The sequence below is a fragment of the Amycolatopsis sp. CA-161197 genome, from assembly GCF_050942255.1.
GTDB lineage: Bacteria > Actinomycetota > Actinomycetes > Mycobacteriales > Pseudonocardiaceae > Amycolatopsis.
Genome location: NZ_CP192059.1, coordinates 7426089 through 7540783, shown reverse-complemented (window position 1 = coordinate 7540783; position 114695 = coordinate 7426089). Strand labels below are relative to the sequence as shown.

96 protein-coding genes and 2 tRNA genes (2 of these 98 cut by a window edge) are annotated in these 114695 nt (G+C 70.9%); 57 read left to right on the top strand and 41 right to left on the bottom strand.

Annotated elements, in window-relative coordinates; all coding sequences use genetic code 11:
- On the bottom strand, positions 1-262 hold the 5' portion of the coding sequence (locus tag ACQPXB_RS35465; protein ID WP_432845919.1) for a cupin domain-containing protein. Its footprint begins 218 nt before the window's first position; only the first 262 of its 480 coding nucleotides appear in the window; its start codon is at positions 260-262; the stop codon falls past the left edge of the window.
- 181 nt (positions 263-443) lie between these two features.
- The gene (locus ACQPXB_RS35460) at positions 444-1817 is read right to left on the bottom strand and encodes an FAD-binding oxidoreductase (RefSeq protein ID WP_432845918.1); all 1374 of its coding nucleotides are present in this window, start codon (positions 1815-1817) and stop codon (positions 444-446) included.
- Positions 1818-2114: 297 nt separating this feature from the next.
- Between ACQPXB_RS35460 and ACQPXB_RS35455 the strand changes: the two genes are divergently transcribed.
- Positions 2115-3068, top strand: a complete 954-nt coding sequence (locus ACQPXB_RS35455; protein WP_386955916.1) for a helix-turn-helix transcriptional regulator — start codon at positions 2115-2117, stop codon at positions 3066-3068.
- A gap of 448 nt (positions 3069-3516) precedes the next feature.
- On the opposite strand, the gene ACQPXB_RS35450 is transcribed toward ACQPXB_RS35455, so the two are convergent.
- The 4 genes from ACQPXB_RS35450 to ACQPXB_RS35435 all read right to left on the bottom strand — a co-directional run bounded on the left by ACQPXB_RS35450 (position 3517) and on the right by ACQPXB_RS35435 (position 5798).
- On the bottom strand, positions 3517-3933 hold the full coding sequence (locus ACQPXB_RS35450) for a RidA family protein (RefSeq protein WP_366586549.1): 417 nt from the start codon (positions 3931-3933) through the stop codon (positions 3517-3519).
- A gap of 42 nt (positions 3934-3975) precedes the next feature.
- On the bottom strand, positions 3976-4215 hold the full coding sequence (locus ACQPXB_RS35445; RefSeq protein WP_432845917.1) for a hypothetical protein: 240 nt from the start codon (positions 4213-4215) through the stop codon (positions 3976-3978).
- A 6-nt stretch (positions 4216-4221) separates the two neighbouring features.
- Positions 4222-5178 carry an acyl-CoA dehydrogenase family protein gene (locus tag ACQPXB_RS35440; RefSeq protein ID WP_432845916.1) on the bottom strand — a complete coding sequence of 319 codons (957 nt, stop codon included), beginning with the start codon at positions 5176-5178 and terminating at the stop codon, positions 4222-4224.
- A 179-nt stretch (positions 5179-5357) separates the two neighbouring features.
- On the bottom strand, positions 5358-5798 hold the full coding sequence (locus tag ACQPXB_RS35435; RefSeq protein WP_366586545.1) for a nitroreductase family deazaflavin-dependent oxidoreductase: 441 nt from the start codon (positions 5796-5798) through the stop codon (positions 5358-5360).
- 601 nt (positions 5799-6399) lie between these two features.
- On the opposite strand from ACQPXB_RS35435, the gene ACQPXB_RS35430 reads away from it, so the two are divergent.
- The 4 genes from ACQPXB_RS35430 to ACQPXB_RS35415 are packed head-to-tail and all read left to right on the top strand — an operon-like array spanning position 6400 to position 12249.
- The gene (locus tag ACQPXB_RS35430) at positions 6400-7887 is read left to right on the top strand and encodes an FAD-linked oxidase C-terminal domain-containing protein (RefSeq protein WP_432845915.1); all 1488 of its coding nucleotides are present in this window, start codon (positions 6400-6402) and stop codon (positions 7885-7887) included.
- Positions 7887-9158: an FAD-binding oxidoreductase gene (locus tag ACQPXB_RS35425; protein ID WP_432845914.1), complete on the top strand. Its 1272-nt coding sequence runs from the start codon at positions 7887-7889 to the stop codon at positions 9156-9158. Before ACQPXB_RS35430 ends, ACQPXB_RS35425 begins: the two co-directional genes overlap by 1 nt.
- Positions 9159-10475, top strand: coding sequence for a (Fe-S)-binding protein (locus ACQPXB_RS35420; RefSeq protein ID WP_432845913.1), 1317 nt, complete (start codon positions 9159-9161; stop codon positions 10473-10475). It begins immediately after the preceding gene.
- A gap of 43 nt (positions 10476-10518) precedes the next feature.
- Entirely contained in the window at positions 10519-12249 is a 1731-nt protein-coding gene (locus ACQPXB_RS35415) for an L-lactate permease (protein ID WP_432845912.1), read from the top strand.
- Positions 12250-12284: 35 nt separating this feature from the next.
- Here ACQPXB_RS35415 and ACQPXB_RS35410 read toward each other — a convergent pair whose 3' ends face one another.
- Positions 12285-12506: a hypothetical protein gene (locus ACQPXB_RS35410; RefSeq protein ID WP_366586534.1), complete on the bottom strand. Its 222-nt coding sequence runs from the start codon at positions 12504-12506 to the stop codon at positions 12285-12287.
- 139 nt (positions 12507-12645) lie between these two features.
- Here ACQPXB_RS35410 and ACQPXB_RS35405 point away from each other — a divergent pair, with 139 nt between their 5' ends.
- Both ACQPXB_RS35405 and ACQPXB_RS35400 read left to right on the top strand, forming a co-directional pair.
- Positions 12646-17598: an AAA family ATPase gene (locus ACQPXB_RS35405; RefSeq protein WP_432845911.1), complete on the top strand. Its 4953-nt coding sequence runs from the start codon at positions 12646-12648 to the stop codon at positions 17596-17598.
- Positions 17599-17788: 190 nt separating this feature from the next.
- Complete coding sequence (locus ACQPXB_RS35400) at positions 17789-18787, top strand: DUF6454 family protein (protein WP_432845910.1); 999 nt, start codon at positions 17789-17791, stop codon at positions 18785-18787.
- Positions 18788-19154: 367 nt separating this feature from the next.
- On the opposite strand, the gene ACQPXB_RS35395 is transcribed toward ACQPXB_RS35400, so the two are convergent.
- A tRNA-Pro gene (locus ACQPXB_RS35395) sits at positions 19155-19228 on the bottom strand.
- A gap of 108 nt (positions 19229-19336) precedes the next feature.
- Between ACQPXB_RS35395 and ACQPXB_RS35390 the strand changes: the two genes are divergently transcribed.
- A tRNA-Gly gene (locus tag ACQPXB_RS35390) sits at positions 19337-19410 on the top strand.
- Here the strand turns inward: ACQPXB_RS35390 and ACQPXB_RS35385 are convergent.
- Positions 19362-24083, bottom strand: a complete 4722-nt coding sequence (locus tag ACQPXB_RS35385; RefSeq protein ID WP_366586684.1) for a HAMP domain-containing protein — start codon at positions 24081-24083, stop codon at positions 19362-19364. The genes ACQPXB_RS35390 and ACQPXB_RS35385 overlap by 49 nt on opposite strands.
- A gap of 154 nt (positions 24084-24237) precedes the next feature.
- Here ACQPXB_RS35385 and ACQPXB_RS35380 point away from each other — a divergent pair, with 154 nt between their 5' ends.
- The 4 genes from ACQPXB_RS35380 (at position 24238) to ACQPXB_RS35365 (ending at position 28736) form a co-directional block, all read left to right on the top strand.
- Positions 24238-25779 (top strand): PP2C family protein-serine/threonine phosphatase, encoded by a 1542-nt coding sequence (locus ACQPXB_RS35380; protein WP_366586525.1) that lies wholly within the window; start codon positions 24238-24240, stop codon positions 25777-25779.
- A gap of 60 nt (positions 25780-25839) precedes the next feature.
- Complete coding sequence (locus tag ACQPXB_RS35375) at positions 25840-26400, top strand: type 1 glutamine amidotransferase domain-containing protein (RefSeq protein ID WP_366586523.1); 561 nt, start codon at positions 25840-25842, stop codon at positions 26398-26400.
- Between the two features lie 320 nt (positions 26401-26720).
- Complete coding sequence (locus tag ACQPXB_RS35370) at positions 26721-27815, top strand: WD40/YVTN/BNR-like repeat-containing protein (protein WP_432845909.1); 1095 nt, start codon at positions 26721-26723, stop codon at positions 27813-27815.
- A 96-nt stretch (positions 27816-27911) separates the two neighbouring features.
- Positions 27912-28736, top strand: a complete 825-nt coding sequence (locus ACQPXB_RS35365) for an SAM-dependent methyltransferase (RefSeq protein ID WP_432845908.1) — start codon at positions 27912-27914, stop codon at positions 28734-28736.
- On the opposite strand, the gene ACQPXB_RS35360 is transcribed toward ACQPXB_RS35365, so the two are convergent.
- From ACQPXB_RS35360 to ACQPXB_RS35350, 3 genes are all read right to left on the bottom strand, one after another.
- Positions 28691-29218, bottom strand: coding sequence for a GNAT family N-acetyltransferase (locus ACQPXB_RS35360; RefSeq protein ID WP_432845907.1), 528 nt, complete (start codon positions 29216-29218; stop codon positions 28691-28693). The genes ACQPXB_RS35365 and ACQPXB_RS35360 overlap by 46 nt on opposite strands.
- 63 nt (positions 29219-29281) lie before the next feature.
- Positions 29282-30115, bottom strand: coding sequence for an aldo/keto reductase (locus tag ACQPXB_RS35355; RefSeq protein ID WP_432845906.1), 834 nt, complete (start codon positions 30113-30115; stop codon positions 29282-29284).
- A gap of 28 nt (positions 30116-30143) precedes the next feature.
- Entirely contained in the window at positions 30144-30914 is a 771-nt protein-coding gene (locus tag ACQPXB_RS35350; protein ID WP_432845905.1) for an SDR family NAD(P)-dependent oxidoreductase, read from the bottom strand.
- A 154-nt stretch (positions 30915-31068) separates the two neighbouring features.
- Between ACQPXB_RS35350 and ACQPXB_RS35345 the strand changes: the two genes are divergently transcribed.
- Both ACQPXB_RS35345 and ACQPXB_RS35340 read left to right on the top strand, forming a co-directional pair.
- The gene (locus ACQPXB_RS35345; RefSeq protein ID WP_386955933.1) at positions 31069-31521 is read left to right on the top strand and encodes a MarR family winged helix-turn-helix transcriptional regulator; all 453 of its coding nucleotides are present in this window, start codon (positions 31069-31071) and stop codon (positions 31519-31521) included.
- 108 nt (positions 31522-31629) lie between these two features.
- Positions 31630-33849 (top strand): MMPL family transporter, encoded by a 2220-nt coding sequence (locus tag ACQPXB_RS35340; protein ID WP_432845904.1) that lies wholly within the window; start codon positions 31630-31632, stop codon positions 33847-33849.
- Here ACQPXB_RS35340 and ACQPXB_RS35335 read toward each other — a convergent pair.
- Both ACQPXB_RS35335 and aspS read right to left on the bottom strand, forming a co-directional pair.
- Complete coding sequence (locus ACQPXB_RS35335; RefSeq protein WP_432845903.1) at positions 33846-34235, bottom strand: hypothetical protein; 390 nt, start codon at positions 34233-34235, stop codon at positions 33846-33848. The two genes, ACQPXB_RS35340 and ACQPXB_RS35335, sit on opposite strands and share 4 nt — an antisense overlap.
- A gap of 95 nt (positions 34236-34330) precedes the next feature.
- Positions 34331-35713 (bottom strand): aspartate--tRNA(Asn) ligase, encoded by a 1383-nt coding sequence (gene aspS / locus ACQPXB_RS35330; protein ID WP_432845902.1) that lies wholly within the window; start codon positions 35711-35713, stop codon positions 34331-34333.
- A gap of 663 nt (positions 35714-36376) precedes the next feature.
- Here aspS and ACQPXB_RS35325 point away from each other — a divergent pair.
- Genes ACQPXB_RS35325 through ACQPXB_RS35300 form a run of 6 tightly spaced genes read left to right on the top strand, consistent with a single transcriptional unit; the run spans position 36377 to position 43393 of the window.
- A complete protein-coding gene (locus tag ACQPXB_RS35325) occupies positions 36377-37660 on the top strand; it encodes an ROK family transcriptional regulator (RefSeq protein ID WP_366583953.1) in 1284 nt (427 codons plus the stop codon).
- On the top strand, positions 37657-39165 hold the full coding sequence (locus ACQPXB_RS35320) for a sugar ABC transporter ATP-binding protein (protein ID WP_366583952.1): 1509 nt from the start codon (positions 37657-37659) through the stop codon (positions 39163-39165). The genes ACQPXB_RS35325 and ACQPXB_RS35320 overlap by 4 nt, the downstream gene beginning before the upstream one ends.
- A complete protein-coding gene (locus ACQPXB_RS35315; protein WP_360585203.1) occupies positions 39162-40172 on the top strand; it encodes an ABC transporter permease in 1011 nt (336 codons plus the stop codon). The genes ACQPXB_RS35320 and ACQPXB_RS35315 overlap by 4 nt, the downstream gene beginning before the upstream one ends.
- Complete coding sequence (locus tag ACQPXB_RS35310; protein WP_366583951.1) at positions 40169-41197, top strand: substrate-binding domain-containing protein; 1029 nt, start codon at positions 40169-40171, stop codon at positions 41195-41197. The genes ACQPXB_RS35315 and ACQPXB_RS35310 overlap by 4 nt, the downstream gene beginning before the upstream one ends.
- Before the next feature lie 11 nt (positions 41198-41208).
- Positions 41209-42372 carry a Gfo/Idh/MocA family protein gene (locus ACQPXB_RS35305; RefSeq protein WP_432845901.1) on the top strand — a complete coding sequence of 388 codons (1164 nt, stop codon included), beginning with the start codon at positions 41209-41211 and terminating at the stop codon, positions 42370-42372.
- Between the two features lie 16 nt (positions 42373-42388).
- Positions 42389-43393, top strand: a complete 1005-nt coding sequence (locus ACQPXB_RS35300) for a sugar phosphate isomerase/epimerase family protein (RefSeq protein ID WP_366583949.1) — start codon at positions 42389-42391, stop codon at positions 43391-43393.
- On the opposite strand, the gene ACQPXB_RS35295 is transcribed toward ACQPXB_RS35300, so the two are convergent.
- Together ACQPXB_RS35295 and xylA are read right to left on the bottom strand one after the other, a co-directional pair.
- Positions 43390-44004: a hypothetical protein gene (locus ACQPXB_RS35295; RefSeq protein ID WP_432845900.1), complete on the bottom strand. Its 615-nt coding sequence runs from the start codon at positions 44002-44004 to the stop codon at positions 43390-43392. The genes ACQPXB_RS35300 and ACQPXB_RS35295 overlap by 4 nt on opposite strands.
- A 224-nt stretch (positions 44005-44228) precedes the next feature.
- Positions 44229-45377 (bottom strand): xylose isomerase, encoded by a 1149-nt coding sequence (gene xylA / locus ACQPXB_RS35290; protein ID WP_432845899.1) that lies wholly within the window; start codon positions 45375-45377, stop codon positions 44229-44231.
- A 144-nt stretch (positions 45378-45521) separates the two neighbouring features.
- Here xylA and ACQPXB_RS35285 point away from each other — a divergent pair, with 144 nt between their 5' ends.
- Both ACQPXB_RS35285 and ACQPXB_RS35280 read left to right on the top strand, forming a co-directional pair.
- Complete coding sequence (locus tag ACQPXB_RS35285) at positions 45522-46688, top strand: ROK family transcriptional regulator (RefSeq protein ID WP_366583946.1); 1167 nt, start codon at positions 45522-45524, stop codon at positions 46686-46688.
- 56 nt (positions 46689-46744) lie between these two features.
- Entirely contained in the window at positions 46745-47602 is an 858-nt protein-coding gene (locus tag ACQPXB_RS35280; protein WP_366583945.1) for an MIP/aquaporin family protein, read from the top strand.
- Here the strand turns inward: ACQPXB_RS35280 and ACQPXB_RS35275 are convergent.
- Entirely contained in the window at positions 47599-50826 is a 3228-nt protein-coding gene (locus tag ACQPXB_RS35275; protein ID WP_432845898.1) for a S8 family serine peptidase, read from the bottom strand. The genes ACQPXB_RS35280 and ACQPXB_RS35275 overlap by 4 nt on opposite strands.
- Before the next feature lie 730 nt (positions 50827-51556).
- Between ACQPXB_RS35275 and ACQPXB_RS35270 the strand changes: the two genes are divergently transcribed.
- Positions 51557-53017, top strand: coding sequence for an amidohydrolase (locus ACQPXB_RS35270; RefSeq protein WP_432845897.1), 1461 nt, complete (start codon positions 51557-51559; stop codon positions 53015-53017).
- Between the two features lie 22 nt (positions 53018-53039).
- Here ACQPXB_RS35270 and ACQPXB_RS35265 read toward each other — a convergent pair whose 3' ends face one another.
- Positions 53040-53945, bottom strand: a complete 906-nt coding sequence (locus ACQPXB_RS35265; protein ID WP_432845896.1) for an SDR family oxidoreductase — start codon at positions 53943-53945, stop codon at positions 53040-53042.
- Between the two features lie 103 nt (positions 53946-54048).
- Between ACQPXB_RS35265 and ACQPXB_RS35260 the strand changes: the two genes are divergently transcribed.
- A complete protein-coding gene (locus ACQPXB_RS35260; RefSeq protein WP_366583941.1) occupies positions 54049-55041 on the top strand; it encodes an RNA polymerase subunit sigma-70 in 993 nt (330 codons plus the stop codon).
- Here ACQPXB_RS35260 and ACQPXB_RS35255 read toward each other — a convergent pair.
- The gene (locus ACQPXB_RS35255) at positions 54990-55754 is read right to left on the bottom strand and encodes an SDR family oxidoreductase (RefSeq protein ID WP_366583940.1); all 765 of its coding nucleotides are present in this window, start codon (positions 55752-55754) and stop codon (positions 54990-54992) included. The two genes, ACQPXB_RS35260 and ACQPXB_RS35255, sit on opposite strands and share 52 nt — an antisense overlap.
- A 101-nt stretch (positions 55755-55855) precedes the next feature.
- Between ACQPXB_RS35255 and ACQPXB_RS35250 the strand changes: the two genes are divergently transcribed.
- The gene (locus ACQPXB_RS35250; RefSeq protein ID WP_366583939.1) at positions 55856-56704 is read left to right on the top strand and encodes a helix-turn-helix transcriptional regulator; all 849 of its coding nucleotides are present in this window, start codon (positions 55856-55858) and stop codon (positions 56702-56704) included.
- Positions 56705-56869: 165 nt separating this feature from the next.
- Here the strand turns inward: ACQPXB_RS35250 and ACQPXB_RS35245 are convergent, their stop codons facing one another.
- From ACQPXB_RS35245 to ACQPXB_RS35235, 3 genes are all read right to left on the bottom strand, one after another.
- Entirely contained in the window at positions 56870-57001 is a 132-nt protein-coding gene (locus ACQPXB_RS35245) for a hypothetical protein (protein ID WP_432845895.1), read from the bottom strand.
- A 323-nt stretch (positions 57002-57324) separates the two neighbouring features.
- Positions 57325-58632 (bottom strand): LLM class flavin-dependent oxidoreductase, encoded by a 1308-nt coding sequence (locus ACQPXB_RS35240; protein ID WP_432845894.1) that lies wholly within the window; start codon positions 58630-58632, stop codon positions 57325-57327.
- Positions 58632-59552: an ABC transporter substrate-binding protein gene (locus ACQPXB_RS35235; protein ID WP_366583936.1), complete on the bottom strand. Its 921-nt coding sequence runs from the start codon at positions 59550-59552 to the stop codon at positions 58632-58634. Before ACQPXB_RS35235 ends, ACQPXB_RS35240 begins: the two co-directional genes overlap by 1 nt.
- Positions 59553-59786: 234 nt before the next feature.
- On the opposite strand from ACQPXB_RS35235, the gene ACQPXB_RS35230 reads away from it, so the two are divergent.
- From ACQPXB_RS35230 to ACQPXB_RS35220, 3 genes are all read left to right on the top strand, one after another.
- Entirely contained in the window at positions 59787-59948 is a 162-nt protein-coding gene (locus tag ACQPXB_RS35230; RefSeq protein ID WP_432845893.1) for a hypothetical protein, read from the top strand.
- Positions 59949-60045: 97 nt separating this feature from the next.
- Positions 60046-61077, top strand: a complete 1032-nt coding sequence (locus ACQPXB_RS35225; protein ID WP_366583934.1) for a hypothetical protein — start codon at positions 60046-60048, stop codon at positions 61075-61077.
- 159 nt (positions 61078-61236) lie between these two features.
- Positions 61237-63618, top strand: coding sequence for a GH92 family glycosyl hydrolase (locus ACQPXB_RS35220; RefSeq protein ID WP_432845892.1), 2382 nt, complete (start codon positions 61237-61239; stop codon positions 63616-63618).
- Between the two features lie 50 nt (positions 63619-63668).
- Here the strand turns inward: ACQPXB_RS35220 and ACQPXB_RS35215 are convergent, their stop codons facing one another.
- A complete protein-coding gene (locus tag ACQPXB_RS35215; protein WP_432845891.1) occupies positions 63669-63845 on the bottom strand; it encodes a DUF397 domain-containing protein in 177 nt (58 codons plus the stop codon).
- Between the two features lie 13 nt (positions 63846-63858).
- The gene (locus tag ACQPXB_RS35210; RefSeq protein ID WP_366583931.1) at positions 63859-64692 is read right to left on the bottom strand and encodes a helix-turn-helix domain-containing protein; all 834 of its coding nucleotides are present in this window, start codon (positions 64690-64692) and stop codon (positions 63859-63861) included.
- A 104-nt stretch (positions 64693-64796) separates the two neighbouring features.
- On the opposite strand from ACQPXB_RS35210, the gene ACQPXB_RS35205 reads away from it, so the two are divergent.
- Genes ACQPXB_RS35205 through ACQPXB_RS35195 form a run of 3 tightly spaced genes read left to right on the top strand, consistent with a single transcriptional unit; the run spans position 64797 to position 66025 of the window.
- Complete coding sequence (locus tag ACQPXB_RS35205; protein WP_285973809.1) at positions 64797-64991, top strand: zinc finger protein; 195 nt, start codon at positions 64797-64799, stop codon at positions 64989-64991.
- Positions 64973-65401: a hypothetical protein gene (locus tag ACQPXB_RS35200; protein WP_386955954.1), complete on the top strand. Its 429-nt coding sequence runs from the start codon at positions 64973-64975 to the stop codon at positions 65399-65401. The genes ACQPXB_RS35205 and ACQPXB_RS35200 overlap by 19 nt, the downstream gene beginning before the upstream one ends.
- A gap of 27 nt (positions 65402-65428) precedes the next feature.
- Entirely contained in the window at positions 65429-66025 is a 597-nt protein-coding gene (locus ACQPXB_RS35195; protein ID WP_366583929.1) for a DUF2127 domain-containing protein, read from the top strand.
- On the opposite strand, the gene ACQPXB_RS35190 is transcribed toward ACQPXB_RS35195, so the two are convergent.
- From ACQPXB_RS35190 to ACQPXB_RS35180, 3 genes are all read right to left on the bottom strand, one after another.
- Positions 66014-66721, bottom strand: a complete 708-nt coding sequence (locus ACQPXB_RS35190; protein ID WP_432845890.1) for a PP2C family protein-serine/threonine phosphatase — start codon at positions 66719-66721, stop codon at positions 66014-66016. The two genes, ACQPXB_RS35195 and ACQPXB_RS35190, sit on opposite strands and share 12 nt — an antisense overlap.
- A 161-nt stretch (positions 66722-66882) precedes the next feature.
- The gene (locus ACQPXB_RS35185) at positions 66883-68721 is read right to left on the bottom strand and encodes a glycosyltransferase family 39 protein (RefSeq protein WP_432845889.1); all 1839 of its coding nucleotides are present in this window, start codon (positions 68719-68721) and stop codon (positions 66883-66885) included.
- Positions 68718-70013, bottom strand: coding sequence for a bifunctional glycosyltransferase family 2/GtrA family protein (locus ACQPXB_RS35180; RefSeq protein ID WP_366583926.1), 1296 nt, complete (start codon positions 70011-70013; stop codon positions 68718-68720). Before ACQPXB_RS35180 ends, ACQPXB_RS35185 begins: the two co-directional genes overlap by 4 nt.
- Before the next feature lie 118 nt (positions 70014-70131).
- On the opposite strand from ACQPXB_RS35180, the gene ACQPXB_RS35175 reads away from it, so the two are divergent.
- Entirely contained in the window at positions 70132-70725 is a 594-nt protein-coding gene (locus tag ACQPXB_RS35175; RefSeq protein WP_386955958.1) for a hypothetical protein, read from the top strand.
- Here ACQPXB_RS35175 and ACQPXB_RS35170 read toward each other — a convergent pair.
- Both ACQPXB_RS35170 and ACQPXB_RS35165 read right to left on the bottom strand, forming a co-directional pair.
- A complete protein-coding gene (locus ACQPXB_RS35170; protein ID WP_432845888.1) occupies positions 70700-72550 on the bottom strand; it encodes a glycosyltransferase family 39 protein in 1851 nt (616 codons plus the stop codon). The two genes, ACQPXB_RS35175 and ACQPXB_RS35170, sit on opposite strands and share 26 nt — an antisense overlap.
- Positions 72551-72904: 354 nt before the next feature.
- Positions 72905-74395: a sensor histidine kinase gene (locus ACQPXB_RS35165; RefSeq protein ID WP_432845887.1), complete on the bottom strand. Its 1491-nt coding sequence runs from the start codon at positions 74393-74395 to the stop codon at positions 72905-72907.
- 176 nt (positions 74396-74571) lie between these two features.
- Between ACQPXB_RS35165 and ACQPXB_RS35160 the strand changes: the two genes are divergently transcribed.
- A complete protein-coding gene (locus ACQPXB_RS35160; RefSeq protein ID WP_432845886.1) occupies positions 74572-75159 on the top strand; it encodes a hypothetical protein in 588 nt (195 codons plus the stop codon).
- A 519-nt stretch (positions 75160-75678) separates the two neighbouring features.
- Here the strand turns inward: ACQPXB_RS35160 and ACQPXB_RS35155 are convergent.
- Together ACQPXB_RS35155 and ACQPXB_RS35150 are read right to left on the bottom strand one after the other, a co-directional pair.
- On the bottom strand, positions 75679-76509 hold the full coding sequence (locus tag ACQPXB_RS35155) for a fructosamine kinase family protein (RefSeq protein ID WP_432845885.1): 831 nt from the start codon (positions 76507-76509) through the stop codon (positions 75679-75681).
- Positions 76506-78572, bottom strand: a complete 2067-nt coding sequence (locus ACQPXB_RS35150) for a fatty acid desaturase (protein WP_432845884.1) — start codon at positions 78570-78572, stop codon at positions 76506-76508. The genes ACQPXB_RS35155 and ACQPXB_RS35150 overlap by 4 nt, the downstream gene beginning before the upstream one ends.
- A gap of 144 nt (positions 78573-78716) precedes the next feature.
- Here ACQPXB_RS35150 and ACQPXB_RS35145 point away from each other — a divergent pair, with 144 nt between their 5' ends.
- From ACQPXB_RS35145 to ACQPXB_RS35110, 8 genes are all read left to right on the top strand, one after another.
- Positions 78717-79310 carry a TetR family transcriptional regulator gene (locus tag ACQPXB_RS35145; RefSeq protein ID WP_432845883.1) on the top strand — a complete coding sequence of 198 codons (594 nt, stop codon included), beginning with the start codon at positions 78717-78719 and terminating at the stop codon, positions 79308-79310.
- Positions 79311-79448: 138 nt separating this feature from the next.
- Positions 79449-80837, top strand: coding sequence for a trigger factor (gene tig, locus ACQPXB_RS35140; RefSeq protein WP_366583918.1), 1389 nt, complete (start codon positions 79449-79451; stop codon positions 80835-80837).
- Between the two features lie 142 nt (positions 80838-80979).
- Positions 80980-81579 (top strand): ClpP family protease, encoded by a 600-nt coding sequence (locus ACQPXB_RS35135; protein ID WP_366583917.1) that lies wholly within the window; start codon positions 80980-80982, stop codon positions 81577-81579.
- Positions 81580-81604: 25 nt separating this feature from the next.
- Positions 81605-82258, top strand: coding sequence for an ATP-dependent Clp protease proteolytic subunit (locus tag ACQPXB_RS35130; RefSeq protein ID WP_220242917.1), 654 nt, complete (start codon positions 81605-81607; stop codon positions 82256-82258).
- A gap of 234 nt (positions 82259-82492) precedes the next feature.
- Positions 82493-83788 carry an ATP-dependent Clp protease ATP-binding subunit ClpX gene (clpX, locus tag ACQPXB_RS35125; RefSeq protein WP_360600373.1) on the top strand — a complete coding sequence of 432 codons (1296 nt, stop codon included), beginning with the start codon at positions 82493-82495 and terminating at the stop codon, positions 83786-83788.
- A 77-nt stretch (positions 83789-83865) separates the two neighbouring features.
- Positions 83866-84279 carry a hypothetical protein gene (locus ACQPXB_RS35120; protein ID WP_366583916.1) on the top strand — a complete coding sequence of 138 codons (414 nt, stop codon included), beginning with the start codon at positions 83866-83868 and terminating at the stop codon, positions 84277-84279.
- A gap of 145 nt (positions 84280-84424) precedes the next feature.
- Positions 84425-84778: a hypothetical protein gene (locus tag ACQPXB_RS35115; protein WP_366583915.1), complete on the top strand. Its 354-nt coding sequence runs from the start codon at positions 84425-84427 to the stop codon at positions 84776-84778.
- A 136-nt stretch (positions 84779-84914) separates the two neighbouring features.
- Complete coding sequence (locus tag ACQPXB_RS35110; RefSeq protein WP_366583914.1) at positions 84915-85124, top strand: hypothetical protein; 210 nt, start codon at positions 84915-84917, stop codon at positions 85122-85124.
- 19 nt (positions 85125-85143) lie between these two features.
- Here the strand turns inward: ACQPXB_RS35110 and ACQPXB_RS35105 are convergent, their stop codons facing one another.
- Entirely contained in the window at positions 85144-86034 is an 891-nt protein-coding gene (locus ACQPXB_RS35105; RefSeq protein ID WP_432845882.1) for an alpha/beta hydrolase, read from the bottom strand.
- 624 nt (positions 86035-86658) lie between these two features.
- Between ACQPXB_RS35105 and ACQPXB_RS35100 the strand changes: the two genes are divergently transcribed.
- Positions 86659-88020: a carotenoid oxygenase family protein gene (locus tag ACQPXB_RS35100; protein WP_432845881.1), complete on the top strand. Its 1362-nt coding sequence runs from the start codon at positions 86659-86661 to the stop codon at positions 88018-88020.
- A 10-nt stretch (positions 88021-88030) separates the two neighbouring features.
- On the opposite strand, the gene fdhD is transcribed toward ACQPXB_RS35100, so the two are convergent.
- Positions 88031-88855 carry a formate dehydrogenase accessory sulfurtransferase FdhD gene (gene fdhD, locus ACQPXB_RS35095; protein WP_366583911.1) on the bottom strand — a complete coding sequence of 275 codons (825 nt, stop codon included), beginning with the start codon at positions 88853-88855 and terminating at the stop codon, positions 88031-88033.
- A 122-nt stretch (positions 88856-88977) separates the two neighbouring features.
- Here fdhD and ACQPXB_RS35090 point away from each other — a divergent pair, with 122 nt between their 5' ends.
- The 4 genes from ACQPXB_RS35090 (at position 88978) to ACQPXB_RS35075 (ending at position 92348) form a co-directional block, all read left to right on the top strand.
- The gene (locus ACQPXB_RS35090; protein ID WP_432845880.1) at positions 88978-90330 is read left to right on the top strand and encodes an L-lactate MFS transporter; all 1353 of its coding nucleotides are present in this window, start codon (positions 88978-88980) and stop codon (positions 90328-90330) included.
- Positions 90330-90467, top strand: coding sequence for an MFS transporter small subunit (locus ACQPXB_RS35085; RefSeq protein ID WP_366583909.1), 138 nt, complete (start codon positions 90330-90332; stop codon positions 90465-90467). The genes ACQPXB_RS35090 and ACQPXB_RS35085 overlap by 1 nt, the downstream gene beginning before the upstream one ends.
- A gap of 88 nt (positions 90468-90555) precedes the next feature.
- Positions 90556-91086 carry an ArsR/SmtB family transcription factor gene (locus ACQPXB_RS35080; RefSeq protein WP_386955968.1) on the top strand — a complete coding sequence of 177 codons (531 nt, stop codon included), beginning with the start codon at positions 90556-90558 and terminating at the stop codon, positions 91084-91086.
- A complete protein-coding gene (locus ACQPXB_RS35075; RefSeq protein WP_432845879.1) occupies positions 91083-92348 on the top strand; it encodes an MFS transporter in 1266 nt (421 codons plus the stop codon). The genes ACQPXB_RS35080 and ACQPXB_RS35075 overlap by 4 nt, the downstream gene beginning before the upstream one ends.
- On the opposite strand, the gene ACQPXB_RS35070 is transcribed toward ACQPXB_RS35075, so the two are convergent.
- On the bottom strand, positions 92345-93007 hold the full coding sequence (locus tag ACQPXB_RS35070) for a GntR family transcriptional regulator (RefSeq protein WP_386955971.1): 663 nt from the start codon (positions 93005-93007) through the stop codon (positions 92345-92347). The genes ACQPXB_RS35075 and ACQPXB_RS35070 overlap by 4 nt on opposite strands.
- A gap of 69 nt (positions 93008-93076) precedes the next feature.
- On the opposite strand from ACQPXB_RS35070, the gene ACQPXB_RS35065 reads away from it, so the two are divergent.
- The 4 genes from ACQPXB_RS35065 to ACQPXB_RS35050 all read left to right on the top strand — a co-directional run bounded on the left by ACQPXB_RS35065 (position 93077) and on the right by ACQPXB_RS35050 (position 96241).
- Positions 93077-93493, top strand: a complete 417-nt coding sequence (locus ACQPXB_RS35065) for a VOC family protein (protein WP_285973836.1) — start codon at positions 93077-93079, stop codon at positions 93491-93493.
- The gene (locus ACQPXB_RS35060) at positions 93490-94233 is read left to right on the top strand and encodes an SDR family NAD(P)-dependent oxidoreductase (RefSeq protein WP_432845878.1); all 744 of its coding nucleotides are present in this window, start codon (positions 93490-93492) and stop codon (positions 94231-94233) included. The genes ACQPXB_RS35065 and ACQPXB_RS35060 overlap by 4 nt, the downstream gene beginning before the upstream one ends.
- Before the next feature lie 55 nt (positions 94234-94288).
- Complete coding sequence (locus ACQPXB_RS35055) at positions 94289-95734, top strand: LCP family protein (RefSeq protein ID WP_386955974.1); 1446 nt, start codon at positions 94289-94291, stop codon at positions 95732-95734.
- A 108-nt stretch (positions 95735-95842) separates the two neighbouring features.
- Positions 95843-96241 (top strand): VanZ family protein, encoded by a 399-nt coding sequence (locus ACQPXB_RS35050; protein WP_432845877.1) that lies wholly within the window; start codon positions 95843-95845, stop codon positions 96239-96241.
- Positions 96242-96254: 13 nt separating this feature from the next.
- Here ACQPXB_RS35050 and ACQPXB_RS35045 read toward each other — a convergent pair whose 3' ends face one another.
- The 3 genes from ACQPXB_RS35045 to ACQPXB_RS35035 all read right to left on the bottom strand — a co-directional run bounded on the left by ACQPXB_RS35045 (position 96255) and on the right by ACQPXB_RS35035 (position 100576).
- On the bottom strand, positions 96255-98567 hold the full coding sequence (locus tag ACQPXB_RS35045) for an FdhF/YdeP family oxidoreductase (RefSeq protein ID WP_366583902.1): 2313 nt from the start codon (positions 98565-98567) through the stop codon (positions 96255-96257).
- A 64-nt stretch (positions 98568-98631) separates the two neighbouring features.
- Positions 98632-99966: an MFS transporter gene (locus ACQPXB_RS35040; protein WP_432856912.1), complete on the bottom strand. Its 1335-nt coding sequence runs from the start codon at positions 99964-99966 to the stop codon at positions 98632-98634.
- 172 nt (positions 99967-100138) lie between these two features.
- The gene (locus ACQPXB_RS35035) at positions 100139-100576 is read right to left on the bottom strand and encodes a MarR family winged helix-turn-helix transcriptional regulator (protein ID WP_386955976.1); all 438 of its coding nucleotides are present in this window, start codon (positions 100574-100576) and stop codon (positions 100139-100141) included.
- A 331-nt stretch (positions 100577-100907) separates the two neighbouring features.
- Here ACQPXB_RS35035 and ACQPXB_RS35030 point away from each other — a divergent pair, with 331 nt between their 5' ends.
- Positions 100908-101693, top strand: a complete 786-nt coding sequence (locus ACQPXB_RS35030; protein WP_386955977.1) for a hypothetical protein — start codon at positions 100908-100910, stop codon at positions 101691-101693.
- A gap of 5 nt (positions 101694-101698) precedes the next feature.
- Positions 101699-104935 (top strand): bifunctional cytochrome P450/NADPH--P450 reductase, encoded by a 3237-nt coding sequence (locus ACQPXB_RS35025; RefSeq protein WP_432845876.1) that lies wholly within the window; start codon positions 101699-101701, stop codon positions 104933-104935.
- A 16-nt stretch (positions 104936-104951) separates the two neighbouring features.
- On the opposite strand, the gene ACQPXB_RS35020 is transcribed toward ACQPXB_RS35025, so the two are convergent.
- Positions 104952-105260, bottom strand: a complete 309-nt coding sequence (locus tag ACQPXB_RS35020; protein ID WP_366583899.1) for a hypothetical protein — start codon at positions 105258-105260, stop codon at positions 104952-104954.
- A 60-nt stretch (positions 105261-105320) separates the two neighbouring features.
- Here ACQPXB_RS35020 and ACQPXB_RS35015 point away from each other — a divergent pair, with 60 nt between their 5' ends.
- Positions 105321-107954: a valine--tRNA ligase gene (locus ACQPXB_RS35015; protein ID WP_432845875.1), complete on the top strand. Its 2634-nt coding sequence runs from the start codon at positions 105321-105323 to the stop codon at positions 107952-107954.
- A gap of 254 nt (positions 107955-108208) precedes the next feature.
- Here ACQPXB_RS35015 and ACQPXB_RS35010 read toward each other — a convergent pair whose 3' ends face one another.
- Positions 108209-109093: a LysR family transcriptional regulator gene (locus ACQPXB_RS35010; RefSeq protein WP_432845874.1), complete on the bottom strand. Its 885-nt coding sequence runs from the start codon at positions 109091-109093 to the stop codon at positions 108209-108211.
- A 109-nt stretch (positions 109094-109202) separates the two neighbouring features.
- On the opposite strand from ACQPXB_RS35010, the gene ACQPXB_RS35005 reads away from it, so the two are divergent.
- A complete protein-coding gene (locus ACQPXB_RS35005) occupies positions 109203-109988 on the top strand; it encodes an alpha/beta fold hydrolase (RefSeq protein WP_432845873.1) in 786 nt (261 codons plus the stop codon).
- The gene (locus ACQPXB_RS35000) at positions 109985-110839 is read left to right on the top strand and encodes an alpha/beta fold hydrolase (protein WP_432845872.1); all 855 of its coding nucleotides are present in this window, start codon (positions 109985-109987) and stop codon (positions 110837-110839) included. Before ACQPXB_RS35005 ends, ACQPXB_RS35000 begins: the two co-directional genes overlap by 4 nt.
- Positions 110840-111058: 219 nt before the next feature.
- On the opposite strand, the gene ACQPXB_RS34995 is transcribed toward ACQPXB_RS35000, so the two are convergent.
- Positions 111059-111940 (bottom strand): SGNH/GDSL hydrolase family protein, encoded by an 882-nt coding sequence (locus ACQPXB_RS34995; RefSeq protein WP_432845871.1) that lies wholly within the window; start codon positions 111938-111940, stop codon positions 111059-111061.
- Between the two features lie 136 nt (positions 111941-112076).
- Entirely contained in the window at positions 112077-112694 is a 618-nt protein-coding gene (locus ACQPXB_RS34990; protein ID WP_432845870.1) for a class I SAM-dependent methyltransferase, read from the bottom strand.
- A gap of 137 nt (positions 112695-112831) precedes the next feature.
- Here ACQPXB_RS34990 and folC point away from each other — a divergent pair, with 137 nt between their 5' ends.
- Positions 112832-114526 (top strand): bifunctional tetrahydrofolate synthase/dihydrofolate synthase, encoded by a 1695-nt coding sequence (folC, locus tag ACQPXB_RS34985; protein ID WP_432845869.1) that lies wholly within the window; start codon positions 112832-112834, stop codon positions 114524-114526.
- A protein-coding gene (locus ACQPXB_RS34980) for a DUF4233 domain-containing protein (RefSeq protein ID WP_366583892.1) crosses the window boundary here: on the top strand, positions 114523-114695 show its 5' end (the start). 232 nt of this gene lie beyond the right edge of the window; 173 of the gene's 405 nt are visible here — the first part of the coding sequence; it begins with the start codon at positions 114523-114525; its stop codon lies off the right edge, out of view. The genes folC and ACQPXB_RS34980 overlap by 4 nt, the downstream gene beginning before the upstream one ends.

Sequence of the window (114695 nt, the reverse complement as noted above, 5' to 3'; positions counted from 1 at the left end):
CGCAGTTGTGCCGGTGCACCTGGGAGGCCTCCCCGGGCGCGAAGTCGACGATCTCGATCATGCCCTCCTTGCCCGGGATGTCGGGCAGGGCCTGGGTCATGAGCCGGGTGACGGCACCGGCCTTCGTCTGGTGCTCTGCCAGGCCGCCGCTGCTGGGGCTGCCGGCGGCCGGCGCCAGGTCGGCCGCTCGACCCGAGCCGCACGCTGCCACGCCGGCCAGTGCCAGCAGGGAAACCAATGTTGTCTTGACTGTCCTGTTCATGGTCCGCACTCCCGCCCGGTAGTTGATCTCCCTCTCGACCGTAAGGTCGGGACGGCACCGGAACGCGGGTCACTTCGGCTCAAGATCATTGGGCCACTTCGCGGGGATCGTTTCGCTCCTGGGACCCGCGCACTCCGGCGCAGACTTTGCGGCTGGCGGGTCTGCGCCGGAGTGCCACGCTTCAGGCTCGGGGGTCCCCGATCGAGCGAAGGCCGAGCGGGTCGTGGATGACGGCGCCGGGATCGTAGTGCCGGGCGATCCCGCCCAGGCGTGCGGCGACATCGGGCGCGAAGAACCGGTCGACGGCGCGGTCGTCGGCGCTCGCGAAGGTGCGGAACGTCCGTCCCGTCGCGGCCGGCTTGAGCGCATCGAGGACGCGCCCCTGCTCCTCGGCCAGGGCGGCCACGTCCTCGGGCCGGAAGATCAGCCCGACGCTCTCGAGGAAGTACTCGCCCTCGACCCGGTCGAGGGCGGCGGGTGCCTCGGCCGGCCGGTTCAGGGCTCCGCCGAGGCGGCGGAACTCGACGACGGACAGCGGGCTGCCCTGCGGACCGAGGTCGGTCACCGCGCTCAGCGCCGACTCCGGCAGGTCGTCCAGAATCTCGGTGCGGATCACGACCGGCGCGCCGTCGACGGGGACGCCGGCCAGGTCGAGGTCGTCGGGCGTGCGGGGCCGGGTGGAATCGAGCATCGGCTGGGCGACTTCGAGCATCGGAAGCAGCAACCGCCGCGCCTCGTCCGCCGTGCCCAGGTGGCAGACCGTCAGGGTGACCGCGCGCTGCCCGCGAATCGGCTCCGGCACCGAGGGCAGCGGCGGGAACTGGTGCACGCCGATCGCCGTCGTCATTTCCTCCGGCAGCGTCGAGGACCACGTCCGGTAGGCGGCGAACAGGTCGAGTGCCGCGTCGACCGGCCAGATCAGGTCGCCCGCGAAGAGCTCGGGAACCGGAGCGAGCTCGATCTCCAGCTCGGTCACGATGCCCGGCGGGGTGCCGCCCCCGCGCAGCGCCCACCACAGGTCGGCGTGGTGCTCGGCCTCCACGCGCAACCGCTGCCCTTCGCCGGTGACCAGCTCGGCGGAGACCACTCCGTGCGCGGCGAGGCCGTGCCGCCGGGCGAACAGCCCGAGCCCTCCGCCCAGGGTGTACCCGGTGACCCCGGCGCTGGGGACGTTCGTCGCCAGGCCGCTGAGGCCGTGCGGGGTGCACGCTTGCTGCAGATCTTGCCACCGCACCCCCGAACCGACGCGGGCCCGGCGCCGGGCCGGGTCGATGGCGATCGCGTTCAGCTCGCCGGTGCGCAGCAGGAGGGCGCCGTCGTAGGAGTCGATCGCGCCGTGGCCGGTGCCCTGCGGTGCGACCCGGATGCCGTGCTCGGCGGCGAACTTCACCGTGGCCACCACGTCCTCGACGCCGGTGGCCGCCACGACCGCGGCCGGACGCTGCTCGACCGTCAGGTTCCACGGCTTGCCGGCGCGCTCGAACCGTTCGTCATCGGTCCCGATGACCGCGCCCTGCAAATTTTGCGCCCATTGCGCCAGATCTCTGATAACCATGTGCGCGATGCTGGCATGCGAATCCGGCGGACCGGAATCCCGTGAACAGGGGATTCGAACGGGAATCCGTCCGGAACAGTCGGACACAGTGGACGGTGGTGCCGGAAATAAACCTCGATCAAAGTATAGGGGTGTTGGGAGTCACTTTGCCCGGCGGTCATTTTCCGCATTATTTTGGTGGCGGGTACCTGGGGCGGGGAAAGGACTCGGATGACGCCGGTGACCGCCGACGCGTACGCGGCGATCGAGCGGATGGCGGACGCGCGGTCGACGTGCGAGGCGTTCCAGTGGTCCGCGGTGCCCGAGCTGCGCCGGATCGTGGGCTTCGATTCGATGTGCTGGAGCCTGATCGATCCGATGACCTGGGCTCCCTCGTGGACCGTGGGTGACAACTCGGTCCTCGGGTTGCAGCAGCGCCGGTTGCAGACTTCCTGGGCGTCGTCGGGCGAGTACCGGGAATTGACCGGCCGGGGCTTCGCCTTCACGAGTGTCGACGCCGAAGGGCTGCCACGGCGCGAGTCGTACTGGTGGGAAATGGGTGAGCCGGGCGGACTTCGCGACGGGCTCTCCGTCGCCCTCGGCGCGGACGGTGCCTGCTGGGGGATATTGCACCTGTTCCGCGATCACGACGGTCGCCGGTTCTCCGCGGCCGATGTCGACGCCGTCCTGAAGATCGCGCCGACCCTGGGCCGCCGCCTGCGGCGGAGCACGATCGATCCGGCGGGGGAGCGCCCGAGCGGCGACGAGGCCGGAACGCTGATCCTCGATCGCGGGCTCGCCCCGGTGGCGTCGACGCCGGAGGCGGACCGCTGGCTCTCCCGCCTTCCGCAGCCCGCCCCCGGGGGCGATCCCCTCCCCGGGTTCGTCTACGCGATCGCGGCCCGCCTCGGTCCCGATGTCCTGCCACCCTCGACACCCCAGCTGCGCATCCGCGCCGACGACGGAACCTGGCTTCTCCTGCGCGCGGCGAGGCTGTCCGGCGGCTCGGCACTGGGCGACGGGGCCATCGCGGTGACCATCGAACCCGCCTGCCAGGCGGATTTGCGACCGCTGTTGATGCGGGCCCACAAACTGTCCGCGCGCGAACGGGAGGTCGCGGCCCTGGCCGCGAAAGGCCTCACGAATGTCGAGCTGGCGAGCGCCTTGTTCATCACCCGCCACACCGTCGCCGACCACCTGAAGGCGATCTACGACAAACTCGGGGTCAACAGCCGAGGCGAACTGACCTCGGTGCTCGGCGGACTCCGCTGACCTGCCGAAGGTGAGCCCGAGCGGATGAAGTGGGGAATTTCGGCACCGTTCTCGGATCCTCGATCGGCGGTGAACGGGGCGTGCAACCTGGACGCGATGCCCTTCACGAGGATCAGCGTGCCGGACCGGATCCGCTTCGACACACCGGATCCGATCGTGCTGGCACTCCGTTGTCCGTCGGGCCGGCACTTCTGTTCCGAATCCCCGAATCCCCGGATCGCACGGCCGCATTGTTCGACCTCGTGTGCGACAACTGGGCTTCGGCGCGACGGGACGGGGCGCCGTTGCTCATCGCCGAGATCCACGTCGCGCTCGGACGACGCCGAGTAGTCGATTCCGCCCGGGTCTGGCTGTAACACTATTTCCGGTTGGGCCCCGAACTCGCGCGAAACGCGTTGGCTTGAGGTGACGCGGCCGGATCGCTCCGGCCGCGTCACACCGGCGCGGGTCAGGCCGGGCGGACGGCCGCGATCGCGCTGACCTCGACCCGCAGGTTCGGCGGGACGAGGCGCGACACCTCGACGGTCGTCGAGGTCGGCATCCGCTTGAAGTACTCGCGCATGACCTCGACGACGATCTCGTTGTCCCGGTCGACGTCGACGAGGAACTTGCCGACGTTGATCACGTCCGCGATCGTCGCTCCCGACAGGGCGAGGACGTGCTCGAGATTGGCGAACAGCCGGTGCATCTCGGAGCGCAGGTCCGTCGGGTCGTCAGGGTTCTTCGGGCCGCCGAGGACGCCGGAGACGTAGATCAGATCCGCGCCGGCCGGAATCCGGATCGCCGGGACCAGGGGCAGGCCGGAGACGCCGGTCTTCTCTCCCGTTTCGTCGATCACGGTGAAGGGCTTGTCGTCGGTGGTCATTCGTGGACCTGTGTCCTTTCTCGTGGGGTGAATGGGAACCGCTCAGATGGGCATGACGAACTCGTCGTCGCCGAACAACGCCCGGCCGTAGATCTCCGTCGCGATCTCGGGCTGGATGAGGCCGTGGCGGCTGGCGGCCTCGGAATCGCGCCAGATGCGCTGCAACGGGTTGCCCGTCGCGAAGCTGCCGGCGCCGTTCATCGTCAGCGTGCGGTTGATCGCACCGCGGCTGTAGGTGATCGCGAGCCCGGTGTCCATCCGGATGCGAGCGCGGACGACCAAGCCGGGCTACGCGCCTTCGTGGGCGAGGCGCACGATGTCGTCACACGCGCGCCGGGCGACCATCGTGGCGATGTCGACCGACGACACCGCCTCGGCGATCCCGGTCCGGTTGGCCGGCGCGTCCACGGCGTGGTCGTACTTCGAGTACATCACCGTACGCCGCGGCAAGTTCGCGAGCGTCAGGTCGACGGCGGCCTGCGCGAGGCCCAGCTGGGCACCGCACAGCACAACGCCGAGGACCGGCAGGAACGACTCGCGGTGAACGGGTGCCTCGGACGAGGTCGCGTAGATGTCGGCGGCGAGGTCGTCGTACCGCTGGACGCGGTGATCGGGAACGAAAACGTCGCGGGCGACGAGCGTGTTGCTGGCGGTGCCGCGCATCCCCACGACGAACCAGGTGTCCACGATCTCGAGCTCGTCCATGGGGAACAGCGCCAGGTTCTGCACGCGATTTCCCTCGTCGTCAGGCGTCATCACGCCGAGGTGCGCCCACTGCGAGTGCGCCGAGCCGCTGGCGAAGGGCCACTTGCCGCTCACCACGTAGCCACCGTCGACGCGGCGGACGTCTTCCACCGGGTTCAGGACGGTGCACAGGCGCGCATCCGGGTTCGTGCCCCAGACGTCCTGCTGGGCCTGTTCGGAGTAGGTGGAGGCGATCCAGGCCGCCGAGTTGATCAGTGCGTGGACCCAGCCCGCGGAGCCGTCGCCGCGGGCGACCTCCGCCGTCGTCTCGACGAGGGTGCGGACATCCGCCTCGAGCCCGCCGAACCGCTTCGGAACGCAGAGGCGGTAAAGGTCCGCGGCCTGCAGCGCGTCGACAACCTCGGGGGACAGGGTCCGGTTGTCGTCGGCGAACTGCCCGCCTTGCCGCAGCACGTCCCGCAGACCGGCGGCGCGGGCGACGAGCTCGTCGGACAGCCGGCGCGAGTCGGGAATGACGTCAGAATCGATACTTGTCGCCATCAGTACCTCTCAGGAGGGTGCCGCTCCTGCTATCCGAGCGACTTGAAAGTTCAACTGCAAACGTTAGCAGACCTGTCCGCCGGATTTGCAAGTAAGATGGATGGAAACGATTGCAGTCGAACGCTTATCAGTCTTGCCCGATTGATCGCCGGCTTCGAACCGGCGGCCCTGCGAAGTGGTCAGGCGGAGACGCGGTGCAGGACCACGACCGGGATGACGCGAGTGGTCGTGCCGTGGTCGGGGAAGCCGGTGGTGCCGGCGGTGAGCCGGGCGAAGTTGTCCGCGAAGCGAGCGAACAGGGCGTCGCGTTCGGGGCCGGATTCGAGGGGTTCGGCGGTGGCCTCGAAGGTCTCGGCGCCGACTTCGACGGTGACGGCCGGGTTGGCCTTGACGTTGTGGAACCAGGCCGGGTTGGTGTCGGCGCCGCCGTTGGAGGCGATGACGACGATCCGGTCCCCGTCGGCCAGGTGGCTGAGCGGGGTGGTGCGCACCGTGCCGGTCTTGGCGCCCGTGGTCGTGATCAGCGCCATGTCCATGCCGGCGAACATGCCGCCGACCTTGCCGGCGTTGGCGCGGAACTCGTCGATGACGGTGGAGTTGAAGTCGGCGGCCGAAGTCATGACCGGTCCTTCCGGTTCGGGGGTTCTCGGGGCGCCGTGATCTTGGCACGCCGGCGTCCACATCGGACGATTCGCGTCCCGCGGTACCGGACACCGAGCGGCGTCACCGGGCACGGTGACGCCGCTCGGTCGGCGGCGGTCGACTTCCGAGCGGGTTCCTCTTGTGTCGGTTCCGCCCGGAGCGGCGCGGGTGAACTCCGGGGCGGGTCTCCGAAGTCTGTGCCTGGAGGCCACGGTGAGCACCTTGCCGCAATCCGGCGGGCGCACCGCTTCGGTGAGCGAGAGCTACACCGTGACCGTGTTCGCGAAGTCGGCTACGGCCTGTGCGCGGGTCACCCGGCACCACCGGGTCGGCGCTGATGTGGCGACGGTCCGCGACCGAGGTAAAACGGCGTGCGAGGCCCCGTCCGCCGCCAAAGGCACCTGTCAGGCGCTCTTCGGCCTGGAATTTCGCAGCGGCCTCCAACAGCCCCGGCGAGGTTCGTGGCGGCCTGAGTTGACTAGCCCTCCGCAGCGTTTTACGGTTTCGGTAGCCAGAGTTTGCTTTCTGTAGCTCGGAAAGCCGTCCGTATCCGCAGTCAAGCGGGCCGGGAGGGCGCGCATGACGACCTACGAACCCCGAGACGTGCGACCAGGGATCGCGGCGCTGGCCGAGCGCCTGCGGGCGGCGTTGGGTCGCGATTCGGTCATCGACGATCACCAGCGGCTGCGCACCTACGAGTGCGACGGCCTCGCGCACTACAAGGTCACGCCCGCGCTCGCCGTGCTCGCGCGGGACACGGCCGCCGTCGTGGAGACTGTGCGCGCCTGCGCGGAGGGCGGCGTGCCGTTCGTCGCGCGCGGGTCCGGCACGGGCCTCTCCGGTGGCGCGCTGCCGCGCGCCGACGGGGTCCTCATCGTCACCTCGCGGATGCGGCACATCGTCGAGATCGATCGCGAGAATCAGCGTGCGGTGGTCGAGCCGGGGGTGATCAACCTGGACGTCTCCCGGGCCGCGAAGCCCGAGGGCTACTACTACGCGCCGGATCCCTCGAGCCAGCAGGTGTGCTCGATCGGCGGCAACGTCGCGGAGAACTCGGGTGGCGCGCACTGCCTGAAGTACGGGTTCACCACCAACCACGTCACCGGGATCACCTTCGTGACCGCCGACGGCGAAGCCGTGCGACTCGGTGGCAAGGCGCCCGACCCCACGGGGTACGACCTGCTCGGGGCCATCGTGGGTTCGGAAGGCACGCTCGGCATCGCCACCGAGGTGACGGTGCGGCTCACCCGGCTGCCGGAAGCGGTCCGCACGCTGCTCGCGGCCTTCCCGAGCACCGACGACGCCGGCGCGGCGGTTTCGGAGATCATCGGCGCCGGAGTCGTGCCCGCGGCGATCGAGATGATGGACGCGCTCGCGATCGAGGCGGCCGAAGCGGCCGTGCACTGTGACTACCCCGGTGGTGCGGGTGCGGTGCTGATCGTGGAGCTGGACGGACCGGCGGACGAGGTCGAGCGGCAGTTCGAGGAGGTCGAGCGGCACTGCCGCACGCACCGGGCTTTCGAGATCCGCATCGCCGAGGACGACGTGGAACGCGCGTTGTTCTGGAAGGGGCGCAAGTCGGCGTTCGCCGCCGTCGGGAGGATCAGTCCCGACTACATCGTCCAGGACGGCGTCATCCCACGCACGGCGTTGCCCGAGGTGCTGCACCGGATGACGGAGCTCTCGCGCAGCAGCGGCGTCCGGGTCGCCAACGTCTTCCACGCCGGGGACGGCAACCTGCACCCGCTGGTGCTCTTCGACGACGCGGTGCCCGGCGAAGCCGAGCGCGCCGAGGAGGTTTCGGGAGCGATCCTCGACCTCTGCATCGAGTACGGCGGATCGATCACCGGCGAGCACGGCGTCGGTTCGGACAAGGCGAAGTTCATGCCGCGGATGTTCACCGAGGCGGACCTCGACACGATGCAGCTGGTGCGCTGCGCGTTCGATCCGGCCGGACTGGCCAATCCCGGCAAGGTGTTCCCGACGCCGCGGCTGTGCGGCGAGGTGCCGGGCCGGCACAAGGGCGCGCATCCCTTGCAGGAAGCCGGAATCGCCGAGGTCTTCTGATGAGCGGGCCCGATCCGGCGGTGCTGGACGCGCTGTGTGCGGCGACTGCGAAGCACGCCCGGCCCGCAGAGGCAGGCGACGAGGTCGACGGGATCGCACCGGCCTTCGTCGCGGCACCGGCCAGCACCGCGGAAGCGGCGGAGGTCATGCGGATCGCCGCCGGCAACCGCCTCGCCGTCGTCGCCCGAGGCTCGGGCACGAAACTCGGCTGGGGTCAACGGCCCGCGAAGGCCGACCTGGTCGTGGACACCGGCCGCATGGACCGCGTCGTCGAGCACCGCGCCGGCGACCTCGTCGTCCACGTGGACGCCGGCCTCCGCCTCTCGACGCTGCAGGAGCGCCTCGCCCCCGCGGGCCAGCGGCTCGGGCTCGATCCGGTGGTGCCGCCCGGTGCGGCCGGCTCCGGAACGGCAGGCGGGCTCATCGCGACCGCCGCGTCCGGCCCGCTGCGCTTCTCCCACGGCGCGGTGCGCGACCTGCTCATCGGCATCACGGTCGTCCGAGCCGACGGCGTGGTGGCGAAGGCCGGCGGAAAGGTCGTGAAGAACGTCGCGGGCTACGACCTCGGTAAGCTGTTCGCCGGCTCCTGGGGCACGCTCGGCCTGGTCACCGAGGCGGTGTTCCGGCTGCACCCGCGACCGGTGCTGGCCCGCTGGGTCGTGGTGCCGGTGGACTCGACAGGCGTCGCGTACGAGCGTCTGCGCCGGGTTCTGCACGCCCAGCTCGTGCCGAACGCGGTCGAACTCGACCGCCCGGCCGGCGCGACGGGGACGCTCGCGGTGCTCGTCGAGGGCTTCCCGCAGGGAGTCGCCGGCCGGGTCGGGAAGTTCCTCGAACTGCTCGGGGCCGGCGCCGAACCGCGCGACGCCGCGCCGGAGTGGTGGGGCCGAGCCCCCTGGCAGCGAGACGGCGTGGCCCTGCGCCTCACACACCAGATCACCGGCCTGCCGGCCCTGCTGAACACACTCGACGAGCAGGCGCGGCGCCACCGTCTGCCGATCTCGGCCCGTGGCTCGGCCGGCGTCGGTCTCCTGTACGCCGCGGTGCAGGGTGCCGCCGAGCCCGCCGTGATCGCCGAGCTGGTCCAGGTCTTGCGCGACCGGTCGGCCACCTGGGGTGGGGATGTCGTCGTGCTGGACGCTCCGCCTGCGGTGAAGGCGGCGCTCGACCCGTGGGGGCCGGTACGGGGGTTGAGCTTGATGCGTCGGGTGAAAGACCAGTTCGATCCGGAGCACCGGCTCGCTCCCGGGCGTTTCGCAGGAGGGATCTAGGTGTCCGAACCTGCCTTCGATGACCACCACCCGCCGTCCGCGGCGCTCATCGGTGACTGCGTGCACTGCGGGTTCTGCCTGCCGACCTGCCCCACGTACACGTTGTGGGGCGAGGAGATGGACTCGCCCCGCGGGCGGATCTACCTGATGGAAATGGGTCTCGGCGGCGAGCCGATGACACCCGAGATGGTGCAGCACTTCGACGCCTGCCTCGGCTGCATGGCCTGCGTGACCGCGTGCCCGTCCGGGGTGCAGTACGACAAGCTCATCGAAGCCACCCGCGCGCAGGTGGAGCGGCGTCACCACCGCCCCGCCCGCGACCGGCTGATCCGCCGCGCGATCTTCAGCGTCTTCCCCTACGCCAAGCGGCTGCACGCCCTGCGCGGCCCGTTGCGGGCCTACCAGGCCACCGCGCTCAGTCGCCGGTTGCGCCGCGGCGGCCTGCTGCGCAGGACATTCCCGGCGCTGGCGGCGCTGGAGTCGCTGGCACCGGAGCTCGAGCCGTTCGAGCAGGTTCCGGAGCGGTCTTCCGCCCAAGGTGCGAAGCGAGGCACCGTCGGCATGCTCCTGGGCTGCGTGCAGCGGGAGTTCTTCCCCGGCGTCAACGCGGCGACCGCCCGCGTGCTGACCGCGGAAGGCTTCGACGTGATCGCGCCCGCCGGGCAGGGGTGCTGCGGTGCGCTGAGTGTCCACAACGGACGGGAGGAAGAGGCGCAAGCCTTCGCCCGCAAGCTGATCGACACGTTCGAGGCCGCCGGGGTCGATCAGGTCGTGGTCAACGCCGCCGGCTGTGGTTCGGCGATGAAGCAGTACGCGGACCTCCTCGCCGACGATCCCGCCTACGCCGAGCGCGCGAGAGGATTCGCCGACGGAGTCCGTGACATCACGGAATTCCTCGTGGAGCGGGGAACGGTGGCGACCCGCCACCCGCTGCCGGTCATGATCGCGTACCACGACGCCTGCCACCTCGGGCACGCGCAGGCGATCCGCACGCAGCCCCGCGCGCTCTTGCGGGACATCCCGGAGCTTCTGCTGCGGGAGATCGCCGAAGCCGAACTGTGCTGTGGTTCCGCGGGGATCTACAACATCCTTCAGCCCGAGGCCGCGGGGGAACTGGGCGATCGCAAGGCACGCAACGTTCTCGCCACCGGCGCACCCCTGCTGGTGACGGCCAACCCGGGCTGCCTGATGCAGCTGGCCGCGTCCGCCGAACGGCTCGGCGCGCAGCTGAAGGTCGCCCACACCGTCGAGGTCCTCGACGCGTCGATCCGTGGCCTGGCAGCCGACGCTGTCGGGCGGTCCCGCTCCGGGGCGTAAGCCGGCAAATCCCCCGTTGTCGTCCTCAACGATGAGGTGACGCATGTACACGCAGATTCTCGATCCCGTTGCGGGTTCACTCGCTTGGTCGTCGCTCGTGGCGGCCATCCCGCTGATCGTGCTGTTCGTCCTGCTCGGCATCCTCCGCATGACGGCGTGGCTCGCGGCGCTGATCTCACTCGCGGTCGCGCTCGCGATCGCGATCTTCGTCTACCCGATGCCGGCCGGCCCGGCGTTCCTCGCGGCGGCAGAAGGTGCGGCGTTCGGGTTCTTCCCCATCCTGTGGATCGTCATCAACGCGATCTGGATCTACAACATGACTGTCCACACCGGACATTTCGACGTGCTGCGTCGCTCGTTCTCGCGGGTCAGCGACGACCAGCGGATCCAGGGTGTGATCGTCGCGTTTTCCTTCGGCGCGCTGCTCGAAGCGCTGGCCGGGTTCGGCACCCCGGTCGCCATCACCAGCGTCATGCTGATCGCGCTGGGCTTCCGGCCCTTGAAGGCCGCGGTGGTCGCACTCGTCGCCAATACCGCACCCGTCGCCTTCGGCGCTCTGGCCGTGCCGATCACCACGCTGGCCACCGTCACCGGGCTGCCGCTGCACGACCTGTCCGCAATGGTCGGACGCCAGACCCCGGTGCTGGGGTTCGTCGTCCCGCTCGCGCTCGTGTTCATCATCGACGGCACCCGCGGCGTCCGCCAGACCTGGCCGGTGGCGCTCGTCTGCGGCGTGGTCTTCGCGGTCGCGCAGTTCGCGATCTCGAACTACGTGAGCGCACCGCTCACCGACATCATCGCCTCGCTGCTGAGCGCCGGCGCGGTCGTCCTGTTCCTGCGGGTCTGGCAGCCGGTCGAGCGGTTCACCGAGACCGGCGCCCCCGAGGTCACCCGCACCGGCGCGGGCACGGACGGGTCCGCGGAGGCGAAGGCGACCTCGACGGCCACGATCGACCGGCAGGCTCCCCGGGCGGGCCGCGACGGTCCACCGCGCGGAGGCGGCGACGGTGACACCGAACCCGGCCGCCGCGACAGCGGCGCCGAGGTGTTCCGCGCCTACTCGCCCTACCTGATCATCATCGCGGTGTTCGGGCTCGCGCAGATCCCGGCGATCCAGCACGCGCTGACCAGCGTCACGCACACCTTCGCCTGGCCCGGGCTGCACATCACATCCGCGAGCGGGAAGATGTCGACGCTGCCGATGTTCAAGTTCGACTGGCTCGCCGCGGCCGGCACACTGCTCATCATCGCCGGGCTGCTCACGATTCCCGTGATCCGCATCCGGCCCGTGACCGCGCTGCGCACCTACTTCGCCACGTATCGCCAGCTCGCTCCCGCGATCGTGACCGTGATGGCCGTGCTCGCACTCGCCTACGTAATGAACGCGAGCGGGCAGACCACGACACTCGGCACGTGGATGGCCGGCGCCGGCGGGATCTTCGCGCTCATTTCGCCGATCCTGGGCTGGCTGGGCGTCGCCGTGACCGGCTCCGACACGTCGTCGAACTCGCTGTTCGGCGCGCTGCAGGTGGTCGCCGCGCAGAAGGCCGAGCTGAGCGCCACCCTCCTCGCCGCCGCGAACTCCTCCGGCGGGGTGCTCGGCAAGATGATCAGCCCGCAGAACCTCGCCATCGCCGCGGCGGCCGTGGGCATGTCCGGACGGGAGGGCGACCTCTTCCGCAAGGTGTTCCTCTGGAGCGTGGTCTTCCTCGCGGTGATGTGCGTGCTCGTCTACCTGCAGTCCAGCCCTGTGCTCTCGTGGATGGTGCCCTGAACGCGGATGGCGTCGGGTGTGGCCGACCGGTCTTGTCACTGTCGCGCCCGACATGACCGGTGTGGCATTCGTAGGTGGTAAGGCACTGGGCGTTGCGGGGCGGCCTGCGCGGCGCGCTCGTTCCCCTTTTTGTAGTGACGGATGTCCCGCATCAGTCCGTCGATCAGCTCGTCGAACTTCGCATCGTCCGGCCGAAGCCGTTCGAACTGCTTCAGCTCGTCCCCGTTCCAGAGGTACTTCCGCTCCGCCGGGTGCATGAACTGCTCCTCGGCGACCGAGTGGCGAATGAGCTCGCGGAGCGCCGGACGAGAAATCGGTTCACCTTCGCGTGAGGGGGGTCGAAATCGGGCCGGAACAGGTGTAGGCAGGAGTCGCGGTGGGTCGTGGAGGTGTCGGATGGACACTGGTGGGCTGCCGGGGCGGGGTTCGTCCGCGCAGGTGGCCGTGCTGAGCGAGACCGGGCGCACGCGGGTAAGCCGGGTGTTCCTCGGGAAGCGGACTGTGGTGTGCAAACAGCCGCTAGGCCCGGACGCACCCGAGCGGCTGCGGCACGAGCGGGCGATGCTGGAGCGGCTTCGCGGGGTTCCGAATGTCGCCCAGCTGCTGGACGCGCCGCGCTATGCGGGGTCGATCGTGCTGGCGGACGCCGGCGGCCGAAGCCTGGCCGGACGGGCGGAGCCACTTCCCGTCGACGTCCTGCTCGGGGTCGGGCTCGGGGTGGCCCGAGCCGTGGCGGCCATGCACCGGCGCGGGGTGCTGCACCGCGACATCACCCCCGCGAACATCGTGCTTTCCCCCGAGGGCACCCCGTGCCTGCTCGACTTCGCGCTCGCCGCCTCCCTCACCGACCCCGGCCCACCCTTCCCCGGCCACAGCGACATCGTCGGGACACTGGCCTACCTCGCGCCCGAGCAAACCGGGCGGACCGGCCGTCCGCTGGATCAACGCAGCGACCTCTACGCGCTGGGTGCCACGCTCTACGAACTGGCAACAGGCGCGCCGCCGTTCGGCTCCGACAACCCGCTGCGACTGGTCCACGACCACCTGGCCCGGGTACCTGCGCCCCCGGCCGAGGTGAACCCGGCCCTTCCCGCCCCGCTGTCCGAGATCATCGCGCACCTCCTGGAAAAGGAGCCCGACCACCGCTACCAGACCGCGGAGGGTGTGGCGCACGACCTGGAACGGTTGCGTGACGCCCGGACCGGGCGCGCGACGGAACCGATCCCGATCGGGCACCACGACTTCCCGCGCCGGCCCTTCGCCCCGGCACGGCTGGTGGGGCGCGACATCGAGGTGGCCGCGTTGCGGGCGGCGTTCGAGGACGCGCTGACGGGCCGGTGCAGGGGAGTGCTGATCGGCGGTGCGGCCGGGGTCGGCAAAACGGCCCTGGCCCACGAGCTGCGGCCGGCGGTCACCAGCCGGGGCGGCTGGTTCCTGGCCGGCAAGTTCGACCAGTACCGGCGCGACCTGGAATTCGACGGGGTGTTCCAGGCGTTCCGCTCGCTCGGCAGGTTGCTCCTGGCCCAGCCGGAGAGCGAGCTGGCCCAGCTCCGGCTACGGATCACCGACGCGGTCGGCCCGAACGCGGGCCTGCTCACCGCCGTCGTGCCGGAGTTCGCCGCCCTGCTGGCCGTGCCGCCCGATCCCGGCGATCTCCTCACCGCACGAGTGCGCGCGCAACACAACAGTGTTCGCATCCTGCGCGCGGTCGCCTCCCCGGACCGGCCGCTGGTGCTGTTCCTCGACGACCTGCAATGGGCCGGCCCCGGCCCGCTCGGCTTCGTCGACCTGTTGCTCGACACCGACCCGATCCCCGGCCTGCTGGTGGTGGGCGTGCACCGGGACAACGAGGGGGAAACGGCACAGCCACCGACGCTGTCGCGGTCACGCGACCGGGCCGGCGTGCGTTACGTGCAGCTGGAGAACCTGCCCACCCCCAGCCTGATCGCCCTGGTCGCCGACATGCTGCACGCCGAAGCAGCCGCCGCGACGGGCCTGGTCGGGGTGATCGCACCGCACACCCGCGGCAACCCCTACGAAACCGTGCAGCTGCTCACCGCGCTGGCTCACCACGGCGTCCTCACCGCGACCTCCGCAGGCTGGCAGTGGGACCCCGCGGTAGTGCGCGCCCGCCTGGGCCCGGCGGAGGGCGGCGACCTGCTGACGTCGCGGATCCGGGCCCTGCCGCCGCCGTCGCGGCAGCTGGTGGAGGCGATGGCCTGCGTGGGTGGGCAGGTCGAGACCGAGGTGCTGCAGACCGCCACCGGCGAAGCGGCCGACGTGGTGGCACAGCGCCTGACTCCGCCCGCCGACGAGGGCCTGCTCGTCCTGGAGCGCGACGCCGTGCGGTTCCGCCACGACCGCATCCGCGAGGCCATCCTGCGCGGGCTCAGTCCCCAGCGGCGAAGCGCCTTGCAACTGGCCATGGCACGACGGCTGGCCCGAGCACCTGACCTGTTCGCGGTCGCCGCAGAGCAGTACCTGGCGGTGCTCGACGCGGTCGAAGACCTCACCGAGCGGCGAGAGGTGACCGAGCTGCTGCAGCGCGCGGCCGGCCAGGCCGCGCTGATCGGCGATCACGCGCTGGTGAACGCGCTCCTGGTGGCCGCGTTGCAGGTGGTCGACCCCGCGCAGACCGCGGTGGCGCTCGAGCTGCGCAGGACCCGGCAGGCGGCGCTGTTCAGCTTGGGCCGCCTGGGAGAGGCCGACGACGAGTACCGGGAGATCGAACGGCTCTGCCCGAGCACACCGGACCGCACGAGCGCGATCGCGATCCACGTGCGCAGCCTCAGCTACCAGGGCCGGTTCGGGGAGGCGATCAGCCTCAGCCTGCAGTCGCTGCGGGAGTGCGGGCTCGACGTCCCGTCGGCGGAGCGGCTCCCCGCCGAAATCGACCGGGGGTTCGCGCTCCTCCACCACTGGCTGGAGCACAGCGACCCCGCCGACGACCTGGCCCGGCCGGATCTCACCGACTCCGTGCTCCTGGACGCGACCGACGTGCTCGACGCGGCGTTCCTGGCGGCCTACTTCGCCGCCGATTTCGCCTCGGTCGCGTGGATCGGGCTGGAAGGCTTGCGGATCTGGATCGACCACGGCCCCGGCCCCACCTTGCTCGGGCCCGCCGGCGCCGCCGCCTACTGCGCCGTGGCGCAGCGCGGCGACTACGTCGGGGGATACCGGGCGGCACAGCGGCTCCTGGCGTGGGCCGAGGCCCGCGGCGCCGAGCCCGGCATGTCGCGGGCGCGCCACCGGTCCGCCCTCTTCAGCTGCTGGCTGGAGCCGATCGAGAACGGAGTCCACGAAGCTCAGCGGGCCCGGGACGGGTTGATCGCCGAGGGCGACCTGACGAACGCCGGCTACACCTTCCTCTTGACAGTGCGGTCCCTGGCGGACTGCGCCCCGTCGCTGGAAAGCCTCCTCGCCGAAGTCGACAGTGGACTGAACTTCGTGCACCGGACCGGCAACGAGCAGACCGGACAGGTGCTCGAGACCTACCGCTGGCTGGCCGACGTGCTCCGCGGCGACAGCCCTGCCGACCCGATCACCCTCGACCGGTTCACCGACAACCCGCTCGCGCTTCTCCACGCGCATCTCGCTCGCGCGATCGCCGCCGCCGTCTCGGGGGATCTGGACAGTCTGATCCGGGAGAGCGCGGCGGGAATGCGGCTGCTCCCGGTTGCCGCCGGCTTCTACCCCACCGCCGTGGTCCGCTCGCTGCACGGGCTGGCCCTCGCCGAGCGCGCCCGCGCGGCCGACGGCGACGAACGCTGCGCGCTGCTGTCCGAACTGGACGAGGTGACGGGCTGGCTGGCCGCCCGGGCCGCGGACGCCCCGGACAATTTCCTGCACCTGCTGCGGTGGATGGAGGCCGAGCGGGCCTGGGCGGCGGGTAATGTGCAGGCCGCCGAGCTGGCGTTCGACGCGGCCCGCAGCGAGGTCTCCCGCCGCGCCAGGCCCTGGCACCGTGCGTTGATCACCGAGCGCGCCGCGCGCTTCCACCTGGCCCGCGGTCTGGACCACGCCGGTCGCGAACTGCTCGCCCAGGCCCATCGGCACTACGCCGCCTGGGGCGCGAGCGCCAAGGTCACCCAACTCGACTGGGCCTACCCCACGCTGCGCCGACACTTCGAGGCCAGCCTCGGGCCGGCCCTGAACCAGCCCGGCGAGCTGCTGAATCAACCCGGCGCAGTCACCACGGGCACCCTCGACCTGCTCGGCATTCTCTCCGCGTCCCAGGCACTGAGTTCCGAGACCAGCATCGAGCGCCTGCACGCGCGCGTCGTCGAGGTGCTCAGCGCGATGACCGGGGCCACCGACGTCCGCCTGCTGCTGTGGAGCGACGACCAGCAGAACTGGCTGCTGCCCGAAACCACGGGCACCCCCGGTCACGACCCCGCGGTGCCGATGTCGGTGCTGCGCTACCTCCGCCGGACCGAGACACCGCTGGTCGTCGATGACGTCACCCACGATGAACGCTTCGCCCACGACCCGTGCTTCACCGATCTCTCCGGCTGCTCGCTGCTCGCCGTCCCCATCCTCAGCCGCGCCGTCCTGCGAGCCGCGCTGCTTCTGGAAAACCGCCTGATCCGCGGCGCGTTCACCGCCGACCGGCTCGACGCCGTCAAACTCATCGCCGGCCAACTCGCCGTTTCCCTCGACAACGCCCAGCTCTACACCCAGCTCACCGCCTCCCGAGCCCGCATCGTCACCGCCGCCGACCAAGCACGCCAACGCATCGAACGCGACCTGCACGACGGCGCCCAGCAACGCCTGGTCACCCTCACCCTCCGCCTGCGCGCGATCCAAGCCGAGATGCCACCGGACACCGGCCACCTCGCCACCGAACTCGACAATCTCGCCGGCGAAACCATCGGCGTGCTGGACGAGCTACGCGAAATCGCCCACGGCCTCCACCCCGGCATCCGGGCCACCGGCGGAATCGCACCGGCCGTCCGCGCTCTCGCCCGCCGCTCGCCGATCCCGGTCGAGCTCGACCTCCACCCGCTGCCACCTCTGCCCGAACCCATCGAAGTCAGCGCCTACTTCATCATCGCCGAAGCCCTGACCAACGCGGCCAAACACGCACGCGCGTCCTCGGTCGCCGTCACCATCGATCCCGACCCCGCCACCGGCGTCCTGCGCATCACGGTCCGCGACGACGGCGTCGGTGGCGCCGACCTCACCCGGGGCACCGGGCTGCTCGGCCTCAAAGACCGCGCCGAAGCCATCGGCGGCCGGCTCCACCTCGAAAGCCCAACCGGAGCGGGCACCGCCCTGCACGTGACCCTTCCCCTTGCGGGACCGGAGCAGAGATCACCCCGCCCAACCAAGGCACCGTCGTCACCATGACCGGAGCTGACCTGCGGCGGGCGCGGGACCATCCGTGAACCAGCACGTCCGCGACAGCTGCGAAATGAGCCCTACCGGACAAACCGAAGTGGGCCTCTTGGTGAACACCTGATCATGGCTTCAGGCAAGGTTCGCGATCCGATCCGTCCTTCTTCACGAACCGGCCAGACGCCTTCGAGAGCGTCGGCCCATGAGAATCTTCCCCACCAGGTCCGCCGCCGCGCACCCGAGCTCGCGCCACGGCAATCGCACGCGTCTCGCTGTCATCGCGTGCGCGTCCCTCGCCGTGGCCGGCATCGCCTCCACCGCTGTCGCCGCGACCTTGGCCGACCCCGCTCCGATCGAGGTCCAGGCCGGCCCGGCCGCGGAGTCCCCGAAGGACAACGTCAAGACCCCGGGCGCCGACCACCGCGACGCTCCGCTGGTGGCAGCCTTCGAGCAGGTCGACCAGAACACCGTCTGGACCAAGTCCGGCTCCATCCCGCAGACCTGGCAGCCTGCCGGCGTCGACTACGAGCAAGAGGGCTTCAAGTACTACAACGGCCGTTACTACATCTCGGTCTACGACCACACCGCCAACGACGGCCACCTCGTCATCCTCGGCAAGAACGGCACCCTCATCAAGGACATCGCGTTCGTCGACGGCGCCCGCACCCACGCCGGCGGCTTCGAGGTCTACGGCGACTACGCGTATGTCCCGCTCGCGGTCGACTCGCCGCACAGCTCGGCCGACATCCTGCGGATCAACATCAAGACCTACCAGGTCACGACCCTCTTCACGGTCGACTACGACCACGTCGGCGGCGTCGTCTACGACCCGGTGAAGAAGACCCTGGTGGGCCAGAGCTGGGACTCGCGGACCTTCTACGAGTGGACCCTGAAGGGGAAGCTCGTCGGCACCTGGAAGAACCCCTCGGACTACGTCGGCTACCAGGACTGCCAGTACGTGCCGTACGAGAAGATGCTCTGCTCCGGTGCCGCTGAAGGCATCCAGTCCCACGGCGGGTTCGACCTGATCGACCTCGAGGACCCCGACCACGCGATTCTCAACGGCTACCCGACGAAGATCGGCGGCGGCAACGCCAACGAAATCCTCGCCACGCCCACCCCGGACGGTGTCGTGTTGACGCAGTACGCCGCGGGCGATTCGATCGACACCTACACCACCACGGTCCACGAGGCAGGCTAGACCGTGTGCTGCACGGAGGTGGTTGTCGCGTGGCGGATCACCGCCGAGCGGCAGACGATGGCCAACGTGCCGTAACGAGTGGCAGGCTTGGGATGGGTGAGCCCGCGGTCAAGTCCCCGATGGCGAACATCCCGTACCTCATGGGCAGGTCCGCGGTCTCTGTCCACATTGGCTCGTTCATGCGCCCGCCCATCGCTGTCCCCGCCCAGCGATTGCCGGACGCCGCGAAGGGGTAGGCGGCGAGCCCGGATGACGACGAATCATCCGGCCTGCGTATAACGGCTTGTACTGAGACGAAAACCGAGACGGCGGGGTCTCTCCACCCGGAGAAGCCCCGCCGTCTCGCTGGTCGAACCAATTGCCTGAGTCGGGATGACAGGATTTGAACCTGCGACCCTCCGCTCCCAAAGCGGATGCGCTACCAAGCTGCGCCACATCCCGATGCCCGCCACCCGCCGGAACGTGGTCCGGAGGGGGTGTGCGGCACCAGCCTAGCCCTCACGCTAAGCTGGGCCAGCCTCCGGGTCCACTGGGTCCCCGAGGGGCGCTGCGGGTGTAGCTCAATGGTAGAGCCCTAGTCTTCCAAACTAGCTACGCGGGTTCGATTCCCGTCACCCGCTCCATATCCGTTCACCTGCGAAGACGAGGCCGCGTCGGCCTCGAGGCGGGTGGCGATCACGTCCAGGAGCAGGTCGGTGTCCACCGGCTTGGTGATGTAGTCGTCGGCGCCCGAGGCGAGGGTGCGTTCGCGGTCCTCGGCGGTGGCCTTGGCTGTGACGGCAATCACGGGCAGGTCCTCGTGCGCCGCCTCGGCACGGATGGCCGCAATGGTGGCGTTGCCGTCGAGCTCGGGCATCATCACATCCATCAGCACCAACGCGGTGTCCTCGTGGCGTTCCAGGGCGCGGATGCCCGCGACGCCCGTGTCGGCGTAGATCACCTCGAGGCCGGCCTGTTCGAGCACCGCGGCGAGGGCGAAGACGTTGCGCAGGTCGTCGTCGACGATGAGGACCTTCTCGCCGTTGAAGCGCTTCGGGGCGCTGTCCGGTTCGGTCACGGTGATCGTGCTCGGCAGGACCGGCAGCTTCGGCTTGGGCCGCACCGGGACGGCGGGCGCGATGAGGTTCGCGGCGCCCACGGGCAGGTACAGCGTGAACGTGCTGCCCTTGCCCGGTTCGCTGCGCACCCGCAGTTCGCCGCCGATGAGTTCCGTGAGCTGCTGGCTGATCGAGAGCCCGAGGCCGGTGCCGCCGTACTTGCGGCTGGTGGTGCCGTCGGCCTGGCGGAACGCGTCGAAGATGATCGCCAGCTTCTCCTCGGGGATGCCGATGCCGGTGTCCTCCACGGCGAACGCGATGATCCCCGCCGCCGACTGCAGCGCCTCCTGCTCGACCTCCTCGGCCGACGCCATGCGGATGTGCAGCCGCACGCCGCCCTCGTCGGTGAACTTGGCGGCGTTGGACAGCAAGTTGCGCAGCACCTGCTGCAACCGGTGTTCGTCGGTGTGCACGCTGCCGGGCACGGGCGGATCGATGCGGACCGCGAACTCCAGCCCCTTGTCCGCGGTGAGCGGGCGGCACAGGGACTCGACGTAGTTCACGAGCTCCGGCAGCGTCACGTCCGACATCTGCAGGTCCATGCGCCCGGCCTCGACCTTCGCGAGGTCGAGGATGTCGTTGATCAGCTGCTGCAGGTCGCTGCCCGCCGCGTAGATCGTGCGGGCGAACTGGATCTGCTTCTCCGTGAGGTTGCCCTCCGGGTTCTCCGACAGCAGCTTCGCGAGGATCAGCGCGCTGTTGAGCGGAGTTCGCAGCTCGTGCGACATGTTCGCCATGAACTCGGTCTTGTACTGCGACGCCACGGTCAGCTGCCCGGCGCGCTCCTCCAGCTCCTGGCGCGCCTGCTCGATCTCGATGTTCTTGACCTCGATGTCGCGGTTCTGCTGCGCCAGCAGCGCGGCCTTCTCGGCCAGCTCCGTGTTGGAGCGCCGCAGCTCGCCCTGCTGCGCCTGCAGCTGTTCCGAACGCGCGCGCAGCTCCTGGGCCAGCCGCTGCGATTCGGTCAGCAGCGCCTCGGTGCGCGAGTTCGACAGGATCGTGTTCACGTTGACGCCGATGGTGTGGCGCAGCTGCTCCAGCAGATCCAGGTGCACGGCGGAGAACTCGTTGACCGACGCCAGTTCCAGCACACCGAGCACCTCGCCCTGGAACAGCACGGGCAGCACGATCACGTTCACCGGCGGTGCCGAGCCGAGGCCCGAGGACACCAGCGCGTACTCCGGCGGCGCCTCGCGCACGAGGATCGTCTGCCGGTCGACGGCGGCCTGCCCGATCAGCGACTCGCCGAGCGTGAACCGCAGCCCGGCGCGCGACTGCGCGAGCCCGTAGGCGGCGATGCAGTCGAGCACCTTGCGGCCGGGGTCGCTGCCGTCGTCGTGGGCCAGGAAGAACGCGCCCTGCTGCGCGCTCACCAGCGGCGCCAGCTCCGACAGGATGAGCGTGGCCACGGACGCGAGGTCGCGGTGGCCCTGCATCCGCCCGCCGAGGCGCGCGAGGTTGGTCTTCAGCCAGTCCTGCTCGCGGTTCGCCGACGTCGTCGACTTCAGGTTCGCGATCATCTGGTTGATGTTGTCCTTGAGGTCCGCCAGCTCACCGGACGCGTCCACGGTGATGTGGCGGGTCAGGTCGCCCGCGGTCACGGCCGTGGCGACCTGGCCGATGGCGCGCACCTGCGTGGTGAGGTTGCCGGCCAGCTGGTTCACGCTCTCCGTGAGCCGCTTCCACGTGCCGGATACGCCTTCGACCTCGGCCTGGCCACCGAGCTTGCCCTCGGTGCCGACTTCGCGCGCGACACGCGTGACCTCCGACGCGAACGCGGAGAGCTGGTCGACCATCGTGTTCATCGTGGTCTTGAGCTCCAGGATCTCGCCGCGCGCGTCGACGTCGATCTTGCGCGAGAGGTCCCCTCGCGCGACCGCCGTGGTCACCTGCGAGATGTTGCGCACCTGGCTGGTCAGGTTGTGCGCCATGAAGTTGACGTTCTCGGTGAGGTCCTTCCACGTGCCGGCCACGCCGGGCACGCGCGCCTGGCCGCCGAGGATGCCTTCCGTGCCGACCTCGCGCGCCACGCGCGTGACCTCGTCGGCGAACGCGCGCAGCGTCTCGACCATGCTGTTCAGCGTGGCCGCGAGCGCCGCGACCTCACCGGCGGCGTCGATGGAGATCTTCTTCGACAGGTCGCCGTTGGCCACCGCACTCGCCATGGTCGCGATGCTGCGGACCTGCTCGGTGAGGTTGTCGGCCATGCCGTTGACGTTGTCGGTGAGGTCCTTCCACGTGCCGGCCACGCCGGGCACGCGCGCCTGGCCGCCGAGCTTGCCCTCGGTGCCGACCTCGCGGGACACCCGCGTGACCTCGTCGGCGAACGCGGAAAGCTGGTCCACCATCGTGTTCAGCGTGTTCTTGAGCTCCAGGATCTCGCCGCGCGCGTCGACGCTGATCTTCTGCGTCAGGTCGCCCTTCGCCACCGCGGAGGTGACCTGCGAGATGTTCCGCACCTGGTCGGTGAGGTTGTTGGCCATGAAGTTGACGTTGTCGGTGAGGTCCTTCCACGTGCCGGCCACGCCGGGCACGGTCGCCTGGCCGCCGAGCTTCCCCTCGGTACCGACCTCGCGCGCGACTCGCGTGACCTCGTCGGCGAACGCGGAAAGCTGGTCCACCATCGTGTTCAGCGTGGTCTTCAGCTCGAGGATCTCGCCGCGGGCGTCCACCGCGATCTTCTTGGTCAGGTCGCCGCGCGCCACGGCCGTGGCCACCTGCGCGATGTTGCGGACCTGCGCGGTGAGGTTGTTGGCCATGAAGTTCACGGACCCGGTCAGGTCGCGCCAGATGCCGGCGACGCCGGGGACCTGTGCCTGGCCGCCCAGCATGCCTTCCGTGCCGACTTCGCGCGCCACGCGCGTGACCTCGTCGGCGAAGGCCGAGAGCTGGTCGACCATCGTGTTCATCGTCGTCTTGAGCTCGAGGATCTCGCCGCGCGCGTCGACGGTGATCTTCTGCGTCAGGTCGCCCTTCGCCACGGCGGTGGTCACGTGGGAGATGTTGCGGACCTGGTCGGTGAGGTTGTCGGCCATCTGGTTGACCGAGTCGGTGAGGTTGCGCCAGGTGCCGGCCGCGCCCGGCACCTCGGCCTGGCCGCCGAGCCGGCCGTCGCTGCCGACCTCGCGGGCGACGCGGGTGACCTCGTCGGCGAAGGCGGAGAGCTGGTCGACCATCGTGTTGAGCGTGGTCTTGAGCTGCAGGATCTCGCCGCGGGCGTCGACGTCGATCTTCTTGGTCAGGTCGCCCGCCGCGACCGCCGTGGCGACCTGCGAGATGTTGCGGACCTGGTCGGTGAGGTTGTCGGCCATCAGGTTCACCGAGTCGGTGAGGTCGCGCCAGGTGCCGGCGACGCCGGGCACCCGGGCCTGGCCGCCGAGGCGGCCCTCGCTGCCGACCTCGCGCGAGACGCGCGTGACCTCGTCGGCGAACGCGGAGAGCTGGTCGACCATGGTGTTGATGGTGGTCTTGAGCTCGAGGATCTCGCCGCGGGCGTCGACGTCGATCTTCTTGGTCAGGTCGCCGCGCGCCACGGCCGTGGTGACCTGGGCGATGTTGCGGACCTGCTCGGTGAGGTTGTCGGCGAGGAAGTTCACGGAGTCGGTGAGGTCGCGCCAGGTGCCGGCCACGCCGGGGACCTCGGCCTGACCGCCCAGGCGGCCCTCGCCGGCGATCTCGCGCGAGAGGCGGATCACTTCGGCGGCGAAGCGCGAAAGCTGGGCGAGCAGGCCGTTCACGGTCTTCGCGAGGTCGGCGTACTGGCCCTGCAGCGGCTTGCCGTCCAGCTGCAGCGCCATCGGCTGCGACAGGTCGCCCTCGGCCACGGCGCCGAGCACCCGGTCGAGCTCCACCACGGGCTTGCTGACGTCCTCGATGAGCCCGTTGACGGTCTCGACGGCGGTGGTCCAACCACCGGGGCCGATCTCCGCGCGCACGCGCTCGGTGAGCCGGCCCTCCTGCCCGACGGCGCCGCGCACGCGCATGAGTTCCGTCACGAGCCGCTGGTTGCGCTCGGCGATGTCGTTGAACGCGCCCGCGAGCTGAGCTGCGATCCCGTCGCCGCTCGCCACGAGCCGACGGCGGAAGTTGCCTTCGCCGAGGTCACGGACGGCGGCCAGGAGCCGCTCCAGCGCGGCCGCCTCACCGGCGGGGATGCCCGTGCCACCGGTGATCTCGTCCCGCTCGGAACCGGTTGTCATGTGTGCCGACCCTCTCCACCACGCGTGTGCCAGCCATGGTCGTCGACCCAGCGTGCCACGGTTCGCCCTACACTTCGAGCCAGTCCGCCCGCTCACGCTGTGCCAACCTTGTACTGACGACAAGTCGGTCGACCCGGAGGCAGGAGGTTCGTGCATGGTGTCACGGCCCGCTCCGGCGTCGGCCCTGCCACCCGGCGCCGAGCTGCCCGAGTACGGGGGGTTCTGGCGTTCGGTGCTCGAAGACGTGCGGGACCCCGTGTTCGTCCAGGACCCGGCCGGCGCTGTGCGCTGGGCCAACGCGGCCGCGCGCACGCTGGCCGCCGAAGGCCCGCCCGTGCTCGACACCGTGACGGAGACCACCGGCCGCATCGACCTCGGTGAGGTCCGCCGCGCCGCGCACGTGCGTGCGCTGCCCGAGGGCTGGCGCGTGTGGACCGTGGTCGACGACAGTCCTCGCCGCCCTGAGGAGTTCCTCGCGGAAGCCGGTCCGAAACTCGCGGCGGCCCGCGGCCGCCACGGCACGGCGCGCGTGATCGCCGAGCTGGCCGCGTCGGCGCTGGGCGACTGCGTGTTCGTGCTGCTGCCCACCACCCGCGGCCGCTGGGAGTGGTGGAGCTGCGAGGACCACGGCGCGCCCGGCCACGGCCGCATCCGGCGGGTGCCGGCGCAGCACGCGCCGGCCGTGGCCGAGACCTTCGCGGCCGTCGGCCCGCCCGAGGTGCGCGTGGTGCCGGCCGCGGAGGTGGCGACGATGCCCGCCGCGGTGGCCGAGCGATTCTCCGGCCACGCCGAGGTTTCGGTGGTGTCGCTGGGCGTCGACGAGGGCGGCGTCACGGGCGCGGTGCTGATCGGGCGGCGCTCGGAACCGGCGTTCGGCGCCGGGCAGCCGCGGGCGATCGAGGCGTTCGCCACGGCCGCGGGCACGGCGCTGGCCAACGCGCAGCGCTACGCGCGTCAGGAAGAAGCGACGCGCGGCCTGGAGACCACGCTGAAGCCGACCCCGCCGGCCGAGGTCGAGGGCGCCACCTTCGAGCTCTGGTACGAGCCGGCCGGCGGCGTTCTCGGGGTGGGCGGAGACTTCTACGACGTGCTCGCCCGCGACGACGGCAGCGCGTTCGTGGTGGTCGGCGACATCTGCGGCAAGGGCGCCGAGGCGGCCGCGCTCACCGGCCGCGTGCGGCATTCGCTGGCCGCGCTGCAGCTCGTGGAACGAGACGGGCGCACGATGCTGCGCCTGCTCAACGAACTGCTCATCGCCGGCGGCTCCAACCGCTTCGCGACGCTCGTGCTCGGCTCGGTGGTGCCGGCGGAATCGGGGCTCGACGTCACGCTCGCCTCGGGCGGGCATCCGGCGCCGCTCGTGCTGCGCCGCGACGGCGGGGTCGAGGAGGTGAGCGTGCCGGGCACGCTCGTCGGGATCTCGCCGCAGGCCCGCTTCGCCGAGGCGACGGTGCACCTCGACGAGGGCGACGTCTGCCTGCTCTACACCGACGGCGTCACGGAAGCGCGCAACCGCACGGAATCGGCCGAGCTGTTCGGCGACGAGCGGTTCCACAGCGTCCTCGCCGACTGCGTCGGGCTGCCTGCGCACCGGGTCGTCGCGCGGCTGCGCGAGGCCGTGCGCGCGTGGCTGGGCAACTCCGGCCACGACGACATCGCCGTGCTCGCGATCGAAGCCGCGACACGCGCGGATTGAGCGGTCCGCCACGTGGGTAGCCGGGGACCAGTCACTCGGACCCGGATGGAGGGAAACCCGATGGGGAACGCACTTCAGGGCCGCAAGGTGGCCATCCTGGCCGCCGACGGCGTCGAGCAGGTGGAGCTGGAACAGCCGCGCAAGGCGGTCACCGCCGAAGGCGCGACGGCGGACCTGGTCTCGCTCGCCGACGGCGAGATCCAGGCCATGAACGGCGACATCGACAAGGGCGCCACGTTCCCGGTCGACCGGCTCGTCGCCGACGTCTCCGCGGACGACTACGACGCCCTCCTGCTGCCCGGCGGCACGATGAACCCCGACAACCTGCGCCGCGACCCGGCGGCCGTGCGATTCGCGGGCGACTTCGTGCGCGCGGGCAAACCCGTCGGCGTGATCTGCCACGGACCGTGGACGCTCGTGGAGGCCGACGTTCTCCGCGGTCGCACGCTGACGTCGTTTCCCAGCGTGCGCACGGACATCCGCAACGCGGGCGGCACCGTCGTCGACGAAGAAGTGGTGGTGGACAACGGTCTCGTGTCCAGCCGGAACCCGGACGACCTGCCGGCCTTCTGCGCGAAGGTGATCGAGGAGTTCGCCGAGGGGCGCCACCCGGTCGGCTGAGGCTTGTCATCGACACGCGCAAAGCAGTGGCGCTCTTCCGGTCCGCGGGGGACCCTTGATGGGTCCGAGCCGTGCGATCCGGGAGGAGGTGACGCGATGACAGTGCATTCGAGGCGATACGGCCGGTGGTGCCGGGAGCACTTCGACACGCCCGCCCCTGCCGGGGACAAGGCCGTGAAGGAGGTTCAGGTTCCTCAGCCGGAACCTCCGGAACCTCCGGGGCCACCCGCGCCTCCGGCGCCGCGGAAGCCGAAGGGCTGAATTCCGCACCGTCCGGGGGCAGGCGGGCAACCTGGGTGAGAGCCGGACGTCTGCCGATCATGAAATCCACCCGGTGCGCCGCCGTCGTCGCGGCCGCACTCGCCGTGCTGGCCCTCGTCCCTGCCTCCGCCACCGCCGCTCCTGCCGTCCCCGCCGGCTTCGCGCCCGCGTCCACGAGCTGGACCGGGCCGGAGCACGGCTTCGTGCTCGGCTACACCGACTGCGGCGAGCCGGGCTGGTGCCCGGTCCTGCTCGCCACGACCGACGGCGGCGCGCACTGGCGGCGGCTCGGCGCGCCGCCGATGTCGTTGCCGGACAACCACAACCACGTCCGGCTCGTCGCCGCGAGCACCGAGCACCTGTACGTCACCGACGGTTCCCGCATCCTCGCCACCCGCGACGGCGGCCGTCACTGGTTCACCGTCCTGGTCGCCGGCGGCGGGCAGCGGTACGTGTCGGCGCTGGCCGAGACGGGCGGGCGGATTTTCGCCGTGGTCACGAGCAATTCGTACGGCAACACCACGTCCGTGTACTCGGGCCCGGCCGGCGGGCCCGTGCTGGCGCCGCTGCCGGGGTTCGAGGTCACGGGCGGGATCACCTACGGCGATGTGGCCACCGCGGGCGGGGTGCAGATCGCGCTGGGCGCCGACTACCGCACCGAGGAGTACTGGACTTCGCGGGACGGTGTCGTGTTCACGCCCGCTTCGCCGCCGTGCCCGTCGGGGACCACGGCGTCGCTGGGCGGGGTGCGGGCCGGGCAGGTGATCGCGTTGTGCAGCAGCAGCCCGGGTTCACCGCAGCCGGGTTCGTCGGAGCGGCGGATGTGGCGCGCGCCGAGGCTGGGCGGCCCGTTCAGCGGCACGGCCTACGCGCCGGCCGTCGGCATCACGCAGGGCTTCGGCGCGGCGACCGCCGACACCGCGACCGTCGCGGCAGAGGGCGGCGGCGACGGCTTCCTCCACCACACCACCGACGGCGGCCACACGTGGACCACCGCGGTGCTGTCTGATCGGGGCGTGGGGCTGTCGGATCTGGCCTTCGTGGGCGACGGCGTCGGCGTGGTCGTCGACGGCCTGCCGGACGCCGAGAGCGGCTCCGCTGTGTATCGGACGACCGACGCCGGGAGCACGTGGGTAGAACTCTCGTTCTCCTGAGCGTTACTGCAGGTGGAGCAGGCTGCGGGGAGTGGGTTCCCGGGGTGAACCCGGTGTCGTACCCTGTGCACTGTCCGTGGCGCGAAGGGGGCAGTGGTGGTTTCGGGGACCTCGACGCGCTTCGACCACGACCGGCCCAGCCTGGCCCGCCTGTCCGACGCTCTGCTCGGCGGCTGCGACCACTACGAAGCCGACCGCGTGATGCTCCAGCGCCTGCTCGCCGTCGCCCCGGGCGCCCAGGCCATGGCGCGCGAGCACCGCGAATGGCTCATGCGCGTGGTCCGCCACCTCGCCGCCGACCGGGGCATCGACCAGTTCCTCGACCTCGGCTCCGGCATGCCCACGGCGGAGAACACCCACGAGGTCGCCCAGCGCCACAACCCCGACGCACGCGTGGTGTACGTCGACAACGACCCGGTCGTCCAGGTCCACGGCCGCGCCGTCCTGGAGACCAACGACCGCACCCACGTCTCCGGCGCCGACCTCACCGACCCCGGCGCCACCCTCGGCGACCCCATCGTCTACCGCCACCTCGACTTCGACCGCCCGATCGCCCTGCTGCTGTGCTCGATCGTCCACCACATCGACAACCTCGACCGCGCGCAGTTCATCGTGCGCAGCTACGTCGACCAGCTGGCCCCCGGCTCGTACCTCCTGCTCACCCACCACTACACACCCCCCGCGGACCCCCCTCGCCAGGCCCTGGCGCACCTCATCGACTCGACCTTCCAGGGCACGGGCCTCGGCACGGTGCACCGCTCGCGCGAGGAGATCAAGTCGTTTTTCACCGGGCTGGAGCTGCTGGAGCCGGGCCTGGGCCCGCTGCACGAGTGGTGGCCGGACGGTCCGAGGATGACTCCGTTGGGGGATCTGAACTACCTGACGTTGGGTGGCGTGGCGAGGAAGCCGGAGTCTTCCTGACGGTTTTCCCTGGCGTAGTGGACCACCGGCCAGACCTGGCCACCGACCTCCTTCGTGGGCGGGCCTTCGACGCGGCCGAAGCCGGCGTGCTCGGCCACCCGCCGCGAAGCGACGTTGTCGGCGTGCGTCCAGAGGCGGATCTCGGTGCCGGGCCACGCGGCGCTCACCCGGCGGCACAGCTCGGCGAGCGCGCGCCGTGCGACTCCGCGGCCTCGCGCGGAGGCTGCCACCCAGTAACTGACCTCGGCGACGGCACCTCTGCGCTCCGCCGCGACGTTGGCCAGCCGTTCGCCGGACCCGGCGGCGATGGCGACGAAGCCGACGGCGTTCTCGTTGCGGCGCAACGCCTCCAGCGCGCGCCGGAACTCCGCGACCGTCAGCGTCGCCCGTTCCGTGGTGAAGCGCAGCGTGTCGGGGTCTTGCACCTGCGCGACGTACCACGCGGCGTCGTCGGGCAGCCAGTCCCGCAGCTCGATCTCCATATCGCACCGTAGAACGAAAAACGGGCGGCTCCCACGTGGGAAGCCGCCCGTTTCAACACGATCTCACGCCACGTCGAACGTGTCCGGGTCCGGACCCGTGCGCAGGCCGCGGTCGAGCGCGGACAGGCTCGCCAGCTCGGCGTCGGTGAGGGTGAAGCCGAAGACGTCGAAGTTCTCGGCCACGCGGGAGGGCGTGACGGACTTCGGGATGACCACGTTGCCCAGCTGCAGGTGCCAGCGCAGCACGACCTGGGCCGGGGTGCGCCCGTGCGCGGCGGCGACCTCGGCGACGGCCTGCTCGCCCAGGAGGTCGCCGCCCTTGGCCAGCGGGCTCCAGGCCTCCGTGGCGATGCCGTGGTCGGCGTGGAAGGTGCGCAGTTCCTGCTGCACGAGGTACGGCGACAGCTCGATCTGGTTCACAGCCGGAACCACGCTGCCCTCGTCGAGCACGCGGCGCAGGTGCGCCGGCTGGAAGTTGGACACGCCGATGGCGCGCACGCGGCCGTCGGCGTAGAGCTTCTCCAGCGCCTTCCACGTCGCGATGTACTTGTCGCGCGAGGGCAGCGGCCAGTGGATGAGGTAGAGGTCGAGCCGCTCGAGGCCCAGGGCGGCGATGCTGGAGTCGAACGCGCGCAGCGTCTCGTCGTAGCCCTGGTCGCTGTTCCACAGCTTGGTGGTGATGAACAGCTCGTCGGCGGGGATGCCCGACTCGGCGAGGGCCTCGCCGACCGCGGCTTCGTTGCCGTAGGCCGTGGCGGTGTCGATGCTGCGGTAGCCGGCGTCGAGGGCGGTCTTCACCGCGGCCTTCGTCTCGGCGGGCGGCACCTGGAAGACGCCGAAGCCGAGCTGTGGCATCTCGACGCCGTTGTTCAACTTGGTGACAGGAACGCTGGTCAACTCGAAAACCCTTCCATAGCAAAGAAACTCACGGAATGATCGCCGACGCGACCCCGCCGTCGACGCGCAGCGCGCCCCCGGTGGTCGCGGCGGCCTGGTCAGAGGCGACGTAGGTGATGAGGTTCGCCACCTCCTCCGGGCGGATCAGGCGGCCCAGCAGGGAAGTCGGACGGTCCTGGGCCATGAACCGCCGCTCGGCCTCGGCGAAGTCGAGGTCCGGGTACAGACTGCTCACGAACTCGCGCACGCCCTCGGTGAGCGTGGGTCCGGGCAGCACGCTGTTGACGGTGACGCCCGTGCCGGCCACCTCCTGAGCCATCCCGCGGGACAACGCCAGCTGGGCCGTCTTCGTCATACCGTAGTGGACCATCTCGGTCGGCGGCTGGACCGCCGATTCACTGCTGACGAAGATCACCCGGCCCCACCCGCGATTCACCATCCTGGGTGCGTAGTGCCGCGTCAGGCGCACGCCCGAGAGCACGTTGACCTGGTAGATCCGCAGCCACTCCTCGTCGCTGATCTCGAACACCGGGATCGCCGCGAAGACGCCCGCGTTGTTCACCAGCACGTCCACGTCCGGCAGTTGCTCGATGACCGAAGCGACCCCGTCGGCCGTGCCGACGTCGGCGGCGATCCCGCGCACGCCCAGGCGCTTCGCGACCTCGTCGACGCGGTCGGCGTTGCGGCCGTTCACCACCACGTCGGCCCCGGCGGCGGCCAGCGCGGCGGCCGCGGCCTCGCCGATGCCGGCGGTGGACCCGGTGACCAGCGCGGTGCGCCCGCTCAGGTCGATGTTCATCGGGTGGATACCCCTTCCTGCGTTCGCGAGTACAGTGACAGCAGACGATTACGAGCGTCGGCAATACTTGCACACGCGGTTATTTGCACACGCTCGATACTGCCTGAAGGGCGAACCACCCGCAACCGCGGGGGTCGGCGAGAAGGGGTGAACCGTGTCACTGGCTGACGACGCCGTGGAGGCCCGGGCGCAGGGCTGGCGCACTCTGGCCGCGTTGCACGCGCGCATCGAAGACCGGCTGCAGCGCGCGCTGGAGCGCGACCACGAGCTGTCGGTGAGCGAGTACACCGTGCTCGACGTGCTCGCCCGCCAGGACGGCTTCCACCTGCGGATGAACCAGCTGGCCAACGCCGTGGTGCTGAGCCAGTCGGCCACCACCCGCCTGGTCACGCGACTCGAGGACCGCGGCCTGCTGTCGCGTTACCTCTGCCCGACGGACCGGCGCGGCATCTACACCGAGGTGACCGTCGCGGGCCGCGAGCTGCTGGACGCGGCCCGCCCGACGCACGACGCCACGCTGTCGGCCGCGCTCGCCGAGGCCGAGGAGCTGCCGGAACTGGCGCCCCTCGTCGGCGCGCTGGGGTCGCTCGCCTTCGCGAAGCAGTAACGCAGCGTCACCATCCGGCTGGGGCCCTCCGAGGACCTTCGGCCCTAGGCGGGAGCGGTTCCAGGCGTGACGCTGAACCGGGAAAACTCCCGGAAGCCGGGTGGCGAAATGACGGAAAACGCTCGTACCACGGAAGAAGCTCCCGCCGGAATACTCGAGCGCCTCGGCCGCTGGTGTGCCGGGCACCCGTGGCCGGTGATCGTCGTCTGGATCCTGGTGCTGGCCGGCGCGACGGTGGCCAACAACCTCGTGGGGGGCACGTACAGTGACGACTTCAGCCTGCCCGACGCCGAGTCCGGCCGCGGCAGCGCCGTGCTCGCCGAGCACGGCATCGTCGGCGGTTCCAACAGCGCGCGCCTGGTCTTCACCACCGACTCCGGCACGCTGAGCAGCCAGAGCGCGGCCATCGAGCAGGCCGCGGCGCAGGTTCGCGCCGTGCCCCACGTCGTGTCGCTGTCCGACCCGCTCGCGCCGGGCACCACCGCGCCCGACGGCCGCGTCGCCTTCGCCAACATCCAGTTCGACGACAAGCCCGCCACGCTCGGCACCGGCCTCGTCGACGGCATCGACAAGGCCACCGACCCCGTCCGAGCGGCCGGCGTCCAGGTCGACTACAGCGGCGCGCTCGGCAAGGCGGCCGAACCCGGCGCGGGCGACCTGCGCTCGGAGTCCGTGGGCATCATCGTCGCGATCCTGGTGCTGCTGCTGGCTTTCGGCAGCGTCATCGCCGCCGGCCTGCCCATCGTCACGTCGGTGATCGGCGTCGCCACGGGTCTCGGCGTCCTCGGCTTGCTGGCGGCCGCGATCAGCTTCGCCACGGCGTCGCCGACGCTCGCGATCATGATCGGCCTCGGCGTCGGCATCGACTACGCCCTCTTCCTCACCACGCGCTTCCGCCAGCACCTGCTCGACGGCGCCGATCCGGTCACGGCCGCCGGCCGCACCGTCGCGACGAGCGGCCGTTCGGTGCTCATCGCCGCGACGACAGTGGTCATCGCGCTGATGGGCCTGTTCACCGTGGGCGTCGCGTTCATCGGCAAGCTCGGCCTGGCCGCCGCGATCACGGTGGTCGTGGCCGGCATCGCGGCGACCACGCTCGTGCCCGCGCTGCTCGGCCTGTCCGGACGGCGGATCGACCGCTGGCACGTGCGCAAGCCCGTGGCCGAGCAGTCGGCCGACGGCAAGGAAAGCGCCTGGCACCGCTACGCCGTGCGCATCGACCGCCATCCCTGGCGCTACCTCGGCGGCGGCGTGCTGGTGGCCGCCGTGCTCGCCATCCCCGCGTTCTCCATGCAGCTCGGCCACATCGACGAGGGCGCCGACCCCGCCGGGACCACCACGCGCCAGGCCTACGACGCCATCAGCAGCGGCTTCGGCCCGGGCGCCAACGGCCAGTTCACCGTCGTCGTGGAATCCTCCGACGCCGCCTTGGGTTCGACCGTGCAGCAGGCCCTGGCCAAAACCCCCGGCGTCGCCTCGGCCACTCCGATGACCCCCAGCCCGGACGGCGCGGTGATGCTGTCCACCGTCACGCCCACCACCGGCCCGCAGGACGCCGCGACCGACGAGCTCCTCGCCACCCTGCGCACCCAGACCCTGCCCCCGGCGCTGGCCGGCGCGACCAGCTACGTCACCGGCATGACGGCGGGCCAGCTCGACTTCCGCGACATCGTGGCCGCCCGCCTGCCCACGATCATCGGCGTTGTGGTGGCGGCCGCGTTCGTGTTGCTGTTGCTGTCTTTCCGCAGCCCGGTGCTGGCGTTGAAGGCCGCATTGCTGAACCTGCTGTCCATCGCCGCTTCGTATGGCGTGATCGTCGCGGTGTTCCAATGGGGCTGGGGCGGGGCGCTGCTGGGGGTGCACGAGAAGGTGCCCATCGAGTCCTACGTGCCGATGATCATGTTCGCCATCGTGTTCGGCCTGTCGATGGACTACGAGGTGTTCCTTCTCTCGCGGGTGCACGAGGCCTGGCTGCGGACGAAGGACAACCACGCGAGCGTGGCCGATGGTCTCGCCGTGACCGCCCGGGTGATCTCTTCGGCCGCGGTGATCATGGTGTGCGTGTTCTTCGCGTTCCTGGCTTCGCCGAACGTGGTGATCAAGATCCTGGCCCTGGGCCTCGGCGTCAGCGTCCTGATCGACGCGACGATCATCCGGCTCATCATCGTGCCGGCGGCGATGTTCCTGCTGGGGAAGCACAGTTGGTGGCTGCCGCCTTGGCTGGACCGGTTGTTGCCGCACCTGGAGCCGGAGCCGGAGGGGGTGCCGGAGGTGCCGTCGCCGGTGCCTTCGCCTTCGCCTTCGCCGGAGTCGACACCGTCCACTTAGGCCGGTTTGTCGAAGGTGCTGAACCAGTAGACGGCGTTCTGGCTGCGGATCTGCCCGTCCGTGGTCCGGACGGCGGAGAAGTCGGCGGTGTAGGAGGTGCCGTCGGCGCGGGTGCCGCGGATGTGCAGCACCTCGGCTCCTGGATGGTGCCGTTTTCCGGTTGGCTGCGCGCGCCCTCCACCGCGGGCGGCGCGGGCCCGGGCGAAGCCGGTTGCCTGGCTCAGCAGGGCTTCGGCCTCGGCCCGGGTCGGCACGGGCAATGTCCGAGTGTCGGTGATCTGCCGGCCGAGCCACACGGTGGGAGTGCCGGAGATGACCAGGAGGCCGGCGCAGAGGACCAGTCCTGCGCCGCAGAGCCACAGCACGGTTCGGCGTCGACTGACCACGGCTGACCCCCTGGTTCGCTGACCTCTCACCCGCGTGGACGGCTGGATTTTACCCGGAGGGCCGACCGGCGATCTGAACCGTCCACTTAGGTCTCCTACGGCCGCAACCGGTGCAGATCTCGGGGAAACAACGTCGTACCACGGATGTTGGGCACCTTCAGCACTCGCGCGACCCAGCGTTCGAGGCCGATGGCGAAGCCGCCGTGGGGTGGCATGCCGTGGGCGAAGGTGGCGAGGTAGTCGTGGTACTGGTCGGCGTCGGGGCCCAGGGCGGCGAGGTAGTCGGCGTAGCGGTGCAGCCGTTGGCCGCCCGTGACGAGTTCCAGGCCGCGGAAGAGGAGGTCGAAGCTGTTGGATAGGTCCGGGTGCCCTGGGTCCGGGTGGGTGTAGAAGGGGCGTTTGGTCATGGGGTAGCCGGTGATGAAGAGGAACTCCGAATTGTGGTTGTCCAGGGCCCATTCGCCTAGGCGGCGTTCGTCTTCGGGGGAGAGGTCGGGTTCGGTGCTGTGCAGGATCTCTTGCGCCGCGGGATAGGAGATACTCGGGATCTCGGCTGGGACGTGCGGCGCCTCAGGCCCCACGGCGGCGGCCATTTCCGCGACGACATCCCGCAGCACAGCCATCACGTCACGGTGGTCGGTGATGAAGCCGAGTTCCGCGTCCAGGCTGGTGTACTGCGCGAGGTGGCGCGCGGTGTCGTGGGGCTCGGCGCGGAAGACGGGGCCGACTTCGTACACGCGCTCGAAGACACCGACCAACGCCTGTTTGAAGAACTGCGGCGACTGGGCGAGGTAAGCCGGTTTACCGAAGTAGCCGAGCTGGAAGACATTGGCGCCGGATTCCGTGCTGGTGGCCACGATCTTGGGCGTGTGCACCTCGGTGAAGCCGCGGCTGTCGAGCGCACGCCGGAACGCCGCGACGCTACGCGCCGCGATCTCGTGGCGCCGCTTCAGCTCGGGATGCCGGAGTGCGACGGCCGCGTTGTCCAGCACGGTCGGCAAAGCCGCCGGGATCGTCGGCCGGTAGAGGTCGAACGGCGGCCGTTTCTCAGGTGTGGCAAGGACTTTGACGGTCGCTTCCGCGATCTCGATTCCGCCGGGTGCCTGCTTGTTGGCGACGACCCGCCCGGTGACCTCGACGACGGTTTCTTCGCTCAGCTGCGGGATTTCGGTGCTGTCGGGGGACTTGTCCACACCCGGTCCGAGTTGTGGACAACTCGGACCTGATTCGGCTTGGCCCCCGTTTTTGTCGGGGGTGGGCGATAGAATGGAGACGGGGACGCCCCCCAGGGAGGGCGGGGGCGTGTTCGGGTCGGGGTGAGGGGGCGCATTGAACACCACCTGAGCCAATCCCGTCCGGTCCCGGATCACCAGGAACGTCACGGACTTCAGGCTGCGCCGGCGGTGGAGCCAGCCGGCGATGGTCACGGTGGCGCCCGCGTGGGCGGGCAGGTCGGCGACCAGGGTGCGAGGGGACATCCACTCTCCTCGAGTGAACTCGGCGAACCCTTGGGGGTGCGGGCGAGAAGGGAGCTCGCGGTACCACCGCACCTTCGCCGCCGATGGGGAAACCGGCGGCCTCGAGAAAGCTGGGCCCGGTGTCGGGGGCCGGCCGGCGGGGCATTGCCTCCCCGCTGCTCGGGAGTGTCTTCGCGGCGGGGGCGCGGCGCCGCCTCTCAGCGATGGCGGCTCTCTGTGGGCGCGGGACCCCGCGCTACTCGGTTCCGTCAGCGCGTTGCGCGGAAGTCTAGGCACAGGCACCGCCGGAAGTCGCGCGAATTAACACCGGCCAAGTGCAGGACTTTCGACTTGGCGCGGCGAAAGGTGACTATCTGCCGTTTCCAACGAATTCCCCCGCGGCCACCCCGCCGCGTTCACCCGGGTGGCCCAGCAAGCCCCGCGCGCCGATCCGGCCGGCTCATCCGAGCAGCTGAAGCCGAACGGGTGAGTGGTTCGGACGTCGGTCATCTCAATCCGTGCTCCATCCGAAGGATCGCCCGCGCCGCCCAGAAGAACAGTTTCCCCAGGTCACATCGGCATTTAGGGGCTTTTGCCGGGATCGTTACCATCCCTCCATCGTTGACCCCTTCGTTCGCGCTGACTTAATTTGTTGCCCCACCAGACGAACTTGGCGGTGTCAGCGTGGACTCCTCCCTGCCTCTGAGACCCGTCGGCCCGCCGCGGCCGGCGGACCAGGCCTCGGTGCGGCGCAGCAACCTCGCGCTCGTGCTGCGGCACCTGCGTGACGCCGGGCCGCGGTCGCGGGCGGGCATCGCGGCGGAGACGGGGCTGAACAAGGCCACGGTGTCGAGCCTCGTCGCGGAGCTCGTCGAGCGCCGGCTGGCGCGGGAGGGCGAGCTGGACCGCGCGGGGTCGGTCGGGCGGCCGGGCACGATCGTGGAGCTCGACGGGCGCGGGGTCGGCGGCGTCGGCGTGGAGGTGAACGTCGACTACCTCACCGCGCTGGCCCTGGATCTCACCGGCACCGTCCTCTTCGAACAGCGCGTGGCGCTCGACGTGCAAGCGCTTCCTCCGGCCAAGGTCCTCGACGCGACAGCCGAGCTGGCCGCGCGAGCGCTGCGGGAATGCCGCCGCCTCAAGGTCTCGCCCGTCGGGCTGACGCTGGCGATCCCGGCGCTGGTCGACGTGGAAGCCGGCACGGTGGCGTTCGCGCCCAACCTGCACTGGACCGACGTTCCCGTGGTCACCGGCCTGACCGAACGGCTCACCCAGCGGCTGGGCCGCCTGGGCTTCCCGGTCCGCATGGCCAACGACGCCAACCTGGGCGCCCTCGGCGAGCACGCGATGGGCAGCGTCGCCGGCACCGCGGACCTGGTGTATCTCACCGGCGAGATCGGCGTCGGCGGCGGCGTGATCTCCGGGGGCCGGCTTCTCGGTGGCGCGGAAGGGTTTTCCGGCGAGATCGGCCACATCCAGCTCGACCCGAACGGCCGCCGCTGCGGCTGCGGCCGGCGCGGCTGCTGGGAGACGATCGTGGGCCTCGCCGGGATGCTGCGGCTCGCGGCCGAGCCCAACGACCCGGTGCACGACCCGTCGCTGGATCTCGAGCAGCGACTCGACATGCTGCGCCGCCGCGCGGAGCTGAAGGACCGCCGCACGCTCGACGCGCTGGCGAAGGTGGGCACCGGGCTCGGGGTGGGCGCGGCCGTGCTCGTGAACGTGTTCAACCCACGCGTGGTGCTGCTCGGCGGCTACTTCGCGCAGCTCGGCCCGTATCTGCTCGGCCCGATGATGGCCGAGCTCAAGGCCCGCGTGGTCGCGCCCGACATCGGCGGCTGCCGCGTGGAGCTGTCGTGGCTGGGCTTCTCGGCCGCCTCGCGCGGCGGGGCCCACGTGGCGCTGGAAGCCGTGTTCGACGACCCCGCGCGGGTCGTCGCCGGAGCTGGGGAGAGGGACAGCGGATGACGCTTCTCGAAATGACGGGGATCGGCAAGGGTTTTCCCGGCGTGCGCGCCCTCGACGACGTCGAGCTGAGCGTGGCCGAGGGCGAAGTCCACTGCCTGCTCGGGCAGAACGGCGCCGGCAAGTCCACGTTGATCAAGGTGCTCGCCGGCGCCCACCGGCCCGACACGGGGGAGATCCGCGTCGGCGGCGAGCCCGTGGAGCTGCCCAACCCCACCGCCGCCATCAAGTGCGGCATCGCCACGCTGTACCAGGAACTCGACCTCGTCGACGGGCTTTCCGTGGCGGAGAACATCTTCCTCGGCCACGAGCAGGCCAGCGTCGGCTGGGTTCGCCGCGCGACCATGCGGGCCGAGGCGCGAAAACTCCTGGACCGCTTGGGGCACCGGGAAATCCGCGTGGAACGCGAGGTCGGCTCGCTCTCGGCCGCGGGCAAGCAGATCGTGAGCCTCGCCCGCGCGCTCTCGCTCGACGCGCGCCTGATCGTGCTCGACGAACCCTCGGCCGTCCTCGCCAGCGACGAGGTCGCGAACCTCTTCCGCGTCATCCGCGGACTCACCGAACGCGGTGTCGCCGTCGTCTACATCTCCCACCGGCTCGAAGAGATCCGCGAGATCGGCGACCGCGTCACGGTCCTCAAAGACGGCCACACCGTCGCCACCGGACTGCCCGCGCGCACCACGCCGACCACCGAGCTGGTCGCGCTGATGACCGGCCGCCGCGTCGAGTACCTCTTCCCGCCCCGGCCCGCCGAAGACGTGTTCGACGACCGCCCGGTGCTGCTGGAGGTCGAGGACCTGACCGTGGCCGGCTCGTTCGAGGACGTGTCGTTCACTGTGCGGGAAGGCGAGATCGTCGGCCTCGCGGGACTTGTCGGGTCGGGCCGCTCCGAAGTCCTGGAAACCGTCTACGGGGCACGGAAACCGACCACCGGCCACGTGAAGCTCGCCGGCAAACCCCTGCGGAAAGGCGTGACGTCCGCCGTCCGCGCCGGTCTCGGCCTCGCGCCCGAGGAACGCAAGAGCCAGGCCCTGCTGCTGCAGGAATCCGTGGCCCGCAACGTTTCCCTCGCCTCGCTGCGGCGCTACGCGCGGTTCGGCTGGTTCAACTCCCGCGCCGAGACCGCCGCCGTCCGCCGCCACACCGAGGCGCTCGACCTGCGCCCGCCCGACATCCGCCGGCCCGCGGGCAAGCTGTCGGGCGGCAACCAACAGAAGGCCGTGCTCGCGCGCTGGCTGCTCAAGGGCTGCCGCGTGCTGCTGCTCGACGAGCCGACCCGCGGGGTCGACGTGGGCGCGCGGGCCGAGCTGTACCGCGTGATCCGCGACCTGGCCGATTCCGGCGTCGCGATCGTGCTGGTGTCCAGCGAGCTGCCTGAGGTGCTCGGCCTGGCCGACCGGGTGCTGGTGCTGCGCGAAGGCCGCGTGCTCACCGAAACCCGCGCGAGCGACCTCGACGAATCGGCCGTGCTCGACCTCATCCTCGAAGAGCAGGAGCGTGCGGAATGAACGCTGAACAGGCGGTGGCACCGGAGCCCACGCGCCGGTTCTCGGTGCGGCTGCGGGAGGCACGCAACCTCGGCCTGGTCGGGGTGCTGGCCGTGCTGGTACTGATCGGCGCACTGACCGAACCGGGCCAGTTCCTCACCACCGGCACGGTGGTGCTGGTGCTCACGCAGGCATCGGTCATCGGCGTGATCACCGTGGGCATGACGTTCGTGATCATCGGCGGCGGCATCGACCTGTCCGTCGGGGCGGTGGTCGCGCTCGCGACGGTGTGGGCGACCACGCGCTCCACGCAGCAGTTCGGCATCGGCGGGATCGTGTTCACCGCCGTGGCCGTGGGGGTCGGCTGCGGTCTGGTCAGCGGGCTGCTCATCGCGTACGGGCGCCTGGTCGCGTTCATCGGCACGCTGGCGATGCTCGCGTCGGCCCGCGGCCTGGCGATCCAGCTCTCGCAAGGGCGCACGCAGACCGTGACGTCGAGCAACCAGGCGCTCGTCGACCTCGGCTACCAGGACAGCTACGTGCTCGGCATCCCGCCGCTGGTGCTGATCTTCGCGGCCGTCGCGATCGTCGGCTGGCTCGTGCTCAACCGCACCACCTTCGGCCGCCGCACCTACGCGATCGGCGGCAACCTGGAGGCCGCGCGCCTGGCGGGCATCAACGTGAAGCTGCACACCTGCCTGCTGTACGTCCTTTCCGGACTGTGCTGCGGCATCGCCAGCGTGATGCTGATCATCCTCACCTCCAGCGGCACCTCGGGCAACGGCAACCTCTACGAGCTCGACGCCATCGCCGCGGTGATCATCGGCGGCACCCTGCTCTCCGGCGGGCGCGGCACGCTCGTCGGCTCGGTGCTCGGGGTGCTCGTGTTCACGGTCATCAGCGTGCTGTTCACCCTCAACAACCTGCCCACGGCCGTGCAGCAGCTGGCCAAGGGCGTGATCATCGTGCTCGCCGTGCTCGTGCAGCGGCGGGCTTCGCTCTACTCGAGTGAGAGGACCACCCGATGAGTACCGACATCCGCCGCCGCGCGTTCCTGACCGGAGCGACCCTCGCGGGCGTGGGCGCGCTCGCCGCGTGCACGAGCAACGAGGAACCACCACCCGCCGCCGCGACCGCACCCCAAGGCGCCCAGGACGCGCCGGGCAAGAGAGTCACGGTGGGGTTCGCCGGCCCGCAGGCCGACCACGGCTGGCTCAACGCGATCACCGTCAACGCGCGGGCCGAAGCGCAGCGCCATCCCGACGTGGAGCTCGTCGTCGCCGAGGGGTCGAACGACGCGGCCACGCAGTCGGCGCAGATCGACGCGCTGATCAACCGCAAGGTCGACGTGCTCGTGGTGCTGCCGGCCGACGGCAAGCAGCTCACACCGGCCGGGCGCAAGGCGATGGACGCGGGCATCCCCGTGATCAACCTCGACCGGATCTTCGACTCGCCGCAGGCCTACCGCACGTGGGTGGGCGGCGACAACTATCGCATGGGGGTGAACGCCGGCAACTACATCGGCCGGCAGCTCAACGGGCAGGGCACCGTGCTCGAGCTCGCCGGCATCGACACCCTCGAGCTCACCCGCCAGCGCACGCAGGGTTTCGACGACGCGCTGGCCAACTACCCGGGCATCCGCAAGGTCGGCCGCGCCGCCGCCGAGTTCACCGTGCCGACCGGGCAGGCGCGCATGGCCGAGCTGCTGCAGGCGCACCCGCAGTTCAACGCGATCTGGAACCACGACGACGACCAGGGCGTGGGCGCGCTGCAGGCCGTGCGCCAGGCCGGGCGGTCGGACTTCCTGATGGTCGGCGGCGCCGGGTCGAAGGCCGCGATGGAGGCCATCAAGAGCGACAACTCGGTGCTCAAGGCCACCGTGCTCTACCCGCCGACGATGGCCGCGTCCGCCGTGCGGCTGGCGCGGCTGCTCGGGCAGGCGAAGGGCGTGTCGGACCTGGCGGAGCAGGAGATCCCCGCTTCGGTGACCACGTTCTCGGCCGTCGTGACCAAGCAGAACGTGGACACGTACCTGCCGGTTTCCTTCGAGTGAAAGGGTTTTCGATGGCCGGGCAGATCGGCGTCGGGATGGTGGGCCACGCCTTCATGGGCGCGGCCCACTCCCAGGCGTGGCGGACCGTGCACCACGCCTTCGACGTGCCGCTCACGCCGCGGATGGCGGTGCTGTGCGGCCGGGACGCCGCGGCGGCGTCGGCTGCCGCGGAGAAGCTCGGCTGGGCTTCCGTGGAGACGGACTGGAAACGGCTCGTGGAATCGGACGAGGTGGGGCTCGTCGACATCTGCACGCCGGGGGACACGCACGCGGAGATCGCGCTGGCAGCGCTCGCGGCCGGCAAGCACGTGCTGTGCGAGAAACCGCTGGCCAACACGGTCGCCGAAGCCGCGGCGATGGCCGCGGCCGCCGAGGAGGCGGCCGCGCGCGGGGTGCGGTCGATGGTGGCGTTCAACTACCGGCGCGTGCCGGCGCTGGCGTTCGCGCGCCGGCTCGTCGCCGACGGGCGGCTGGGACAGCTGCGGCACGTGCGCGCGCAGTATCTGCAGGACTGGATCGTCGACCCCGAGTTCCCGCTGGTGTGGCGGCTGCAGCGGGAGCGGGCGGGGTCGGGCGCGCTCGGCGACATCGGCGCGCACATCGTGGATCTCGCGCAGTTCCTGACCGGGTCGCGGATTTCGGGCGTGAGCGCGGTGACGGAGACGTTCGTGCGCGAGCGGCCGCTGGTCGCGTCCTCGTCGGGGCTGGCGGCGTCCTCGGCGGCGGCGCGGGGCGAGGTGACGGTGGACGACGCCGCGCTGTTCACCGCGCGCTTCGCGTCGGGCGCGCTGGGCAGCTTCGAGGCGACGCGGTTCGCGGCCGGGCGCAAGAACTCGATGCGGATCGAGCTCAACGGTTCCGCGGGCAGTCTCGCGTTCGACTTCGAGGCCATGAACGAGCTGCACTTCCACGACCACACCCTCGACCCGGCGGTCGCCGGGTTCCGCCGGATCCTCGTGACCGAACCCGAGCACCCGTACGTCGGCGCCTGGTGGCCGCCGGGCCACGGCCTGGGGTACGAGCACACCTTCACCCACGAGGTGCGCGATTTCCTCGACGCGCTCGCCTCGGACACCGACCCGGCGCCGTCGTTCGCCGACGGGCTGCAGGTGCAGCGCGTGCTCGACGCGGTGGAACGCAGCGCCGCCGCCGATTCCGTGTGGACCGTTGTCTGATCAGGAGGTTTTTTCGATGGCACGACCGCTGACGCTGTTCACCGGGCAGTGGGCCGACCTGCCCTTCGAGGAGGTCTGCCGCCTCGCGAGCGGCTGGGGCTACGAGGGCCTGGAGATCGCCTGCTGGGGCGACCACTTCGAAGTCGACAAAGCGCTTTCCGACGACGGGTACGTGCAGTCCAAACTGGACACCCTCGCCAAGTACGACCTCCGCGTGTGGACGATCTCGAACCACCTGGTGGGCCAGGCCGTGTGCGACCACCCCATCGACGAGCGCCACGAGGCCATCCTGCCCGCCCGCATCTGGGGTGACGGCTCACCCGAGGGCGTGCGGCAGCGGGCGGCGGAGGAGATGAAGGACACCGCGCGGGCGGCCGCGTTGCTGGGGGTGTCCACTGTGGTCGGTTTCACGGGGTCGTCCATCTGGCACACCGTGGCGATGTTCCCTCCGGTGCCGCAGTCGATGATCGACCGCGGCTACGAGGACTTCGCGGCGCGCTGGAACCCGATCCTGGACGTGTTCGACGAGGCCGGCGTCCGTTTCGCCCACGAGGTCCACCCGAGCGAGATCGCCTACGACTACTGGACGACCGTGCGCACCCTGGAGGCGATCGGCCACCGCCCGGCCTTCGGGCTCAATTTCGACCCGTCGCACTTCGTCTGGCAGGACCTCGACCCCGTGGGTTTCCTGTGGGACTTCAAGGACCGCATCTACCACGTGGACTGCAAGGAAGCCCGCAAGCAGCTCAACGGCCGCAACGGCCGCCTCGGCTCCCACCTCCCGTGGGCCGACCCGCGCCGCGGCTGGGACTTCGTGTCCACCGGCCACGGCCACGTCCCGTGGGAAGACGTCTTCCGCATGCTCAACGCCATCGCCTACGACGGCCCCATCTCCGTCGAGTGGGAAGACGCCGGCATGGACCGGTTGACCGGCGCGCCGGAGGCGCTGGAGTTCTTGAAGCGGTTGAACTTCACGCCTCCGACGGCGGCGTTCGACGCGGCTTTCTCGTCGAAGCCCTAGCGGGTGAGCACCTGGGCGACAGGCGCGGCATGGGCGTCGGCCACCCGGTTGCCGACCATGATCACGCCCGCCAGGAGGGCGAGCGCCGCGAACACGATCCCGATCACGGCCAGCGCCTTCATCGGCCGCCGCCCCATGCACCCCGCAATCCCCAGCGCCAGCCCGACCACGGCGAACGGAAACGCGATCCACGCCCGCACGTCGTCCAGCGGCAACGGCAGGAACGGCACCACCAGCCCGAGCACGCCCAACACCAGGGCGAGCACGGCGGGGGTGGCGTTGCCCTCGGCGGCAGGCTTCGGCTGTCCGGGCTGCCCGGCCCACTGCTGGGGCCCGCCGGGCTGCTGCGCCGGCGCGAACCCCGGCTGCGGCACCCCGGCGGCCGGCGGCTGCGGTACCCCGGCGGGAGGCTGCGGCACCCCGGCGGGAGGCTGCGGCACCGCGGCGGGAGTGGACCACGCCTGCTGCGTCCCGCCGCTCAGCCGCCCGGCCTCGGCCGCGGGCGGCTGACCCGGCGTGTACCGCAACACGGGCCCTTGTGGCGGCGGCGGGAAAGCCGCGTCCGGCCGGGGTTCCGGCGCATCGGTTTCGGGCTGCGGACCCTCGGTCATGGTGGGGACTCCCTCGCTGGCAGGACCGCTTGGCGAGAAGAAACATAGTGGTTCGACCACTCGCGCGACCAGCGAACGCCGTTCATCGCGGCGACCTCGGCCCCGGCTGCGCCCGTACCCGCGGTTCCCGTCCCCGCAAACGGTTCGGGGCCGGGCCCGAGCTGGAAAGCCCGGGCCCGGCCCCGAATCGCGGCGAAGTCAGTGAATCGAAGCGCCCGGCACCGTCATCGGGTGCCGAGCAGGTGCTCCAGCGCCAGCTGGTTCAGCCGCGTGAAGTGGTACCCCCGCTTGCCCGCGGCTTCCACGTCGAACGAGTCCGCCGCCAGGTCGTCCAGGGTCTCGCCCGGGGCCACCGTCGGCACTGACAGCTCGTCAACGCGCGAAGCCGACAGAGCCGCGGCCACCTCCGGGTCCGCCCGGAACGCGGCGGCCTTCTCCTTGAGGATCAAGTACATCCGCATGTTCGCCGCGGCCGAGTCCCACACGTCGGAGGGGTCCTCGGTGCGCAGCGGCTTGTAGTCGAAGTGGCGCGGGCCGTCGTAGCCGCCGGTCTCCAGCAGGTCGACCAGGAAGAACGCCGACGTCAGGTCGCCGTGGCCGAAGATGAGGTCCTGGTCGTACTTGGGGCCGTGCTGGCCGTTGAGGTCGATGTGGAAGAGCTTGCCCTGCCACAACGCCTGCGCGATGCCGTGCACGAAGTTCAGGCCGGCCATCTGCTCGTGGCCGACCTCCGGGTTGAGGCCGAACAGCTCCGGGCGCTCCAGCTGCGAGATGAGGCCGAGCGCGTGCCCGATGGTGGGCAGGAGGATGTCGCCGCGGGGCTCGTTGGGCTTGGGCTCCAGGGCGAACCGGATGGCGTAGCCCTGGGAGACGGCGTAGTCGGCCAGGAGGTCGAGGCCCTCCTTGTAGCGGTCCAGCGCGGCGCGCACGTCCTTCGCCGCGTCGGACTCGGCGCCCTCGCGGCCGCCCCACAGGACGTACGTGGACGCGCCCAGCTCGGCGGCCAGGTCGAGGTTGCGGCGCACCTTCGTCAGCGCGTACCGGCGGATGTCGCGGTCGTTGCTGGTGAGGCCGCCGTCCTTGAACACGGGGTGCGTGAACAGGTTGGTGGTCGCCATCGGCACCTTCAGGCCCGTGGCCTCCAGCGCCGCCTTGAACTTCTTGACCGCCGTGTCGCGGTCGGGCTCGGTGGCGAGCAGGTCGTCGTCGTGGAAGGACACGCCGTACGCGCCCAGCTCGGCCAGGCGGTGCACGCTCTCGACCGGGTCCAGCGCCGGCCGCGTCGCCACGCCGAACGGGTCGGCGGCCGGCCAGCCCACGGTCCACAGGCCGAACGAGAACTTGTCGTCCGGAGTGGGCGCGAAGTCGGTCATGACGATCCCCTTCAATCCAGTGCAGATTCAATCCAGTGAGTATTTAGTTCACGTTGTAGACTAAATATGCGCCCCGGAGGCCCGCCCGTCAAGGGTCACCGCTTCACCGGGGCCTCGGTACAGTTCCGGGAGGAGGCCACGGGGATGACGCAGGCGGTGCGGCACGATTCGATGCGCGCGCGCAACCTCGAACTGGTGCTCGGCGAGGTCGCCGGGCGCGGCCCGCTCACCCGTGCGGCGCTCGCGGAGCTCACCGGCCTCACCAAGTCCACCGTGTCGAAGCTCGTCGGCGACCTGCTCGACGCCGGTTTCCTCGCCGAGACCGGCCCGGCCCGCGCGGGCGAACGCGGCCGCCCCGGCGTCGAGGTCGTGCTCTCCGGCGCGCGCGTGGCGTCGCTGGGGCTGGAGATCAACGTCGACTACCTCGCCGTCTGCCTGCTCGACCTCGCCCGCACCGTGCGCTTCACCGAGCGTCGCGAGCGCGACAACCGCGGTTCGCGTCCCGAGGAAGTGCTGGGGGAGCTGCAGAACCTCGCCGAAAAAGCCCTCGCCGCAGCCGGGAACCTGACTGTCGCCGGCGCGGTCCTCGCCGTGTCCGGCCCGGTCGGCGACGGCGTGCTTTTCAGCGCCCCCAACCTCGGCTGGAGCGACGTCCGCGCCGCCGACATGCTGCACCTGCCCGTGCCCGTCACGCTCGACAACGAGGCCAACCTCGGCGCGCTGGGCGAGCTCTGGTTCGGCGCCGGACCGCCGGACTTCCTGTTCGTCTCCGGCGAGATCGGCATCGGCGCGGGCCTGGTCGTGGACTCGGCGCTGTTCCCCGGCAGCCACGGGCTCGCCGGCGAACTCGGCCACGTCGTCGTGTCCCCGGCGGGCCCGCGCTGCCGCTGCGGCGCGTCCGGCTGCCTGGAAACCTATGCGGGACAAGAAGCCCTGCTCGCGGCCGCGGGCGTCAAGACCGTCCCCGAGCTGCTCCGCAACCTCGGCACCGGCGACCCCACCGCGGCCGAGGCCGCCACCGCGGCCGGCGAAGCGCTCGGCCTCGCGCTGTCCTCGGCCGTCAACCTGCTCGACCTCGACCACGTGGTGCTCGGCGGCGTCTTCGCCCCGCTCTTCCCCTGGCTGGCGCCCGCCGCGGAAACCGTGCTGGCCGCCCGTCTGGGCCGCCTGCGCGGCTCCGTCCCGACGCTCGCACCGTCCACTGTGGGCGGTGACGCCGCCACCCTGGGCGCGGCCGGGCGCACCATCCACCACGTGCTGGCCGACCCCGGTCCGTTCCTGACCCCGGCTCATCCCCGACGGGTGAGGTGACTTCGGCACCGGCGGGCCGACGATGACGACGAAGCCCCGCCGAATCGAGGTGTTCGATGACCGCCCAGCCGACCGCCCGGACACCCGACCAGGCGCGCGTGCGCCACGCCGAAGTCGCGTTGCGCTCGATGGGCCAGCCGAACTCCGTGGCCGGCGAGTTCGACTTCTGGAACGACCGCTACGAGGGGCGGCGACTGTTCTCGGAGCTGTTCGGCACTTTCCTGCTGGTTCTCGTCGCCGTGGGCGGCGGGGTCGTCAACGCCCGGTTCGGCGGCTCGGCGATCCCGACGTCGGCGCAGGTCGTGGCGCCGGCGTTGATGGTGGCCGCGATCATCCTGTTCATGGGCACGGTCTCCGGCGCCCACCTCAACCCGGCGGTGACGCTCGCGTTCGCGGCGCGCGGTGACTTCCCCTGGAAACGCGTGCCCGCCTACCTCGTGGCGCAGTTCGCCGGTGCGGCCCTGGCCACGCTGCTGCTGTGGGCGCTGCTCGGCAAGCAGGGCGACGCCGGGCTGACGCTGCCCGGCAGCGGGATCAGCACGGTCACGGCGATGCTGTGGGAGCTCGTGCTGACCACGGGCCTGGTGAGCGTGATCCTGGGCAGCGCCTCGGGCGCCCAGCAGGTGGGGCCGCTGGCGGCGATCGCGGTGGGCAGCTACATCGCGCTGGCCGGGCTGTGGGGAGCGCCGGTCAGCGGCGCGTCGATGAACCCGGCCCGCTCGCTCGGGCCCGCGCTGGTGCGGGGCGACTGGACGTCCTGGTGGGCCTACCTCGCCGGCCCGATCGCCGGCGGCATCATCGCGGTGGGGATCGCGTACATCCTGCGCGGCCGCGGCGGCGGACGCAGCGGCGAGAAGGCGGCGCAGGGCGTGCTTCCGGGGAGCGCGGCGGCGCGCTCCCCGGAGAACACCTAGCTCACCGAGCGCACCAGCACGGTGCCGCCGCCCACGGTCGCGCCCGCGCCGTCGACCACCGACAGCCGGCCGCGCAGCACGCGGCCCGCACCCGGGGCGGCCGAGGCCGTCACGACACCCGGCACGGTCCACGTGGTGCCCGAGGCGTGCGCGGCGACCGGGTCGGTCACCGTGACGCCGCCGAACGACGGGTTCACGAACACGTCCAGGTAGTCGAACGCCGTGGTCCCGGTGGGCACGGAGTACCCGTCGACGACCGCGATCCACTCGCCCGCGGCCGGGTTCTGGATCGTCACCGACTCCTCGGAGTCACCGTCGGCGCTCTGGCCGGCGAGCACGCACGAACCGCTGGAGCAGTTGTACACCGACAGGTCCAGGTCGGCGGCGGTGTCGGCGGTGTTGCCGATCGTCACCGTCAGCGAGGACGAACCCGGCAGCACGTTCAGCTGCGTCTGCTGCTGGGCGTCCTGGGCGATCGTCGGCCGCGTGATCTTCGCGCTGCCGAAGGTGCTGCCCACCACGTGCCCGGTGAAAGCCTTGAGCGAGTTCTTCACCGTGTACGTGCGGTTCACCGCGGCACCCAGCGGAGCCGACGCGATGTCGTCCGGATTGGGCGTGATCGCGGTGCCCAGCGCGGAAACCGTCAGCTTGTACGGCGCGGTGTCCACATCGGACGTCCGCCGCGCCTCCACCGTGATCTCCCAGACGCCCGGCAGCGGGTTGGTCAGCGTGCGGCTGGTCGGCGTGCCGCCGACGCAGCCCGCGCCCGCGTCGGGGTTGTAGCAGTTGGTGGAGGTGTTGCTGTCGACCGGAACGCCGGTCGGGTCGTAGCGCAGGAAGCGCACCTGGCCCTTGCCCGGGTCACCGCCGCCGGCCAGGTCCACCTGCAGCGAGCTCGCACCCTGCGGCACGCGCAGGAAGTAGCTCACCGACTGGTTGCGCGCGATCGTGCCCGATGCGGTGAAGATGCCCGACGAGGCGAACTCCGCCGGCGCGAAGACCGTGTTCATGGTCTGCACGTCGACGCCGATCGTCAGCGGGTTGTCCAGGTACAGCAACGCCGAATGCGCGCCGGCCTGTTTGGGGTTCACCTTGACCTGGAAGGAGACGGGCTTGTTCAGTGGCAAAGACACCAGGGAACCCGAGGAGAATGTTCCGTCGTTGCCCACCCAGCGTGCGAAATACACCACCGGACGGGAAGAACCGGACGTGCGCGTGAGCGTGTACGTGCGCGTGTAGGACTTCCCGACGGTCACGCCCTCGCGGTCGTGGATGCCGACGCCGACGCCCGGGGTGGGCTTCAGCAGGTTCGCCTGCACGGTGTGCACGTCGACGGCGGTGGTCACCGTGTCCGGCTTCGGGTTCAGCGACAGCGCGACCCACGCGGCGGGCACGTTGAACAGCCCGGCGCCCTGCTCGTAAGCGCCGATCCCCGGCACGAAGCGCGCCGTGGACTTGATCGCCGAACGCAGCGCCGAGACCGGCGGCCGCTGGCCGTGGTGTGTCGCCTTGTACGCGCTCACCAGCAGCGCCGCCGCGCCCGTCGCCTGCGGCGAGGCCATCGACGTGCCCTGCAGCATCGCGTAGCCGGCGGGCAGCTCGTACGTGCCCGCGACCGGACCCGGCGCCTCCCACCGCGGCACGGTGGAGATCGCCGCGCCGGGCGCGATGATGTCCGGCTTGAAGCCACCGTCTTCGCGCGGGCCGCGCGAGGAGAACGGGTGCAGCGCCTCGGCCTTCGACACCTTGGAGCCGTAGTTCGACAGCCACGTCTCGCGCGTGATGTACGAGCCGACGCTGATCGCGTCCGTGGCCACCGACGGGTCGCCGACCGAGTTCGCGCCCGCGCCGGAGTTGCCCGCGGAGATGAAGATCTGCACGTTGTACTCGGCGATGGTGCGGTTGTAGAGCTCCGCGCGCGCGTTGTTGCCGTCGTTGAGCGCGGGCAGGCCGCCGATGGAGATGTTGATGACGTCGGCGCCGTGGCTCGCGGCGTAGACCACGCCGTCGAGCAGGCCGCTGGAGGTGCAGGAGTCCGTGGTGAGACAGACCTTCACGGCCATCACGTTCGCACCCGGCGCGGCCCCGTCCATCTTGCCGCCGAACAGGTCGTTGCCCGTCGCGATGCCGGCCACGTGCGTGCCGTGCTCGGCGCCCGCGATGCCGATGTTGACGAAGCCCGGCTTGTCCGTCTGCACCACGAACGCCATGCGCTCGGCGCGGTCGGTGGCCGGGTTGTCGGTGCCGAAGTAGCCGACGTCGAAGTTCTTGGCGTAGTCGGACATCGGCTTCTCGTCGGTGAAGTCGCCGTCTCCGTCGAGGTCCACGCGCACCTGCTTGGTGGCGGTGTCGAGGAGCACGCCCCACGAGTCGGTGCGGTCGCCGTCGCGGTTGAGGTCGCCGCCGGTCTCGCTGCCGGCGCCGCCGAGGTCGCCCGCGGTCTCCTTGAACAGGCCGAAGGTGTACGGGCCGCCGGTGGCGGGCGCGGTCCTGTCGCGGCCGCTGGAGTTGAAGGTGCCGGTGTAGGTCTGGGTGGACTGCTGGACCCACGTGCCGTCGCCGGAGTTGGTGGCGTTGGCGTTGTACCAGTCGACGATCTTGCGGTCGCCGTGGCTGGTCTTCGCCAGCGCGGGGCTGTCGAGGTCGACGCCGGAGTCGAGCACGGCGACGGTGGTGCCCTTGCCGTCCCAGCCGCCGAAGGTCTGGCCGAACTGCGCGGCGTAGGTGTCGCCGGTGGGCAGGTACGGGTTCACGCGCGGGGTTTTCTTGCCCGGAGCCGGCTGCGGGATGGGGTTGGCCGCGCCTTCGGGCTTCGGGTCGTCGCGGTGGATGAGGCCGTCGACGTCCACTGCGTTCACCGACTTGAGCTTCGCGGCCTTCTCGGCGTTCGCGACGGGCACGGAGACCTTGACGTAGTCGAGCTTCGCGTCGGTGGACTCGACCACTCCGCCGAGGGCCTTGAGGTCGTTCACGGCGGCGCTCGACCGGCCACGCTCGGCCGCGACCAGCAGCGTCACGGTGCGCTTGCCGGCCCGCTGGGCCTCGGCGACGAGCGCGCGGTCGTGGTCATCGAGGGTCTTGCCGTCGGTGGCGGCGGGGTTTCCGGGGGAGGACGGGGGCTGCGCGGCGAGCGCAGCGGGCACCCCGACGGGCGCGACGCCGAGGGCGGTGGCGAGGAGGGTGATCCCGGCCCGCCGTCTCCAGCGTGATCTCTGCTGTGTCATCGGAGCAGTACACAGGTCGGGACCATCCGCATCAATCAGACAGTCAGCCTATCGGCCGCAATTCGACGTGAGACGAACGGCCTAACCCCCACCGCCACTGGGCCCCCCGGAACCCGACGGGCAAGACAACCCACCAAGGCAGCCACCTCTGGGGCCGAGCCGAAGCCCCGCAAATGCCGAAGCGTGAGCGGCCTGACGAGGTGACTTCGCTGGGGTCGGGGCGAAGCCCCGGAAATACCGAATCGCGAACAGCCTGACGAGGTGACCTCGCTGGGGCTGGGCTGAAGCCTCGGAAATGCCGAAGTGAGAGCGGCCTGATGAGGTGACTTCGCTGGGGCTGGGCCGAAGCCCCGGGACCGCCGAAGCGCGACCGGCCTACCAAGGCAACCACCTCTGGGGGTTCCGGGGGCGAAGCCCTCCGGGCGGGGCCCGGGGGTTGCACCCCCGGAGACACAACGAGCGAGCAAGGCCCGCGCACTCCGCGGACACACTCCGCCCACTCGCTCGTGGCAACCGAGGGAGTCGAACCCTGCGCGGCTTGTGAAGGCGGCGCCCCTGACCGGCCCTGACCCTTCGGCGGGCGACGGCTGCCGTACTTTCCAACAAGGGAGGAGTACCCCCACATTCCCAGCATCGCACATTCGTCACCCGTTCGGGCAGTGACCGGGTGGCGGTGATCTCGCTGTGCCGGTGATTCCCTTTCCCCGCACCGGCCTGGCAGGCTGGACGGATGGACGATCTCCTCCTCCGCCGGGTGCGGGTCGGGCTGGGCGGCGGGCTCGCCGACGTGCGCGTGAACGACGGTCGCGTGGCCGCCATCGAGGAGCCGGGCGCCGGGTCGGGCTTCGCGGCGCGCGTGCTCGACGGGCACGGCGGCACGCTGCTGCCAGGCCTTGTCGACGCTCACGTGCACGCAGTGCAGTGGGCCACCTTCCGAAGGCGCATTCCGCTGGAGGACGCGCGTTCGGCGGCGGAGGCGGTGGAGCTGCTGCTGCGGCGGCTGCTGGAGACGTCGGACCAGCCGGGGGATCTCGTCGTCGGCGCCGGGTTCCGCGACGGGCTCTGGCCCGACAAGCCGCACAAGGACCTGCTGCAGCGCGCGTTGCCGGGCCGCGCGGTGGCGTTGTTCAGCGCGGATCTGCACACGCTCTGGCTCAGTCCCGCGGCGCTCAAGCTGATCGGCCGCGAGCACCCGACGGGCGTGCTGCTGGAGAACGACTGCATGACCGCCACGGCCGCGCTGCCGTCGGCCGCGCTGGAAGTGCAGGACCGCTGGGTCGCCGACGCGCTCGGTGCGGCCGCTTCCCGTGGTGTGACAGGGATCGTGGACTACGAGTACGCGGACACCGTCACCGACTGGACCCGCCGCGTTGCCGCCGCGGCGCCGGCGACGCGAGTGGCCTGCGTGATCTCGCGGCCGTTGCTGGACGTCGCGATCTCCCGCGGCCACCGGACCGGCGACGTGCTGCCGGCCGGTGGCGGGTTGCTGACCGTGGGGCCGTTCAAGCTGTTCGTCGACGGTTCGCTCAACACCCGCACCGCCTACTGCCACGACCCGTATCCGGAGTCGGATTCCCCTGGCCTGCTTGAGCTCCCGCCCGCGGAGCTCGAGCCGTTGCTGCGGCGGGCGTGGGAAAACGGCCTGGTACCGGCGGTCCACGCCATCGGCGACAAGGCCAACACCATCGCTCTCGACGCGTTCGCCGCCGTCGGCTGCCCCGGCCGCATCGAGCACGCGCAGCTGTTGTCGTCCGACGACGTGCCGCGGTTCGCCGGGCTCGACCTCGTGGCGAGCGTGCAGCCCGCCCACCAGCCCGACGACCGCGACGTCGCCGACCGCCACTGGTACGGCCGCACCGACCGCGCCTACCCCTACCGTGCGCTGCTGGATTCCGGCGCCCGCCTCGAAATCGGCTCCGACGCGCCGGTCGCGCCGCTGGACCCGTGGGACGGGATCGCCGCCGCCGTGGGCCGCACGGACGACGACCGGCCGGCGTGGCACCCGGAGCAGGCGATCCCGCTGTCGGACGCCCTGGCCGCGGCTTCGGGCGGCCGCCGCGGGATCACCGTTGGGGACGTGGCCGACTTGATGATCACGGCGGCCGACCCGTCGCACCTGTCTCCGGCCCAGCTGCGCGACATGCCGCTGACGGCGACGATCCTGGCGGGGAAGCCGACGCACCTGGCGTGAGCGCGGGGGTCGGTTCGGCACGTCAGGGCGCGGCGGTACCCGCCTGCCAGCCCGAGGCCCACAGCCGATCCGGCTGCACCTCACCGCGGAAGAGTCCAGCCGCACGGGCGGCGAAGTCGGCGAAGGACGTCGGGCGCAGCCCGAGCTTCGAGAACACGTCGGTGTCCACAGTGGACTCCGGACTCCCCGCGCGGCGAAGGTGGAAGAGCGCGGCGACGTCGTCCGCGAACTCCGCCGGGATCCCCGCCGCCACGACGCGGCGGTGGTACTCCTCGGGGGCGAGGTCGACGTAGCGGATCGGCCGTCCCACGACGCCGGTCAGGATTTCGCAGACCTCCGCCATGGTCAGCGCTTGCGGTCCGGTCATCTCGTACCGGGCCGATTCGTGGCCGTCGGAGGTCGCCGTGGCGTAGACGACCTTCGCGATGTCCTCGACGTCGATCGGGGCCAGGCGGGTCGCGCCGAGGGGCAGGGCGAGCTCGCCGTCGGCGAGCATGGCCGGCACTTCTCGCAGGTAGACCTGCATGAACTGGCTCGGCCGCAGGATCGTCCAGGCGAGGCCGGACCCGCGCAGGTGCTCCTCGATCCGGGCGTGCAGCCGCGCGAACCGGAAGGCCGATTCCGCGTCCGTGCCCATCCCGGACACCTTCACGACGCGCCGCACACCGGACCGCACGGCGGCGTCGATCAGGTTGGCCTGCGCCTCGGCCATCCGGCCGTCCGCGCCGGAGATCAGGACGGCCGTGTCGACGCCGTCGAGCGCCGGGCCGAGCGTTTCCGGCGCCAGCAGGTCGCCGTGCACCGGAGAGATGCCGGGCAACGCCGGCAGCGGCCTGCGGACCAGCGCCCGCGCCGGGTGACCTCGCCGGACGAACTCGCGCACGACAGCCGAACCGGTGAGCCCGGTGCCGCCGGTGATGAGGATCATGGGGTGGCTCCTTCGTCGAATTTCCCTCTCGATCCCTGTAGACGAAGCGCTCGCCGCGAACTGACCGCGGAATCCCCCGGAGGTCCGGCGCGTTGCCGGGGTTGTGACGCCGACCACCCTTGACGACTGGACCGACCTCGACACCCGGCATCGGCCGGAGCTGCTGGGCTACTGCTACCGGATGCTCGGGTCGGCCGTCGACGCCGACGAAGCCGTGCAGGAGACGATGTTGCGGGCCTGGCGTGGGCGCGACGGCTTCACCGGCGCCGCCACGCCGCGGGTGTGGCTGTTCCGCATCGCCACGAACGTCTGCCTCGACCAGCTCCGGCGCCGGCCGCGCCGGGAGCACCCCGTCGACGTCGCCACGGCCGGCGACGCGGGTTCGCCGCTCGGCCTGGCCGAACCGGCGAGGTGGGTCGGTCCCGCGCCCGATCGCTGGCTCCTGCCACCGGGTGCCGATCCGGCGGAAACCGTGGTGCGGCGCGAATCGGTGCGCCTCGCGTTCGTCGCCGCGCTGCACACGCTCTCCGCGTCGCAGCGCGCGACGCTGATCTTGCGTGACGTCCTGAAGTTCAGCGCGGACGAGACAGCCGGGTTCCTCGGCATCACCGTGGCCGCCGCGAACGGGCTGTTGCGCCGCGCGCGGGGGCGGCTCGCCGAGCGCCCCGCGCCGGCGGCCGGACTCACCGACACCCAGCGCGCGCTGCTCGCCCGGTTCGTCGAGGCCTTCGAACGCTACGACGTGCCCGCCCTGACCGCCCTGCTCCACGAGGACGCCACGCTCGCCATGCCGCCCTACGGCCTCTGGCTCGCCGGCCGGGCCGAGATCTCGCGGTGGTTCCTGCGCGAGGACAGCCCCTGCCGCGCGTCGAGGCTCGTCCCGATCGAGGCGAACGGTTCGCCCGCCTTCGCGGTCTACCACGGCTCGCGGGCCTTCGCGGTGCTGGTCGTCGAGGTCGCCGGCGAGGGGGTCACCGCGCTCGAGGCGCACCTCGAGCCGCGGCTGTTCGGCTTGTTCGGGCTCCCGGTCGAGCTCGCCGAGGCCTACTTCCCGTGCGGGTCGGCGGTGTTGAGGGCGGCGACGACCTGGTCGTAGTCGCCGCGGGCTTCGCCGTAGCGGAGGAACTTGACGCGCTCGACCTGGATCTCGCGGGCGTCCGGTCGGGTCTCGATGAGGGTCATGACCTCGCCGATGAACTCGTCGAGCGGCTGGGCGTGGTCGTTGTCGGCCTGGCCGGGGAGCAGGTCCGTCTGTACCGACGGCGGTTCCAGCTCCAGGACCTTCACCGACGTGTCGGCCAGTTGCAGGCGCAGCGTCTCGCTGAGCATGTGGATGGCGGCCTTCGACGCGTTGTAGCTCGGCGTGATCTTGAGCGGCGTGAAGGCGAGGCCCGAGGAGACGGTCATGATCGTCGCGTCGGGACGCGTCTGCAGGTGTTCCACGAAGGCGGCGATGAGGCGGATCGGGCCGAGCAGGTTGGTGGTCACCGTGGTTTCGGCCGAGGCCAGGAACGTCTCGGGCCGGTGCCAGTCCTCCACGCGCATGATGCCGGACATGGTGACCAGCACGTTGAGGTCGGGGTGGTTCGCCAGCACCTCCTTCGCGGCGGCGGCGATGCTCGCCGGGTCGGTCGTGTCGATCTCCACGGTGCCGAGCCCCGGGTGCCGGGCGGCGAGGTCGCGCAGCAGCTCCGTGCGGCGGCCGCCGATGATCACGGTGTTGCCCTTCGCCCGCAGTTCGAGCGCGAGGGCCAGGCCGATGCCGCTGGTCGAGCCGGGGATGAAGATGGTGTTTCCGCTGATGTCCATGCCTCGACTTTGACGTTTCGCCGGGCCGAGGTGCAGAGACCGCTCATCGGGGGATCGCCGCTCCCTGGTTCGCGCGCGGCGGAGCCCGGATACTGAGTGTCATGGATCGCGCGACACTGGCGGAGTTCCTGCGCCGACGCAGGGAGGAGCTGCAACCCGAGGACGTCGGCCTGCCCGTGGGCGCGCGTCGCCGCGCGCCCGGGCTGCGGCGTGAGGAAGTCGCGTCGCTGGCCGCCATGTCCACCGACTACTACACCCGCCTCGAACAGCAGCGCGGCCCGCAGCCGAGCGAGCAGATGCTCGCGTCGCTGGCCCGCGCGCTGCGCCTGGACGCCGACGAGCGCGACTACCTGTTCCAGATCTCCGGTCGCAACGCGCCTTCGGCGGTCGCCGTCGCCACCCACGTCGCGCCCGCGTTGCTGCGGGTCCTCGACCGGCTCGACGACACGCCCGCGCTGATCCTGTCGAACCTCGGCGAGGTCCTCGTGCAGAACCGCTTCGCCGACGCCCTCTACGGCGACCACTCCCGTCACACCGGCCTCGCCCGCAGCGGCATCTACCGCTGGTTCACCGACCCGGACGAGCGCCTCATCTACCCGGAGGACGACCGCGCCCGCCAGAGCCGCGCCCAGGTCGCGGGCCTGCGCGCCGCGTACGGCTCGATGGGGCCGCAGTCCCGGGCCGGCGAGCTGGTGCGCGCGTTGCAGCACGAGAGCGCGGAGTTCGCCGAGCTGTGGGAACGGCACGAGGTGGCGCGGCGGTTCGAGGACCACAAGACGTTGATCCACCCGCAGCTGGGTGCGATCGAGGTCGACTGCCAGGCCTTGTTCACGGAGGACTGGTCGCAGTCGCTGCTGGTGCTGACGGCGGCGCCGCGGACGGAGGCCGCGGAGAAGATCCAGCTGCTCGGCGTGCTGGGGCACGAGCAGTTCGCGGCACCGGCTCGCTGATCGTTGCGCGGGGGCGGATCGGTCACGTCGCCGTGCCCGATCGGCTCGGGCGATGACTGGTCCTGGTTGACGGGAATCGGGAAGTCCGCGCCGGGCTGACAGGATTGCCGATCTGTGTCCGCGGTTCCGGGGAGGAAACGAGCATGTCTGAAGACCGCCGTGGTGCTAGCTGCACGCCTCGTTGAGGGTGACCGCGTCGACGTTGTTCGCCTTGATCTTGGCGACGACCTCGTCGACGATCTTCGGGTACTGGGTGCCGGGGTAGCAGCCGGCGTAGCCGCTGGAGCAGACGTTCATCTGCAGCAGCGAGTACGGCGACCGCCCGTGCCCGGCCTCGGCCGCGCCGGCGGTGGCGGTGGTGACGGCGGGGACAGGAGCCCGAAGGCCAGCAGACAGAACAAAACAGTGCGCAGACGCGCTGCGAAACGTTGAGTCACGAGCAGATTCTGCGGCCCGGGCCGGGCCACCCGAAGACCTCTCGGCAAGAGTTCACCGGGTGGACGTCCGGCGGGCAACTTTCGTCCCGGCGTTCGGCGCTTTCCGTTGCGCCACTGCGGTTTCTCGCGATCGCGGGCACCACGGAACCTGCGCCGGCGGCTTCCGTGGTGCCCGCGATCGCGTCAGCCGCGCCCCGCGGGCCGGGGCAGGTCGAGGTGCTCGCGCAGGGTCGACCCGGTGTACTCCGTGCGGAAGCGGCCCTTCGCCTGAAGCTGCGGCACCACGTGGTCGACGAAGGTGGCCAGCTCGTACGGGAGGGTCGAGCCCATGATCGTGAACCCGTCGACCGCGCCCGCGTCCTGCCAGGTGAGGATGTGGTCGGTGAGCTGCTCGGGTGTGCCGACGAAGTGGTACTGCCCCGCACCGCTCTTCATGGCCGAGGTCAGCTGTCGCAGCGTCGCGGTCGGCTCGGCGCGGGCCGCCTCGACGAGCTGCGCCGCCCGGCTCGACGCCGCCGGCGCTTCGAGCAGCTCCGCGGGCAACGGCGCGTCCGGGTCGTACGCGTCCGGATCGAGCCCGGCGGTGTAGAGCACGTTCTGCCAGCGGAACTCCTCGCTGGACAGGTCCTCCAGGCGCTGGGCCTTTTCCTGTGCGGCCGCTTCGGTGTCGCCGAGCGTGATCATCAACGCCGGCAGCACCAGCACGTGCTCGGGAGCACGCCCGGCCTTGGCGGCTTGCGCGTGCAGGTCGGTGCGGAACGCGACGGCCGCCTCCAGCGACGGCGGACCCGAGAACACCAGCTCCGCGTGACGCGCGGCGAGCCCGATGCCCGCGGCCGACTGCCCGGCCTGCACCAGCACGGGCCACCCCTGCGGCGAGCGCGGGAACGGCAGGATGCCCTCGACGTCGTAGAACTCGCCGTGGAAGTGCGGTGCGTGCAGCTTCGACCGGTCGGCCCAGACACCGTCCGGGCGGTCGCCGACGATGGCGTCGTCTTCCCAGCTGTCCCACGAACGTTTGACGACGTCGACGAACTCGTGCGCCCGCGCGTAGCGGTCGGCGTGGTCGGGGTGTGCGGCCTCGCCGAAGTTCGCCGCGGCCAGTGAGGTGACCGTGGTGACGATGTTCCAGCCCGCGCGCCCGCCGCTGAGGTGATCGAGCGTCGCGAAGCGGCGCGCGAGCTCCCACGGCTTGTTGTACGTGGTGGATCCCGTGCCGATCAGTCCGATGTGGCTGGTGACGCCGGCCAGCGCCGACAGCACCGAGATCGGGTCGAACTGCGTCTGCGGCAGGTGCGACACCCGGTACTCGGGGATGGCGATGTTGTCGGCCAGGAACACCGTGTCCAGCAGGCCGCGCTCGGCCGTGCGCGCGATGTCGGCGAAGTACGGCAGGCCGAGGACCCCGCGCACGTCCTCCCCGACCACGCGCCACGCGGACTCGTGGTAGCCGTTGGGCCAGATGAACGCGTTGAAGTGCAGCGGTCGCATCACGCCAGGCCCTGCTGCTTCAGCCAGTCCTTCGCGACGTCGGCGGCCGGGTCACCGTCGGCGTCGACACGGCTGTTGAGGTCGCGCAGCTCGTCGGTGGTCAGCTTCGCGCTCACGGCGTTCACCGTCGCCGCGAAGTCCGCGCCCCGCTCGTCGAGCACCTTCTGGCTCACCGCCGGCACGACGTTCTCCGTCGGCTCGATCCCGAGGTCGTCCTTGAGCACCACGTACTTCGAGTCACCGGCCACCGGGCTCACCGAGTCGACCGGGATCACGGTCGCGCCACCCGAGTCGAGCTCCTGCACCCGCGGGCCGATCTCCTGCACGGTCTTGAACGTCGCGTTCGTGAGCTTGTACACGTCCTGGAAGCCCTTGAAGCACGGCAGCCGCGTCTCGCACTCGGGACCGCCCGCCATCACGACCTTGTCGAGCTTCTTCAGGTCGCCGATCGTCGAGAGGCCCTTGGACTTAGCCAGGTCGGCCTTCACGATGTAGACGTCCTTGTCCTCGGCCGGCGCGTAGTTCAGCAGGCCGATGCCCTCGGGCTTGAACAGCGCCGCCAGCTGGGTGTGCTCCCCGGCCGCGTCCTTCACCGCGTCCTTGCCGAAGCCGGTCGCGATGGCCGCGCCCTGGTACTCCGGCACGAACTGCAGCTCGCCCTTCTTCAGGGACGGGTAGATCAGCTCGCGCGAACCCAGGTTCAGCTTCCGCGTGACCGGGTAGCCCTTCGCCTCCAGCGCGCCCGCGTAGATCTCCGCGAGGATCTGGCTGTCGGTGAAGTTGAACGACGCCACCACGATCGGCGCGCCGCCCTTGCTCTGCGCAGCCGGCTGGTCACTGCCGCCGCCACCGCAGGCCGTGAGGCCCAGCGCCGCCACGGCCAGCAGCGCGGCCGCTCGGATGGTCCGGGTCCAGCGCACGTGCCCACACTCCTCGGGTCGAGAACGGTCTGGGTGACCGATCACTGGGACCCTATAGACGGGTACCGACAGAAACCACATCGTGGGAATCACACGGGGGCGCCGTCCGCTGTGGACAGCGGTTATTCCCGATTCACGGCCAGAAATATCGGTCCGAAAGGTCATCCGCGACGAGCCACCGGTGCAACAATCGAAGACGCTCGCGGACGACCTGATCCCGAAGGCGACAGCCCCGTGACAAGAACGCTGCTGGTCCTGGTCCTCGCGGCGGGCCTGGCGATCTTGGTCGTCTCGCTGACCGGCGGTGACTACCTCCAGGTTCCGCTGACGGTGTTCGTGGTCCTCGGGGCGGGCCTGCTTGCGCGATGGGCCGCCAAGCGCTCCCGCAAGCGTTGAGCCGCGGATCCACCCGGCGCCGAACCGGGAACCGCCGAACCGAGAACCGTCGAAGCACGCATGGTCGCGGCACCTGCGACCGGGCTACGTTGATCACGTGACGAGTTACGCGATCGTGGGGTCCGGCTGGCGCGCGGAGTACTTCTGGCGGCTCGCGGACGAGCTCGACTGCCTCGGTGTGGTGTCGCGCAGCCCGAAGGAGCTGCCGGTGCCCGTGTTCACCTCGCTGGACGAGTGTCTCGCGAAGAAGCCCGACTTCGTGGTGACGTCGGTGCCCTGGCACGTGACGCCCGGCCTGATCCGGGAGCTGGTGGGCCGCGGCGTGCGGGTGCTCGCGGAGACACCGCCGGCGCCCGACCTGGACGGCCTCAGGGCGCTGTGGCGAGACGTCGGCCCGAGTGGTCTGGTCCAGGTCGCCGAGCAGTACAGCCGGATGCCCGCCCACGCGGCCCGCATCGCGCTGGCGCGCTCGGGGGTGATCGGCGACATCACGCGCGTCGACGTGTCCTCCACGCACCAGTACCACGCCGTGTCGTCGATGCGGACCTTCCTCGGCGCCGGCCGCGGTCCGGTGGAGGTGCGAGCCACGCGGACGACCGCGTTGCTGGCGGACCCGCTCTCCCGTGCGGGCTGGGCCGAGAACGTCGAGACCAAACCCGCGGTCACCACGTTCGCCACGATCGTCTTCGAGCAGGGTCTCGGCGTCTACGACTTCACCGACAACCAGTGGCACAACCAGCTCCTGCACCGCCGCCTGCTCGTCCGCGGCACCCGCGGCGAGCTGGCCGACCAGGACGTCCTGCGGCTGACCGCCGACCGCACGATCGTCCACACCCCGATCGTCCGCCGCCAGACCGGCTACGACCTCGACCTCGACGGCTTCGACACCGACCACCTCACCTTCGGCTCCGAGGTCCTCTACCGGAACCCCTACCAGGGCCGCCGGTGGAACGACGAAGAGATCGCCATCGCCACCCTCCTGGCCGACACCGGCGCCTGGGTCCGCGACGAAGGCCCGCCGCCGTACCCGCTGGCCGACGGCATCGAGGACCACCGGATCGCGCTGGCGATCGAGGAGGCAGCGGACCGCGACGCGGCGGTGCGCACCGAGCGCGAAGCCTGGCACTGACCAGCGCAAGCAGCACACCAGTGGTCTGCACCACCGGAACCGATTCAGCCGCCAGGTGAATCGGCCACTGGTACAGGCGGTGGATTGACGGAACCCCACGGAACGGGCAAAGATCGTAGACACCCCGATCTGACAACGTTGTCACCCGAAAGGAACGCGATGAGAGCGCGGAAACGCGTGTTCGCCGCCTTGGTGCTCGCCAGTGCCGTGGCCACAGCGGCCACCACCACGGCAGCCACCGCCCAGGCCCAGCAAGGCCCGAAGTTCGCCGACGACCCCACCACGCTCGTCGACACCAGCATCGGCAACAACGGCGACGGGACCACGTTCCCGGGCGCCGCGGTGCCGTTCGGGATGGTGCAGCTGAGCCCCGACACGCAGCTGAACCAGTACGCCTCCTACGACTACAAGCAGGACACCATCCTCGGCTTCAGCCACACGCACCTCTCGGGCGTCGGCTGCCAGACGATGGGCAACTTCCGCTTCATGCCGACCACCGGCGCCGTCACGTCGTCGGACCCGGCGCAGTACGGCGCGAAGTTCAGCCACGCCAACGAAACCCGCGCGCCCGGCTACTACGGCGTGAAGTTCGACAACGGCATCCAGGCCGAGCTCACCGCGACGCAGCGCACCGGCCAGCACCGCTACACCTACCCCGCCGGCTCGGGACCCGAGAACGTGCTGGTGGAGGTCGGCCAGAGCAACGGCTCCACCTACGCCGGCGACGTGCACGTGGTCGGCAACGACACCGTCGAAGGCTGGCTGCAGGGCGGCAACTTCTGCGGCGAGACCGGCAAGGAGCGCTACCGGATCTTCTTCAGCGCGAAGTTCGACCGGAAGTTCCAGAGCTTCGGCACCTGGACCGACGGCACGATCACCCCGAACCAGCGCGACGCCTCCCGCGGCACCCAGCGTGCGGGCGCTTACCTGACCTTTGACCCGAGCAAGGGTGACCAGGTCGGCGCGTCCGTGGGCCTGTCCTACACCTCGATCGACGGTGCCCGGCTCAACCGCAAGACCGAGCAGCCGAAGTCTTTTGACAAGGCGCGTTCACAAGCGCACAACACCTGGGAGAACGAGCTCGACCGCATGCGGGTGGCTGGTGGAACAACACCAGACCAGCGTACGTATTACACCGCGCTCTACCACTCGCTGCTGCACCCGTCGGTCGGGTCCGATGTGGACAACCGCTACCGCGGCTTCGACGACCAGGTGCACAAGGCCGATTCGACGTACTACCAGATGTTCTCGCTCTGGGACACCTACCGCTCGCAGAACCAGCTCGTGGCGCTGCTGCACCCGGACAAGGCCGCCGACATGGCCAAGTCGGTGTTGCACATCTACTCCGACGGTGGCTGGTTACCACGCTGGGGCCTCGGCAACAGCGAGACCAACGTGATGTCCGGCGACCCCATCACCCCGTGGGTCGTGGACCTCTACAACCGCGGCCTGCTCGACAACCGCACCGCGCACGGCCTGTTCGACGCGCTCTGGAAGAACGCCAACGAGGTCCCCGCCGACCAGTCGATCTTCCGCGGCCGCGACGGCAACCCCAGCTACGTGCAGAACGGCTGGGTCGCCTACCAGAACCTGCCGGGCTACAAGTTCGGCGACAGCCGCCAGGCCGGCTCCGCCACGCTCGAGTACGCGCTAGGCGACTGTTCGCTTTCCACCATGGCGGCGGGGCTGGGTTACCAGGACAAGGCGAAAACTCTCGCAGGCCGCTGTGACAATTTCACCAAACTCTGGGACCCGACGATCACCTCCCAGGGCTTCACCGGCTTCCCCGTCCCGAAGAACGCCGACGGCTCGACCGTGGGCAACCCCGACCCGACGCAGACCAACGCCTTCCACGAGGGCACGGCCTGGCAGTACCAGTGGATGGGCCAGCAGGACCCGCAGACCCTCTTCGGGCTGATGGGCGGCGCCGGGCAGGCCGAGCAGCGGCTCGACAAGTTCTTCGACATGCCCACCGTGCTCACGGACCCGGCGAAGGCCGCCGCGGACTCCTGGGTGACGGGCGCCTACGACTACCACAACAACTTCGCCTTCAACCCCAACAACGAGCCCGACTTCGCCGCCCCGTGGATGTACACGTGGACCGGCGCGCCGTGGAAGACGTCGGCCGTGCTGCGCGCCATGCGCACGCTCTTCACCGACAACGTCTACGGCATGCCCGGCAACGACGACCTCGGCGCCACCTCGTCGCTGCTCGTCTTCGCCATGGCCGGCATCTTCGAGGCCCAGCCCGGCTCCGCGACCTACGTGATCACCGCGCCCATGTTCGACAAGGTCGAGATCCGGCCCGAACACGGCCGCACGATCACCATCGAGGCCCCGGGCGCCAGCGCGTCGAAGCTGCAGTACGTGTCCTCGGTCAAGACCGACGGCCCCGGCAACCGGGGCAACGACGGCAAGCTGCGCCAGAGCTGGCTGTCGCACAAGGACCTGCTGCGTGCGGGGACGATCAAGATTCAGCTCTCGGACACCCCGACGAGCTGGGGCGTCAACGCCGGTCCGCCGGCGGTGGCGCGCGCCTGACAAGTCCGGGGTTGCGGTCCAACAGGGCCGCAACCCCGGGCTTCAGTGCTTCAGGCCTGCGTACGCACGGCGGCAAGCACGCCCTGCCACGCTTCGCGCGAGACGGTGAGTTGTCCCGCTTCGCGATTCTTGGTGTCCCGGACACCGATCTCGTCCGAGACGGCCACCTCGACACACTCGGAATTCGCCTGACTGTAGGACGACTTCCGCCACTGGGCAGCCTGCATGTCTGGCCTCCGCCTATCTCGCTGCCTCCGCGATCACCTCGCGGCTGGCTTCTTCGCTCAACGCCTCTCCGGCCAGAAGCCTAGCAAGCTGCTGATAGAGACTCCCATCCTTATCGCTGCTGAGGAACGAGGTAGTACTGAACTGCTCAAGCAGTACAACGGGATTCCGATGGCCATATTCATAAATCGTGAACGATCCCGCCATGCCGGGGTGGTATTGCGGCCGTCGTGGCAGGACTCGCAGTGTGACGTTGGGCCGCTCCGACAAGGCCAGTAGGTGATCCATCTGGTCTGACATGACCCAATCAGGTGCCAACGGTTCATCGATGGCATGGAGGGAAATGGTCGCGGAATACTTGATCGGATCGCGCCGAGTAAGAATCTTCTGTCGATCGAGCCGAACCCGAATGCGCGCATCTGTCTGGGTGTCGGTGAGTCCCGAAGCTTCGAATACCCTGCGTGCATAATCCGGTGTCTGCAATATTCCCGGAATAACATAGGTAGCCCACGCGCTGATTGACTTTGCACCCTGTTCGTATTGCAGCAGGGTGGTCAATTCCGGAGTCAGCTCCGCCTCGCCGGTGGCCATCCAGTTGGGGTCCCGGACATTGCGCGCCAGGTCCATGATCCGCCGCTTCGACTCGCCGATCACGCGGAAGAAGCCCAGCATGGCGGAGACGTCCTCGATGGAGGGGATGCGGGTTCCGGCTTCCCAGTGCGCGACGAGACTCGGGTTCAGGTCGAGTGCCCGCGACAGTTCGCGAAGGCCGAACTTCTTCGCTTCGCGCACTTCGCGCAGCGCCGCACCCAGCGCCACGGCGCGCGGGGTGCCAGAAGGCTTGGTCATGGGCGTCAGCATACGTAATCGGATGATCACCCGGGCCGCCGTTGGCGTTTACCGCTGTGCACAGAAGGCTAAGTTCGGCACGTTGCTGAATAGGGGAGACCGCTGTGTTGAGATGGCAGCAGGCCGAGGGAAAACGGCACGCCCTCGAAGGGCCTTTCGCGCCGCGTCCGGAGGAATCGTTCGTCGCGTTGTGCGGGGTGGAGGTGACCGTGGCGCGGGAGGACGTTCCGCAGCTCGGCGGGAATTGGTTCGATCCGACGTGTGCGGTGTGTTCGTCGGCGTGGTTGAGCCGGACGTGAACGACACCGTGCTCCTCGAGCGGATCCGGGATCTGCACGCGTCGCTGGCCACGGATCTGGCGTTCCTGGCGCGCACGTTCGAGGAAGACCTGCCGCGCCCCGACGCGTTGCGCGACCTCGGCGAGCGGTTGCTCGACCTGGGTGGCGCGCTGGTGACCAGGTCGGACGAGCTGAACGCCGCCATCCTCGCCGTGCTGCCGCCCGACGGCTGGCTGCCCGAGGCGGGCACGCGCCGGCACGTCATCGGGCTGGTGCACCAGGTGGGGCCGAGGCCGTTGCGGTGCGGGAACGTGTTCCTGGCGTTGTGCGGTTCGGCGTGTTACCCGTTCTACGGCCGCGACGCCACGAACCGCGCGGCACGGCACCAAAGGTGCGAATCGTGCCAAGCCCGGGGCTCTTCGCGAGCGTGACCGGCGGTTTTCGTGTTGGCTGGACCGATGGCAGAGGACGAGCAGGGGGCGAAGGACGAGAAGGGCCAGAAGGACCAGAACGACCCGAAGAGCCAGAAGAGCCAGAAGACGAGCACCGAGCGGCTGTTCAAGATCGCGATCGCGCTCAAAGGGCTCGACGGCGCGCTGCAGCTGGTCGGGGCGCTGATCCTGGCGTTCATCCCGTCGTCGGTGGTCACCGGATTCACCCATGCCGTGATCACGCGCGACCTGCTGGGCGACCCGTCGGGCACGCTCGCCCACCACCTGGAGCTCGCGACCGAGCACTTCGTGGACGGTGGGACGAAGACGTTCGCGGTCGCGTACCTGCTGGCCCACGGCGTGATCAAGCTGGCGCTGGTGTTCGCGCTCTCGCGCAAGTGGGTGCGCGCCTACCCGGTGGCGATGGTGGTGCTGGGCGCGTTCGTGGTCTACGAGGTGTACCGGGCGATCGACACGCATTCGATCGCGTTGCCGTTCTTCGCGGCGCTCGACGCGGTGATCATCGTGCTCGTCTACCGCGAATACCGGCAGCTGCGCCGGGAACGCGCCGATCAGCGTGAGCCGGGCAGCCCGGGCTCAGGCGGCGCCGGTTCAGGCAGCTGAAGGAAATCGTTCGGTGACGATGGCGGCCACGTCCACCTCCGGCTGTTCGACGAAGAGCGCGGTGGCGTTGTCGGTGCCGCCGAAGGCGATGGCCGTCTCGACCAGCGCCGCGGCGCCGCGCTCGGGGTCGGCCAGGATCTCGTCGATGGTGGCCGGCGGGAGGACCTTGTGCACGCCGTCGCTGGTGAGCAGCAGGCCGCCGCCGACGACCTCCGTCGTGCCGATCTCGTCGGGTTTCGTGGTGCGCACGCTCGTGGTGACCATGTGCTCCATGCGCGGCGAATACGGCTGGTGACGCGCGCGGAAGTACTCGGCGAGCGTGTGGTCGGTGGTGAGCTTGCGGATCATGGTGCCGTCCCAGGCGTACGCGCGGGAGTCGCCGACCCACGCGATGCGGTAGCCGCCGGGGAAGGGCATGGCGACCACGAGCACGGCGTCGCCGGTGCCGCCGAGCTCGCGCAGGGCGCGCTGGGCGTTGAGGATCGCGGCGACGGGCCCGCTCTGCACGGGCGTGCGCGCGGCGGCCGCGGCGGCGGTCTGGGCGGCGCGGCCGGCGCCGGGGTCGTCGCCGACGCCGTCTGCGAGAGCGAAGGTGATCCCGGGCGCGCCGGCGAGGGCGTAGGCGCTCACGGCGTCGGCGTTGCGCTCGCGGAGGCCCTGGGCGCTGGCGGTGTGCCAGCGTGGGTATCCGGCCATCGTGACCTCCCGGGTGTTCGCGGCTTCCCCCTTGCACTTTCCAGAATGCGCCCGTTTCCTGGGAACATCCTGAGGAGTGGCTGTTTTTCCCCTGTTGGCCTAAACCTCTGCCTCACACACGCGGAGGCCGCCTCGCGCTGGGCGAGATGGCCTCCGCGTGGTCACTTGGTGAGGTCGTAGACGGTCGTGTTGCCGACGGTGGTGGCGGTGAAGTTCGTCGCGACCCACTCGGTGATCTCGCCGGAGCCGCCGCCGGGCCCGCCTCCGCGGCCGCCGTCGACGTAATAGGAAACCTGGCCGTTCGCCACGTACTGCTGGAACTCCGCGAGCGTCGGGGCCGGGTCGCTGCCGGACCAGCCGCCGACGCCGATCACGGACTTGCCGCTGGCCAGTTCCAGGCTCGCGGCCGACTGGGAGCCGGTGGTGGCGGCGGCCCACTTCGTGGTGGTCTGGGCCAGTAGCCGGCTGACTGCGGTGTCGGCCTGTTCGCCGCCGAAGCCGCCCCCGCCGAACCCGCCGGTGGTGGCCGGGCCGGACGTGGGGATGGAGCCGGTGTGGGGCTGGGCGGCCGTGTCGACGGCGTAGGCGGCGGTGCCGAGGCCGAGCGTCAGCACACTCACCGCGGCCAGCACCACCAGCGCCTTGCGCAGCGGGGGCACGCCGACGACCACGACCGTCGCGACGAGGACCCCCAGCACCACGATGATCCACCGCAGCGCGGGGAACCAGTCGGGCGTGCGGTCGAGGAGGATGAAGCTCCACACGGCCGTCACGGCGATCATCGCGCCGAGCACGGCCCGTGGCGCGGTCTGGGCGCGGCCGCGCGACAGCGCGTGGCCGGAAATCGCGACCAGGGCGGCGATCGCGGGGGCGAGCTGTACGGCGTAGTACGGGTGGATGGTGCCGCTCATGAAGCTGAACACCAGTCCCGTGACGAGCAGCCAGCCGCCCCAGACGACGAGCGCGGCGCGGGTGCGGTCGGTGCGCGCGGCGCGGCGGGTGAACCACAGGCCGGCGACGAGGCCGATGATCGCGGCGGGCAGCAGCCAGGAGACCTCCGTGCCGAAGCTGGCGCCGAACATGCGGCCGAGGCCGGAGCTGCCGCCGAACATGGTGTTGCCGCCCGCGTTGCCGCCGCCGCCGAAACCGCCTCCGGCGTTGCCTTCGCCGCCGAAGATGCGCCCGAGCCCGTTGTAGCCCAGTGCCAGCTCCAGGAGGCTGTCGCCGGTGCTGCCGCCGATGTAGGGACGGGACGCGGCGGGCCACAGCTCGACGAGCGCCACGAACCAGCCCGCGGACACGACCACGGCGGCCGCGGCGGCGAGGAGGTGGAGCAAGCGCTTCCCGAGCGTCACCGGGGCGGCGATGAGGTAGGCCAGCGCGAAGGCGGGCAGGACGAGGAAGGCCTGCATCATCTTCGTCAGGAAGCCGAAGCCGATGGCCACACCGGCCAGTGCGAGCCAGCCCGGGCTCGCCTTTTCCAGTGCCCGCACGGTGAAGTAGGCGGCGGCGATGAGCAGCAGGACGAGCAGGGCGTCGGGGTTGTTGAAGCGGAACATCAGCGCGGCGACGGGTGTCAGGGCGAGTCCGGCACCGGCGAGGAGGCCGGGGACGGGGCCGGAGACCCGGCGGACCGTCAGGTAGAGCAAGCCGACGGACGCGACGCCCATGAGCGCCTGCGGGGCCAGCACCGTGAAGCTGGAGAAGCCGAAGATGCGCGCGAAGGCCGTGCCGACCCAGAGGGCGGCGGGTGGTTTGTCGACGGTGATCACGTTGCCGGAGTCCAGCGAGCCGAAGAGCCAGGCCTCGACGTTCTGCGTGCCCGACTGCACGGCGGCGGCGTAGAAGGAGTTGCCGAAGCCCGAGGCCGTGAGGTCCCAGAAGTAGAGCACGGCCGTGAGGGCCAGGAGGCCGAACACGGCCGGGCGCACCCACGGCGGCGAGTTTTCCTTGCGGTGTATCGGGTTCTTCTTGGCGGGGACGGCGAGCGTGGCGGTCATGGGGTCTCCTCGGACGGGCGCCGGCGAGGGTTGAACACCCAGCCGCGCAGCAACAGGAAGCGCAGCACCGTGGCGGCGAGGTTCGCCAGCACGAGCACGGTGGTCTCCAGCACGAGCCCGGGGTGGGTCGTGTGGTTGAGCAGGGCCAGCGAGCCGCTGGTGAGCACCAGGCCGAGGCCGAACACGATCAGGCCCTCGAACTGGTGGCGCCCGGCCCCGCCGCGCCCGCGGACGCCGAACGTGACGCGCCGGTTGACCGCGGTATTGGCGACAGCCGTGACGAACAGGGCGAGGAAGTTCGCGGGCTGCGAGCCGATTCCGTTGCGGAGCAGAAGGAACAGCAGCAGGTACGCGGCGGTGCTGGCGACCCCGACGGCGGCGAAGCGCACGAGCTGCTTCACGAGGCCGGGCGGGACGCCGGGCGCGGTGACGCCGATGGGCTCGCGCCCGAGCTGCTCGCGCAGGCGGCGCACGGGGATCTCGCCGGTGAACGTGGCCCGCGTGATGCGCACGATGCCCTTGAGGTCTTCGGTGGCCGTCTTGACGATGTGGACGGACGACTCGGGGTCGTCCACCCAGTCGACGGGGACCTCGTGGATCCTCAGGCCCGCGCGCTGCGCGAGGACGAGGAGCTCGGTGTCGAAGAACCAGCCCGTGTCCCGCACGTGGGGGAGCAGGCGGCGGGCGACGTCGGCGCGGATGGCCTTGAAGCCGCACTGCGCGTCGGAGAACCGGGCGGCGAGTGCGCTCTTGAGGATGAGGTTGTAGCAGCGTGAAATGAACTCACGTTTGGGGCCGCGCACCACGCGCGCGCCTCGCGCGAGCCGGCTGCCGATGGCGAGGTCCGAGTGACCGGACAGCAGCGGCGCCACGAGCGGCTGGAGGGCGGCGAGGTCGGTGGAGAGGTCGACGTCCATGTAGGCCAGCACCTGGGCGTCCGAAGTGGACCAGACGGCGTTGAGCGCGCGGCCGCGGCCCTTCTCGTCGAGGTGGTGGACCTCGACCTGGGCGAACTCTCTCGCGAGCCGCTCGGCGACGGGGAGCGTCTTGTCGGTGCTCGCGTTGTCCGCGATGGTGATGCGGTAGGCGTAGCCGGCGTGCTCCTCGAGGTGCGCGTGCAGCCGGCGGATGCAGGGCTCCAGGTCGGTTTCCTCGTTGTACACCGGGATCACGACGTCGAGCACCGGCTGCGGCCCACCGAGGCCGACCGGCGTCGACCCGGGCCGGGGCTGCGGCACTTCCGCCTTGGCCCCGGTTCCGGTTCCGTTTCGGGAGGGTGCGGTGGCGTTCATGGGAGCCATCGTTCGGCTCCCGGCTTTGGCCGGCTTGTGGCGCCGCTGTGGGGCGCCTGTGGGTCGGCTCCCGATCGGGTGATCTTGAACGGCTGGGGGTTGCTCGTAGGATGGGCCGATGCTGTTCGAGGCACGGCTGCGGGAAGGCATCCACGCGGGGCGCGTGACCGTGATGGTGCGCAGGTGGGCGCGCAACAAGGCGATCGCCGGGCACCGGTACCGGACGGGCGTCGACCTCATCGAGGTGGAGCACGTCGACGAGGTGGCCGTCGAGGATCTGACGGACGAGGACGCGGTGGCGGCCGGCTACGCGGATGTGGCGGAGCTGGTCGCGAACCTGCGTGGGGACGAGTCGGTGCCGTTGTACCGGGTGTCGTTCCACGTGGTGCAGGGCGGGGATCCGCGGGACACGCTGGCGGCGGACGCGGCACTGTCGGGTTCGGACGTCGAGGCGATTTCCGCGCGGTTGACGAGGTTTGACGCTTCGGGTCCGGATGGGCCGTGGACGAGGGCGGTGCTGGAGGCGATCGAGGCGAACCCGGGGCTGCGGGCGGGGACGCTGGCCGAGCAGCTGGGGTGGGCGGAACTGCTGGTGTTCAAGCGGTCCGTGCGCAAGCTGAAGGACCTGGGCCTCACGCTCTCGCTCGAGGTGGGGTACCGGATTTCGCCGCGGGGCGAGGCTTATCTCAGGTTGTCAGGTCGTACACGGTGACACCGTCCACTGTGGTCGCCTGGTAGGTGTCGGCGACCCAGGTGGCGATCTGCCGGGCGTCGTCGCTGCCGGAGCTGCCCTGCATCAGGAGGCCGTCGCCGAGGAAGTAGTGGATTTGTCCGGTGTGGACGTACTGCTGGAACTGGGCGAGGGTCGGGTACGGGTCGGTGCCGTTGAAGCCGCCGACGGCGAGGACCGGGAGGCCGCCGGCGAGCTGGTAGCCGGCGGCGTTGTTGGAGCCGACGGTGGCGGCGGTCCAGGTGTGGCCGGGGGTTTCGAGGAGTGCGGTGAGGTTCGGGCCGGGGGTGGCGGTGCCGAGGAGGCCGCCTGCTCCGCCTGTTCCGCCTCGTCCGCCTGGTCCTCCGAAGCCGCGGCCGGTCGCGGGGCCGGCTGACGGGATGGCGCCGCTGTGGGGAGTCGCGGCGGTGGCGACCGTGTAGGCACCGGTGGCGGCCAGGAGCGTCACCAGGCCCAGGACCGCGAGCCCCCGCGCGGCGGTGCGGCCGAGCTGGTTGACGAAGAACACCGCCACGGCCGCGAGCAGCCCGGCGACCAGGATCGCGGGCGCGAGCCACGGCTGCCAGGACGGTTCGCGGATGAGCAGGACGTACGAGGTCACGGCCGTGAGCGCGAGGCCGCCGCTGAGCACGCCGGCCGCGGCGGGGTCGTCGCGCAGGCGCCACAGCTGCACCACGGCCGTGCCGACGAGCGCCGCGACGGCCGGGGCCAGCGCGACCGTGTAGTACGGGTGGATGATGCCGCCCATGTAGCTGAAGACGAGCGCCGTGACCAGCAGCCAGCCGCCCCAGATCACGAGCGCCGCGCGGCTTCGGTCGGTGCGCCGGGCGCGGCGCGTGAACCACAGGCCGGCACCCAGCGCGAGCAGCGCGGGGGGCAGCAGCCACGCGATGCCGCCGGCCATTTCGCTGCCGAACAGCCGGAAGAGGCCCGTGGTGCCCCAGCCGCCGCCGCGTCCGCCGCCGACGCTGCCGGTCTCGTCGCCGGTGATGCGGCCGAAGCCGTTGTAGCCGAAGGTGAGGCCGAGGAGGCTGTTGTCCTGGGAGCCGCCGATGTAGGGCCGATCCGCGGCGGGCCACAGCGCGACGACGGCGAGGTACCAGCCCGCCGAGACGACGACGGCGCCCAGCGCGCCGGCCAGGTGGAGGACGCGTTTGCCTGCCGGGGTCGGCGCGGCGATCAGATACGCCAGCCCCAGCGCGGGCAGCACGAGAAACGCCTGGAGCATCTTCGCGAGAAACCCGAACCCGACGGCCACCCCGGCCAACGCGAGCCACCTCGGACTGGCCTTCTCGATCGCCCGCACCGTGCAGTAGGCGGCGGCGATGAGCAACAGGACGAGCAGTGCGTCGGGATTGTTGAACCGGAAGATCAACGCGGCGGCCGGCGTGAGGCTCAGGATCGCCCCGGCCAGCAGCCCCGCCGCGGCTCCCGAGGTGCGGCGGACGGTCGCGTAGAGCAGATAAGTCGACCCGACCCCCATCAGCGCCTGCGGCACGAGCACGCTCCACGCGTTCACCCCGAACAGGCGCGTCGCCAGCCCCATCACCCAGAGCGCCGCGGGGGTCTTGTCGACGGTGATGCCGTTGGCCGCGTCGCTCGACCCGAAGAACCACGCCTTCCAGCTCTGCGCCCCCGCCTGGGCGGCCGCGGAGTAGAACGCGTTGGCCCACCCGGAGGCGCTCAGGTCCACCAGGTACCCCACCGCCGTCCCCGCGAGCAGGACGGCCAACGCCGGCCTCACCCACCGGGGCCGGCTGACATCCGCCGGCCTGGGCTGCGCGGCGGGAATCGCGACTGCGGTCATGACAGCCACCCTGGCGCCCCCGCCTGGGCCGGGCATGTGGACACCCTGTGTACCCCCTGTGCGACGCGACGTCACAGCGTGAGCGGACATCACGGGTGGTAGGGGGAGGATTCAGGCTTCGATCTGCGCGGGCTCGCGGGCGCGTTGCACAGGGACGCGAACTCGGTGCGGCGGGGCGTGCTGCGGCTTCGACGGTCCCGTGGCGGGTCACGAGTGCGGTCGCCGTGGCGTCAGGCTTTTGTGCCGCGAGCTTGCTTGTGCGCTGTGCCGGACGGCGGTCGCACGGCGAACTCGGGGCGGGCGTGCTGTGGACCTCGGTGGTCCGGGGCTTTCCCGCGAGCTTTCGCCGCCGCGTCAGGCTTCGATCTGCGCCACGGGCTCGCCCGTGCGCTGGGCGGGGACGGCGACCGGCAGCCGGACGGCGAACTCCGTCCGCCCGGGGATGCTGTGCACCTCGATGGTCCCGTGGTGCGCCACCAGGACGGCCGCGGCGATGGCCATGCCGAGGCCGGTCGAGCCGGCGGCGCGGGAGCGGGAGGAGTCGCCGCGGGCGAAGCGTTCGAAGACGGCCGGGAGGAGGTCCGGGGGGATGCCGGGGCCGTTGTCGGTGACGGTGATGACGGCGGTGCCGTCGGCGGAGCGGGCCAGCGACGTCACGACGGTGGTGCCGGGCGGGGTGTGGACGCGGGCGTTGGCCAGCAGGTTGGCCAGGACCTGGTGGAGGCGCTGGACGTCGCCCTGTACGAGCACGGGGGCGTCGGGCAGGCGGAGCTCCCAGTGGTGCGAGGGGCCGGCCACGTGGGCGTCGCCGACGGCGTCCGCGACGAGGCGGGCCAGGTCGACTTCGGCGACGTCCAGGGGGCGGCCCGCGTCGAGGCGGGCGAGGAGCAGGAGGTCTTCGACCAGCGTCGTCATGCGGTCGGCCTCGGATTCGATGCGGGCCAGGGACCGGGCGACGTCCGGGGGCACGTGCATGCGGCCGCGGCCGGCGAGTTCGGCGTAGCCGCGGATGGCGGCGAGGGGCGTACGCAGCTCGTGGCTGGCGTCGGCGACGAAGCGGCGTACGCGCATTTCGCTGGCGTGCCTCGCTTCGAGCGCGGCGGAGATGTGGCCGAGCATGAGGTTGAGCGCGGAGCCGACCTGGCCGACTTCCGTGCGGGGGTCGGTGTCGCCGTCGGGGACGCGCACGGACAGGTCCACGTAACCGCGGTCCAGCGGCAGCTCGGACACGCGGGCGGCCGTCGCGGCGACGCGGTCGAGCGGGCGCAACGTCCGCCGCACCGCGAAGGCGCCGATGAACGCCGCACCCGTGACGCCGGCGGCCGCGACGCCGAAGAGGATCAAGCCGACGGTGAGCAGCGTCTGCTGCACTTGTTCCAGCGGCACGCCGGTCACCACCACGCCGTCGGGGATCGGGGTCGCGGTGAGGCGGTAGTCGCCGAGGTCGCCGACGGTGCGCGAGTACGCCCGGCCGTCGGCCGGCATGCTCTGCAACGCCGCGAGCTGGTCGTCGGTGAGCGTGACGCGCTGGCCGTGCTGGGAGAGCGAGCCGCCGTCGATGAGCCGGCCGCCGGAGAAGTGGGCGTTGACGGTGCCGGCGCCCTGCCCGGGCGCGTCGAGCGGGTTGTGGCCGCCCAGCGGCCCGCCGTGCGTCGCGAAGTCCTGCGCGCGCCCGGCGGCGGCGTAGAGCTGCCCGTCGGTCTGGTCGATGAGGAACGCGCGCAACGCGAACTCGCTCACCACCCCGATCACCAGGCACACCAGCGACAGCAACGCCACGATCGCCACGGTCAGCTTCACACGCAACGACAGCCGCCCGAAGCGGGTCCTCGCGCGCTGAGTCATGCCACGAGCGTGCGGGCGCCGGGTGTGGGCCGCATGTGTGCTGCCTGTGAGCCCGCTGTGATGTCGGGTGTCCGAAAAGTCGGGGTCACAGCCGGGGCTGACGGCAGCCACAGCCCCGGCACAGGGTCCGCCTCGACGGTTGGTGGTCATTCCCCTTCAGCCGTAAGGAGCACACGATGCCCGAACAGTCCACTCAGGACACCACTCCCACCTGGGGCGCCGTGTCGAACCGCCCGGCTCCGGAGGGCGCAACGCCGAGCAACCCGGAGCCGAACGGCGCAACGCTGAGCAGCCCACAACCGAAGCGCGCGACGCCGAGCAACCCGCGGCGCAAATGGGTCGCCGGCGGGGTCGCCGCAGTGGTCGCCGTCGGCGGCGGCGCCGCGATCTGGATCGCGAGCAGCTCCGCCGACGCCGGCACGGCCACCGCCGCAGGCCCGGGCGGCTTCGGCACCGGCGGCCCCGTCGGCTCTGGCGGCCCCGCCGGTACCCTCGGCCAAGCCCTCCACGGCGAATTCACCACCACCGACGACACCGGCGCCTACGTGACGAAATTCCTCCAGACCGGCAACGTCACCGCCCTCTCCGCCACCTCCCTCACCACCCGAAGCGACGACGGCTTCACGAAGACCTACACCCTCGACTCCACCACCGCCACGGGCATCACCACCGGCGAGAAGGTCACCGTCATCGCCACCACCACCGGCGACACGGCCACCGCCACCTCCGTCACGGAAGCCATGGACGGCCCGCCGTCACAGTAAGGTCCGCGGGCGTCGCTCGCTTCGCACACGACCGAACCGGCAGGGCTGACCTCGACCGGCAGCGATGGCCGGCCCGCCTTCATGTCGGCACCTCATCGCGGAAAGGTCTGCGCGGTGCAACACCGAAGGCCGGGACGGGCGAGCGGCGGAACACACCTGGCGCCCGCTAACCGGCAGCGACCGGTGGCGCGCGGTCATGGCACTGTCGCAGTGGAGGCTTGCGCGACGCGATGCAACCAAGAGCAAGATCGGCGAGCGAGTGGCGCCCGCTGGCGACGGCCTGTGTCTGGCCGTCGCCACACGCCTTGCGGCTGTCTCAGCGCATCCCGGGCGCGGCAAGCGCTTGCGCGGCGCACGACGGCCGAAACGGGAGCTTGCCGGGCCAGGCAAGAGTCAGTCAGGGGCCGTCGCCGTAGTGGTGTCAGGTTGAGGCACGGGCGTGCGCGGAACAAGGCCGCCGCAAGGCAGACATGCGTGAGCGGCTGCCCGAGTCAGGAAGGAGCCACAGACGGCCCGCCCTCACAGTAATTCCCGGGCCGCCGCAAGAGCTTGCACAGCATACGACCGTCCAAACAAGACAACATGCACCAGCAACGGAAACAGCTGATGCAGCCCCACTCGCGACCGCCACCCGTCAGCCAGTGGTGCGGCCGAGTCGTAAGCCGCGAGCACCTCCTCCAGGTGCGGGCAGCCGAACAGCCGGAGCATCGCGAGATCCGTCTCACGATGCCCACCGTGGGCGGCCGGATCGATGAGGCAGGCGCCGCCGGGAGTCCACAGGACGTTGCCGTTCCACAGATCCCCGTGTAGCCGCGCGGGAGGTTCGGCGGGGCCGGCGACGGAAGAAAACCGCGAACAAGCCCGTTCGAACACGCGCGCCTCGGCAAGGTCCAGTACCCCGCCGTCCACCGCCAGACGCACGTACGGCAGGACCCGCTGCTCCGCATACCACTGCGGCCACTCGGCGCCCGTCACGTTCGCCATCGGGGCCGGCCCGATCCACGCCGACACCGGGCCACCCGGAGGCGGCGAGCCGAAAGCCGGCGCCCCGGCCGAATGCAGCCGGGCCAGGCCGGCCCCGAACGAACGCGCCGCAGCCACCGTCGGGCCGGAAACCGCAACCCGGTCCAGAACCAGCCAATCGGAGTCATCGCCCCGCACCCCGACCACCGAGACGGCGTCAGCCGAAGCCAGCCACCGCAACCCCGAAGCCTCCGCAACGGCCGCACCGGGTGCGTGCTTCACCACCACCCACCCGTCGGCCACCTCGGCCTCCACCAAGGAGCCCGACGAGCGCGTCCGCACCAACTCGAGACCCGTCAGCCGGGTGACCACCTCAGCAGCACTCACCGGTCGTAATCGACCGCCAGCTCGGGCGTCGTCGGGCGGGCGCGGCAGGTCAGGATCCGGTTGTCCGCCTCATCGGCCTCGGTGAGCGCGTACTGCACGTCCATGTCCACCCGCCCGCGCACCAGCTTCGCGACGCAGCTGCCGCACGCGCCGCCCGTGCAGGAATACGGCACGTCGAGCCGCGCGCGCAAGGAAGCGTCCAGCACGGTTTCGCCGGGCTTGGTCACGATGTCCGTCACGTGCCGCCCGACGGTGACCGACAGGGTGGCCGGCGAGCCTTCCGGGCGGCGCGCCGGGGCGCCGGCGAAAAGCTCGAACTGCACGTCCTCGTCGGGCACGTAGGCCTCGTGCAGGGTGCGGCGCGCCATGTCGAGCAGGCCGCGCGGGCCGCAGAGGAACCACTGGTCGACCTTGGCCGGGTGGAGGCGGTTCTGCAGCAACGCGCGCAGCCGCGTGGCGTCGAGGCGGCCGCTGCGGTAGCGCTCGTGGGAAATGGCGAGCGCCTCGCCGACGGTGTCGAAGTGGCGCACCGGACGGTGGGCGTGCAGGTCGGGATCCCGTTCGTCGGTGCGGAAGTGGACCACGTGGAGCCGGCCGGCCCACTCGCGGGCCAGCGTGCTGATCTCGTCGGCGAACATCGTCGTCGCGCCGGAAGTGTTGACGTACAACAGAGTTGCGCGGCTGTGGGCCTCCGCGCGCAGGGCGCTGGACAGGATCGACAGCACCGGCGTGATCCCGCTGCCGGCCGCCAGCAAGACGTAGTGCGCCGAGCGATCGGGGCACGGCGAAAGCGTGAAGCCGCCCGAAGGAGGCAGGACTTCGAGGACGTCGCCCGGCTTCAGCCGCGAAGTCGCGAACGACGAGAAAGTGCCGCCCCCACGGCGTTTCACCGCGATCTGCAACGACGTCGAACCCGCGGGGGAGCACACGGAATACGTGCGCCGCACCACGGTGCCGTCCACCGTCGTGCGCACGACCACGTGCTGGCCGGGCACGTGGCGGAACGTCTCGGCCAGCTCCGCGGGCACGTCGAAGGTGATCACCACCGCGTCCTGGGCGATCGGCGCCACGGACCGGACCCGCAACGCGTGGAAGCGCCGCGGCCCGCGCCGCAACGGTTCCGGCGCGGGCTCCTTCTCGAAGCACTCGGTGAGCCGCCGCCACGCGCGGTACTCCGCGGCCGTCAGCTCGCGGCCCCACGCCGTGGTGATCGGGACTTCGCGCGCCAGGTACGCGTCGCGGTTGTCGTTCCACGCGCGCACGTAGCGGTAGAACGGGATCGCCGGGTGAAGGTGGTGCACCAGGTGGTAGTTCTGGTACAGCATGATCGGCGTCATCAGCCACTCCAGCCCCACGCGCACCCGCGTGGCACCGAAGCGGTTCTCCGCCAGGCCGTGGTGGGGCAGCCAGTCGAACCACCACGCCAGCAGCGCGAGCCCCAGCCGCTGCGGGATCAGGTAGACCACCAGCAGCTCCCAGCCGTGGCCGCACGCGACCACGGTCACCACCATCGCGGCGAACGCCACCAGCGCCACCAGCGTCTCCGCGCGCTCGGCGCGGGGCCGGCCGTGCACGCGGCCGGAGTAGAAGCGCACGTACCAGAAGTCGATCGTCAGCCAGCGGAACGGCAGCTGCCACCACGGGCCCTGCGACGTCCACGCGTCGGGATCGGTGCTCGCGTCGGCGTTGGTGTTGCGGTGGTGCTCGAGGTGGATGAACCGCAGGAACGGGAACGAGCCGTACGCGGCCACGAACAGCATCGCCAGCCGGCCGAGCACCTCGTTGAGCCACGTGAGCTTCCCGGCCGCGTGGTGGGCCGACTCGTGGGCGACGGTGAACATCGTGAACGTGACGAGCGCGTGTAGCGGGATCGTCACCCACAGTGGCGCGAAGCCGCACAACAGCAGCCACGTGGCCGTGCCCCACACCGCCAGGCCACCCGCGAACAGGGCGAGCGTGGGCAGCGACGCGGGCGCGAGCGGGATCCGGGGACTGGGCACGGCGGCGCGCTCGGGCGCCGCAGGCTGTTCCCCGGCGCCGAGCCGGCTGTCGACGACGGGCATCGAGCGGTCTCCTCGGTCGATCGCTCCTGGCCAAGCGCTGACAACTTAGACAACCGCAGGGGGTTTGTAAATCGGTTTGGCACGGATTCAGGGGTGCGTCCTGGTCAGTGGCTGCGCAGGCCGTCGTCGCTAAGCTCACTTCCCGTGAAATCCGGTGTCGCCGAGGAGTCCCCGGGGCGCGAGCGCTCGCGGGAGCGGCTGCTCGCGGCCGCGGCCGAGCTGACCAGCACGGGCGGCTGGGCGAACCTCACGATGGGCCGGCGCGCGGCCGACCTCGGCGTGAGCCGCCAGACCGTCTACAACGAGGTGGGTTCCAAAGCCGGGCTCGCCGAGGCCCTCGTGCTGCGCGAGACCGACAAGCTCGTCGGCACCGTCGGCCAGATCCTCGCGCACCACCCGGGCGACGCGGCCGAGGCCGTCACCGCCGCGTTCTGCCACATCGTGGAGGCCGCGCGCGTGAACCCGCTGCTGAAGACCGTGCTGGGCGGCCAGGACGGCGACGAGCTGCTGCCGCTCATCACCACGCGTTCGCAGGCCGTGCTGGAGCGCGCCGTGACCGCGGTGACGCCCGTGCTGCGGGCGCAGTACCCGGAACGCGGGCTGTCGGAAGCGGAGTGGTCCGTCTTCGCCGAGACGTTCGTCCGGCTCCTGCTCAGCCACGTGGTGCAGCCCGGCGGGCCGGTCGAGCGGACGGCCACGAATGTGCGCTGGGTGCTCGGGCGGATGCTCGACCGCTGATCGGGAGGGGTGTCAGGGTGCCCCCGACCAGGTCCGGTGAGGCGAAGGGCCTAGACTCGGTCGTCCCGGTCGGCAGGTGACCGGGACCGTCCCGAGGGACTGTCCAACCCCCATTGTTTACCGCTCGAGGAGAAGACCTTGAAGAGCACCGTCGAGCAGCTCAGCCCGACGCGAGTCAAGATCAATGTCGAGGTGCCGTTCGACGAGCTCAAGCCGAACTTCGACCGCGCCTACCGCAAGATCGCCGAACAGGTGCGCATCCCGGGCTTCCGGCCCGGCAAGGCGCCCGCTCGCGTCCTGGAAAGCCGGATCGGCCGTGCGCCGGTGCTCGACGAGGTCGTCAACGAGGCCATTCCGGCCAAGTACATCGAGGCCGTCCGCGCCGGCGAGGTCCGCACCCTGGGCCAGCCGGAGTTCGAGGTGACCAAGCTCGAGGACCGCGACGTCCTGGAGTTCAGCGCCGAGGTCGACGTGCGGCCGGAGATCGCGCTGCCCGACCTCGAAGGCCTCGAGGTGAGCGTCGACGACGTCGAGACCACCGACGCGGAGGTCGACGAGCAGCTCGACGAGCTGCGCGCCCGCTTCGGCACCCTGACCGGTGTCGAGCGCCCGGCCGAGAACGGCGACTTCGTGTCCATCGACCTGTCGGCCACGGTCGACGGCAAGGCCGTGGAGGAAGCCTCCACCACCGGCCTGTCCTACGAGATCGGCTCCGGCCAGCTCGTGGACGGCATCGACGAGGCGATCGTCGGCGCGAGCCAGGGCGAGACGAAGACCTTCACCACCAAGCTCGTGGCCGGCGAGTTCGCCGGGCAGGACGCCGAGGTCACCGTCACCCTGCAGTCGGTCAAGCAGCGCGAGCTGCCGGAGGCCGACGACGAGTTCGCGCAGCTCGCGAGCGAGTTCGACACCATCGACGAGCTGAAGAGCGACCTTCGCGAGCGTCTCGGCCGCGTGAAGAAGATGCAGCAGGGCGTGCAGGCGCGCGACAAGGTCCTCGACATCCTCCTGGAGCGCACCGAGGTGCCGATCCCGGAGAAGGTGCTCGAGGCCGAGATCGAGAACCGCAAGCACGACGCCGTGCACCCGTTCGACCACGACGAGCAAAAGTTCGCCCAGGCGCTCGAGGCCGAAGGCCGTACCCTGGACGAGTTCAACGCCGAGGTCCAGGAGGAGTCGGAGAAGGCGGTGCGCACCCAGCTGCTGCTGGACACCATCGCCGACAACGAGAAGACCTCCGTCAACGACGGTGAGCTCACCGAGCGCATCATGTACCAGGCCCAGCGCTTCGGCATCAGCCCGGACGAGTACGTGCAGCGCGCCCAGCAGTCGGGCCAGCTGACCGCGATCTACGCCGACGTGCGCCGCGGCAAGGCGCTGGCGTCGGTGGTCCGGGGCACGACCGTGAAGGACGCCTCGGGCGCGGAGGTCGACCTGACCGAGCTGTTCGGTGCCGACGAGGCCGACGCCCCGGCCGGCGACGAGACGCAGGTCACCGAGGAAGCCGCCGCGACCCCTGCGGAGTGACGCTGTGAGCGAACTTGGGCGGTGTCGGGCATTCCGCACCGCCCGAGTTCGTTAGGGTCGGTTGCAAGATCTCAAGCATCTGAACACGACAGCGGTGGCCGACACGACGAAGGGCCGCCGCCGGCGAAAAAGGCAGGCAGACGTGAAGCAGCACATGCCCGAGGGGCGGACCGGCACCTCCGGACTCACCCTCACCGACTCGGTCTTCGAGCGGTTGCTCCAGGAGCGCATCGTCGTCCTCGGCTCCGAGGTCAACGACGAGATCGCCAACCGGATCACCGCGCAGCTGTTGCTGCTCGACGCGGACGACGGTGAGTCCGACATCCGGTTCTACATCAACTCGCCGGGTGGCTCGGTCACCGCCGGGTTCGCCATCTACGACACCATGCAGCTGATCCGCCCGGACGTCGCCACGTACGCCATGGGCATGGCGGCCTCGATGGGGCAGTTCCTGCTCTCGTCGGGCACGCCGGGCAAGCGGTACGCGCTCCCGCACGCCAGGATCCTGATGCACCAGCCGTCGGCGGGTGTCGGCGGTACCGCGTCCGACATCGCGATCCAGGCGGATCTGTACAACAAGTGGAAGCAGGAGCTCGCCCGCATCACGGCCGAGCAGACCGGGCAGACCACCGAGCAGATCGTCAAGGACGGCGACCGCGACCGCTGGTTCACGGCGCAGGAGGCGAAGGATTACGGCTTCGTCGACCACGTGCTGTCGGCCGGCATCACCTCGAACAACTGAGCGCGAAGCACACAGGAGACCTCTCATGAGCAATTACCGGCTCCCGGGTGACTTCCGGGCTCCGCAGACTCCGCAGTCGCGGTACATCCTGCCGTCGTACGTCGAGCGGACCAGCTACGGCGTCAAGGAGTCCAACCCGTACAACAAGCTGTACGAGGAGCGGACGATCTTCCTCGGCGTGCAGGTGGACGACGCGTCGGCCAACGACGTGATGGCCCAGCTGCTGCACCTCGAGCACGAGGACCCGGACCGCGACATCAGCATCTACATCAACTCCCCGGGTGGGTCGTTCACGTCGCTGATGGCGATCTACGACACCATGCAGTACATCCGCCCGGACATCTCCACGGTGTGCCTCGGCCAGGCCGCTTCGGCCGCCGCGGTGCTGCTGGCGGCCGGCACGCCGGGCAAGCGCATGGCGTTGCCCAACGCGCGCGTGCTGATCCACCAGCCGGCCACCGAGGGTACCTACGGGCAGGTCTCGGACCTGGAGATCCAGGCCAACGAGATCCAGCGCGTGCGCCGCCAGATGGAGGTCATCCTGGCGAAGCACACGAACAAGGAGCCCGACCAGATCAGGGCCGACATCGAGCGGGACAAGATCCTGACCGCCGACGAGGCCAAGGCCTACGGCCTGATCGACGAGGTCCTTCCGTACCGGAAGGCCTCCGCCAACTGATCACGGGGCCGGTGCGTGTCGAATCGGCGACACGCACCGGCTCTCTGGTCTAGTGTCGACCTCTGACGTGCCTTCTCCTCGCCCGGGTGTTCCCGCTCGCGGCTTCGGACGGGTACCGTCAGTGGCAGTGCGTGAAGCTCCGGTCGGTCGGCGCGAAAGCAGCCGGCTCCCGGTCGGAGCGGCAAGACAGTGTCAGGTGCGTACCGCGCACCGGAGGGGACGAGGTCAACGGCCATGGCACGGATCGGTGACGGCGGCGACCTGCTGAAGTGTTCTTTCTGCGGGAAGAGCCAGAAGCAGGTGAAGAAGCTCATTGCCGGCCCCGGGGTCTACATCTGCGATGAGTGCATCGACCTCTGCAACGAGATCATCGAAGAGGAGCTGGCCGAAGCCGGCGAGGTGAAGCTCGACGAGCTTCCCAAGCCCGCGGACATCCGCGAGTTCCTCGAGCAGTACATCATCGGCCAGGACGACGCGAAGAAGACGCTCGCGGTCGCGGTGTACAACCACTACAAGCGCATCCAGGCCGACGACAAGGCCGGGCCGAAGGACTCCAAGGACGAGCCCGTCGAGCTGGCGAAGTCCAACATCCTGATGCTCGGGCCGACCGGTACCGGCAAGACCTACCTGGCGCAGACGCTCGCGAAGCTGCTGAACGTGCCGTTCGCCATCGCGGACGCCACGGCGCTGACCGAGGCCGGCTACGTGGGTGAGGACGTCGAGAACATCCTCCTCAAGCTGATCCAGGCCGCCGACTACGACGTGAAGCGCGCCGAGACGGGCATCATCTACATCGACGAGGTCGACAAGATCGCCCGCAAGTCGGAGAACCCGTCGATCACGCGCGACGTGTCGGGCGAGGGCGTGCAGCAGGCGCTGCTGAAGATCCTCGAGGGCACCACGGCGTCGGTGCCGCCCCAGGGCGGGCGCAAGCACCCGCACCAGGAGTTCATCCAGATCGACACCACGAACGTGCTGTTCATCGTGGCCGGTGCGTTCGCGGGGCTCGAGAAGATCATCAACGAGCGCGTCGGCAAGCGCGGCCTCGGCTTCGGCGCGGAGATCCGCACCAAGGCCGAGATCGAGGGCAGCGACGTCTTCTCCGAGACGATGCCCGAGGACCTGATCAAGTTCGGCCTGATCCCGGAGTTCATCGGCCGCCTCCCGGTGGTCGCCACGGTGAACCACCTGGACAAGGAGTCGCTGGTCTCGATCCTCACGCAGCCGCGCAACGCCCTGGTGAAGCAGTACAAGAAGCTCTTCGAGATGGACAACGTCGAGCTGGAGTTCACCAAGACGGCGCTCGAGGCCATCGCCGACCAGGCGATGCTGCGCGGCACGGGTGCCCGCGGTCTGCGTGCGATCATGGAGGAAGTCCTCCAGCCGGTCATGTACGACATCCCGAGCCGCGACGACGTGGCGAAGGTCGTGATCACCGAGCAGACCGTGCGGGAGAACGTGAACCCCACGATCGTCGCGCGGCAGCCGTCCCGGCGGGCTCGCAGCGAGCGTGGTGAGAAGTCGGCCTGAGCCGTTAGCCGATCGGCTTGAGCCGTTTGCGGGAGTCCGCTGCCAGGCTGTTCGCGGCACGCGCGATAATGGAGAGGATGACAACCGTGCCGCTGACCGCAGCCCCAGGGGACAACGCCACCACGTCGGTGCCGGACGTGGATGACGCCGCTTCGCCCCCGCCGGCCTCGAACGATGCCCCGTCGGTGGGCATCGTCGAGCTGAGTGAACGCGTCGTCGCGTCGATCCTGACGCGCGTCCCCTGGCTGTACCGCGCGGGCAACATCATGCTGGCCGTCTTCGCGGTCGTCTGCCTGGTGGCGGTGGGCACGAGGCTGTCGGCGCTGCCGCTGATCCCGCTGCCGCTGTTCGCCTTGGCCTGGTACTTCCTCCGCTTCCTGCGCGCCGCGGACACCCGCCGGCTGCAGCTGCGGTGGGCCCTGCTGACGGCACTGGCGACGATGGTGGGGTTCTGGCTGATCTCGGTCGTGGCTCGGTGGGTTTCTTCCTGAAGCTCGCGCTGAGCGGCTGAGCGATCGGCACAGCAGCCGGCCGAGGTGATGCGTGCTGCGAATTCACGCCCGGGAGGCCGGGCCCACGGGCCCGGCTGATCGGTTTCGTGTTGCGCGGCTGAAGGCGAGCGGGCTGGATGGCGGGATGAGCTTCCTGAACCAGCCCGACGACGAGCGTTCCGACGAGTTCGGCCTCGGCCCGCGCCGGACCGGGCTGTCCGGCTCCGAGGTGTTCCGGGGGAGTGCGCTCGCGGCGCCGAAGCTGTACTGGTCGCTGGGCGGGCTGGCGGGCTTGTTCGTGGTGTTCGCGCTCGTCGTGGCGGTGCGGCGTGGCGACCTGGGGGCGGTGTGGCCGGTGTTGCCGTTCGTGGTCACGCTGGGGGCGCTGTGGCGGGCGCGTACCGTGCGGGACCTGCGCGGGCTGGCGTGGTGCAGTGGCCTCGCGGCGGGTGGGTTGGTGACCGGGTTGATCGTGCTGGTGCTGGTCGCTCGGAGCTGATCTCGAGCGGGGCGTCCGTCGCGTTTGGATCGCCCGGAAGCCGGCTCGTCCTGGTGAAGCGGATTTCCCTTGCTGCACAACCGTTATCCGGTAACAACGTCGTCCGCGATTGCGTCGCGGGCATAGTTGCCATGGGTTGTATGCGTCAGCCGCGGCGCTGACTCTGCCGTCGCACGCCGCCGCGCCGGCCGCGGTGGTCGGGACCGACCTGGTGCTGTCGACGCCGGAGCGGATGGTGGCCGGCGTCGCGCCGGAGCTGCGCGTGCTGCGGCCGCTGCCGTACTACCTGTCCGGCACGCCCGCCAGAACTTCGACAAGGGCCACAAATGGCTGCGTGAGCAGGTGATGAGCGCGATCGCGTGACTTCACACCGCGCGCGGCACGTGCTTCCCGACGAAGCTCACCAGGCTCGGCACGACGGAGTGGAAGAACGTGTCGCTGTGGATGCCCTTCGCCGTGTAGCCGATGGCCGGGTGGGTGGCCGCGATGTAGCGGCGGACGCCGGTGATGAAGGAGTCCTCCGTGCCGCACCACAGGGCCGTCGGGATGCCGCGTAGCGCGGTGAGGTGGCGCAGCGGGTCGAGTGACGTCCAGTCCGTCTGGCCCGTGAAGATGTGGCGCTTGGCCATCTCCGGCCAGTTCGTGATCAACGCCGGCGAAATCGCCGCGACGGCCTCCGGCGGCTGGCGACGCTCCGCGCGGCGCCGGCCGTAGACCATCGCGCCGAAGCCGCCCATCGACACGCCTGCGCACGCGAACGGCAGGCCGTGCGCCCCGCCGAGGCCGCGCGCCGCGAGCCAGCGCGGGACTTCCTCCAGCAGCATCGCCATGGGGTCGTCGCCGGGGCGGACCTCGTGCCAGTAGTTGTCGCCTCCGTCGACGGCGACGTAGCCGTGCGCGGGCACGGCCTTGCGCGCGACGTCCGCGGCGAGCTGCTTGAGCAGACCACTGGGGGCGGCGCTGCGGGCGTTTCCGTGCAGGCCGTGGAGCATGAGCGACATCGGCAGCCCGGCCGGCGGCTTCTTGCTCGGCAGGAACAGCACCAGATCCACGTCGCGGCCCCGCGCGGCGGAATGCACCCGCTCGACGCGCAACGAGCCGACCTGCGTGACCGGCGACCCGGCGGTGACCCCGAGGACCTCCAGCGCCTGCCCGAGCGGCGTCAGCCCCGCCGCGGTCGCCGCCGCCACCCCGGCCACGCCCAGGCCCGCCACCCCGGCGGCAAGCGCGGTGCGACGACTGACGCGGCCGCTCATGCGGCACCGCCGGCGAGGCCTCGGGCGCTCAGTCGGTCGAGCGGCGTCAGCCCCGCGGCAGCCGGCCCGGCGGAGAGCGCGGTGCGCCGGCTGGTGCGGCCGTTCACACGGCACCAGGGGCGAGGCTGGCGGCCTCGCCGTTCACCTGACGAGCCGCGTCGCGCTGACCGCGGGCACCGTGCTGCGGTCGGTTCGCCTACGAGCGCGCGGACGGTGCCGGTGGAACCGGAGCCTGGCCGCGAGTACCGGGGAGCAGTTGTTCGTCCGCCGACCGCGGCCTCCGGCCCGGCGATCCCGGCCGCGGTGCCGGCGGCGGGATTCACGCCGTCTCCGCGAAGGGGGAGACGTCGTTCATCCGAAGACCAGCACTGCCCGGCAGTCGCCCCGGAAGCGAGCACGACCCGGCGGTTCACCCCTCCGTCCACCTCGGCCTCCGTCCCGGACCACGCCACACTCACGAAACTCCCACCCACCTGGACGCAGCTCACCATCCGCGCGTTGCCGGGTGCCACCGATCATCGTGCAGAGTCCGCGGCCGCGGCGCCAGTTCTGAAAACCCGGGCCTTGCCAGTGTTCCATAACTCTGTTATCAATGAATAACACTGTTACGAAAGGATCGCGACCATGACCAACCAGTTCCTCGAAGGCAACTTCGCCCCTGTCACCCACGAGCACACCGCCACGCGGCTCGACGTGACCGGGGAGCTGCCCGGCTACCTCGACGGCCGCTACCTGCGCAACGGGCCCAACCCGCTCGCGCGCCAAGACCCTGAGAGCTACCACTGGTTCCTCGGCGACGGCATGGTCCACGGCGTCCGCCTGCGGGACGGGCGGGCCGAGTGGTACCGCAACCGCTGGATCCGCACGCCGCACGTCGCGGGGTTGCTGGGGGAAGGCCCCGAAGCGCCCAACATGGGCATCGGGGCCAACACGAACGTCATCGGGCACGCCGGGCGCACGCTGGCGCTCATCGAGGGCGGCCTGCCGGCCTACGAGCTCACCGAGGAGCTCGACACCGTCGGCGCGTGCGACTTCGACGGCACGCTGCCCGGCGGCTACACAGCCCACCCCAAGCGCGACCCGGCCACGGGCGAGCTGCACGCCGTCACCTACACGTTCGGGCTGGGCAACCGCGTGCGGTACTCGGTCGTCGGCACCGACGGGCGGGCGCGGCGCGTCGTGGACATCGAGGTGACCGGCCAGCCGATGATGCACGACTTCTCACTGACCGAAAAACACGTGATCTTCTACGACCTGCCCGTGACCTTCGACCTCAACCAGACGCCGGCCCACGTCGACGTGCCCGACCCGGTCACGGCGCGCTCCGGCCGGGGCGTGAGCTCACTGCCGTACCGCTGGAACCCCGAATACCCGGCGCGCGTCGGCGTGATGCCGCGCGACGGGGACAACGCGGACGTGCGCTGGTTCGACGTCGAGCCGTGCTACGTCTTCCACCCGCTCAACGCCTACGACGACGGTGACCGGATCGTCCTGCACGTCGTGCGCCACCCCAAGGTGTTCGACCACGGCGTGCACGGCCCGACCGAAGGCGAGCCGACACTCGACCGCTGGACCGTCGACCTCGGGGCGGGCAAGGTCCTCGAAGAGCGGATCGACGAGCACGGCCAGGAGTTCCCGCGCGTCGACGAGCGTCGCGTCGGGCGCGCGCACCGCTACGGCTACGCCGTGGCCGTCGACGGGCTCTCGAACCTCACCGGCGCCGTGTACAAGCACGACCTGCGCACCGGGACCGCCCAGCGGCACGGATTCGGGCCCGGCCGCGTGCCCGGCGAGTTCGTGTTCGTTCCGTCCCGTGTGGACGCTGCCGAGGACGAAGGCGTGCTCATGGGTTTCGTCTTCGACGCAGCCACCCAGCGCAGCGACCTGACGTTGCTCGACGCGGGAACGCTGGAGCCCGTCGCGGCCGTGCACCTGCCGGACCGGGTGCCCCACGGCTTCCACGGCAACTGGGTGCCGATCGGCTAGCCCGAACGGCCTACGTCAGCACCCGCTGATCGCCCGTGTAGAGGTTCATGCTGTCGCCACGCAGGAAACCGATGAGCGTCATGCCGTTCTCCTCCGCCAGCTCAACGGCCAAAGAGGACGGAGCGGACACGGCGGCGAGCAGGCCGATCCCGGCCATCGCCGCCTTCTGCACCAGTTCGAACGAGGCCCGGCCGGAAACCAGCAGCCCGCAGTCGGGCGCGGGGATCCGGCCGGCTTGCACGGCCCACCCGAGCACCTTGTCCACGGCGTTGTGCCGCCCCACGTCCTCGCGCACGACCTCCAGCTCACCGTCCGGAGTGAACAGTGCGGCCGCGTGCAGCCCGCCGGTGGACTTGAACACCTTCTGTTGTTCCCGCAACGTATCCGGGAGCTTCACCAGCACGTCGGTCTTGACCTCGAACGGCGAGTCCGCGGGCGAGAAGCGGCTCTTCAGCTTCACGGCGTCGAGCGCGGCCTTGCCGCAGACGCCGCACGAGGACGTGGTGTAGAAGTTGCGCTCCACCCCGACATCCGGAGGTGCCACTCCAGGCGCGAGTGTCACGTCGAGCACGTTGTAGGTGTTGCGCCCCTGGTCGTCGACGCCGTCGCAGTAACGCGCGGCCGCGATGTCCTCGCGGGACCCGAGCACGCCCTCCGACAACAGGAAGCCGTGGGCCAGCTCGACATCGTGACCCGGAGTGCGCATCGTCACCGCGAGTGCTTTGCCGCCGACCCGGATCTCCAACGGCTCCTCGGCCGCCAGTGAGTCGGGGCGACGACGTTCACCGGTCGAGGAAATCCTCCGCACCGGTCGCCGGACGGTCACCCTGCCCATCTGTCCACCTTTCAACGGCCTTTGAAGACGTGCGCAGACGATCTACGACACCCAGCCGATGCAACGTCGGGGAATAAGTAATACATTCCCAGCATCACCTCACAGTTCGGAGGAGTCTGACGATGGCCCTCGGCTTCCTGGCCCGCTCTCGTATCGTCGCACCGCCCGGCTGGACCCGTTGGCTGGTCCCACCCGCAGCGCTCTCGATACATCTCTCGATCGGTCAAGCGTACGCATGGAGCGTGTTCAAAACGCCGCTCGAGAAAACCATGCACCTCTCGGGCACGGAGTCCGGGCTGCCGTTCCAGCTGGGCATCGTGATGCTCGGCCTGTCGGCGGCGTTCGGCGGCACGCTCGTGGAGAAGAACGGCCCGCGCTGGGCCATGTTCGTGGCGACGATCTGCTTCGGCGCCGGCTTCCTCGTGGCGGCGCTCGGCGTCGCCACCGGGCAGTTCTGGCTCGTGGTCGTGGGCTACGGCGGGATCGGCGGTATCGGCCTCGGGATCGGCTACATCTCACCGGTGTCGACGCTGATCAAGTGGTTCCCCGACCGGCCCGGCATGGCCACGGGCATCGCGATCATGGGCTTCGGCGGCGGCGCGCTCATCGCCTCGCCGTGGTCCTCGGCGATGCTCGGCTCGACGCCGACCGCGAGCGACATCGCGGTGGCGTTCCTGATCCACGGCATCGTCTACGCGGTGTTCATGACGATGGGCGTGCTGATCGTGCGCGTGCCGGCCGACGGGTGGAAGCCCGCCGGCTGGGAGCCGAAGGTCCTGGAGACCCGGAAGCTCGTCTCCACGCACAACGTCTCGGCCGCCAACGCGCTCAAGACACCGCAGTTCTGGTGCCTGTGGATCGTGCTGTGCCTCAACGTGACCGCCGGCATCGGCATCCTGGAGAAGGCCGCGCCGATGATCACGGACTTCTTCAAGGGCACCTCGGCTCCGGTCAGCACGGCCGCCGCCGCCGGTTTCGTCGCGATGCTCTCGCTCACCAACATGCTCGGCCGGTTCGTCTGGTCGTCCACTTCGGACCTGGTGGGGCGCAAGAACATCTACCGCTTCTACCTCGGCGTGGGCGCGGTGCTGTACCTGATCATCGCGCTGACCACGAACTCGTCGAAGCTGCTGTTCGTGCTGTGCGCGATGCTGATCCTCTCGTTCTACGGCGGCGGTTTCGCGACGCTCCCGGCGTACCTGAAGGACCTGTTCGGCAACTACCAGGTCGGCGCCATCCACGGCCGGCTGCTCACCGCGTGGTCGGTCGCCGGTGTGCTCGGACCGCTGATCGTCGACGGCATCGCCGACAGCGAGAAGTCCGCGGGCAAGAGTGGTCCGGACCTCTACGCGACGTCGTTCTACATCATGATCGCGCTGCTCGTGGTCGGCTTCATCGCCAACGAGTTCGTGCGGCCGGTCAAGGCGACGTTCCACGAACCCGTGGCGAGCACCCAGGTGGGGAGTGAGGCGTGATGAGCGCACCGAACGTGGAAGGACGCCCGGCCGGGCGCACCGCGCTGCTCGTGGTCGCTTGGCTGTGGGTGCTGGTGCCGTTCGTGTACGGCGTTTACGAGCTGATCCTGAAGGTCATCGACCTGTTCAGCAGCTGATCGGTCACTTTCGTTCCGTGAGAACCCCCGGATCCTTCCGGGGGTTCTCACTGGACAAATGGTCAAGAGTCGTTGACCATTGCTCCTCGTGACTGGGGACGACTACGTTCCGCCCTCCGACAGCGTCGAGGTGCGGACCACTCAACAACTGCGCGCGGTGAACAACCTGGTGCGCCACCGCGTGCTCGCCGTGCTGCGCGACGGGCCCGCGACGATCACGCAGATCGCCGCGCGCCTGGACCTCGCGAAAGGGAGCTCGAGCTATCACGTCCGGGTGCTGGAACGCGCCGGTCTGATCCACGTCGTCCGGACGCGCAAGGTGCGTGGCGTGGTGGAGCGCTACTACGGCATGGTCGCGAAGTCCGTGGTGCTGCCCGACCCGGCACCCGGCCAGCGGGACGTGTTGCTGCAGCACGCGATCGACGACCTGGCCACCGCCCCGGAGGGGGCGCGGTACGTGCGCATGGCGCACCTGCGCCTGGGGGAGTCCCGCTACGCGGAGTTCGAGCGCCGCCTGGGCGCGCTGCTCGACGAGATGCAGGCGGCCCGCGAACCGGACGAACCCGCCGCGACGGTCGCGGTGGCGTTCTTCCGGCCCGGCGAGGGGGCGGCGCGATGAGCGTGATGGTGCGTGTTCTCCGCCGCTCGGGTGCGGCGCCCAAGATGCCGCCCGCCTTCGCGCGGCTGTGGGGAGCGGCGACGGTGTCGGCGTTGGGGGACGGGGCGTATGCGGCGGCGCTGCCGTTGTTCGCGGTGGCGTTGAGCAAGGATCCCGTGGTGATCAGCCTGGTGTCGGTGGCGATGGTCTTGCCGCACCTGGTGGTGGGGCTGGTGGCGGGCGCGCTGGTGGACCGGTGGGACCGGCGGCGGACGATGTGGGTCGCGGATCTGTGGCAGGCGTTGTTGCTGGCCCTCGCGGTGGTGGCGGGGGCCGTCGGGGCGCTGGGGATCCCGGCGTTGCTGGCGCTGGCGTTCCTGCTGGGCGTGGGGGAGCTGTTCTTCGACGTGGCCTCGCAGGCCTACCTGCCGGACCTGCTCGGGCGCGACCAGACGTTGCTGCGCCGCGCCAACGGGCGGCTGCGGGGTGCGTCGACGGCGGCCGGGCAGTTCGCGGGGCCGCCGGTGGGCAGCTTCCTGTTCTCGCTGGCGCGGACGATGCCGTTCCTGGTGGACGCCGTGTCGTTCGTGGCGAGTGCGCTGCTGATCCGGACGTTGCCGCCGGCGCCGGTGCCCGAGCGGGTCGAGGGCCGCGGCGTGTGGGCGGACGCGCGGGAGGGGTTCGGGTACGTCGTCCGGGATCGGCTGCTGCTCGGGCTGGCGTTGCGGCCGGCGGTCGGCAACCTGGCGTTCGGCGCGGTGGGCGCGGTGCTGGTGCTGTTCGCGCAGGACACGCTGGGCCTGTCCGCGGTCGGCTACGGCTTCCTGCTCGCCGCCGACGCCGTCGGCGGGTTGCTGGGCGCGATGGTCGTGGCGGGACCGCTCGAGAAACTCCTCGGCACGGGCACGGCGCTCACCCTGACGGCCGTCGTGGAGGGCGCGTCCATCCTCGTCTTCGGACTCGCGGGCAACCCGTGGCTCGCCGGCGCCATGTTCGCCCTCTGCGGCTGCGCCATGGCCACCACCATGGTGCTCGGCTGGTCGCTGCGCCAGGCGATCGTCCCGGGCCGGCTCATGGGCCGGGTCGCCGCGGCCTCCCGTCTGGTCGCCCTGTCGGCCGGCCCCCTCGGCGCGCTCCTGGGCGGCTGGCTCGCCTCGGCGGCGGGCCTGCGCACCCCGTACTTCGCCGCCGCGGCGGTTCTGCTGACGATGACCGTGGTGACGATGAGCATGACCAGCAACGCCACGGTGAAAGCCGCGCTGGAGTCCAGAGTGGACGGTTAGAGCTCCGCCAGCAGCCGGCGCCGCGCGGAGTCCACGTGGTCGGCGGCGACGCGGTCCAGCTCGGCCGCGTCGCCGCCCCGGATCAGGGCCGCCAGTTCGCGGTGTTCGGCGACGACGTGGGAGCGGTACTGCGAGCCGCCCAGCGACACGCGCTGCAGCTGGAACAGGAACACCTGCGAACGCACCGCCTCCCACGCCTCCGTCAGGCGACGGTTGCCTGCGGCCGCGTAGACGCGGTCGTGGAACGAGATGTCCAACGCCAGCAACTGCGGGCCGTCCGCGCCGGACGAGACCGCGGACGACAGGGCCGTGACGAGGTCGTCCAGGGCGGCCAGATCGTCCACAGTGGACCGCGTGCGAGCCGTGACCGCGGCCAGGCGGTCGAGCGCGGCCCGCACGGAGTACACCTCCTCGACGTCCACCGCGGTCACCTCGACGACCGTGGTCGGGCGGTGCCAGCCGCCGCGGACGAGGCCCTCGCGGGTGAGCAGGGCGAGGCCCTCGCGGACCGAGCCGCGGCTGACCTCCAGCGCCGCGGCGAGCTCGACCTCGCGCAGGGGCGCGCCGGGCGGGAAGTGGCCGGCGAAGATCGCGTCGCGCACGCGGTCGGCCGCTTCCTCGGCGAGGCCGCGCCGGGCGGCCTTCTGCAGGGGCTCCATCGGTCAATGTTGACATTCGGACATGAGCACTTCAAGGTGGGGGAGCCACCGTGAGCCGAAGGAGAGCCCATGCGCCCCGCGTTCCACCTCGCCATCCCGGTCGACGACCTCGCCCGCGCCCGCGCGTTCTACGGCGGCGTGCTCGGCCTGGCGGAGGGCCGGTCGTCGGACGCGTGGGTGGACTGGGACTTCCGCGGCCACCAGGTGGTCACGCACGTGGTGCCCGGCGCGAAAGCCGAGGCCGGCCGCAACCCCGTGGACGGCCACGACGTGCCCGTGCCGCACTTCGGCCTGGTCCTCGACGTCGACTCCTTCCACGAGCTCGCCGGCCGCCTGCGCGGCGCCGGCACGGAGTTCGTGATCGAGCCGTACCAGCGCTTCGCGGGCGAGCCGGGGGAGCAGTGGACGATGTTCCTGCACGACCCGGCCGGCAACGCCCTGGAGTTCAAGGCGTTCCGCGACGAAGCGCAGCTGTTCGCGAAGTGAACGTCCTCGTCACCGGCGGCTCCCGCGGCATCGGCCGCGCGATCGCCCACGCCTTCGCCGCCCGGGGTGACCGGGTGGCCGTCCACTATGGATCGAACGCCGAAGCAGCCGAGGAGACGCTCGCCGCACTCGCGGGCGAGGGGCACGTGCTCGTCGGCGGCGACCTCGGCGATCCCCAAGCGGCGCAACGGATCGCGGACACGGCCGAGGAGCTGCTCGGCGGCGTCGACGTGCTCGTGAACAACGCGGCCGTCGGCACGACCCCCGAGACGTCCACACCCGTCGCGACCGTCGGCTACGCACACTGGCAGGACGTCTGGCGGCGCACGCTGGACGTCAACCTGATGGGCGCAGCCAACCTGTCCTTCCACGTCGCCCGCCACCTCATCGCGCGCAAGGCGCCGGGGCGGATCGTGAACGTCGGCTCGCGCGGCGCGTTCCGCGGCGAACCCGAGCACCCCGCGTACGGCGCGAGCAAGGCCGCGCTGCACGCGCTCGGCCAGTCGCTCGCGGTCGAGCTGGCGCCGCACGGGATCTCGGTGACCTCGGTGGCACCCGGGTTCACCGCGACCGAACGCGTCGCGCACCGGATCACCGACGCCGTGCGGGCCCAGAGCCCGTTCGGCCGGGTGGCGGAGCCGGAGGAGATCGCCAACGCGGTGGTGTACCTGGCGTCGGTCGAGGCGACCTGGGCCTCGGGCGCGATCCTCGACCTGAACGGCGCTTCCTACCTGCGCTGAGGTGTGAACTGGGTCACGCGTGCAGCAGGCGGCGGCACGAATGCGTCGGTAGGGCGTGCGGATCGCAGGGAAGATCGTCGTCTCGACGCTGGCGCTGGTGGTGTTCGCCGGCACGGCCTACGGCTACTCGACGCTGAGCTCACTCGACGACGTCACGCGCAGCAGCGTGATCGACGCCGGCAAGCAGCCCCGACCCGGTGAACAGCCGGCCGACGGGTCGCTCGACATCCTGTTGGTCGGCCGCGACTCGCGGACCGACGAGAAGGGCAACCCGCTCCCGGCGGACGTCCTGCGTGAACTGCGGGCCGGGCCCAACGGCGACGACCTCACCGACACCCTGATCGTGCTGCGGATCCCGAACGGCACGCAGACGGTGAAGGCGTTCTCGATCCCGCGCGACTCCTACGTGACCCTGCCGGGCGGCCAGAAGGGCAAGATCAACGCCGCATTCGGCCGCGCGAAGAACGCCGAGGCCGAGAAACTGCGCGCCGCGGGCGAGACCGACAAGGACAAGATCGAGCAGGAGTCGCTCACGGCCGGGCGGCGCGCCACGCGGCAGGTGGTCGAGGACCTCACGGGTGTGACGATCGACCACTTCGCCGAGGTGAACCTGCTGAGCTTCTACGACATCAGCAACGCCGTCGGCGGCGTCGAGGTGTGCCTGAAGCAGGCGTCGTCCGACCGCGATTCCGGCGCGAACTTCCCGGCCGGGCCGCAGAAGATCTCCGGCGCCGCCGCGCTCGCTTTCGTGCGCGAGCGCAAGCCGCTGCCCCGCGGCGACATCGACCGCGTGGTCCGTCAGCAGGTGTTCCTCGCTTCGCTGGCGCACCAGGTCCTTTCGGCGGGCACGCTCTCGAACCCGGGCAAGGTCAGCGATCTCATCGATGCCGTGAAGAAGTCCGTGGTCCTCGACGACTCCTGGAACCTGCTCGACTTCGTCGGCCAGATGCGGGGGATCTCCGGCGGCGGCATCCAGTTCTCGACGGTCCCGATCGTGAACCCGGACTACCGCTACAGCAAGAGCGACCCGCGCGCGACGGCGGTGCAGGTGGATCCCGCGCAGGTCAAGCAGTTCGCGGCGAGCCTGATCGGTGCGCCGCCGACTTCCTCGAAACCGCAAGCACCTTCGGGTGTGGTGGTGGACGTGGCCAACGCAGGCGACGCGAGTGGTCTGGCCCAGCGCGTCTCGGACGTGTTGAAGGACAAGGGTTTCGCACCCGGCACCACCGGCAACGCCGCCGCGCGCCGCACCTCACTGGTCCGGTACGGCGCCGCGCTGGCCACCCAGGGCAAGGCGGTGGCGGAGCTCCTGGGGGGCCTCGCCACCGCCGAGTCCGCCGACGTGCCGGCCGGCCACATCGAGGTGACGCTCGGCCAGGTCTACGCCGGACCGGGCACGTCGTCGGGCGGCGGCACGGGCAGTGGGGACACGGGCGGAGGAGCTGCTGCCGGGGCAGGGGACGCACCGATCACGGGCGCCGGGGAGAACTGCGTGAACTGACGGCGCACTCGTCTCCGGCGCCGGCCGACCGGGCGAGGGCGATCGTCGCCGGCGCCGGTCGGCGTGGCGGGGCGACGGCCGCGTGGGCGGAGCTGGTTGACTGGACCGATGCGATCTTGGGCCCGCTGGCTGCTCGCCGCCGCCGTTCTGGTGGTGCTCGCTCTCACGCTCCGCCCCGGGCACCTCAGCCCGCCGGAGAACGTCAACCTCGTGCCGCTCGCCGGGATCGTCGACGAGGCCCGCAACGCCAACGGTCGCCTCGGGCTGATCAACAACGCCGGCAACATCGCGCTCTTCGTGCCGCTCGGCTTCCTGGCGACTGTGGCCACGCGCCGGAAAGCCGCCGTGATCGCGGCGCTGGCCGGGTTCTCGGTAGTGATTGAGATCGTCCAGTACTTCGTGGGCCGCAGTGCCGATGTCGACGACGTCCTGCTCAACACCCTCGGCGCGGCACTCGGCGTGCTGCTGGCCGCCGTGGTCCGGTCACGCCGGAAAACCCCCGCGTGACCGGACCGAAGCGTCACGAGTGGTGGTGCGGCTCCAGCCGGACCACGACCGCCTTCGACACCGGCGTGTTGGACTTCTCCGCGACGGAGTCCAGCGGCACCAGCGCGTTGGCCTCCGGGAAGTAGGCCGCCGCGCAGCCGCGGGCCGTCGGGTAGGACACCGCGCGGAAGCGCGGCGCCCGGCGGTCGCCGTCACGCCACTCCGAGACCAGGTCCACGATCTCGCCGTCGGCGATGCCGAGCTCGGCCAGGTCTTCGGGGTGGACGAACACCACGCGCCGGCCGTCCTCGATGCCGCGGTAGCGGTCGGACAGGCCGTAGATGGTGGTGTTGTACTGGTCGTGGCTGCGCATCGTCTGCAGCAGCAGCCGGCCTTCCGGCACCTGCGGATACTCCAGCTCCGACACGGTGAACGTGCCCTTGCCGGTGGCCGTGCCGGTGAACTCGCGGGAGTCGCGCGGGGCGTGCGGTAGCGTGAACCCGTCGGGCTCGCGCACGCGGCGGTTGTAGTCGTGGCAGCCCGGGACCACGGCCGCGATCCGGTCGCGGATCAGGTCGTAGTCCTTCTCGAACGAGCGCCACGGCACGGCGTGGTCCGCGCCCAGCAGGCGCTCGGCCAGCCGGCAGATGATGGCCACCTCGGAGATCAGGTGCTCCGAAGCCGGCTTCACGCGGCCGCGCGAGGCGTGCACCTGCGACATCGAGTCCTCGACGGTCACGAACTGCGGGCCCGACTCCTGCACGTCACGCTCGGTGCGGCCCATCGTCGGCAGGATCAGCGCGGTGGTGCCGTGGACCACGTGCGAACGGTTGAGCTTCGTCGACACGTGCACGGTGAGCGAGCACGAGCTCAACGCCTTCGCCGTGAGCTCGGAGTCGGGTGTCGCGGCGGCGAAGTTGCCGCCCATCGCGAAGAAGACCTTGCCGCGGCCGTCGCGCATCCCGCGGATCGCGTCGACGGTGTCCCAGCCGTGCTCGCGCGGCACGGTGATGCCGAACTCGCGGTCGAGCGCGTCCATGAACGGCTCGGGCATCTTCTCCCAGACACCCATGGTGCGGTCGCCTTGCACGTTCGAGTGGCCGCGCACCGGGCACAGGCCCGCGCCCGGCTTGCCGATCATGCCCCGCGCCAGCGCGAGGTTCGTGATCTCGGAGATCGTGGGCACCGCGTGCTTGTGCTGCGTGAGCCCCATGGCCCAGCAGTAGATCGTGCGCTCGGACGTGGCGATCATCCGCGCGACGTGCTCGATCTGCGCCCGCTGCAGGCCGGTGGCGGTCTCCGTCTCGGCCCAGTCGAGCTCGCGCAGGTTCTTCGCCCAGTCCTCGAACCCGTAGGTCGAGGAGTTCACGAAGTCCTGGTCGACGATCGTGCCCGGCGCCTCTTCCTCCCACTGCAGCAGCAGGTGGCCCACGGCCTGGAACAGCGCGAGGTCGCCGCCGAGGCGGATCTGCGCGAACTCGTCGGCGAGCGGGGTGCCCTCGCCGACGACCCCGCGCACGTTCTGCGGGTTCTTGAACCGCATCAGCCCGGCCTCGGGGAGCGGGTTCACGGCCACGACCTTGGCGCCCTTGCCCTTCGCCGTCTCCAGCGCGGAGAGCATGCGCGGGTGGTTGGTGCCCGGGTTCTGCCCGACGACCACGATCAGGTCGGCGTCGTGGATGTCCGCGAGCGACACCGAGCCCTTGCCGATGCCGATCCCGGTGGACAGCGCCGAGCCCGACGACTCGTGGCACATGTTCGAGCAGTCCGGCAGGTTGTTGGTGCCGTAGGAGCGCACGAGCAGCTGATAGAGGAACGCGGCCTCGTTGCTGGTGCGGCCCGAGGTGTAGAACACGGCCTCGTGCGGGCTGGCCAGCCCGTTGAGCTCGGCCGCGACGAGGTCGAACGCGGCGTCCCACGAGATCGGCTCGTAGTGCGTGGCGCCCTCGCGCAGCACGAACGGCTCGGTGATCCGGCCCTGCTGGCCCAGCCAGTAGTCCGTCTTGTCCTGCAGGTCGGCGACCGCGTGGCCGGCGAAGAACTCGCGGTCCACGCGGCGGCGGGTGGCTTCCTCCGCGACGGCCTTCGCACCGTTCTCGCAGAACTCCGCCAGCTTGCGCTTCTCGCCGTCGGCCTGACGCGGCTCGGGCCACGCGCAGCCCGGGCAGTCGAAGCCCGCGCGCTGGTTGAGCAAGCGCAGCGTGAGGGCGGTGCGCGTGGGACCCATTTGCTCGACGCCTCGCCGGAGAGAAACGGCGACGCCGGGAATGCCGGCCGCGTAGCTCTTCGGCTTGCCCACCTTCAGGTCGGCTTCGTCCACGTCGTGCTTCGGCGCATCACGGTGCATGGCTCCATCGTCCGCCTCGATGATCGACAGTCCAACACCGGGTAGCGCATTTCACGTCGACAATTCACGCCCGGTGAGCCCGCTCCCGGCGTTCGGCGAGCTTCAGCCCGCGGTCGGCGACCGTCACGACCAGCAGCACCGCGCTGATCACCACGAGCACCATGCCGAGGTGGTGCAGGCCGGCCGAATCGGCGTGCACGCCGTAGCACTGGGCGATCACGGTGGAGGCCACGATCGCGCCGAGGTACTGGGCCGTGCGGAACAGGCCGCTCGCGGTGCCCATGGTCTCGGCGGGCGACTCGCGGTAGAGCGTGGTCTGGTTCGCGACGCTCGTGAGGCCCTGGGCCAGCCCGAACACCGCGACCAGGGCCAGCAGCCCGACCAGCCACGTCGTGTCGCCGACGAACAGCAGCGCGACCGAACCGGCCAGCAGCGCCACGGCGACCACCACCAGCCGCGCGCGGATCCCCGTCGCGCGGCCCGAGAACGCCGCCGCGCACACGGCCACGACCGACATCGGCAGCAGCAGCGCCCCCGCGATCGCGTCGCTGAAGCCCCGGCCTTCCTCGAGCCACTGCACGTAGCCGAACATGATCGCGTAGATCACCATGAAGCTCAGGGCCTGGCGCAGGTAGGTGCGCAGGATCGGGGTGTTGGCCACGAGCATCCGCAGGTCGATGAACGGCACCCGCGTGTGCAGCTCCACCCACACGAACGCCGCGCCGACGGCGACGGCCGCCGCGAGCAGCCACAGGTCGCCGATGCCCGGCGCCATCAGGTAGCACAGCAGCACCAGCAGCGAGAGCGAGAACAACGCGATGCCGAGCACGCCGATCGGCTTCGGTTTCGTGCCTTCGTCGCGCACCGGCGCGTCCTTCGGGACCCAGAAGATCGCCAGCAGCAGCGACGCGCCCGCGAGCGGGATGTTCACGGCGAAGATGGCCGGCCAGCCGAAGAGCGTGATCAGCACGCCGCCGAGCGTCGGGCCGATGACCATGATCGTCTGCGACGACAGCGAGAGCAGCGACAGCACCCGCGCGGGCACACCCTGGCCCAGCGCGTCGGCGCGTTTGCGCAGCACGGCCATCGCGGCGGGGAAGCCGGCACAGGTGCCGATGCCGAGCACCGCGCGCACGCCGGTGAGCCACTCGACGGAGAACGGGATCATGCCGGCGATCCCGGCGACGATCACCACGGACGCGCCGCTGAGCAGCACGCGCCGCGCGCCGTAGCGGTCGACCAGCAGGCCGACCACGGGCTGGCCGACGGCGGTGGCGAGGTAGAGCGCGGAGATCAGCCAGGCCGTCTTGCCGGGCCCGGCGCCGAAGCTCTGCCCGATCGGCACGAGCGCGACGGCGATGAGGGTGGAGTTGATGGGGTTCAGCACCGCGCTCGCCACCAGCGGGGTGACGAGTTTGGCACCGAAGCTCGCCGGTGCCTTTCGGGGCGTTGCGGTGGTCGTCACGGCTCCTTCGTCCTGGAGATGTCGGGGAATGGTCGGGTGTCCTCCACGGCGTCCGCGCTGACGTCGGCGTTCCGGTCCCGGCGGCGGCGCCGGGCCGGCTGGATGATCAGTGTTCGGCGACGCGTTGCAGCAGGGGCAGGGCCCGGCGCACCGTCTCCAGCTCCTCGGCGGTGAGCTCGGCCGCCAGGGCGTGGGCGAGCCACTCGTCGCGGTGCTGGCGGATGCCCTGCACGGTCTTCGCGCCGAGCTCGGACACCGACAGCACGGTGCGGCGGCCGTCGGCGGGGTCGCGCGAGCGGGCGAGGTACCCGAGCGCGTCGAGCGCCGAGAGCGTGGTGGCCATCGACTGCTGCCGCACGTGCTCGGCGGCGGCGAGCTCACCCTGTGTCGCCGGGCCTTCGCGGTAGAGGCGGTTGAGCGCCGCCGACTGCGAGGGCGTGAGGCTGTCGGCGTTGTCGACCTGCCGCAGCCGGCGGTGCAGCTGCGCGACGACGCCGCGCAGCCAGCCTGCGGATTCGGCGACGGGAGCGGGTACGGTGGCCATATCCACAGTTTAGGCTGTGTAGTCTGGCCTGTGCATCCTGCGGCGGGGCGACCTTGGCCACACCCGGTGACGGAGGTCTCCGCGGCCGGGCGGAGTGCGAGGGCTCGGAACGAAGTGAACGAACGCCACGCCGGAAGCGGTATCGGCTTTTTCGACGAGCGGAGAACTGGTTCTTCTCCGTTTTTTCACGTCTTTTCCGGTGCAATCATCGCTTGTTGACACCCCTTCATCCGGGCAGGACGATGAGGATTCGCGCTGCACCACGGCACCATTTTTTTGAGCCGGCTGACATGCGCGCCATTTTCGGAAAATGGCGTGGCGGGAGGCACCGATGCCTGCTTGGATCCGGAACCGCCGGCACAGCCGGGCGGACGCGCGGGCTGCCGCCGAGATCGGACGCGGGCCCGGGTACGCGCTGGTCGCGGGCTGGTCGGGGATCCTCTTCGCGGTGCTGTTCACCGTCGCGCTGATCCTGGTGCACCGGGCGCCGGGACTGGCCGTGCCGGACAGCCGGTACGCGAATTTCTACGCCGACGGCGGTTCCAGTGCCTTGGTGACCGCCGGCGTGTACATCGTGCCGTTCGCGGGCATCGTGTTCCTGTGGCACATGATGGCCACGCGTGAATTCATCGCGAGCCTCCCTGCCGCGCAGAACCGGGAAATACCGCGGGCGCTGCAGCTGGCCTCCGGGGTGGCGTTCGTCATCCTGCTGTTCTCGGGGATGGCGCTGGCCGGGGCGATCGCCCTGCTGAAGCAGTTCTCGGTGGCGCCGCTACCGCCCGTGTACGTGGCGCGAGCCCTGAGCGCGGCCGGTTACGGGCTCGTGTTCGTCTTCGGTGCCCGGGTCGCCGGCATGTACATGATCACCACGACGACGCTGCTCAACTCCGCCGGCGTGCTGGCGCGCCCGCTGGTGTGGTTCGGCTACCTCTGCGCCGCGACGGTGCTGCTGAGCTGGACCTTCCACCCGGTCTTCGCGCTCATCTTCCCCGGCTGGGTCTTCGTCGTCGGCGTCGTGGCGGTGGTCCGGGCCCACCAGGCCAAGGCACGGACCTCTCAGCCGAGCCGGGCCGGCGCCGTGCCGTCGCCGGCCGAAGGGCACCTCTCCAAGGAGTGAACGCCATGACCACCAGGACCCCCGTCGACGAGATCCCCGGCCCGCGCGCGCTGCCCATCGTCGGCAACGCCTTCGACATCGACGCCCACAGCCCCTTCGAGAGCATGATGAACATGGCCCGGGAGTACGGCCCGATCTTCCGGCTGACCACACCCGGCGGCGTGCGGCTGATCGTGTCCGGCGCCTCGCTGGTCGAGGAGATCTGCGACGACGCGCGCTTCGACAAGGTGGTCAGCGGCGGCCTCGCGAACGTGCGGCGCACGGCGACCTCGACCGGCCTGTTCACGGCCGAGACGGACGATCCGCTGTGGCACCGCGCGCACAACATCCTGATGAAGCCCTTCAGCCTGCAGTCCATGCGCGATTACGTGCCGATGATGCTGGACATCGCGGGCCAGCTCGTCGACAAGTGGGAGCGGCTGAACCCGGACGAGGACGTGGACGTGCCGGCCGACATGACCCGGCTGACGCTGGACACCATCGCGCTCTGCGGGTTCGGGTACCGGTTCAACTCCTTCTACCGCGACACCCAGCACCCGTTCGTCGCGGCGATGATCCGCACGCTCACCGAGTCGCAGGCCCGCGCCCGCCGGCTGCCCATCCAGACCCGGCTGCGGATCCACGCGCAGCGGCAGCTGGAGGAGGACCAGGCGTTCATGAACGACCTGGTCGACAAGCTCATCGCCGAACGCCGCGCCGAGGGCGAGGCCGGCAAGAAGGACGACCTGCTCGGCCAGATGATCAACGGGGTCGACAAACAGAGCGGCGAGCGGCTGCCCGACGAAAACATCCGCGCCCAGTGCATCACGTTCCTCATCGCCGGCCACGAGACCACGAGCGGCCTGCTGTCGTTCGCGATCTACTACCTGCTCAAGAACCCCGAGGTGCTCGCGCGCGCCCGCGCCGAGGTCGACGAGGTGTTCGGCACCGGCGCCGAGCCCACCTACGAGCAGATCCACAAGCTGATCTACGTCCGGCAGGTGCTCAGCGAGGCCCTGCGGCTGTGGCCGACCGCGCCCGGGTTCACGCGCACGCCGTTCGAGGAGACCGTGATCGGCGACCGGTACCTGGTCGAGCACGGCCTCCCACTGACCGTGCTCACGCCGATGCTGCACCGCGACCCCAGTGTGTGGGGCGACGACGCGGAGGAGTTCGACCCCGACCACATGGCCCCGGAACGGCTCGCGGCGCTCTCACCCAACGTGTACAAGCCCTTCGGCACCGGGCAGCGGGCCTGCATCGGCCGGCAGTTCGCCCTGCAGGAGGCCGTGCTCGTGCTCGGCATGCTGATCCAGCGCTTCGACTTCGTCGACCACCTGAACTACCAGCTGAAGACCAAGACGACGCTGACCATCAAGCCCGACGAGATGCACATCCGGGTGCGCCCGCGCCCCGGGTTCGTCCTGACCCGGCCCGGCGGCGCCCCCGTAGCGCCGGCGAAATCCGTCTCCGCGGCGCCCGCCCCGCGCGTCGCGCTCCCGCCGGACGCGCACAAGACCCCGCTGCTGGTCGCCTACGGCTCGAACCTCGGGACCGCGGAAGGCCTCGCGACACGGCTCGCCCGCGAGGGGACCGAGCGCGGCTACGCCGTGACCCTCAGCGCGCTCGACGACGTCACGGACGCGCTGCCGTCCCCGGGCCTGGCCGTGATCGTCACGTCGTCCTACAACGGCACGCCGCCGGACAACGCCGGCAAGTTCTGCGACTGGCTGCGCCGGCCCGGCACCGCGAAGGACGCCGCCGCCGGGCTGTCCTACACCGTGTTCGGCTGCGGCAACACCGAATGGGCGGCGACCTACCAAGCCGTGCCGAAGCTGATCGACACCGAGCTGGCCGCGCACGGCGCCACCCGGCTGCACGCCCGGGGCGAGGGCAACGCGAACGGCGACTTCGACGCCCAGTACCGCACCTGGCACCACGGGCTCTGGGCCGACGTGGCCGCGAGCGCCGGCCTGCCCGAGAGCGCGGCCGAGCCGGCCACCACCGGCCCCCGGCTGTCGATCTCGCTGGTCAACCGCCAGCTGAACAACCCGGTGATCATGTCGTACCAGGCGCAGCCGGCCCTGGTGCGGGCGAACCGCGAGCTGTACCCGTCCGACGGTGGGCGGTCCACGAAGCACATCGAAGTGGCGCTGCCCGAGGGCGCCGACTTCCGCGCCGGGGACCACCTCGGGGTGCTGCCGCGCAACCACCTCGACCTCATCCGCCGGGTGATGCTGCGCTTCGAGCTCGACGGGGGCATGTACGCGACGATCATCCCCCACAGCGGAGACCACACCCACCTTCCCGTCGACGAGCCCGCACCGCTGCTCGGCATCCTCGCGAGCTGCGTCGAGCTGCAGGACGTGGCCACCCGGGCCGGCATCGAGGTGCTCGCCGGCTACACCGAGGACCCCGCGCAGCGCGCCGGGCTCGAGTCGCTCGCCGGGGACGACGAGGCGTCCCAGGCCCGCTACCAGGAGCGGGTCTTCACTCCCCGCCGGTCATTGCTGGACCTGCTGGAGGAGTTCCCCGCCTGCGCGGTGCCGTTCGGCGTCTACCTCGACCTGCTGCCTCCGCTGCGGCCGCGCTACTACTCGATCTCGTCCTCGCCGCTCACCGACGCGAAGGTCGCCAGCATCACCACCGGCGTGCTGCGCGCCCCCGTGCGCGGTGGCGGCGACACCACGTTCTCGGGTGTCTGCTCCAACTACCTGGCGGGCAGCCCCGACGGCAGCACGGTGTTCGTCTTCGTGCGGCGCCCGACCATCGAGTTCCGGCCGCCGGACAACCCGCACACCCCGATGATCATGGTCGGGGCCGGGACCGGGCTCGCCCCGTTCCGCGGGTTCCTGCAGGAGCGTGCGGCGCTGCGCGCGCAGGGCGTGCCGATCGCCGAGTCGTTGCTGTTCTTCGGCTGCCGCGGCGCGGACCTGGACTTCCTGTATGCCGACGAGCTGCGCGAATACGACCGGCAAGGGGTCGCCGAGCTGCACGTCGTGTTCTCCCGCTCCCCGGTCGACGGGCGCAAGTACGTCCAGCACGAGATCACGGCCTCGGGCGACGAGGTGTGGCGGCTGCTGCAGGCCGGCGCGGCGGTGTTCGTGTGCGGCAACGCGAACACGATGGCGCCCGGCGTCCGAGCGGCCTTCACCGGGTTGTTCGCCGACAAGACGGGCACCGGCGAGGCGGACGCACAGGCCTGGCTGGCCGGGCTTCGCGCCTCGAACCGGTACGTCGAGGACATCTGGGGCGGCGGCTGAGCGCCGCCCGGGAGGGCTACGACAGGCCGAAGAGCTCCAGGACCGAGCTCTCGTTCACGCCGACGCCCTGGATCTGGTGGACGACGATCGCGCCGACGATGAGCAGCACGAGGATCGTCAGCGCCAGCACGCCCGGCCAGCGGCTCGGCGCCGATGTGTAGCCGTAGCCCGCGGAGACACCGGAGCGCCGTTCGCGCTTGCGGCGCTTCTTCATCTCCTTCTTGGCACCCAGCCAAGCGTCGAGCTCGGCGTGCTTGCGCCAGTTCGGATCGACGAGGTCCGGGTGCGTCTCCATCCGGTCGTCCGGATCTTCCGGTCGCGTCATCCGTGCACCGCCTTTCCCCCTGAGCAACCCCGCCGAAGCGGGTTCGTAGACTTGTCCATTGTGACCGAGAACGCTCCGCAGCAGAAAACCGACCTTCCGGGTGCCTGGGACCCGGCCGCCGAAGAAGCACCCATGTACGACCGCTGGGTAGCGGCCGGGTACTTCACGGCCGACGCTTCGTCGGAGAAGCCGCCGTTCTCGATCGTACTGCCGCCACCGAACGTCACCGGCAGCCTGCACATGGGCCACGCGCTCAACCACACCCTGATGGACGCGATGAGCCGCCGCCGTCGCATGCAGGGCTACGAGGTGCTGTGGCTGCCGGGCATGGACCACGCGGGCATCGCGACGCAGAACGTCGTCGAGCGCCAGCTCGCCGGCGAGGGCCTTTCGCGCCACGACCTGGGCCGGGAGAAGTTCGTCGAGCGCGTCTGGGAGTGGAAGGCCGAGTACGGCGGCAAGATCCTCGGCCAGATGAAGCGCCTCGGCGACGGCGTCGACTGGTCGCGCGAGCGCTTCACCATGGACGAGAACCTGTCGAAGGCCGTCCAGACGGTGTTCAAGAACTTCTTCGACGCCGGCCTCATCTACCGCGCCGAGCGCATCATCAACTGGTGCCCGCGGTGCCAGACCGCGCTGTCGGACATCGAGGTCGACCACCACGACGACGACGGCGAGCTCGTGTCGATCCGCTACGGCGAGGGCGACAACGCCATCGTGGTGGCCACGACCCGCGCCGAGACGATGCTGGGCGACACCGCCGTGGCCGTGCACCCGGACGACGAGCGCTACGCGCACCTGGTGGGCACCGAGGTCGAGCTGCCGCTGACCGGCCGCAAGATCCCGATCGTCGCCGACAAGCACGTGGACCCGGAGTTCGGGACCGGTGCCGTGAAGGTGACCCCGGCGCACGACCCGAACGACTTCGAGATCGGCCGCCGGCACGACCTGCCGATGCTCACGATCATGAACGAGCGCGCCGAGATCACCGCGCCGGGCCCGTTCGAGGGGCTCGACCGGTTCGAGGCGCGGCCCGCGATCGTGGCGGCGCTGCGCGAGCAGGGCCGGATCGTGGCGGAGAAGCGGCCGTACGTGCACGCGGTCGGCCACTGCTCGCGGTGCGACACCGTGGTGGAGCCGCGGCTTTCGCTGCAGTGGTGGGTGAAGGTCGAGGAGCTGGCCCGCGCCGCGGGCGACGCGGTGCGCGACGGCCGCACGAAGATCCACCCGGTCGAGCTGGAGAAGCGGTACTTCGACTGGGTCGACAACATGCACGACTGGACGATCTCGCGCCAGCTGTGGTGGGGGCACCGGATCCCGGTCTGGTACGGCCCCGACGACCAGGTCGTGTGCGTGGGCCCGGACGAGCAGCCGCCGTCGGGCGAAGGCTGGACGCAGGACCCGGACGTGCTGGACACGTGGTTCTCGTCGGGCCTGTGGCCGATGTCGACCATGGGCTGGCCGGCGCAGACCGACGATCTGGCGAAGTTCTACCCGACCAGCGTGCTGTCCACGGGCTACGACATCCTGTTCTTCTGGGTCGTGCGCATGATGATGTTCGGGGTGCAGGAGATGGACGGCGTGCAGCCGTTCGATCACGTGTACCTGCACGGGCTGATCCGCGACGCGAACGGCAAGAAGATGTCGAAGTCGCGCGGCAACGTGATCGACCCGCTCGAGTGGATGGACGCCTACGGCGCCGACGCCACCCGCTTCACCCTCGCGCGCGGCGCCAACCCGGGCACCGACATGGCGCTGGCCGACGAGTGGGCCGCGGGCTCGCGCAACTTCTGCACGAAGCTGTGGAACGCCAGCAAGTTCGCGATGATGAACGGGGCTTCGGTCTCGGCTCCGCTGCCCGCCGCGGCGGAGCTGACCGAGGCCGACCGCTGGATCCTCGGCCGCCTCGGCGCCCTGGTGTCCGAAGTGGACGGCCTGTTCGAGGAGTTCCAGTTCGCGAAGGTCGCGGGCGCGCTGTACCAGTTCACCTGGAACGAGCTGTGCGACTGGTACCTCGAGCTCGCGAAGGTCCAGCTGTACCAAGGGGATTCCTCACGGATCGCGGCGACCCGCTCGGTGCTCGGCCACGTGCTGGACACGGTGCTGCGGCTGCTGCACCCGTTCATCCCGTTCATCACCGAGAAGCTGTGGACGGCGCTGACCGGCGGCGAGTCGCTGGTGATCGCCGCCTGGCCCACCGCGCCGGCCGGCTACGCCGACGCCGTGGCGGACGCCCGGATCGCCGACGTGCAGAAGCTCGTCACCGAGATCCGCCGCTTCCGCGCCGACCAGGGCCTCAAGCCGGGGCAGAAGGTCGCCGCCCGCCTGTCCGGCGCGGGCTTCACCGAGGTCTCCGGCCACGACGACGCCATCCGCTCACTCGTGCGCCTGACGCCGGTCACCGAGGAGTTCTCGGCGAGCGCCTCCCTGGAGGTCGCCCTCGCCGGCGGCGTGGCCGTGGTGGAGCTGGACCTGTCCGGCACCATCGACGTCGCCGCCGAGCGCAAGCGCCTGCAGAAGGACCTGGGCGTGGCGCAGAAGGAGCTCGCACAGACCGAGGGCAAGCTGGGCAACGAGTCCTTCATCGCCAAGGCGCCCGAGCAGGTCATCGAGAAGATCAAGACCCGCCGGGCCACCGCCGCGGCGGACATCGAGCGCATCGAGGCGCGGCTGGCGGCGTTGCCGGCTTCGTGAGGTTCGGCTTGAAGGTGGCGTCCGGTGCTTCTCGCGCCGGGCGCCACTTCGCGTTTCAGCCGAGTTCGCGGCCCGCCTCGATGAGCGCCAGGACTTCCGGCCGCAGCCGGCGGTCGGCGGACGTGGCGGCGGGCTGAGGTGGGTGGCCCGCGTTGGTGAGGTGGGGCGGTCGGTGCGGGGAGGTCGCCGTTGCGCGATGCGGCCCTGGGGTACGCAGCCGTGCGCCGAAACCCAGGCGTCGAGTCGCCTCGACGTCAGCCGAGTTCGCGGCCCGCCTCGATGAGCGCCAGGACTTCCGGCCGCAGCCGGCGGTCGGCGGAGGTGGCGAGGTAGGTGGGCATCACCGGCGTCGGGTTGCGCAGGGGGCGGAAGGCGACGCCCGGCACGGGCAGCAGGTTGGCGTGGGCGCGGTAGAAGACCGTCCACTGGGGACGGCCCAGGCCGAGCGTGCCGAGGGTGTCCTGGGCGTTCGTGAACTCCTTGCCCAGCACCGGTTCGAAGCCGGCTTCGCGGCAGGACGCCAGCACGAGGTCGTGGAGTGGACGGTTGCGTTCGGGGGAGCTCAGGCGCAGTGGCAGCGGTGCCAGGTCGGCGAAGTCGACGACCGCCGAGGAAGCCAGGGGGTGCGCCGCGGGGAGTGCGATGAGGACCTCGTCCGTCCACAAGGGAGTCAAGTCGAGGCCGTCGGCGGGCCAGTCGCCGCGGAGGAAGGCGGCGTCGAGGGCGCCGTCGCGGATCTGCCGGAGGCGGGCCGGGGTGGGGGCGTGCACGAGTTCCAGCTGGGCGTCCGGGGCGAGGCGGGTGAACGCGGCGAGGAAGCCGTCGAGCCGGTCGCCGAGGCCGTCGCTGGTGCCGAGGCGCACGAGGCGGGCGCGTTCGGCGCGGAAGTCGGCCACGGCGTCGGCCGCGCGGTCGGCGGCGGCGAGCACGGCGCGCGCGTGCGGCAGGAACCGCGCGCCCGCCTCGGTCAACGACACGGTGCGCGTGGTCCGCTCGAACAGCTCCGCGCCGAGTGAACGCTCCAGCCGGCGCACCTGCTGGCTGACCGCCGGCTGCACGATGCGGAGCCGCTCGGCCGCGCGCCCGAAGTGCAGCTCCTCGGCGACGACCACGAAGTACCTCAGCTGACGCAGCTCCATCCCCGGCCCCATTCATCAGCGTTCGTGATGAGTCTACGAGCGGTCTGGCCGTTGGTCGCCGCTCGCCGTCGCGGTTGGCTCGAAGGCGAACGGAAGAGAGGAAGATCCGATGGCATTCGTCGAGGTCCGGGGCGCGCGGCTCTACTACGAGGACGAGGGCGACGGCCCGGCCGTGCTCCTGCTGCACGGCTGGGGCACGAGCGGCCGCGTCTGGCAAGCCCAGCTGCCCGACCTGATCCGTGACCACCGCGTGGTCACGCTCGACTGGCGCGGGTGCGGGCGCTCCGACCGCCCGGCGGCCGGCAACACGATCGCCGGCAACGTGGCCGACCTCGTCGAGGTGATCACGGCGCTCGGGCTGGAGAAGCCCGCCGTGGTGGGTTCGTCGATGGGCGCGGTGTTCGGCACCGAGCTCGCGCTGACTCGGCCCGACCTGGTCGGCGGCGTCGTCGCGGTGGACGGCCCGGGGTACTGGCCGTCGGAGGGCATGCGCGACAAGGTCGACGAGGTCACCGCGGCGCTGCTGGCCGACCGGCCCGGTTTGGTCGCGAGCTGGGTGCCGGACTGGTACGCGCCCGCCGCGAGCGCGGCGCTCGTCGACTGGACGATCCGCCAGATCGTCGACTCCTCCGGCTACCTCGACCCGCTCATCGGCGAGTCGGCGACGTGGGACCCGCGCCCGCGGCTGCCGGAGCTGATCGTGCCGATCGCGTACGTCCACGGCGAGCTCGACGTCCAGATCCCGGTGGACGTGGCGCGCACCTGCGCCGCGCTCACACCCGGGGCGAGCGTGCACGTGGTCGCCGGCTGCGGGCATCTGCCGCACCAGGAGGACCCCGTCGCGTTCACCGCGGTGCTGTGCGACGTGCTCGCGAGTCTGCGCGTGGCGGCGTGACCGTGGTTCCCGTGACGCTGACCGGCGGAGCCGCCGAGGTCCACTACGCCGTGACCGGATCCGGTCCCGCGCTCCTGCTGCTGCACGGCACGGCCGCGTCGCACGAACAGTGGGCGCCGGTGGTCGAGCTCGCGCGGAAGTCGTTCACGGTCGTCGCGCCTGATTTCTCCGGCTCCGGCGGCACCGTCGACCACGGCGGCCCGATCTCGATCGCGGATCTCGCCGCCGAAGCGCTGGCCGCGGCGGACGACGCGGGGTTCACCACGTTCCACGTCGCCGGCCATTCGCTCGGTGCCGTGGTGGCGGCGCACCTGGCGGGCACGCACCCGGCGCGCGTGCGGTCCGCCGTGCTCCACGCCGCCTGGCCGAAGACCGGCACGCGGCAGGACGCGGAGTTCCGCCACTGGCTCGAGTTGCTCGACCACGGCGCCGACGTGTTCGCGCGGATGCTGCCGCTGATGGCATTCGGGCCCGGCTACTGGGCCACGACCACCCCGGCGGCCAACGAGGACCTGGTGGCGCAGCTGGTGATCCAGCCCGGGGCGGCGCGGCAGATCGGGGCCGACCGCGGCGTCGACCTCCGGCCGGTGCTGGGCTCGATCACGGCGCCGACGCTGGTGCTCTCCAGCGCGTACGACCGGTTGATCGAGGCGGCGCAGCAACAGGAACTGCTGGCGGCGATCCCGCACGCGAGCCACGTCGAGCTGCCGGCCGGGCACGGTGCGCCGGCCGAGCTGCCGGGGGAGTTCGCGAAGGTGCTCCTGGACTTCGTGCGGCAGGCGGAGGAGATCCGGGCCGAGGAGATCCGGGCCGAGGAGATCCGGGCCGAGGCGGGCCGGGCCGGCACTTGACTGGGGGTGGGTGCCGGCCCGGTCCTGGCTGCGCCGGTTGTCGGCGGCGCGGGTCTCGCCGGCTGATTTTCATCTCAGTTGGCGTTGATCGGCAAGTGAATAACCTGAGTTGACACTCCGGTGTACCGGCTGCGAGACTCTGCGGTGCCGAGGGAGGGGCGTCCACGAGCGACAGGGGCGGGCGGGTGACCGCCGCCCCCGCTCGTTCGCGGTCGGGGATCAGCCGGCGAGCTGCCGGTGGATGATCCCGGCGAGGCCCGCCATGCCTTCGGGCAGCGGGTGGTAGGCGGCGGCGGTGAAGAGCAGGGTGTCCTGGCCGTTGATCCACGCGGCGCCTTCGGGTGCGCAGGCGTCGTGGCCGGCCGACGGGGTGAACGTGTCCACATAGGACGCGTTGCCGTCGGCCTCGACGGCGTTCTCGATCGCCGTGTTGAGCGCTTCCTCCACACTGGAGAGCCAGGCGTAGTCACCGTCGGCGAAGGGCAGCACGCTCGGGCAGTAGCCCGACGCCGGCGCGATGCGCGGGTACCCGACGGCGAGCACCTTGGCCCGCGGGGAACGCGCGTGGATGCCGGCCAGCACCGCCTGGACGCTCTTCTGCGTGTTCGTCAGCGCGGCCTTGATGGAGTCTGCGCCGCCGGCCGTGAAGTGGCGTTCGCACGGGTTGCCGCTCGGGTCGGTCGGCCGCAGTGCCGGACACGTGCCGACGAGGGTGCCGAAGACGCCGGAGTCGTTGCCGCCGATGCCGAGCGTCACGAGGTCGGTGTCGAGGCGCAGCGCGGAGAACTGCGGCGCGTTCACGCCCAGCGGCACGCTCTGGGGGGCCGTCATGTTCGACGTGTCCGCGCCCGAGCAGCTGACGTCGGTGTAGCTGTCCACGCGCAACGCGGAGGCCAGGATCGCCGGGTAGTTCGCCGTGCTTCTCGCGCAGCCCAGCGGATCCAGGCGCTGCGCGGGGATCAGCGGCCCGGCGGTGTACGAGTCGCCCAGCGCGACGTAGTTGCGGAAGTGCTCCTGCGGCGCCGCGTCCGCGGTGGCGGTGACTGTCGTGACGGCTGTTGCGGCCGCCAGCGCGGCGAACACGAGCCGGGTGGTACGCATGCGAAGGCCCCGTTTCTCCGAACCGAATTCACGGACTCTTCTCACGTCTAGCCAGCTCTTCGCGGGTTGCCTGCCGCCGTTCGGGTGGCCGGTCCCGGGATTCACCCGCCAGTGGTGTGACGCGGCGGGAACCGGGTCAGGCCAACGGTTTCCGGTAGGTCAGGAGGTGGCGCCAGAACGGCAGCCGCCGGACCGTGCTGCCGGGCAGGAGCTCTCGCGCGTCGCGCCTGAGCTCGTTCATCGTCGGGAACTTCATTTCCACGGGCGGCTCCGGCGTCGGGTCCGGACCTCCGTTGAGCCACTCGCCCGCCGCGACGACGACCCGCGCCGCCACGTTGACCGGCGCGAAGGCGAGCTCGACGGCGTAGTCGCCGGGGGTGCTGGGGCGGGCCAGCCCGAGAACCGCGAGGACTCCGTCGGGGTGCAGGGCGTCGCGCAGCTTCATGACGGTGCCGAACGGCATGTGGTGGAGGGAGGCGATGCAGGAGATGAAGCCGTAGGCGTTGCGTTCGAGGTCGTCGTTCGCCACGTCCACGCGCCGGACGTCGACCTTCCCGGGCCCCGGCGACCCCAGCGCGGCGGCGATCCGCACCATCTCCCCGGACACGTCCACGGCGTCCACGTCGAGCCCCCGCGCCGCCAGCCGCCGCGCGAACCGCCCCTGCCCGCACCCGACGTCCAACGCCCGTTTCGCCCCCGGCGGCACGAGGCTGAGCAGCAGGGGGTGGTAGCGGTGGTTGTGGTTGAACGGCATGACCCGACCTAACCAGCAACACCGGTCCGATGGCCGAACGCGCAGGTCATCACTACCGACACGGGCCCGACGCGCGGCAACGCACCGCACGTAGACTCGTCTGGTCAGGTGAAGCCCGTTGTCGAGGGAGCGTGTGCGTGCCGCGAGGTGAGGCGGACGGCCAGGGGCCGTTCGAGGAGATCGACGAGGGCGGCCGGCGGCGGCCCGATCTCGCGGACCCGGACAGTTTCGCCGGGGTCGACGAGCTGGGTTCGCGCGCGCACGACGAGTCGGACGACGTCGATCCCGACCTGGACGCGCCGGACGCCGCGTACACCGTCGGCGGCGGGTCCCGCGGGGGTATCGGCGGCATCGGGCAGCTGGGGGACAACCTCGCGACCGGCCCGGTGCCGGACCTGCTCGGCGCCGAGGACGGGGAGCTGCACGAGCTCGACGACCAGGGCGTCGACGAACCCGCGCAGGACCCCAACGGAGCCCAGGCGCGCCGGGAGCTCATGGCCGTCGAGGCGGAGCTGAACCAGCGCTGGCCCGAGACGAAGATCGAGCCGAGCCTCGCGCGGATCCAGGCGCTGGTCACGCTGCTGGGCGAGCCGAACCGCGGCTACCCCGTGCTGCACGTCGCCGGGACGAACGGCAAGGGCTCGGTCAGCCGCATGATCGACGCGCTGCTCACCCGCATGGGCCTGCGCGTCGGGCGGTACACGAGCCCGCACCTGCAGCTCGTCACGGAACGCATCGCGCTCGACGGGCACCCGATCTCGGCCGCGCGGTACGTGGACCTGTTCCGCGACGTCGCGCCGTACGTGAACATGGTCGACGCCGCGAGCGAGGACGACGTGGCGATGAGCAAGTTCGAGGTGCTCACCGGCATGGCGTTCGCCGCGTTCTCCGACGCGCCGGTGGAGGCCGCCGTGCTCGAGGCGGGCATGGGCGGGGCGTGGGACGCCACGAACGTCGCCGACGCCGACGTCGCCGTGATCACCCCCATCGGCCTCGACCACACCGAGTACCTCGGCCCGACGGCCGTCGACGCGGCGCGCGAGAAGGCCGGGATCATCAAGCCCGGCTCCGTCGCCGTGATCGCCGAGCAAGACCCCGACGTGCTCAACGTGCTGCTCAAGCGCGCGGTCGACGTAGACGCCGCCGTGGCGCGCGCCGGCAGCGAGTTCGGCGTGCTGGAACGCGAGATCGCCGTCGGCGGGCAGCTGCTGAAGCTGCAGGGCCTCGGCGGCGTGTACGACGAGATCTTCCTGCCCCTGCACGGCGCCCACCAGGCAGCCAACGCGGCGCTCGCGCTCGCGTCCGTCGAGGCGTTCTTCGGTGCGGGCAAGGACCGTCAGCTGGTGCTCGAAGCCGTGCGCGAGGCCTTCGCCGAGGTCGAGAACCCGGGCCGGCTGGAGCGCGTGCGCGCCGCCCCGACCGTGCTCCTAGACGCGGCGCACAACCCCATGGGCGCTCAGGCACTGGCCACCACCGTCACGGACGAGTTCGCCTTCCGCCGCCTGGTCGCCGTCGTCGCGGTGATGGCGGACAAGGACGCGCGCGGCATCCTCGACGCGCTGGAGCCCGTCGTGTCGGACATCGTGGTCACGCGCAACTCGGCTCCCCGGTCGATGGAGCTGGAAGACCTCAACGAGCTCGCCATCTCCATCTTCGGCGAAGACCGCGTGCTCGCCGAGCCCGACCTGGAGTCGGCCGTCGAGACGGCCATCGGCCTCGTCGAGCAGTCCGACGACCCGGAAGAACCCCTCGCCGGCGGCGGCGTGCTGGTCACCGGCTCCGTCGTCACCGCGGGCGAGGCCCGCACCCTGTTCGGGAAGGAACCGGTATGAGCGAGACGCCTCCGCCTCCCCCCAAGGACCCCATGAAGGGCTTCCGCGGCGTGCTCTCGGGCACACTGATCATGGAAGCCATCACGGTCGCGTTGGCGCTCCCGGTCGTCAACAAACTCGGCGGCGGCATCACGTCGGCGACGGGCTGGACGGTCATCGGGATCGCCGT

Bases quoted from the DNA above. Each gene is read 5' to 3' on its own strand.
- fdhD (WP_366583911.1), bottom strand. From the start codon at position 88,855: ATGGGCAGGGTGACCGTCCGGCGACCGGTGCGGAGGATTTCCTCGACC.
- ACQPXB_RS35065 (WP_285973836.1), top strand. From the start codon at position 93,077: ATGCGCCCCGCGTTCCACCTCGCCATCCCGGTCGACGACCTCGCCCGC.
- ACQPXB_RS35165 (WP_432845887.1), bottom strand. From the start codon at position 74,395: ATGACTCAGCGCGCGAGGACCCGCTTCGGGCGGCTGTCGTTGCGTGTG.
- ACQPXB_RS35160 (WP_432845886.1), top strand. From the start codon at position 74,572: ATGCCCGAACAGTCCACTCAGGACACCACTCCCACCTGGGGCGCCGTG.
- ACQPXB_RS35195 (WP_366583929.1), top strand. From the start codon at position 65,429: ATGGCAGAGGACGAGCAGGGGGCGAAGGACGAGAAGGGCCAGAAGGAC.
- ACQPXB_RS35280 (WP_366583945.1), top strand. From the start codon at position 46,745: ATGACCGCCCAGCCGACCGCCCGGACACCCGACCAGGCGCGCGTGCGC.
- ACQPXB_RS35440 (WP_432845916.1), bottom strand. From the start codon at position 5,178: ATGGCGACAAGTATCGATTCTGACGTCATTCCCGACTCGCGCCGGCTG.
- ACQPXB_RS35210 (WP_366583931.1), bottom strand. From the start codon at position 64,692: ATGACCAAGCCTTCTGGCACCCCGCGCGCCGTGGCGCTGGGTGCGGCG.
- ACQPXB_RS35175 (WP_386955958.1), top strand. From the start codon at position 70,132: ATGCTGTTCGAGGCACGGCTGCGGGAAGGCATCCACGCGGGGCGCGTG.
- ACQPXB_RS35305 (WP_432845901.1), top strand. From the start codon at position 41,209: ATGGCCGGGCAGATCGGCGTCGGGATGGTGGGCCACGCCTTCATGGGC.
- ACQPXB_RS35150 (WP_432845884.1), bottom strand. From the start codon at position 78,572: ATGCCCGTCGTCGACAGCCGGCTCGGCGCCGGGGAACAGCCTGCGGCG.
- ACQPXB_RS35180 (WP_366583926.1), bottom strand. From the start codon at position 70,013: ATGAACGCCACCGCACCCTCCCGAAACGGAACCGGAACCGGGGCCAAG.
- ACQPXB_RS35460 (WP_432845918.1), bottom strand. From the start codon at position 1,817: ATGGTTATCAGAGATCTGGCGCAATGGGCGCAAAATTTGCAGGGCGCG.
- ACQPXB_RS35250 (WP_366583939.1), top strand. From the start codon at position 55,856: ATGGATCGCGCGACACTGGCGGAGTTCCTGCGCCGACGCAGGGAGGAG.
- ACQPXB_RS35215 (WP_432845891.1), bottom strand. From the start codon at position 63,845: ATGCAGGCTGCCCAGTGGCGGAAGTCGTCCTACAGTCAGGCGAATTCC.
- ACQPXB_RS35385 (WP_366586684.1), bottom strand. From the start codon at position 24,083: ATGACAACCGGTTCCGAGCGGGACGAGATCACCGGTGGCACGGGCATC.
- ACQPXB_RS35005 (WP_432845873.1), top strand. From the start codon at position 109,203: ATGGCATTCGTCGAGGTCCGGGGCGCGCGGCTCTACTACGAGGACGAG.
- ACQPXB_RS35025 (WP_432845876.1), top strand. From the start codon at position 101,699: ATGACCACCAGGACCCCCGTCGACGAGATCCCCGGCCCGCGCGCGCTG.
- ACQPXB_RS35100 (WP_432845881.1), top strand. From the start codon at position 86,659: ATGACCAACCAGTTCCTCGAAGGCAACTTCGCCCCTGTCACCCACGAG.
- ACQPXB_RS35415 (WP_432845912.1), top strand. From the start codon at position 10,519: ATGTACACGCAGATTCTCGATCCCGTTGCGGGTTCACTCGCTTGGTCG.
- ACQPXB_RS35255 (WP_366583940.1), bottom strand. From the start codon at position 55,754: ATGGACATCAGCGGAAACACCATCTTCATCCCCGGCTCGACCAGCGGC.
- ACQPXB_RS35050 (WP_432845877.1), top strand. From the start codon at position 95,843: ATGCGATCTTGGGCCCGCTGGCTGCTCGCCGCCGCCGTTCTGGTGGTG.
- ACQPXB_RS35070 (WP_386955971.1), bottom strand. From the start codon at position 93,007: ATGGAGCCCCTGCAGAAGGCCGCCCGGCGCGGCCTCGCCGAGGAAGCG.
- ACQPXB_RS35410 (WP_366586534.1), bottom strand. From the start codon at position 12,506: ATGCACCCGGCGGAGCGGAAGTACCTCTGGAACGGGGACGAGCTGAAG.
- ACQPXB_RS34990 (WP_432845870.1), bottom strand. From the start codon at position 112,694: ATGCCGTTCAACCACAACCACCGCTACCACCCCCTGCTGCTCAGCCTC.
- ACQPXB_RS35360 (WP_432845907.1), bottom strand. From the start codon at position 29,218: ATGGAGATCGAGCTGCGGGACTGGCTGCCCGACGACGCCGCGTGGTAC.
- ACQPXB_RS35240 (WP_432845894.1), bottom strand. From the start codon at position 58,632: ATGCGACCGCTGCACTTCAACGCGTTCATCTGGCCCAACGGCTACCAC.
- ACQPXB_RS35375 (WP_366586523.1), top strand. From the start codon at position 25,840: ATGGGGAACGCACTTCAGGGCCGCAAGGTGGCCATCCTGGCCGCCGAC.
- ACQPXB_RS35300 (WP_366583949.1), top strand. From the start codon at position 42,389: ATGGCACGACCGCTGACGCTGTTCACCGGGCAGTGGGCCGACCTGCCC.
- ACQPXB_RS35075 (WP_432845879.1), top strand. From the start codon at position 91,083: ATGAGCGTGATGGTGCGTGTTCTCCGCCGCTCGGGTGCGGCGCCCAAG.
- ACQPXB_RS35120 (WP_366583916.1), top strand. From the start codon at position 83,866: ATGACAACCGTGCCGCTGACCGCAGCCCCAGGGGACAACGCCACCACG.
- ACQPXB_RS35020 (WP_366583899.1), bottom strand. From the start codon at position 105,260: ATGACGCGACCGGAAGATCCGGACGACCGGATGGAGACGCACCCGGAC.
- ACQPXB_RS35220 (WP_432845892.1), top strand. From the start codon at position 61,237: ATGAGAGCGCGGAAACGCGTGTTCGCCGCCTTGGTGCTCGCCAGTGCC.
- ACQPXB_RS35105 (WP_432845882.1), bottom strand. From the start codon at position 86,034: ATGAGCGGCCGCGTCAGTCGTCGCACCGCGCTTGCCGCCGGGGTGGCG.
- ACQPXB_RS35115 (WP_366583915.1), top strand. From the start codon at position 84,425: ATGAGCTTCCTGAACCAGCCCGACGACGAGCGTTCCGACGAGTTCGGC.
- ACQPXB_RS35285 (WP_366583946.1), top strand. From the start codon at position 45,522: ATGACGCAGGCGGTGCGGCACGATTCGATGCGCGCGCGCAACCTCGAA.
- ACQPXB_RS35265 (WP_432845896.1), bottom strand. From the start codon at position 53,945: ATGATCCTCATCACCGGCGGCACCGGGCTCACCGGTTCGGCTGTCGTG.
- xylA (WP_432845899.1), bottom strand. From the start codon at position 45,377: ATGACCGACTTCGCGCCCACTCCGGACGACAAGTTCTCGTTCGGCCTG.
- ACQPXB_RS35370 (WP_432845909.1), top strand. From the start codon at position 26,721: ATGAAATCCACCCGGTGCGCCGCCGTCGTCGCGGCCGCACTCGCCGTG.
- ACQPXB_RS35190 (WP_432845890.1), bottom strand. From the start codon at position 66,721: ATGGCCGGATACCCACGCTGGCACACCGCCAGCGCCCAGGGCCTCCGC.
- ACQPXB_RS35400 (WP_432845910.1), top strand. From the start codon at position 17,789: ATGAGAATCTTCCCCACCAGGTCCGCCGCCGCGCACCCGAGCTCGCGC.
- ACQPXB_RS35450 (WP_366586549.1), bottom strand. From the start codon at position 3,933: ATGACCACCGACGACAAGCCCTTCACCGTGATCGACGAAACGGGAGAG.
- aspS (WP_432845902.1), bottom strand. From the start codon at position 35,713: ATGTCCCCTCGCACCCTGGTCGCCGACCTGCCCGCCCACGCGGGCGCC.
- ACQPXB_RS35310 (WP_366583951.1), top strand. From the start codon at position 40,169: ATGAGTACCGACATCCGCCGCCGCGCGTTCCTGACCGGAGCGACCCTC.
- ACQPXB_RS35045 (WP_366583902.1), bottom strand. From the start codon at position 98,567: ATGCACCGTGATGCGCCGAAGCACGACGTGGACGAAGCCGACCTGAAG.
- ACQPXB_RS35275 (WP_432845898.1), bottom strand. From the start codon at position 50,826: ATGACACAGCAGAGATCACGCTGGAGACGGCGGGCCGGGATCACCCTC.
- ACQPXB_RS35270 (WP_432845897.1), top strand. From the start codon at position 51,557: ATGGACGATCTCCTCCTCCGCCGGGTGCGGGTCGGGCTGGGCGGCGGG.
- ACQPXB_RS35350 (WP_432845905.1), bottom strand. From the start codon at position 30,914: ATGAACATCGACCTGAGCGGGCGCACCGCGCTGGTCACCGGGTCCACC.
- ACQPXB_RS35170 (WP_432845888.1), bottom strand. From the start codon at position 72,550: ATGACCGCAGTCGCGATTCCCGCCGCGCAGCCCAGGCCGGCGGATGTC.
- ACQPXB_RS35320 (WP_366583952.1), top strand. From the start codon at position 37,657: ATGACGCTTCTCGAAATGACGGGGATCGGCAAGGGTTTTCCCGGCGTG.
- ACQPXB_RS35185 (WP_432845889.1), bottom strand. From the start codon at position 68,721: ATGACCGCCACGCTCGCCGTCCCCGCCAAGAAGAACCCGATACACCGC.
- ACQPXB_RS35030 (WP_386955977.1), top strand. From the start codon at position 100,908: ATGCCTGCTTGGATCCGGAACCGCCGGCACAGCCGGGCGGACGCGCGG.
- clpX (WP_360600373.1), top strand. From the start codon at position 82,493: ATGGCACGGATCGGTGACGGCGGCGACCTGCTGAAGTGTTCTTTCTGC.
- ACQPXB_RS35295 (WP_432845900.1), bottom strand. From the start codon at position 44,004: ATGACCGAGGGTCCGCAGCCCGAAACCGATGCGCCGGAACCCCGGCCG.
- ACQPXB_RS35430 (WP_432845915.1), top strand. From the start codon at position 6,400: ATGACGACCTACGAACCCCGAGACGTGCGACCAGGGATCGCGGCGCTG.
- ACQPXB_RS35425 (WP_432845914.1), top strand. From the start codon at position 7,887: ATGAGCGGGCCCGATCCGGCGGTGCTGGACGCGCTGTGTGCGGCGACT.
- ACQPXB_RS35315 (WP_360585203.1), top strand. From the start codon at position 39,162: ATGAACGCTGAACAGGCGGTGGCACCGGAGCCCACGCGCCGGTTCTCG.
- ACQPXB_RS35340 (WP_432845904.1), top strand. From the start codon at position 31,630: ATGACGGAAAACGCTCGTACCACGGAAGAAGCTCCCGCCGGAATACTC.
- ACQPXB_RS35035 (WP_386955976.1), bottom strand. From the start codon at position 100,576: ATGGCCACCGTACCCGCTCCCGTCGCCGAATCCGCAGGCTGGCTGCGC.
- ACQPXB_RS35380 (WP_366586525.1), top strand. From the start codon at position 24,238: ATGGTGTCACGGCCCGCTCCGGCGTCGGCCCTGCCACCCGGCGCCGAG.
- ACQPXB_RS35085 (WP_366583909.1), top strand. From the start codon at position 90,330: ATGAGCGCACCGAACGTGGAAGGACGCCCGGCCGGGCGCACCGCGCTG.
- ACQPXB_RS35435 (WP_366586545.1), bottom strand. From the start codon at position 5,798: ATGACTTCGGCCGCCGACTTCAACTCCACCGTCATCGACGAGTTCCGC.
- ACQPXB_RS35130 (WP_220242917.1), top strand. From the start codon at position 81,605: ATGAGCAATTACCGGCTCCCGGGTGACTTCCGGGCTCCGCAGACTCCG.
- ACQPXB_RS35245 (WP_432845895.1), bottom strand. From the start codon at position 57,001: ATGAACGTCTGCTCCAGCGGCTACGCCGGCTGCTACCCCGGCACCCAG.
- ACQPXB_RS35090 (WP_432845880.1), top strand. From the start codon at position 88,978: ATGGCCCTCGGCTTCCTGGCCCGCTCTCGTATCGTCGCACCGCCCGGC.
- ACQPXB_RS34995 (WP_432845871.1), bottom strand. From the start codon at position 111,940: ATGCGTACCACCCGGCTCGTGTTCGCCGCGCTGGCGGCCGCAACAGCC.
- ACQPXB_RS35405 (WP_432845911.1), top strand. From the start codon at position 12,646: ATGGACACTGGTGGGCTGCCGGGGCGGGGTTCGTCCGCGCAGGTGGCC.
- ACQPXB_RS35010 (WP_432845874.1), bottom strand. From the start codon at position 109,093: ATGGAGCTGCGTCAGCTGAGGTACTTCGTGGTCGTCGCCGAGGAGCTG.